Below are 86,180 nucleotides of genomic sequence, written 5' to 3' on the forward strand. Positions count from 1 at the left end.
TCGGATGATATAAGAGGCGGAGATGGCAAAAAATATCCATAGAAATGGCAATAGTCATGAAAAAATGCCATAAAAATATAAGGATTTTATGGCGTTTTATCGTTTAAAAAACAGGATCAATAATATTGGTTTTTAAAGTATTAGAGTATTATGGTTATTTTGAAGTATTCCTTCTATATAAAATAAAATCATTCTCTTTAGAAATTCCAATCCTCATCCTCAGTATTCACTGCTTTACCGATAACATATGATGAACCTGAACCAGAAAAGAAATCATGGTTTTCATTGGCATTCGGTGATAATGCAGAGAGGATTGTAGGGCTGACATTTGTTATTTCTGGCGGAAATAAGGTTTCATAGCCAAGATTCATTAATGCTTTATTGGCATTATAATGCAAGAATTTTTTAATATCTTCAGTCCAGCCAACAATATCATAAAGTTCTTCTGTATATTTGATTTCATTTTCGTATAATTCTAATAATAATGAAAAAGTGAATTCTTTAATCTCTTTTTGCTCTAGTGTTGAATGTTTTTTTAATGATTGTTGAAATTTATATCCAATATAATAACCGTGGATGGCTTCATCTCGGATAATAAGTCGGATTAAATCGGCTGTATTTGTTAATATTCCTCGACTTGACCAATACATAGGTAAATAGAAACCTGAATAGAATAAAAATGATTCTAGAAAAACACTGGCGATTTTTTTCTTTAATGGATGATGATAACTATAATAATTCAGTATAATTTGAGCTTTATTCTGTAATGAAAAACTTTTTTCACTCCAGCGATAGGCGTCATCCACGTCAGTTGTTAGGCATAATGTTGAAAAAATGGAGCTATAAGAACGTGCATGAACAGCTTCCATGAAACTAATGTTGGACATAACTGCTTCTTCGTGGGGTGTCAGGGCATCTTCCATTAACGCTGGAGCACCAACAGTGTTCTGAATTGTGTCCAGTAGTGTCAGCCCGGTGAATACCCGGATAGTCAGCTTTTTTTCTTCTGTCGTCAGTGTATTCCATGAAGTAATATCATTGGATAATGGAATTTTTTCCGGTAACCAAAAATTAGTTGTCAGTCGGTTCCAAACTTCTAGATCTTTGTCATCTTCAATTCGGTTCCAGTTAATTGCACATATAGGATTACTGATCATAATACATTTCCAGAATTCATTTTACAGTGAGCATGAAACACAATCTTGTACTTCCGTGCCTTCTAGAGCAGTTTGTTTCAGACGGATGTAATAAAGTGTTTTAATTCCTTTACGCCAGGCATAAATTTGGGCTTTGTTAATATCACGGGTAGTAGCATCGTCTTTGAAGAAAAGTGTCAGGGATAATCCTTGGTCAACGTGTTGAGTGGCTGTAGCATAAGTATCAATAATCTTTTCCGGCCCTATTTCGTAAGCATCTTGGTAATATTCAAGATTATTATTCGTCATAAATGGTGCTGGATAATATACCCGTCCTGTTTTACCATCTTTACGGATCTCAATACGGGATACAATCGGGTGAATGCTTGAGGTTGAATTGTTGATATATGAAATAGAACCTGTAGGAGCAATAGCTTGGAGATTTTGATTGTAAATACCATGAGTCATAATTGAGGCTTTTAATTCAAGCCAGTCTTGTTGATTAGGAATGGTTATTCCTGCTTGCTCAAACAATTGAGAGACTTTTTTTGTCTGAGGTTGCCATGCTCTTTCTGTATATTTATTGAAAAATTCACCACTGGCATAACGAGAATCTTTAAAGCCTTTAAAGTAGCTATTGCGTTCAATGGCGATCTGATTGGAAGTACGCAGAGCGTGATAAGTGACGATATAGAAATAGATATTGGTGAAATCTATTCCCTCTTCAGAACCATAATGAATTTTTTCCCTTGCCAGATAGCCGTGAAGATTCATTTGCCCCAAACCAATGGCATGGGAATCCTGATTTCCTTTTTCGATAGAAGGAACTGAACGGATATGGCTCATATCTGATACCGCAGTTAAAGCACGGATAGCCGTTTCAATAGAGAGGGTAAAGTCAGGTGAATCCATTGTATGAGCAATATTCATTGATCCCAGATTACAACTAATATCTTTCCCAATATGGTGGTAACTTAAATCCTCTTTATATTCGCTGGCATTGTTAACCTGTAAAATTTCGGAACATAAATTACTCATATTAATCCGACCTTTAATCGGGTTAGCATTATTCACCGTGTCTTCATACATAATATAGGGATAACCAGATTCGAACTGGAGCTCAGCTAACGTCATGAAAAATTCACGAGCATTGATTTTTGATTTCCTAATTTGTTGGTTATTTACCATTTCAGTATATTTTTCTGTCATGCTAATTTCGGACATTGGCACACCATAAATCCGCTGAATATCATAAGGGGAGAATAGATACATATCTTCATTATGTTTAGCCAGCTTAAAAGTGATATCAGGAATAACAACGCCAATAGAGAGTGTTTTTATACGGATTTTTTCGTCGGTATTTTCCCGTTTTGTATCCAGAAAACGAAGAATATCGGGATGATGTGCATGGAGATAAACGGCCCCTGCACCTTGGTGTGCACCGAGTTGATTGGCGTATGAAAACGCATCTTCCAGCATTTTCATCACAGGGATAACACCTGATGATTGATTTTGAATTATTTTTATCGGTGCACCCGTTTCCCGTAGATTACTGAGTAAGAATGCGACCCCTCCGCCACGTTTTGAAAGCTGTAAGGCTGAATTAACTGAACGTCCGATGGATTCCATATTATCTTCAATGCGTAGCAGGAAACAGGAAACCAATTCTCCTCGCTGTTTCTTACCGCAATTAAGAAAAGTTGGCGTTGCTGGTTGAAAACGGCCATTGATCATCTCATCCACTAGACGACAAGCCAGCACTTGATCGCCTTGGGCTAGGGTCAGTGCTACCATGCATACCCGATCTTCATAGCGTTCTAGATAACGTTTATTATCGAAGGTTTTCAGAGTATAACTGGTGTAATATTTGAATGCGCCCAGAAAGGTTTGAAAGCGGAATTTTTTGCTATAGGCTTGCTGAAAGAGCTTTTTAATAAAAGTAAAATCGTATTGCTCCAGCACGTTTGTTTCGTAATATCCCTCTTGTTGGAGGAAATCCAGTTTCTCTTTTAGGCTATGGAAAAATAGTGTGTTTGGATTTACATGCTGGCGAAAATAATAATGAATAGCCAGTTTGTCTTTGTCAAATTGAATCTTTTCTTCACTATCGTACAGATTGAGCAAGGCATTTAAAGCATGATAATCCTGTTGTGCATTAATTTGAAAAGTCATAATTACATATTCTCTAATGAATCATGTTGCCAGAACCTTTGAATACCTTGGCGTACCCGTTGTACATCTTCTTCAGTACCCAACAGTTCAAAACGGTATAGGAGGGGTATCCGGCATTTCTCTGAAATTATCCGCCCAGCGATGCCGTAAGCTTCGCCAAAGTTGGTATTCCCGGCCGCGATGACTCCCCGGATGAATGCCCGGTTTTCGGCGATATTGAGAAATCGGATCACTTGTGGTGGAACAGCGCCTTTAGTTCTGCCACCACCGTAACTGGGGGTCAGTAAAATGTAAGGAGAAGTTACGTTTAATGGGCTGTCTGATTGATTTATTGGAATACGAAAGGCTGGTATCTCCAGTTTCTGAACAAATCTATGGCTATTACTGGATGAACTGGAGAAATAGATCAGCGGATTTATATTCATAATAAACCTATAAATCCTCGGTTAATGCGTTGATTTTATCTGGACGAAATCCTGACCAATGCTGTGTACCTGCTACAACCACAGGAATTTGCTGGTAGCCCATAGCACGGATAGTCGCTAAAGCCTGCGGGTTTTCGGTTAAATCGACAATCTGATAAGGAATATTTCTTCGGCTTAGCGCCTGATAGGTTGCGCTGCATTGTACGCAGTCCGGTTTGCTATAAATGGTAATGCTCATTAACGACTCCTTTGTCAGTTTGTGGGCATGTGATGGCAAAATTTGGTTCATGAGTAATAATTTACCTAAAGGCCAGAACTTGAATCATACTATATATAGTGAAATTTTATTTCAACCATACTATATGTGGTGTTAATTTTACATCGAGTGACTATCATTAAAATTACGATGTGGGTTATTCTCTGTTTGTTGGCAGGCTTTTCGCCTTCAGACAAGTTTAAGTTTTCTAGTCGGTGGTAAGGGAGCAACTGAATTCATCATTGCAATTTGTCGAAAAGACGATTTACTCTAATCTCTATAATGATTGATATTTTTTTCAATGGAGGTGGTTATGTATCATCACTATTTTGATACACCCAAAGGATTTCCTAAACCGTATATTCATATCACTGCGGATGATAAGGGAGTGACCAGTCTATATTTTGTTGATGAAAAAACAGCGCCTGAAGTGAAAAATGATATTACTAAGCAGTGCGTGAAAGAGTTACGAGGATATTTTGCGGGTAAGCGAACTGAGTTTTCCGTTCCACTCAACCCGGCAGGAACTGAATTCCAGCAGCGTGTATGGTTACAGTTATGTAAGATCCCGTTTGGAGAAGTGTGGAGTTATAAGCAACTTTCATTAGCATTAGGTTCAGTTAATTATTGTCGTGCGGTAGGAATGGCTAATTCTCGTAATCCGATCTCATTAATTGTGCCTTGTCATCGTGTTATTGGACATGATGGTAAATTGGTGGGATATACCGGTGGCCTGAATATTAAAAGCTGGCTATTAGAACATGAAAAAACCTAGTCATTTGTTTATTAGATAACTTGTGTGATAAAAGACCAGGGAGGATTATAGATATTTATATATGTGTATTATTTAGTAGTAAAACTAAATAAAGATAACATCTATCGTATTTTATTATGCTTTTCGTGATCTTGGTTGTAGACAGTGAGCCAACTTATTTGTTGTACTGTATGCGACGCAGATTTTGTGTCTTAATTTTCACGTTAAAGGTAAGTTTGATGTCAAAAATTAAAGGTAACGTTAAGTGGTTTAATGAATCTAAAGGATTCGGGTTTATCACTCCAGAAGATGGTAGCAAAGACGTATTCGTGCATTTCTCTGCTATTCAGAGTAACGGATTTAAAACTTTGGCAGAAGGTCAAAAAGTAGAGTTTGAAATCACTGACGGCGCTAAAGGTCCATCTGCTGTAAACGTTGTCGCTATCTGATTTTAACTCCATATTTCGAAAACCCGTTATTACAACGGGTTTTTTTTGGCTTGTATGAGGCCGATATGTAGGTGATTTTAATTTAAAGTTCATGCATCAATACGAAAGCTAACATGGTCATCAGTAATGATCCAAAAAGGTTAAGCAAAACTGTTCCCAGTGCCCATCCTAGTTTCCCGTCCAGTAACAAATAAGCAACTTCAACAGAGAATGTAGAAAAGGTTGTTAAACCTCCGCAAAAACCGGTGGTCAACATCAATTTCCAAGCCGGATCAAGATGTGTAGATTTATTAAAATAGGCTAACCCTAGTCCGATAATTAATGCACCAATACAGTTAACGGTAAGGGTGCCAATCGCGATATTAGAAGAAATATTATTAAGACGGAGGCTGATAAACCAGCGTAATACGCTGCCTAAGCCACCTCCGATAAATACAGCCAGAATAATATTAGTCATAATATACCCGTCATCTTTCAAGCTGCCTCTTTGTTGGCTGCACTCGCTCACCCCGGTCACATAGTTTGCTATGCTCCCGGGGATTCACTCCCTTGCCGTCGCGATGCAGCTTGAAATCCATAGGGTATAAGAAACTGGGTTATTTGACCTCTTCACCTTTGGCTTGCAAGTCAGCATGATAAGAAGAACGGACAAATGGACCACAGGCGGCATGGGTGAACCCCATAGCTAACGCTTCTTCTTTCATTTCATCAAATTCCTGTGGGCTGACGTAGCGCTGTACCGGTAAATGATGGCGACTAGGTTGTAGATATTGTCCCAAAGTCAGCATAGTCACACCGTGGCGGCGCAGATCACGCATAACATCAAGAATTTCTTCGTTGGTTTCACCAAGACCGACCATCAGACCCGATTTGGTTGGAATATCAGGATGGGTTTCTTTAAACTTTTCAAGTAATTTTAATGACCACTCATAGTTTGCACCAGGGCGCACCTGACGGTAAACCCGGGGTACGTTTTCCAGATTATGGTTAAAGACATCGGGCGGTGTCGCTGTCAGTATTTCAAGTGCACGATCCATACGTCCACGGAAGTCAGGAACTAAGGTTTCAATCTTAATAGATGGATTTTTTTCACGAATAGCAGAGATGCAGTCAGCAAAGTGCTGAGCACCACCGTCACGTAGATCATCACGGTCAACGGAGGTGATGACAACGTAGCGCAGTGCCATATCTTTAATGGTTTGTGCCAGTTTTATGGGTTCGTTGGTGTCAGGTGCCATTGGGCGGCCGTGCGCAACATCACAGAAAGGGCAACGGCGGGTGCAAATTGCGCCAAGGATCATAAAGGTTGCTGTACCGTGATTGAAGCATTCTGCCAGGTTAGGGCAAGACGCTTCTTCACAAACGGAATGCAGACCATTTTTGCGCATGGCAGATTTGATGCCCTGAATGCGGCTGGAATCCGCAGGAAGTTTGATTTTCATCCACTCAGGTTTACGCAAGATTTCTGTACGTTCGGTCATCACTGTTTTGACAGGGATCAGCGCCATTTTGTCTGCGTCGCGGTACTTAACTCCGCGTTCCATCTGAATTGGTTTACTCATAATCGTGCTGGTTCCAGTGTTAAATTCATCAGGTTGAGATTTATCATTCAGTCTACTGTATGATAAAAAATTAAAAATTTTTGAAAAATGTTAAAAAATTATAGCATCTTTAACTGTTCAGGTTAAATCCTAACTGCTGGCAAAATTTCTCTACCAAAACAGGCTGTACTTGTTCAACAGTAATTCCAGGAACTAAGTCACTGAGTTGAATCATTTTCATACCGGCATAGCCACAAGGGTTAATACGCTGGAAGGGTTCTAAATCCATTGCGATATTGAGGGCTAGTCCGTGGAAAGAACAACCTTTACGTATCCGTAATCCAAGAGAGCAAATTTTTGCTTCATTGACGTAGACACCAGGGGCATCCGGGCGGGCATGGGCTTTCACACCAAAGTGAGCAAGGGTTTTAATGACAGTATCCTCTATCGCCGTAACCAGTTGCCGTACACCAATTTTGGCGCGTTTAATGTCAATCATGACATACATAACCTGCTGACCAGGGCCATGATAGGTGACTTGTCCACCACGATCGGATTGAATAACCGGAATATCACCGAGGGACAGCAAATGCTCAGCTTTACCTGCTTGTCCTTGAGTAAAGACTTTTGGATGCTGTACCAGCCAGATTTCATCAGGTGTATTAGTATCTCGCTGCTCAGTAAACAAGTGCATTGCATCAGAAATCGGCTCGTAGGGTTGTATTCCTAATTGACGTAAGAAAATCGTTTTATGTTGCAATTGAAACTTCATTTGATAGCTATAAGATTTGGTCAGTATAACCCTCAGAAGAGCTTCTCACCAGTTTAGTGCACCTGAAACTGTAGTATTCCTGATAGATAAAGAATCCCCTGTGAAATTATAGGGGATTTCTCTAATGTGTATTACAATACTACCCGTACCAATTCAAGGTTACCTAATTCTTCATACAGCGTTTCTACTTGTTCAATATGAGTCGCATTGATAGTAATGGACACTGAGTGGTAGTTACCTTTGCTGCTTGGCTTCACTTGTGGAGAGTAATCGCCCGGCGCATGACGTTGAACCACTTCAACGACCTGATTGACTAGCTCAGACTCCGCCAAACCCATCACTTTGTAAGTGAATGAACAAGGGAACTCAAGCAGTTCATTTAATTTCGTTTTCATGGGCGCTCCTGTTTTGCTTTCCGCGATACGTACGGTCAGTTTCTTCTGTAAAATTTGATACTTTCCTCCGCCTTAAAACGCGGAGGTGCTTATTGCGATCGGGCAGTAGTCCGATTCGCTTTGATGGACTCTGTTTATCGCTTCATTATCTCAAGAATTAGCCAAACCAATGATGAAATAGTAGCTTGATGTAATCGATAAAGCGGCCGAAGATGCTGCCTTCTTTTACTTCATTCATGACGACTAAAGGCTGCTGTTCAATAGTTTTGCCATCAAGTTGAAAGTTGATAGTACCTACGACTTGATTTTTCGCCAGTGGTGCATGTAATTCACTATTATTCATGACATAGCTGGCTTTCAGATCTTTCAGACGACCACGGGGAATAGTTAGATAAACATCTTTATCAACACCTAATTGAACCCTATCGTTATCTCCAAACCAGACTGGTTCAGAGGCGAATTCTTTGCTTGCTTTCAGAGGAGCAACAGTTTCAAAGAAACGGAAACCCCAGGTCAGCAGTTTCTTACTTTCTGTTTCACGGCCTTTATGAGTGTGGCCTCCTAATACCGCAGAAATCAGGCGCATATCGCCTTCCGTTGCAGAAGCAACTAGGTTATAGCCCGCTGCGCTAGTGTGACCGGTTTTAATACCATCGACATTCAGGCTCTTATCCCACAATAAGCCATTACGGTTTGTCTGGCGGATATTGTTGTAGGTAAATTCTTTCTCTTTATAGATGGTGTACTCTTCAGGAACATCACGGATCAGCGCTTGACCAATCAATGCCATGTCACGGGCAGAGCTGTATTGGCCTTCTGCATCCAGGCCATGAGCGGTTTTGAAATTCGTATTCTTTAATCCAAGCGATTTCACATAACCATTCATTAAATTAACGAAAGACTCTTGGCTACCGGCAACATAATCTGCCATTGCAACACAGGCATCGTTACCGGATTGCAAGTTTATACCGCGGGATAACATAGAAACCGAGACCTGATCGCCTGGCTTGAGGAACATCAGGGAAGAGCCTTTAAATACCGGATTACCGGTTGCCCATGCGTCAGTGCCAACAGTGACCATATCATTTGGGTGGATTTTGCCTGATTTGATTGCTTGACCAATAACATAGCTGGTCATCATTTTTGTCAGACTGGCAGGATCACGGCGTGCATCTGCATTCATCTCAGCCAGCACTTTGCCTGAGTTATAGTCGATAAGGATATAAGCTTCCGCATCAATCTGAGGCACTCCTGGGATCATCGTTTTCAGGTTGACATCATTCCCATTGGCAAAGGCAGAAGCACTTATTGCCAGCGCAATACCCAAGGTGGTGCTTTTTATAAAACGAGAAGTGGTTGTATATTTCATGGTTAGTTTGACAACATCCGTGAGAAAAGATTGATATCGAGCCACATCATAGCAAATGAAAAAAATACTGACATTGCCAAATTTTGACAAGACTCAGGTTTACATTTTTTTACTCCTCTTACTGATATTTGAATCAAAGTGAGATATCAGTAAGAGAACGATTAAGGACTGACGATAAAAGAAGATTGCTGTATCTGGTCAGCCAGTTTTTGTTGTAAATCGGCAGCTTGCTGGCGATTGTTGAATGGCCCTAACTGTACACGATAAACGTTATTATATTGAGTTACGCGGCCTTGAACATTAAAGCGTTGCGCCAGTGTTTGTTGCCACTCTTTTGCTCGTTGCTCACTGCTAACAGCACCAACTTGAACTATAAAACCATTTGTTGAGGCGGCTGTTGGCGTTGTGACTATTGAAGTACTGTTTGTAACAGGCTTAGGTGGTTGCAGCTTCATTGCGGGGAGCTGTTCAGTCGCTTCCGGTTGTATCGTCAGTTTCATCGGCTGATTTGTTAAGGGCTGGCTGCTAGTCTGATCAGGGATATTCTCCATTGTTGGTGTTCCTAATGGACTGGTTGTCAGCGTTGGTCTACCCGGTAGAGCATAACTCTGTTTAACTATCTGGCTGCCAATGGTACCGGGACCGGATACAGAACCGTCCTGGGCAACCGCAATAAAATCAACCTTAACTTTGGTACTTTGAGTTAGGTTTAACCGTTCAGCGGAAGCCTTCGATAGATCGATAATTCGCCCTGGTTTATAAGGACCACGGTCATTGACTCTAACAATCATCATGCGGCCATTGCTCAAGTTGGTCACACGGACATAACTTGGAATTGGCAGGGTAGGATGGGCGGCTGTCAGAGCATAAGGATTAAAACGTTCACCAATTGCGGTCATTTTGCCGCTAGATTCTTCACCGTACCAACTAGCGTAACCTGTCTCACTAAACTGAGAGGGGGCTTGCACAATGTGATAAGTATGTCCGTTCATCTGATAATCATCATTGGCGCTAGGATGATAAGGCTCATAACGAGGTTCTGCACCCAGAACATCCTGCGTTGGTACTACGGGTAACGGGGCAGGTTTTTGTTTGTCAGGAGTAGTACAGCCAGATAGCAGGGCTGCAATCATGCCGAATATAAGCCAGTGTTGACGCATTGAAACCTCTTCTCTATAAACTTTTGGACAACAATTTTCTGTGTGTGTGAATCGACATGATAATGCCGAAACCCGCCATTAAGACGATTAACGCAGAGCCGCCATAACTGACAAATGGCAAAGGAACGCCTACTACAGGCAGGATACCACTCACCATGCCAATATTGACGAAGATATAAACAAATAGAATTAACATTAGGCCGCCAACCATAACCCGACCAAAAGTGTTCTGTGCTCTGGTTGCGATAACCAGCCCACGAGTAATTAATAACATATATAATGTTAATAATAGTAGTACGCCAATCAAACCAAGTTCTTCTGACAGTACGGCAAATATGAAATCTGTATGACGTTCTGGCAGAAATTCCAATTGAGATTGTGTTCCTAATAGCCAGCCTTTACCTGATAAACCACCGGAGCCAATCGCGATTTTTGATTGAATAATATGGTAACCCTTACCTAGTGGATCGCTTTCTGGATCAAGTAGCATCATGACGCGATCACGCTGATAGCCATGCATCAGGAAGAACCACAAGATGGGGATAAAACAGGTTAACAGTAGAGCGGCGATACCGATCAACCTCCAGCTCATGCCCGAAAGGAACAAGACAAACAGACCAGAAGCCGCGATCAGTATTGAAGTCCCTAGGTCTGGCTGAGCGGCAACCAGTAAAGTGGGCAGAAAAATGAGCATCAGAGCGATAGTCGTATTTTTCAGTGATGGGGGGCATAAATCGCGGTTCATAAAACGTGCGATCATCAGAGGTACGGCTATTTTGGCAATCTCTGAAGGTTGGAAGCGGATGATCCCTAAATCTAGCCAGCGTTGGGCACCTTTACTTATTTGGCCGAAAGCATCGACAAAAATCAGTAAAATGACACAAACAATATAGAGATGGGGCGCCCAGCTTTCATAAACTCTTGGTGGAATTTGCGCCATGATGAGCATGACAACCAGTCCAGCACCAATTTGGCCAATTTTGCGCTCCATCATACCCATATCTTGACCGCTGGCACTCCACATAACAAAAGCGCTGTATATCAGCAATGCTAAAATGCACAGGAGTAACGGTAGGTCGATATGTAATCTGGTCCAGAGAGGAACCCTTTTTTGGTTTTCTGTCATGGTGTTAATCAGTCACTTTCTGTTCCGGGAGGTGTAGGGACAGCATTCGGCAATGTTGTGTTGTTATCCCCTAATAGTACATGGTCGAGGATTTGGCGAACAAGGGTTCCCACTGCTGGACCTGCACCACCATTCTCTAAAATAATGGAAAGGGCTACTGTCGGATTTTCATAAGGAGCGAAAGCGATCATCAGCTTATGATCCCGTAAATGCTCAGCAATTTTACTGGCATTGTAGGTTTCATAACTGTAGACCTGTGCTGTTCCTGATTTGGCCGCTGCTTTGTAAGGCGTGCCGATAAAACTCTTGTGGCCGGTACCGTTTGGCAGGTTAGCAACACCGTACATACCGTTTTTTGCTAATTCCCAATATCCTGAATGGATATCACCGATCTGAATATTTTCTATTTGTTGATAAGGGATCATCTCACCTTTCAGCTTTTTGCTTAGCAGAAGATGTGGTGTTTTTACATTACCGTCGTTAATTAAGGTTGTCAGCGCTTTTACCAGTTGAATGGGGGTTGCTGTCCAATATCCCTGGCCGATACCCACAGGAATGGTATCTCCTTGATACCAAGGTTTTTTATATTTTCTTTGTTTCCATTCGCGGGTAGGCATGATACCGGTGCGCTCTTCGGCTAGGTCGATGCCAGTATGTTCGCCATAGCCAAACTTGGTCATCCATTCAGATAGACGATCAATTCCCATATCATAGGCTACTTGATAGAAGAAAGTATCCGCCGATTCTACAATGGCTCTGTGTGCATTGAGACTACCGTGCCCCCAACGTTTCCAGTCACGGTAGCGTTTTTCTGAACCCGGTAATTGCCACCAACCCGGATCAAAAATAGTGGTATTTTTATTGATAACGCCTGTACTTAGTGCTGCGACGGTAATAAAAGGTTTCACTGTCGAAGCTGGAGGATAGATTCCTTGAGTAGCACGATTAATAAGCGGCCTATCAGGATTGTTTAATAGCTCTTGGTAGCTCTTATTGGAGATACCGTTTACGAATAGGTTTGGATCATAGCTTGGGTTAGATACCAGTGCCAGAATTTCCCCATTCCGTGGATCACTGACAACGACCGCAGCGCGGCTGGTTGTGAGGAGTTTCTCAATGTAAATCTGCAATTCGAGATCGATAGTTAGGTAAATATCTTGTCCGGCCTGTGGTGGTTGTTCATGTAATTGGCGTATCACCCGGCCTCGGTTATTCACTTCGACTTCTTCATAACCCGTTTTGCCGTGTAAAACAGTTTCATAATAGCGTTCAATACCCAGTTTGCCGATATCATGGGTAGCGGCGTAATTAGGTAAAATACCTTCTTTATCCAATCGTTCTACATCTTTATCATTAATTTTAGCAACATAGCCGATGATATGTGTCAGTGCTGAACCATAAGGATAGAAGCGGCGTTGGTAGCCTTTTATTTCAAAACCAGGGAAACGATATTGGTTAACGGCAAAGCGTGCTACTTGAATATGATCAAGTGAAGTTTTCAATGGAATAGAGGTAAAGCGGCGCGAGCGTTTACGCTCTTTTTCAAAATTGGCAATATCTTCGTCAGTCAGATCGATAACATTACGTAAATCATTCAGCGTTTGCTCAAGGTGTTCTACCTTTTCAGGTATGATTTCCAACTGATAGATAGTTCGATTAAGTGCCAATGGCGTGCCGTTTCGGTCATAAATGATCCCGCGGCTTGGCGCAATTGGAACCAGTTTAATACGGTTTTCGTTTGAGCGGGTTTGATAGTCTTCGTGGCGGGTGATTTGTAAATGGTAAAGATTGGCCATCAGGATACCAGTCAGTACCAGGATGATAATAAACGCCACCAATGCGCGGCGAGCAAATAGGGCTGATTCAGCCGTATAATCACGAAAAGGGGTACGTTTATTCTTCATCCCATTGCCAGAAATTCGCTTTTATCCGTTGATAACCAAATTATTCCCGATGATAGGGATGATTGGTCGTAATACTCCATGCCCGGTACAGGCTTTCCGCAACTAAAACTCGCACCAGAGGATGGGGTAAGGTTAGCGGTGACAGTGACCAGCTTTGTTCTGCGGCAGCTTTACATGCCGGAGCGAGACCTTCGGGCCCACCTATCAACAAACTGACATCTCTACCATCCCGTTTCCAATGTTCAAGCTGTTGCGCCAATTGAGGCGTTTCCCAGCGGGAACCCGGAATGTCCAGGGTGACAATACGGCTGCCTTTGCTGACAGCGGCCAGCATTTGTTCGCCTTCTTTTTCCAGAATGCGTTTAATATCCGCATTTTTCCCCCGTTTGCCAGCCGGAATTTCTATCAGGTCAAATGGCATGTCTTTGGGAAAACGACGCAAATAATCTGTAAAGCCGGCCTGTATCCAGTCCGGCATTTTTGTACCTACAGTGATTAATTGCAGCTTCAAACTCAGCTCCAGAGCTTTTCGAGTTCGTACATGCGGCGGCTCTCTTCTTGCATGACATGTACGATAACTTCACCGAGGTCTACGACAATCCAGTCAGATACGCCTTGTCCTTCAACGCCAAGTGGGATCAGGCCGCTCGCACGACAGTCATCAACCAGATTATCTGCGACAGACATCAGATGGCGGTTGGAAGTTCCGGTGCAGACAATCATGCAATCGGTAATACTTGATTTCCCTTGGACATCAAGGGAAACAATATCCTGTGCTTTGGAGTTTTCAAGCTTATCAATAACAAACTGTTGGAGTTCTTTACCTTGCAAAAGGCTCATCCTTATTTTTTATCACAATTGATTAAATAGTGCGGAATAATAGCATGTCAGGTCACTTAAGGGTAAGTCAACTAAGCGACTAATCGAGGCAGATTCCGCTATTGGCGATATAACCCCTGTGAATCTATATACTTTTGTACTGAAAGGGGGAGTAAATCGTCACAACTTAACCCTTGCTGGTGGCGTTGACGGATGTCTGTTGCTGAGATCGACAGCAGAGGTGTATCTGCCAGATAGATATAACCGTTAGGTTTACTGCCAAGCTGGCTTGGATCGCAGATTTGATGTTTTGTAAGCCATTGTTGCATTTCAGTTGTGGAAAACTGAGTTTGATAACCAGGACGAGCACAAACTAGCAAATGGCAGAAACTCAGTAGTTCTGACCAACGATGCCAAGTATGCAGTGATAACAAAGCATCCTGGCCGATTATAAATGCTAGTGGTTGTTTGTTACCAAGTTCCTGACGGAATGACTCTAGCGTATCAATTGTGTAAGAGGGGATAGTGCGCTCCAGTTCACGCTTATCGACGGTAAACAGTGGGCTATCCTGTATTGCCAGTTGTACCATTTCAAGCCGCTGTTGTGCAGTGGCTTCCGGTTGTGGGCGGTGTGGGGGGACGTGATTTGGTAGTAAAATCACTTGATTCAGGCCAGTTTGATATGCAAGGGTTTCAACTGGTTGTAAGTGCCCGTAATGGATGGGATCGAATGTTCCACCAAATAATGCTTTAATAACGGGTTGTTTCGGGCAAGTAGAATCAATGGTATGAGGCATTAAAAAAGCTCTCAGGTAAGGTTTTTCCACATAACAGCATGGAAAGAGTTTCTAAATCTGACCAAATAGACTGGCCGTAATCCTGTTTGATCTGGCGTTCCATCTGTACAAGTAAATGAATTGCTCGCTGCAAATCATGTTGAGTGAGACGTTGCAGTGCGCTTGTCAGTAATGGACGGCGGTTTTGCCATACCCGATGCTGATCTAACAGTGTTTTCATCGGGGTTGTGGTACTTTGACGTTTCAGAGTGAGCAGCAGCAGTAATTCACGCTGTACGGTACGTAATAGAATAACAGCTTCGCAATCTTCCTGTTTTAACTGTTTCAGAATATGCCAGGCTCGTTTTGCTTTACCTGATAATAGCGAGTCTACCCAGTGATAAGGTGTAAAATGAGCCGCGTCATTCACCGCATTTTCGACACGATGTAAGGTTAGTTTACCGTCTGGGTATAGCAGGGAAAGTCGCTCAAGTGCCTGAGCTAACGCCAGTAAATTTCCTTCATAACAATAACACAGGAGTTGATTGGCTTGTTCTTCCAGTGCCAATTTCATGGCTTTGGCCCGGTGTGCAACCCATTGCGGCAGACGGTTCTGTTCGGGGGGCTGACAACTGACATAAACACCATTTTTTCCTAGTATTTTGAACCAGTTACTGTTCTCCTGAGCCTTGGTCAATTTCAAACCGCGTAGTATTAGCAGTATATCTGGGTGAAGTAGTCCTGCCAGTTTCACCAGTTGTTCGGCTATGGTTGTGTTAGGGCCATTTTCCGGCAGTAGTAAAGTGAGTGTTTGACGGCTAGCAAACAGACTTAGTGACTGACAAACACTGAATATCTCATCCCACTCGGTGTGATTATCCAGTGTATAGGTGAAGTGTTCAGTGAAGGCGTGTTTTTCAGCAGCCTTGCGGATATGATCCTGGCTTTCCTGTAATAGTAGGGGTTCATTACCCCATATTAGATAACAGTTTCGCAGCCCCTCATTGAGCTGCGAAATCAGTTGTTCGGGATAGAGTTTGATCATTGTGCTTGCGCAGCTTGCTGTCCCACCTGTTTTTCTCTGGCTTTCTGCTTTTCTGCGTTGTGAACGGTCAATAACTGGCGAACTAACCGGCGAGCAGCTTGTTCGCGCATTTCCTGATTGATTATCTCGTTTTCAGCATCTTTCGCCAGGGCCTCTAATGGGTTGTCGAAAAAAGAGCGGTCAACCCTGGATCGCAGCGGGTATACGCTACCGTCTGGCATAATAACCTGAGCATCGACATTCAGTGTCAATTGACGTTCAGCCGCCTTACCATCTTGGAAAATAGAGACAGTATCTTTATTTTCAGAAGAGTTAATTAACTTCAAAACAGGAACATCAGCGCTACCATCCTCAAGGATAGTGACATTATTCAGACGAAGCTGTTGGCGAACGGAACGGGCCAGTGGCCCATATGGGTCACTGCTTGTTAATTGCAGCTTTTTGAGTTCAGGTGGCACCTGGGTGGTACCGCGCAGATGAAAACCGCAGCCAGCGGTGACCAGCACCGCTAACCCCAGCAACAACGCTAAAATACGATGTCGCACATTGCCTCCTTTATCAGCCGACGACCAGATTCAGCAGTTTGCCTGGTACATAAATGACTTTGCGAATAGTGACGCCTTCAAGATATTTCGTCACACCATACTCTTTTGCTGCCATATCATGAACATATTCTTTAGTCGCCTCAGCTGGCACAGTAATACGACCACGCACTTTACCGTTAACTTGAATGACGACTAACTTGGTATCGTCAACCATTGCTTGTTCATCAGCTTGTGGCCAATCAGCCGTATCAATATCACCTTCACCTCCCAGAGCTTGCCACATAATAAAGCAAGCATGGGGAGTTATTGGTGACAACATACGGACAACTGCCAGCAGAGCCTCTTGCATCAGAGCGCGATCCTGTTCAGTTTCCTGTGGTGCGCGGGCCAGTTTATTCATCAATTCCATTACGGCAGCGATAGCAGTATTGAATGCCTGGCGGCGACCGACATCATCTGTGACTTTAGCAATGGTTTTGTGCAGATCTCGGAATAGATCTTTTTGTTCCATTGTCAGGTTTGTGATGTCTAGCGGTTGAGTTGCCCCTTTGCTGCTATGTTCATAAACTAGGCGCCATACACGTTTCAGGAAGCGATTTGCCCCTTCAACACTGGATTCTTGCCATTCTAGCGTCAGCTCTGGTGGAGCCGCGAACATCATAAACAGGCGAACGGTATCAGCCCCATATTTTTCTACCATCAATTGTGGGTCAATACCGTTGTTTTTGGATTTAGACATTTTGCTCATGCCGGTATAAACCAGTTCATGGCCTTCTTTATCCGTCGCTTTAATGATTCGGGTTTTATCATCACGCTCAACAATAGTATCAGCTGGGGAAACCCAGATTTTTTCACCATCTTTGCCGATGTAATAAAAAGCATCGGCTAGAACCATGCCTTGACATAACAGGCGCTTAGCAGGTTCATTGGAATTGACCAGGCCAGCATCACGCATCAGTTTATGGAAGAAACGGAAATACATCAGATGCATGATAGCATGTTCGATACCACCGATGTATTGGTCAACTGGCAGCCAATAGTTAGCTGCTGCTGGATTGAGCAGGCCCTTGTCATAATCTGGACAGCTGTAGCGAGCGTAGTACCAGGAAGACTCCATAAAAGTATCGAAGGTATCTGTTTCACGTAGTGCTGGTTGGCCGTTAATAGTGGTTTTCGCCCACTCAGGATCAGCTTTAATTGGGCTGGTGATGCCGTCCATTTTGACATCTTCTGGCAGAATAACTGGCAGTTGAGCTGCTGGAACCGGAACAACTGTGCCATCTTCCAGCGTTGCCATTGGAATAGGAGCGCCCCAATAACGTTGACGAGAAACTCCCCAGTCACGCAGACGATAGTTGACTTTACGCTTACCTACGCCCATTTCCACCAGTTTATCAGCAATAGCATTGAAACCATCTTCGTGATTCAGACCGCTAAATTCACCGGAATTAAACAGGATATTCTTATCTGTTACAGGCGCTTCATGGACGTTTGGTTCATTGCCTTCGCTATCCAGAATAACGGCTTTTATTGGCAGGTTATATTTTGTCGCAAATTCCCAGTCGCGTTGATCGTGACCAGGCACTGCCATGACAGCACCGGTGCCGTATTCCATCAGGACGAAGTTTGCAACCCAGATTGCCACTTTTTCTTTGGTCAATGGATGAATAGCAAACATACCGGTTGCCATGCCTTTCTTCTCCATTGTTGCCATATCTGCTTCTGCAACTTTGGTATTACGGCACTCATCAATGAAAGCAACCAGTTCGGGGTTATTTTCTGCTGCTTGTTTTGCCAGAGGATGACCTGCGGCAACCGCAACATAAGTGGCACCCAGGAACGTATCAGGACGAGTGGTATAAACGGTCAGCTTCTCCTGACTATCAGCCACATCAAAAGTGATTTCTACCCCTTCAGAACGACCAATCCAGTTGCGCTGCATGGTTTTGACTTGTTCAGGCCACTCTTCCAGCGTATCCAGATCATTTAACAACTCTTCGGCATAATCAGTGATCTTGATAAACCATTGCGGAATTTCTTTACGTTCAACTTTGCTATCACAACGCCAGCAGCAGCCATCGACCACTTGTTCATTAGCCAGAACAGTCAGATCGTGGGGACACCAGTTAACTGCGGAGGTTTTTTTATAAACCAAGCCCTTTTCATACAATTTGGTGAAGAACCACTGTTCCCAACGGTAATATTCCGGGGTACAGGTTGTGACTTCACGATCCCAGTCGTAACCGAAGCCCAGTGTTTTCAATTGACCTTTCATATATTCAATGTTGGCGTAGGTCCACGGAGCAGGTGCGGTATTGTTTTTGACCGCAGCACCTTCCGCAGGCAGGCCAAACGCATCCCAACCGATAGGTTGCAGGACGTTTTTACCAAGCATACGTTGATAGCGGGAGATAACATCGCCAATAGTGTAGTTACGTACATGGCCCATGTGTAGTCGACCAGAAGGGTAAGGTAGCATGGACAGGCAGTAATATTTTTCTTTGCTGTTGTCTTCTGTCACTTTGAAAGTTTGCTTCTCTTGCCAGTGAAGCTGAACTTGCGGCTCTATATCTTCTGGACGGTATTGTTCTTGCATGGCACCGATGATCCTATGGTGAGTAAAAAGCTACGTTTGTAGCAATCATTTAGTTGGTAAAATATGAGGTCGGCATAGCATATCTGATTTGATATATAAGAAACAGAGGTTATGAGGGAAAATCCGATGGCGACGGGAGCCACCACCGGGGATGAAATGAGGTTAGTGAAGAATTTTAGCTAGAAATTCTTTGGCGCGATCTGATTTTGGATTCGCAAAGAAATCTTCTTTTTTGCTATCTTCAACAATTCTGCCTTCATCCATAAAGATAACTCGGTTGGCTACTTTACGAGCGAAGCCCATTTCGTGAGTAACAACCATCATGGTCATCCCTTCATTTGCCAGTTTAACCATGACATCGAGCACTTCATTGATCATTTCAGGATCGAGTGCGGAGGTAGGTTCGTCAAATAGCATAGCAATTGGGTCCATACAAAGAGCACGGGCGATTGCTACACGTTGTTGTTGACCACCGGAAAGTTGAGACGGGAATTTATCCGCTTGGCTGGCAAGCCCAACGCGTTCAAGTAATTTCAACCCCTTTTCTTCCGCCGCTTTTTTATTGCGATTAAGCACTTTAATCTGCGCTAGAGTTAAATTCTCAATGATGGATAAATGGGGGAAAAGCTCAAAATGTTGGAACACCATGCCGACTTTAGAGCGTAGTTGTGCCAGATTGGTGTTTTTATCATTAACTTTAATGTCATTAACCAGAATTTCACCCTGTTGGATGGATTCCAGGCCATTGACCGTTTTTATCAGGGTGGATTTGCCTGAGCCAGATGGGCCACAGACCACAACGACTTCACCTTTTTTAACTTCAGTTGAGCAGTCGGAGAGAACCTGAAATTGGTCATACCACTTGGATACATTTTTCAGGGAGATCATCAAACAGTCCTTTTCTTCAAATAGTTAACCAGCATAGATGCGGCAATACTAATAATAAAATAAACCAAACCAGCAAATAGGATCATTTCGACCTGAGTGCCATCACGCTCACCGATATTTGCCGCAGTACGGAAAAAGTCCGCTAGACTGAGCACATACACCAATGAGGTGTCTTGAAACAGTACGATACCCTGAGTCAGTAACAGCGGGGTCATCGCACGGAATGCCTGAGGCAGGATAACCAGCCTCATACTTTGCATTGGTGTCATACCCAATGCCAGTGCTGCCGAAGATTGCCCGCGGGAGATACTCTGAATTCCCGCCCGGATAATTTCTGAATAATAAGCAGCTTCGAAAAAGGCAAACGCTACCACAGCTGAAATTAAACGAATATCAGTCTTTGGAGAAATCCCCAGAACGTTTTGCACCAGGCTAGGCACAATCAAATAGAACCATAACAGTACCATAACCAATGGTACAGAACGGAACAGATTGACATATAAAGTGGCAAACCAGCTCAATATTTTTACCGAAGAGAGGCGCATAACAGCCAGTACAGTTCCCCAGAGAATACCGACAACAACAGCAATAATCGTGATTTTTGCGGTAATGACTAAGCCTTGTAGCAGAAATGGGATACTGGGGATAATCGAACTCCAGTCAAACTCGTACATTTATTGACCTCCAATATTACCCGGTAAACGCACTTTTTTCTCAAGCAAGTGCATGGCAAGCATAATCACCAGATTGATTCCGATATAAGCTAGTGTAATCGCCGTAAATGTTTCATAAGCATGTGCTGAGTAATCAAGTAACTTACCTGCTTGTGCTGCCATATCTACCAGACCAATAGTGGAGGCAATGGCGGAGTTTTTCACCAGATTCATTATTTCTGATGTCATGGGTGGAATAATCACTCGATAGGCATTGGGTAATAGGACATAGCGATAGGTTTGTGGCAGAGTTAGCCCCATTGCCAGCCCTGCCGCTTTTTGACCGCGTGGTAGTGATTGTATGGCGGCACGAACCTGCTCACACATCCGAGCAGCAGTGAAAAGACCTAAACAGACAGTGGATGAGATAAAAAATTGGATATTAGGGTCCAGTTCAGTTTTAAACCACAGACTGATTTTTTCTGGTAGTAGTTCAGGTACAACCAGATACCAGATAAAAAATTGAACTATCAATGGTACGTTACGAAAGAGCTCAACATAACAGGTACCTATTCCAGATAATATTTTATTGGGAACAGTGCGTAAGATGCCGAACAGTGAGCCGACAATGAAAGCGATAATCCAGGCGCAGATAGACAAGGCAATCGTCACCTGAAATCCAGCTATCAACCAGCCTAGATAAGTCGTATTGCCGAAAGGGGCAGCTTGCAAAAAGATGCCCCAATTCCAATCGATTGACATAATAATACTCCCTGTTAGGGTGTAGCTTGATCCCCTGAAAACGATTGATTGGCTGAGAAAAAAAAGCGAGGTAGGGAACGGCTACCTCGCACCCTGTGATGCCAATCAAATAGTCATTTTTCTAATTATATTTCTAGTCAAGTGCCTTATCATTTGGCGATTTAAATAGTGCTTTCATTTCATCAGACAAAGAGAAATTCAAGTTCAAGTTCTTGGGTGGAATGGGGTGTTTGAACCAGCGCTCAAATGATTTCTCTGCCTCTCCGGAGGTTTGCGCTTGAACAATGGTCTCATCGATCAGCTTCTTGAATTGAAGATCGTCTTTGCGTGATATGCAACCATAGGCTTCTCTAGATTGAGGTGTACCAACAATTTCCCATTGATCAGGTTTTTTCGCTTTAGCGCGTTCACCTGCTAGTAGTGCATCATCTACCATAAAGGCGATTGCACGGCCAGATTCCAGAGTACGGAATGAGTCACCATGATCTTTTGCACTGATGATGCGCATTTTCATGTTTTTCTCATCGTTGAGTTTATTCAGCAATATTTCAGAAGTCGTACCTGCTGAGACAACGACATTTTTACCTGCCAAATCTGGGAAATCTTTTATACCGGAACCTTTTTTAGTCAGCAAACGCGTCGTAATAATAAAGATGCTGTTAGAGAAAGTGACTTGTTTCTGACGTTCAAGGTTATTGGAAGTGGAACCGCATTCGAAATCATAAGTTCCATTTTGTAGCAATGGGATGCGATTTTGCGAAGTCACGGGTATCAATTTTACTTGCAGATTTGGCATGTCCAGTTTTTTCTTCACTGCTTCAACAATCAGATTAGAATAATCCTGAGAGTAGCCGACGACTTTTTGATGGTTATCGTAGTAAGCAAAAGGTACGGAGGATTCACGATGTCCCACAATGATCACACCATCATCTTTAACCTTTTTCAGTGTTCCCGTTAATTCTTCGGCTTGAGCAGCCCCCGCGATGCCAAGTAACATCATGGTTAATACTAGGTTACGCATACGCATATATAACTCCTTTAATGTGGCTATCGTTTGCGATGTTGTGTTTGCAAAAGACTCTCTGGGATTTGTTTTTTATCGAGGATCATTTGCTGTTATATGTACATATAGTGTTAAAAAATAGTACAAAAGGGTTAGATAATGAAAATGAATTGTTTCTATTTCGGGAGCTGTCTCGCACTATAAATGAACAATGTTGTTTATCTTGCACAATAAAGATACGTGATTATCATTTTTTTGGTGCATGTTCCCATTTTTTATTAGTGAAACAGCTATTTTCCTTTTCATTCATAGATATAGCAGCAATTAGCGTGCCAAAATAATAAAGAAGGGTAAAATTAATACCAATAAGTTGTTTAAGTAGGTTATTTGTATAACATAGAGTGATATCAGTTATTGAGAGTTGGCATAGTTGATTATTAACCATGCCAAATTATTTTAGGATGGGTCAACGATTGAATTGGGCAAGGTATATTTCATACTAATCGCCAGACGATTCCATAGGTTGATAAGGCCGATTAATAATGTTAAATCGACAATCTCAAGGGAGCATTTTTGCTCCCTTTTGGCTATATGGATATTTGGATTAAGATTTACGGCGGTTATACGTTAAGGCAAACAGGGCAAACAATACGGTAATTATCCATACCGGCCAGTTACCCCAGCGTGCATAGGGTGTTATCCCGGTTGCAGGTGTCACTTTAGCTACCAAAACATTACGGGTAAATTGTGGAAGTGCTGCTTGCACTTTTCCGTCCGGGCGGATAACGGCTGTAATGCCGTTATTGGTACCACGTAGTAACGGGCGTCCTAATTCAAGGGAACGCATGCGCGCCATTTGGAAATGCTGCCAAGGGCCGATTGAACCACCAAACCAAGCATCATTGGAAACAGTGAGTAAGAATTCGGTATCCGGCTTGAAATTCGCACGAACTTGTTCACCCAGTGTGATTTCATAACAAATAGCAGCCGTCAGGTTATATCCTGCAACAGAAAGCTGCGGTTGAATGTAGTTGCCACGGCTGAATGAAGACATGGGTAAGTTGAAGAATGGCGCCAGAGGCCGGAGTAGGGATTCCAGCGGGACAAATTCACCGAATGGTACCAGATGATATTTATCGTAGCGAATAGCTGCTGGATATTGATAAGGTCTTTTATCGCCGAGGACAATCACGCTATTATAGATTTTATCACTGTCGCCAACGGCTCTTTCATCGACAATACCGGTAATAAGGCTGGTATGTTGATTACGTAATAGCTCATCCAATTTTGTTAGAAAGTGGCGTTGATAACTTTCCAATGAAGGAATAGCGGATTCCGGCCAGATGATTATCGGTATTTTACCGATGTATGGCAGGCTGTTGCCCATGTAAATGTCTATAGTTTCGCTGAGCATTTTAGGGTCCCATTTCAGGGACTGTGGAATATTTCCTTGAACTAGCGCTACATCAACGGTTTTTTCAGGTTGTAGGCTGTACCATTGATAATGACGCATAGGCAATGGTAACAGTAGAATGACGATAGCGATAATACCCGCGACAATTTTCCGGTGTACCACAGCCAGAACGAATAACCCACTGATAGCCATTAGCAGGAAAGTGATTGCTTCAACACCGAAAATTGGCGCGATAGCCTTCATCGGACCATCTAATTGACTGTAACCGAATTGTAGCCAGGGGAAACCGGTTAGAATCCAGCCTCGCAGGAATTCTGTGAGTTGCCATAATACAGGTGCTGCTACAGCCAGCCTCAACCCGTTCGTTTTTGCGAAGAAACGATTGAGTAAGCCAGCGAATAAAGCAGGATAGAGCGAGAGATAGGCGGCAAGTAATATGACCAGCAGAATATTGACTGCTGTTGGCATGCCACCGAAATTAGCAATACTGACATACACCCAGTTTGTACCACTGCCGAACAGACCGAACCCCCAACAAAAAGCAATAAATGCCGCTTGTCGGGGTGTTCTGTTTAAAGTCAGAAGTTGTAGTCCAAACAGGGAGATAATCGCGGCGGGCCAGAAGTCAAAAGGCGAAAAAGCCAGTGTTCCACTGGCTCCAAAAAACAGTGCCAGTAAGGCGCGCAGCCGCTGGCAATTTAATAATGAAGCTTTGTTCATTCAGATTTTATTCTTCTTCAAGATTAGGTATTGGCGCATCGTCCGGTATCGTAACATAAACCTGAATAATCCTTCGGCTGTCGGCCATAGCAACTTTAAAGAGATAGCCGTTGATATCAACGGACTCTCCTCTGGCGGGTAAATGACCGAATGCCTGCATAACCAGACCGCCAATAGTATCCACTTCTTCATCACTGAATTGGGTGCTAAAGGCTTCATTAAAGTCTTCAATCTGAGTCAGCGCTCGTACCGTATAGGTATGACGGCTCAAAGCACGAATATCGACATCTTCTTCTTCATCGTATTCGTCTTCAATTTCACCGACGATCAGTTCAAGAATATCTTCGATAGTGACTAGGCCCGATACACCACCAAACTCATCAATGACGATTGCCATATGATAACGTTGAGAACGGAATTCTTTCAGCATGCGGTCAACCCGTTTACTTTCAGGTACAACGACAGCCTGACGCAGAACCTTATCTATGCTGAATGGTGGGGCATCGGTGCGCATAAATGGCAATAGATCTTTTGCCATTAAAATCCCTTCAATATGATCTTTATCTTCACTGATCACAGGGAAACGAGAGTGAGCCGAATCGATAATTACATCCAGACATTCGTCCAGGGTTTGATTACGTTTTAAGGTAACGATTTGAGAACGGGGGATCATGATATCCCGGACACGCTGATCGGAAATATCCATTACCCCTTCGAGCATATCGCGGGTATCAGGATCAATCAGATCGTTTTGTTCAGAGTCACGGATCAATTCCACCAGTTCATCACGGCTTTTTGGCTCACCATGGAAAAGCTGGTTAAGAAGAAGAGTGAAAAACCCTTTCTTAGGGCCAGGGTTGTCGTTATTTGAAGGATGGTCGTCGCTCATGGAGTTTTAATGAAAATTTCCCATTAAATAAGTTATTGTTGGTATTTTTTAGCATAAAAATGGTACGAATGGTTACTCTTTTTCTGCAAGATAGGGGTCAGTATAACCTAACTTTTGCATAATTTCTGTTTCCAAAGATTCCATTTCTTCAGCTTCATCATCTTCGATATGGTCATAACCCAGCAGATGTAGACAGCCGTGGACAACCATATGCGCCCAATGTTCTTCTATTGTTTTTTGTTGCTCCTCCGCTTCTTTTTCAACGACTTGACGACAAATAATTAAATCGCCAAGCAGGGGTAAATCAACCTCTGGTGGTGCCTCAAATGGGAAAGATAACACATTTGTTGGCTTATCTTTACCACGGTAGGTCAGATTTAAATCGTGGCTTTCTGCCTTATCAACAATGCGGATAGTGACTTCGCTTTCAGATTGAAATTGAGGTAAAACCCCGTCCAGCCACCGCTGGAACAGGGTTTCTTCAGGAAGACCTTGTGAATGCTCACAGGCAATTTGTAAATCAAGTATTACTGAACTCATTGTGCTTCCTGCTTGCGTTGTTCACTGAGTGCCTGTTTGCGTTTTTGCTCGGTTGCTTCCCACTCTTCATAGGCAATGACAACTTTGGCAACCACCGGATGGCGGACAACATCATCACTGTGGAAAAAGTTGAAACTCAGCTCGCCGACGCCTGATAGAACTTCAATGGCATGGCGTAGGCCGGATTTTTGCCCACGAGGCAGGTCAATCTGCGTAACGTCACCGGTAACAACCGCTTTGGAGTTGAAGCCGATACGGGTCAGGAACATCTTCATCTGTTCGATGGTTGTATTCTGGCTCTCATCCAGAATAATAAAAGCGTCGTTCAGGGTTCGTCCTCGCATATAAGCTAATGGAGCAACTTCAATAACGTTACGTTCGATCAGCTTCTCAACTTTTTCAAAGCCGAGCATTTCAAACAAAGCGTCGTAGAGTGGGCGCAAGTACGGATCCACTTTTTGGCTCAGGTCACCCGGTAGGAAACCCAATTTTTCGCCTGCTTCGACGGCCGGACGGGTTAGCAGGATACGGCGAATCTCTTGTCGTTCCAGTGCATCAACCGCAGCTGCAACGGCCAGGTAAGTTTTTCCTGTGCCTGCGGGGCCAATCCCGAACGTAATATCGTGGCTAAGAATATTGGCAATATACTGTGCCTGATTGGGCGTACGTGGTTTCACCATGCCGCGTTTGGTGCGAATATTAACGGATTTACCGTATTCGGGTATGCTCTCGGCAGTTTGCTCCAGAACCCGGCTCTCGGTAATTGCCAGATGAATCTGTTCTGGCTTGATATCTGGGATCACACCACGGACAGGGGAAGTTTCCGCATATAAATGCCGTAGGATATTGGTGGCTGCGCTAACGTACAGCGGTTTGCCCATCAGTTTAAAACGGTTATCACGACGGTTAATTTCAATACCTAGCCGACGTTCAAGCTGTTTCAAATTGTCGTCAAACGGACCACACAGGCTCATTAGGCGCTGATTGTCGGCGGGTTCGAGGAAAATTTCCTGAGTTGCTATTTGTGAATGAATTTGTTGAATCACTGATTATCTCTATATTTATGGCTGATAAGTGCCGACCCCGATTTCATCTTCTTTACGGGTACGGGCTATAACGGACTCAGGTGATTCGTGTGTACGAAGATCCATTTGATCTTCGGTACGGATAACTTTACCGCGTAGTGAGTTGGCGTAGACATCAACAATTTCAACATCAACGAATTTGCCAATCATATCAGGCTGGCCTTCAAAGTTGACAACCCGATTGTTTTCGGTACGGCCAGAAAGTTCCATCACATTCTTACGGGAAGTTCCTTCAACCAGAATACGTTGTACACTGCCCAACATAGCACGGCTGTAGCTCATAGCTTGTTGGTTGATACGTTGTTGTAACAGGTAAAGTCGCTGTTTCTTCTCTTCTTCGCTGACGTCATCAGGCAGATCGGCTGCCGGCGTTCCCGGACGAGCAGAATAGATGAAGCTGTAGCTCATATCGAAATTGACATCAGCGATCAGTTTCATGGTTTTCTCGAAGTCATCTTGGGTTTCACCTGGGAATCCGATAATGAAGTCAGAGCTTATCAAGATATCAGGACGTGCTTTACGCAGTTTGCGGATAATGCTTTTATACTCAAGGGCTGTGTGGGCACGTTTCATCAACGTTAGAATACGGTCCGAGCCACTTTGCACCGGTAGATGTAGGAAGCTAACCAATTCCGGTGTATCTTCGTAAACAGCGATAATATCGTCTGTAAACTCAATTGGGTGGCTAGTCGTAAAGCGAATACGGTCAATACCATCTATAGCCGCTACCAAACGAATTAACTCAGCGAAAGAGCAGATATCACCATCATAAGTGGCACCACGATAAGCATTCACGTTTTGACCGAGAAGGTTGACTTCACGTACGCCTTGAGCGGCAAGTTGAGCGATTTCAAACAGAATATCATCACATGGGCGGCTAACTTCTTCTCCGCGAGTATAAGGTACGACACAGAAAGTACAGTATTTGTTGCAGCCTTCCATAATAGAAACGAATGCAGACGGACCTTCAGCACGCGGCTCAGGTAGACGGTCAAATTTCTCGATTTCCGGGAAGCTGATATCAACAACCGGGCTGCGGGTGCCTTTCACCTGGTTGATCATTTCAGGTAAACGGTGCAATGTTTGCGGCCCGAAAATGATATCCACACATTGAGCGCGCTGACGGATGAAATCTCCTTCCTGAGAGGCTACACAGCCACCGACTCCAATGATGATATCAGGATTAGTATCTTTTAGGTTTTTCCAGCGGCCTAATTGATGGAAAACCTTTTCCTGTGCTTTTTCGCGGATTGAACAGGTATTCAATAGCAAAATGTCTGCTTCTTCGGCGACATCGGTTAACTGATAACCGTGAGTACTTTCCAGCAGGTCGGCCATTTTAGATGAATCATATTCATTCATCTGACAGCCCCAAGTTTTAATATACAGTTTTTTTATCGTCGACATTTTCTTGTGCATCCGAGCTTTCTACCGCGCTGAAAAGTGTTATTACACGGCAAAAGCAATTGTGTATTAGGCATAAAGTTGTCGGATATTGTAGTCATTTGCAGGAGCAGTGACCAGACTGTTAAACAGGATATTCTCTACCGGAGAATTAAAAATTCGGTACACTGTACTAATCAATGGGTTAATAGCATGGCTGATATGAATAATTCACAACAGATTTTTGATGTAGTGGTGGTCGGTGCTGGCATGATCGGCGCTGCAACAGCATTGGGGTTGGCACAGGAAGGTTGGAAAGTCGCTTTATTGGATCATCAACCACCACAATCTTATGATACACAGAGTCAGCCAGATGTACGCGTATCAGCAATCAGTTGTGCTTCTGTCGATTTGTTCAAACAACTTGGCGCATGGGATGCGGTATTACAGATGCGCAGTGCGCCGTATCGTAGATTAGAGACCTGGGAACAGAATGATTCTAATTTGGTGTTTGATGCACAAAGTTTAGGGCTGCCTGAGTTGGGCTATATGGTTGAAAACCGTATCTTGCAACTGGCTCTGTGGCAGCAGTTTGAAAAATATCCCAATTTGACTTTGCTATGCCCGGCAGTATTGCAATCAATGCAGTGGCAGAAAGTAGGGTGGTTAGTGACTCTGGTTGATGGAATGAAAATGGCTGCACGTTTGATTGTTGGGGCTGATGGTGCTCGTTCTCAGGTTCGGCAAATGGCAGGAATTGGCAGTCGTGGTTGGCAGTACAGACAGTCTTGTATGTTGATCACGGTAAAAACAGAACAGCCACAGCAGGATATGACTTGGCAGCAGTTTTTTCCTTCTGGCCCGAGAGCGTTTCTTCCACTGTTTGATCAATGGGCTTCGCTGGTGTGGTATGACAAACCGGCACGTATACGACAATTACAGACAATGTCAATGGCTCAACTTGAACAGGAGATTTTCCAGGCATTTCCTGTACGGTTAGGTAAAGTGACTCCCGTTGCCGCTGGTTCATTTCCTTTGACTCGTCATCATGCTAACCGTTATGTGCGTGAAGGATTAGTATTGTTGGGGGATGCAGCTCATACCATTAATCCACTGGCCGGGCAAGGAGTAAATCTTGGTTATCGGGATGTGAATACTCTGCTTGATGTTTTGGTGAAAGCGAGAGAATTAACAGAACAGTGGGATTCATTGGAAGTATTGAAGCGTTATCAGCGCCGTAGAATGCCGGATAACCTAATGATGCAAGCTGGAATGGATCTATTTTACACCGTGTTCAGTAATGAATTACCAGGGCTGAAAGTTGCTCGTAATCTGGCGCTGATGGCAGCTCAACGGGCTAGCGTAATAAAAAAAGCGGTGCTTAAGTATGCGTTGGGATTGTAGCGTATATACCCGTCATCTTTCAAGTTGCCTCTTTGTTGGCTGCACTCGCTCACCCCGGTCACATAGTTACCTATGCTCCCGGGGATTCACTCCCTTGCCGTCGCGATGCATCTTGAAATCCATAGGGTATAGAACTGGGAGTGAAGATTACAAGCACGTCGTAAGTTTATATTATGGCGTGGACGGTTTGCTTTTTTATATGCAGCAATTAACAAGCAAGCAAGAAAAGATAGGGGGCTGGAAAGCAAAAAAACCACCTCTTGGCGGCCTTCTACATCAAAATATATTCTACCTGTATATTCTTTTTCTATTCTTTCTGTATATTTTTTCAACACGTCGCTTCATGTAACACATTGATAAATATGGCTGGGGTACCAGGATTCGAACCTGGGAATGCCGGAATCAGAATCCGGTGCCTTACCGCTTGGCGATACCCCAATAAATGGTGGCTACGACGGGAATCGAACCTGTGACCCCAGCATTATGAGTGCTGTGCTCTAACCAGCTGAGCTACGTAGCCTTTTTTGATGTGAGAAAATTTATTAAAAAACACCAGTGAACGACATCCAGTCAATGGCTGGGGTACCAGGATTCGAACCTGGGTATGCCAGGATCAAAACCTGGTGCCTTACCGCTTGGCGATACCCCAACTGAAAGTGGTCACTGTGCAACATGTTGTCAGAATTGTGCTATCAGAATTATGGCTGGGGTACCAGGATTCGAACCTGGGTATGCCAGGATCAAAACCTGGTGCCTTACCGCTTGGCGATACCCCATCTGAGTAACGACAACTCGATGAATGAATGGTGCGGGAGGCGAGACTTGAACTCGCACACCTTGCGGCGCCAGAACCTAAATCTGGTGCGTCTACCAATTTCGCCACTCCCGCAAAAGATGGTGGCTACGACGGGAATCGAACCTGTGACCCCAGCATTATGAGTGCTGTGCTCTAACCAGCTGAGCTACGTAGCCATCTTTTTTGCATTACCTTCATCGGCGTTGCGGGGCGCATTATGCGTATATCAGCTAAATGCGTCAACTGCTTTTTTCTCGAAATCTGTTTAAAGTCGCTTGTTTGTTTGGCATATAAGCATTTTGATGGCAAAATCAACAAAAAATAACATTACCCTTCGAGTAAGTGTTGTAACAGAACGCCATTAAGCATAGCACGTTTAGTCAGAGCGAAGGCGCCAATAGCAGAACAGTGGACTAATTCAGAAATAACGATCGGCAGATCTTGACGAAATTCTTTCAGGACCTGAGAGTTGATACAACTTTGAATAGCGGGTAAGAGTACTTTCTGAGCTTCAGTAATTTCTCCCGCCAGAACAACTTTCTGTGGATTAAATAAATTAATCGCGATAGAGATAGTTTTGCCGAGGTAATGGCCGACACTTTTTATTACTTCAGATGCTAATGGATCATTTTGATTAGCGGCTTGGCAGATAGCTCTGATATTGCAGTTATTCAATGTTAGCTGGCTTGGAAAACCTTGCTTTAATTGATGTTGAACTCGCGCTTCTATCGCTGAGTTAGCGGCGATAGTTTCCAGGCAGCCAAAATTGCCACAGTGACAGCGTTCACCGAGTGGATCAATTTGAATATGACCAATTTCACCTAAGTTTCCTCTATTATTGAGAAGTATCTGGCTATTGATAATCACCCCGGCACCGGTACCCCGATGGATACGTACCAGTATTGAGTCTTCACAATCACGGGTGGCGCCGAAATAGTGTTCAGCCAATGCCAAGCTGCGGATATCATGACCAACAAAACAGCTAATGTTGAAATGTTTTTTCAGGTTATCGACCAGAGTCCAGTTGGTTACTTTGATATGAGGCATATAACGGACGATGCCGGTATCTGGGTCAACTAATCCGGGCAGGATAACTGAAATGGCGATCAGTTCGCAGATTCTGTGTTGATTTTGCTGGATAAAATTTTCTATTGCGTTGATGAGCTGGTTTTCAACTTTTTGCTGAGTCGCTTCAGGCAGTGGATAATGTTCTTCAACCAATGCCTTGCCACTCATATCATAAAGAGCAAGAGTAGCATCATGGCGGCCAAGGCGGACACCAACAGTATGGAAGTGGCGATTTTCTGTAACGATGGAAATGGCGCGGCGGCCTCCGGTAGAGGCTTGTTGATCGACTTCTTTAATCAAGCCGCGTTCAAGTAACTGACGAGTAATTTTAGTCACACTAGCTGGCGCAAGTTGACTTTGTTCAGCAATTTGAATGCGAGAGATTGGCCCTTGTTGATCAATCAGCCGATATACCACGGCTCCGTTAAGTTGCTTTACAAGGTCAATATTACCAATTTGTTTTTGTGTGTTGTTATAACTCATCAGCTATTTAGTCCGTCAAAGTTCAGTTTCTTTTCCGTTAACGATGGTCTTGCGAATTTCAAAGTCGTGACTGAAAACAATGAGGTTAGCGATTTTCCCGGTTTCAACAGTGCCAAGATATTTATCAACACCAATTGCGCGGGCAGGGTAAAGAGTTGCCATCCTCAGTGCTTCATCCAGTGCAATACCAACATGTTCAACGCTATTTTTAACGGCATCTATCATAGTGAGAGAGGAGCCACTTAGAACGCCGTTTTGGTCAACACATAATCCGTTGCGATAGTATATGACCTTACCTGCAAAGGTGAAATGTTCCATTTTACTGATGGCAGGATCAAGTCCTGCTGGGACCGTCGCATCCGTTACCAAAATTAATTTATCATTTTTCAAACGTTTAGTATTACGAATATTTGGCCATGAAACGTGCAAACCATCAGCGATGATTCCAGCATAGATTTCAGGTGTATCAAAGATAGCGCCAATCAAGCCGGGTTGGCGTCCCGAAATAGCAGGCATGGCATTATAAAGGTGGGTTGAGATAGTAATTCCGTTTTGGAATCCCTGTCGGGCCTCTTCATAACTGGCATTTGAATGACCGGCAGAAACAACAATACCGGCTTCTACCAACTGCTGAATATATTTTTGCTCAACCATTTCCGGTGCGAGGGTCAACTTAGTGATGACATCAGCGTTATCGCACAGGAAATTTATCATTTCAGATGTAGGCTTACGGATAAGCTCTGGATTATGAGTGCCTTTCTTTGCTGGATTGAGATAAGGTCCTTCCAGATGCAAACCTAAGGCCTGATGCTGATTATGTTTAAGATAGGTGCGCATTACCTCAACAGAGGCTATCATCAATTCGTCTGTGCTGGTAATCAGAGTTGGCAAATAGCTGGTGCAGCCAGAGCGTTCATTGGTTCTTTGCATGATATCCAGTGTTTTTTCTGAAATGTTTTCCAACTGATCGTTGAACTGAACACCACCACAACCATTAACTTGCAAATCAATAAAGCCGGGGCAAAGTATTGCACCATTCATATCGCGTGTGACAATATCTTTTGGTAAATTTTGTATTGAGCAAACACTGTTGATTAAGTCGTCTGCAATTATAACGGCATGCTCATCTAGTCTGTTGTGACCGGTATATATAATGCAGTTGGTTAAAGCATACATCTTAGCCTCCTATGGGATCGGGAGATGATGATTGAAGATAATGACGGTAATCAGCCTGAGAGAGGCATCAGGCTGCGTAGATTCTTATTTTTTGCTGGCGAATTCGTTGATAATATCTGCTTCCAGTTGATGGAAGTATTTGACTGTTTTTACCTTCAATTCCATTGTTGCCGGTTCGTCACAGACAATGATGGATTTAGGATGCATTTGCAGACAGCTTATTGTCCACATATGGTTAACATTGCCTTCAATTGCCGCCTGAATGGCTTGGGCCTTATTTAGACCCGTTGCAAGGATCATAATTTCTTCTGCATCCATTAACGTGCCTACACCTACGGTCAGGGCATATTTAGGCACCTGATTAATATCATTATCGAAGAAGCGGGAGTTAGCCGTGCGGGTTTCTACGGTAAGTGTTTTAATGCGTGTACGGGAAGTCAGGGATGATGCGGGTTCATTGAAAGCAATATGACCGTCATTACCGACTCCCCCCATAAATAGATGAATCTGACCGTAAGATTTAATTTTGTCTTCATAACGTTGACATTCTGTTTCGACATCAGAAGCATTACCATTGAGCAGGTTGATATTTTCCTTTGGAATATCAATATGATCAAGGAAATTTTGGTGCATAAAATGGTGATAGCTTTGTGGATGATTTTCGGCGATACCGACATATTCATCCATATTGAATGTCACGACATGTCTAAAGCTGACTTTCCCTGCTTTATGCAGAGCAATTAATTCGTTATAAGTTGCCAGTGGTGTACTGCCGGTTGGCAACCCCAAAATAAAAGGGTGCTCGGCGGTGGGGTTAAATGCATTGATTTTGCTAACGATATAGTGTGCGGACCATTTACCAACGTCACTTGCATTCGTTAGGGGGATCAGCCTCATAATTGCCTCTTAAAACAAGAAATTATAGCAGTTGGATAAATTAGTTGATTAACTAATCTTTTTATCGCGTGAATATTAAATCATTTTTATAAGCAGAGATATGCTGTACTTCAAAGATATTTTTCATCTTAAAATAAGATGCGAAAAATAGCCAGAAAATTAATAGGATAAATGATGGATTTTACTGTTTTTGTCACTTATTAAGTCATCTTATTTTTGCAAGAAAAATAAAAGGGAACGAGAGATGAGTTCCCTTTTAAGTTCGAGGTGTTTTTAACTACGATCTTTTATTTGGTGACCTTTTGTCTGGTCTATCTGAGGGTAGCTGAGTACGTATCTGCCCGGCAATATTTTCTGCCTGGGGTCCCAATACCACTTGAACACTCTGTTTACCTATTTTCAGGACGCCTTTTGCACCTAATTGTTTTAACCGGTGTTCATCCAATTGTGTGTTGTCTTCAACGGTCAAGCGAAGACGGGTAATACAGGCATCTACGGTATGAATATTTTGTGCACCACCAAGAGCGGTAATGTAATGTTGAATTGTTTCGTTGTCTTGGGAGGCGGAAGTCGCTTGGGTTGTTTCTCCAATTTCGCGGCCTGGTGTACGTAAGTTGAAAATACGAATCATGAGGGTGAAGCAAACAAAATACAGCACAAAGAACAAGGCGATTAATGGGATTAACAACCACGGCTTGGTTGCCAGACCCCAGCTCAATACAAGGTCAATTAATCCGGCAGAGAATCCAAAGCCATGCAGAATACCCAATGAATTGACGATAATCATGCTAACACCAGCCAATATTGCATGTAGAACATATAAAGCTGGAGCCAAGAATAGGAATGAGAATTCTATTGGTTCAGTTATACCGGTTAAGAATGTTGTCAAAGCGACGGATAATAGCATCCCGCCGATCTGAGGACGACGTTCCTTTGGTGCTGCAAGATACATTGCCAGCGCAGCACCGGGCAAACCGCCCATAAAGATGGGATAAGCCCAGGCCATATAGATTCCGGCATGTGGATCACCGGCGAAGAAACGGTTCAAGTCGCCGCGGCTCATATCGGTGGCTATTTGGGTAATGGTAGAGCCATCAATACCTGGAACTGCTGCGCCGACGGTCAGAGAACGGACAACATCCGGAGCCAGGCAGATATTATGTACAGAACTGGCTAAGTCATAAGTAATTTTCAGACAGTCACCCAGACTAAACCAGAAAACAGAATGCAGGATATAGTGCAAACCAAATGGAATGAGAGAGCGGTTAAGCACACCATAAGTAAACCATCCGGCCATGCCGCTCTTTGATACTAAAAGGCTGAAAGTATCAATACCGTGCTGGACATATGGCCATACATAGCCACATATCCATGCAATGAACAGACAAATAATGCCGGTCATGATAGGGACTAATCGCTTACCGGCGAAGAAAGCAAGAAACTCTGGCAGACGTGTATTTGAAAAACGGTTATAACAATGACCGGCAACAATACCTGCGATAATACCTGCGAAAAAAGACATATTGATAGTCGAGTCTATGACTGACGTGGCTTTAGTGAGTACTAAAAAACCGACGACACCTGCCAGCGCGGCAGCGCCAGCATTATCTTTTGCTAAGCCTATTGCGATACCTAATGCAAATAACAGAGGGAGGTTTTCAAAGATACCACCGCCAGCGCTGGCGATGAAAGGAATATTAAATACGTCGGGTTGACCGAAACGTAGCAAAAGCGCCGCTATGGGAAGCGTGGCAATGGGAAGCATTAATGCTTTTCCCAATCGCTGCAAGTAATTGAATATACCCATAATGCTTACCTTAGTTGTAGGAAGTTTTATTGAAAAAATAGCTCGCTATTAACAACAGCAATACAACTTATTTTTAGTCGAAAAATAATAAAAAGCTACACATAAGTGAGTAATTGTGATCACTGTAGCGATATTGTTTAAAATTGCATAAATTGAGTCATCTGTAGTAAACGGGTTCAAATTTTTAACTGAATTAACTTAATGATTTAATTACGGGAAGATGTTGCCAGGAATTTTGTAAATGGGCGTTTGTATGTGCCCATTGATTTGGTGAATAGTTGAAGTGTTATGATAGACACTCAGAAACGGGGTTTTTGTTTGCCATATAACTTATTGAAACTTCTTCCCAAGCTTTGCCCATACTATCTTCAAAACATGCTTTTGAAATTAAAGAGCTTATATATTGTAACTGCTGATTAATAGTGAATAGGTTTTTTTCGTATATTGAAATCCATAGGATATAGTGCCAATTATTTATTCTTTAAAATTGGATGATTGTTATTCAGTAATATCTGTTATGATTGAATGAAATATAGGTTAAAAACTGTTTCACTGGTTATTTCATTATCATAACTTATTCAATCCTCCTTTGTTTTCACGGATAATTATACCCTATGGATTTCAAGATGCATCGCGGCGGCAAGGGAGCGAATCCCCGGGAGCATAGATAACTATGTGACCGGGGTGAGTGAGTGCAGCCAACAAAGAGGCAACTTGAAAGATGACGGGTATATAATAAAGCGAGCTGTATTGTTGACATGTGCTACTGTTGAGTGTCTTTTCGCTCCAATTTTGTACTGAATCGCCATTTTACACGAACAAACGGTTGTTTCTCGGCACTGCTTGTTGGATTATATGCGGTTACGTGACGCGTTTTTGGCATTATTGAGGTATAAAACAATGAGTGAGGCAGACGCCCGCCCGACAAACTTTATTCGTCAGATAATTGACGAAGATTTGGCAACTGGTAAACATACATCGGTACATACTCGTTTCCCGCCTGAACCCAATGGTTATCTGCATATTGGTCATGCAAAATCTATCTGTTTGAACTTCGGTGTTGCAAAGGACTATCAGGGGCAGTGTAATCTGCGTTTTGATGATACCAACCCAGTTAAGGAAGATGTTGAATACGTCGATTCTATTAAAAATGATGTTCAGTGGTTAGGTTTTGAGTGGAGTGGCGATATTCGCTACTCTTCTAATTATTTCGATACGCTGTATCAGTATGCTATTGAATTGATCAACAAAGGTCTGGCTTATGTTGATGAATTGAGCCCGGAAGAGATCCGTGAATATCGTGGCACGTTAAAAGAACCGGGTAAAAATAGCCCATATCGTGACCGCAATATTGAAGAAAACTTGGTGTTGTTCGAAAAAATGCGTGCCGGTGAATTTGACGAAGGTAAAGCTTGTCTGCGTGCTAAAATTGATATGGCATCCCCTTTTATTGTGATGCGTGATCCGGTTTTGTACCGGATTAAATTTGCAGAACATCATCAGTGTGGTAACAAATGGTGCATCTACCCAATGTACGATTTTACTCACTGTATTTCTGATGCGCTTGAAGGTATTACACATTCGCTGTGTACGCTGGAGTTTCAGGATAACCGCCGCCTGTACGACTGGGTGCTGGAAAACATCACCATTGATTGTCGTCCACGCCAATATGAATTCTCGCGCTTGAACCTTGAATATACGGTTATGTCTAAGCGTAAGCTGAATCTGCTGGTGGCAGATAAGATTGTTGAAGGTTGGGATGACCCCCGCATGCCAACGATCTCAGGCTTGCGTCGTCGTGGTTATACTGCCGCGTCTATTCGTGAATTCTGTCGTCGTATTGGTGTCACCAAGCAGGATAATAATGTGGAAATGGCAGCATTGGAATCTTGTATCCGTGATGATCTGAACGAAAATGCTCCTCGCGCAATGGCTGTTCTTGATCCGGTTAGATTAGTGATCGAAAACATGCCAGAAGGGGAGCAGATTTTGAGTATGCCTAATCATCCGAACAAACCGGAGATGGGTAGCCGTGAAGTGCCATTTAGTCGTGAGATCTATATTGACCGAGCAGATTTTCGTGAAGAAGCGAACCGTCAATATAAGCGTCTGGTATTGGGTAAAGAAGTTCGTCTGCGTAACGCTTATATCATTAAAGCGGAGCGCGTTGAGAAAGATGCTGATGATAATATCACGACAATCTATTGCAGCTACGATGATCAAACGTTGAATAAAGATCCAGCGGATGGTAGGAAAGTGAAAGGTGTCATTCATTGGGTCAGTGCGGTTCATGCGGTTGCTGCTGAATTCCGTCTGTATGATCGTCTGTTCTGCGTACCGAATCCCGGTGCGGAGGATGATTTTCTGGCGACAATTAATCCAGAGTCACTGGTGATCCGTCAGGGCTTTGTTGAGCCAAGTTTAGCTGATGCTAAATCAGAACAAACTTATCAGTTTGAGCGTGAAGGTTATTTCTGTGCTGATAGTTGTCATTCCAGTGCAGAAAATTTGGTATTTAACCGTACCGTTGGCCTGCGTGATACCTGGGCAAAAATTTCTCAGGATTAATTGAGATAATGAACTGTACCTCACAAGTTGGACACTTAATCCAGCATTGAGGTGCAGTTTTTTATGGCTAAATTTGTCATTACTAGAGAAGATTGAGTCATGGATAAATGAGGTGTCAGAATTACAGAATAAAGTTAAGAGATTAATTATGTCATTTATATTTAATTACCTAATATAATCAATTTGTTGATAAATATTTTATTTCTCTTTTGGGAATAAATTATCTGCCATGAAATCGACAAAAGCTCTGACTTTAGGTAATACCCAACGGTTAGATGGCCAGAGAACACGGAAGGTGCTTGAAGTACCCGCCCACTTATCCAAGATTGTTAACAATGTACCGTTAGCTAATGCTTGTTTAACGGTAAAATCAGGCAAACAGGCTATGCCGTGGCCTTGAATCGCCATGTGTAGCAGTGTTTCGACATGATTGCTGGTTATCTTTGCTTGAAGATGTATGTCTATTTCGGATCTTCCTAAGCACAGCGGCCATTTCTCTAAAAGGCCGGTAGTGGGAAAACGATGTATCAAGCAGGCGTGGTGTAGTAACTCTCCGGGGTGTGATGGCTTACCATGTTGAGCAAAGTAGCTTGGAGCACCAACATAGACGAAATGGCTGGACCCTATACGTTTATTCATCAGTCGTGAATCGTTGAGTTCTCCAGTGCGAACCACGGCGTCGAAGCCTTCATCGATAACATCAACTAATCGATCACTAAAATCCAGCTCCAGTTCTATCTGTGGGTAACAAGTCGCAAAAGCAGATAATACGGGTAACATCAGGTTACTGAGCAATGGCAAACTCACTCGCAGGCGGCCTTGAGGGGCAGAGATAGAGCTTAATAGCTCATTTTCCGCAGTGGAAATCTCGTCCAAGATGCGTTTGCAGCGCTCAAGGAACAGTGTGCCTTCAGCCGTCAAACTGACACTACGAGTGCTGCGCTGGAGCAGACGTACACCTAATTTTTCTTCTAATCGGGATATGCTTTTGCTAACGGACGAAGGAGAGAGTCCGAGTTGCCTGGCTGCGGTTGCGAAGCTACGAGCTTCGGCGACATGAATGAAGATTATGAATCCACTCAAATTATTCACTTGGGCCTCCTGGGTTTTTTTAGGTTGCGATTGGTGACAAGAAAGTCACTTCAGAAGTGATTGTAGGTCTATTTATCCACTATTAGCGAATCTGTAGTATGAAATAGAATTTATCTTGCTTTAGCTGCTATATAGCGGAAAGCCACACAGATTCAAGGCTGAAAATTCAAATGGCCATGAAAACCAAAATAGACATAGGATCGAGTGTAAATAAAATTTCACTTGTCCTGACTGCTTGTCTTATTGCTGCGTTTATCCCTTTGAATACAGTACATAATGGAAGCACAGTAGAATTGAGTTGGGTCATTAACTTACCTACGGCTTTACAGATCAATCTCTGTTAATAGATTGATAGGGTTGCATAAACATAGAACTAATATTTTTGGCTTGAGAAGCTTGTATATACCCAATGGATTTCAAGATGCATCGCGACGGCAAGGGAGCGAATCCCCGGGAGCATAGATAACCATGTGACTGGGGTGAGTGAGTGCAGCCAACAAAGAGGCAATTTGAAAGATGACGGGTATATCATCTATTCCATCGGTTGAATGTTACTAAAAGGGTTTATTATGGAACTCACTATCAATACTCAAAACGAGCTTAAAGAAGAAACCGGTTACTTTTTATCTCCACTATGGGAAGACGTTTTCTCTAAGGTGTTATTGGAGGAACTCAATTCGAATGTATTTTTGGTCGCTTGCCGCTCTGGTCAGGCGGACCAGAATTTATTAAGAAAGTTTATGATCCAGCACCATTACTATTCACAATATTTCACCCGTTATTTGTGTTCATTGATGGGAGGTTTAGCAGATCAAAAAGATTTTATTCTGCTTTCTCATAATCTGTTGGAAGAGCTAACAGGAACCGATGCAGCAAAGATATCTCATGCAGAGTTATATAAAAAAGCGATGGCGGCTATTAACGCTGTTCCTAAAAGTGACCCGATTCTTAACAGTACTCAACAACTGATTGATGCCATGTTTCGCCACTGCCGCAGTGATGATTCTCTAAGAGGGCTTGCGGCACTGTGTTTAGGTGCTGAAGCGATCGTACCTTTGGTTTATGGCCCAATTTTAGATGCCTTGCAATTAATAAAGGCACCTAATGATGCATTACATTTCTTTAGAATCCATGTTGAAGAGGATGAAGATCATGCGATTGCGATGAGAAAAATTATTGATCGAATGATTGAAGAGAAACCTTACCGAAGGGGGGATGTTATTGCGGTTGGTGAAGAAATGGTGCGTTTTCGCATTGGGATGCTTAATGAACTATATCAAAACAATATCAGGATAAACATAGACGTAACGATGCTTTTATCCGAGTGTGATTGAGATACTTTGTGTGCATAATGACATGTACAGTAAAGGTACTTGATATAGTTTCTGGTGATGAAATATCTGCATAAAGTGTTGGTGGGTATATTTTTGGCAAAATAAGCAATACCAATGATCGTAATCATATATAATGGAATAATTATTGGATTGAACTCGTATGATGTCAAAAATAAAAAAACGAAATTAGTAATTATTGATTCTATTGAATGGAAAGTTAAATTTAGATGTAAATATTGTTGGACAATAAATTATTCAGCTAATATTGGAAAAGGTCGAGAATAAATACTATATTAGAGAATATGTCGTTGTTGTGAATAGTTTCGGTCAAATTTCCTCGATGGCAATAGGTAAAGTTTTGAAACTTAAGTAAGTGATATTTCTCCTAAAATTCTCGATAAATATGAAAGAAATAAAGAATTTCCTGATAGGATTTTAAAAATTGCTAATTATATACCCTATGGATTTCAAGATGCATCGCGGCGGCAAGGGAGTGAATCCCCGGGAGCATAGATAACGATGTGACCGGGGTGAGCGAGTGCAGCCAACAAAGAGGCAACTTGAAAGATGACGGGTATACATCCAGTAATTAGAGTTGATTATGGAGAAGGTAAAATATTGTGAATGGAGGTTTTTATGAAAATACTGTTATCGCAGCTATAAAAAGATTAATTCTTGCTGAATCTCCCGATGTCTCTGAGTTTGAACGCATGGAGTGGTTCTTTAACATTCACAAAGATGTGTTCCCACCAACTTACTTTCAGTCCACCGGTATTTTTACTAAGAATTTAGGATACCTCTTTTTTGGAATTAAGCTACGGCGTAAGAGTTATTGTTTTTATGACAGCATGAGAGAGGAATTATCAGATTATTGTTTATTATATTAAGGAAACGATAAAGAATACCTTGTTTAGTATAGTGTGATATAAGGTAAATGAACTCGTTTCTGTTAAATATGGCGATTTATTTTAAATATTAAAAAATAGTGAAAAATTTGATGTTGTTTTTTTTGAACTTTAATTTTTTATTTATTCTTGAAAGTGACTCTTTTAAAAGGGAAACTTATCATGTGTTTGACGAAACACAATATATAATATATAAGCGTTTCCTTAAAGAAATGAGAAAGTATCACAATTACTCAGGAAAAAGAGTTGTGGAGCTTAACCGCCAGGGAAATGAAACGGTGTTTAGTGAATGATGCATAGAGCATGGCTATAACTATTTTGTTTTATATGAGGAGAGAGGAAAAGGAAATAATTCGCAGATATATAAATTTTTTAATTAACATATTTGGTATGAAATATTTATTGTTATTAATCATTATTAAGGAGAGTATATTTTGACTTCGGAAAATATTTCTGTATTACCAGTTGCTATCGTTGGTGGTGGACCCGTTGGTCTAATGTTGGCTTTATTCCTGGATTTATATGGTGTTCGTTCCGTTATCTTTAATTTGGAGGAAGAGACCCGATGGCAACCTAAAGGCAGTACCCATAGTGCCCGTATTATGGAGCATTTTCGTCGTGTAGGTATATCTCAGCCTATTCGGTCATTAGGTGTGCCAAAAGAGTTCCCTTTGGACGTATCATATTTTACTAAGTTTAATGGATGGGAGCTTGCACGGATTACGTTACCGTCGGAAATGGAGAAAATGTCTATGTGCGAAAATGCGGCTTCGACAAATTCCGTTCCAGAACCAATAATACGTGCAAATCAAATGTATGTTGAAAGGTTTCTACTACAACATGCAAAGAGTCGTCCAAATATCATAATAAGATATGGCTGGCGCGTTAAAGATTTTATCCAATATAAAGATGAAGTAAAACTTTATGCGGAGCATATTGATGGAAAGTATGCTGATGAAGTCTGGCAAGCAGCATATATGGTTGGGTGTGATGGCGGACAGAGCTTTGTTCGATCTAAACTTGGTATAGTTTACGAAGGAACCGTTGAAGCTAAGGCAGGTTTTCTAACGGGTGGAATGGTTTCCAGTTATATCCGTGTTCCCGGAATTCACCAGGGATTATTACGAGACAAAAAATCCTGGATGTATAATATTGTCTCACCTAGGGAAAATATGTTATTTATCTGCCTGGACGGTGAAGATGATTTTTTATTTGTGACCCAGAGTAAGGATGGGAAAGTTATCGATGATTTGGAAGTCGTTCGCATAGCTCAGGCAGGAATAGGTTCAGATATTGAGGTATTAGTCCTTGGCAATACGATATGGAAAGGCGGTGTTGCTCTCGTTGCTGATAAATATTCTGAGGGTAGGGTATATTTAGCAGGAGATTCTATTCACTTATTTGCTCCCACCGGTGGTTTTGGCATGCATACGGGGATCGACGATGCTAGCAATTTAGCTTGGAAAATTGTTGCGTCTATAAATGGTTGGGCAGGTAATGCGTTAATGGATTCTTATGAAAGCGAGCGTCGTCCAATTGCATGGAGAAATACTGCCGTTGCTCGTTCTTATACCCAGCAGACAGCATCACTATATGTGCCTGCAAATTTGGAAGATGCGGATTATGCGGGTGAGCTGGCGCGTGAAAAGATTAATACTGAGCTAAGTCATTTTCGCTGTCAATTTACTTCTATCGGAGTGGAACTTGGTGCCCGATATGATAGTTCTCCTCATATTATTAATAGCGATCCCGTACCGGATGATGATTGGCTTAATTATAAACCAAGTAGTGTACCCGGAGGGAGATTGCCGCACTTATGGCTCACACCTATTCCTGGCACCAGGGTATCTCTGTTCGATATTTTAGGCACTGGATTTAGCTTGCTTCGGGTAGGATCGCATTTTCCCGATATATCTGAATTATTAGCTCAGGCACATCAACGTAAAATTCCGGTCAAGATTATTGATCTTCCCGGCCATGATGCTTGGCAATTATATCAAACTAGGCTCCTTTTAGTGCGTCCTGACCAATATATTGCCTGGAGAGGTGATAGGGTTCCTAGCAACATAGGTTCAATATTGGATAAAATTGTCGGTAGGTAAGTAAAGGGATGATTTTCTGGGATGAAGATATTAACGCTAATGAAATAGGGATCACAATATGATGGTTAAGGCGGATGTTTTTATGGCAGGTAACAGCCCTTTTGGTAATATCTATACCCTATGGATTTCAAGATGCATCGCGACGGCAAGGGAACGAATCCCCGGGAGCATAGATAACTATGTGACCGGGGTGAGTGAGTGCAGCCAACAAAGAGGCAACTTGAAGGATAACGGGTATAGAACGATAATATAGTTCAACCACCACTGTTATTACGCAGAATGATGCAGTTAATATTATAAAAAAACTTATCGGTAATTTTGATGGCACTTCTTGTGCGTTTGTTAGAAATTACGGACATATGACATGGTATTGTTAAGATAATTAGAGAAGATAGGCAGAAATGATAACTAAGATAAAATATGTTGAGTATTATTTCAAGATGGTTAAAAAATACAAATTTTACAATAAACTACAATATTAGAGGTAATTATAGTGAAAAAAACGTTTTTCTCATCTGGAGACTTTGGTAAAGTTCCCGGAGAGTTAATTGAAGATAAGCCTACTCAATTGATTCATGAAAATGTATTGAACTCTGAAGTGAGTCAAGATTTGAATTTCTCAAATGAAAGGCGCCATAAAGTGGCTATGGTTAATTTACCCAGTAAAGTTCTCAGTATGACTCTGGGAGGGTTACAACCTGGACAATCGACCCGTAAACACAGACATAGTTATGAAACCATAATATATATCGTTAATGGGGAGGGGTATTCACTCATTGGTGAACAACATATTTCATGGAAAGCCGGTGATGCGATCTATATTCCTGTATGGGCATGGCATCAACATGTTAATAGTGGTGCTATTGATGAAGTATTCTATATTGCATGTGAGAATGCGCCAATGTTGCAAAACTTAGGTCTTGCTGTTCGTGAAGAGCTTTGAATTTAAGTAAGTGTAGGTTTTATAGATTTGTATTTAAAAACAGATAATGATTTCACCGGGATAGAGGTTATTAGCAGTATCCCGGTGGTTTATATATATTAATTGCATCTCAATGATTGAATTTTTTATTCAGTTAAACTCTGATCATTTAATGATTCTCTATAATAGAAAAACAAATCACAATTGGTAGTTTATTTTTTTAAATATTATCATTGGTAAATAATTTTATATCTATTTTAGTTGGAAAGCATTTGTATTAGTCAATCTATTTTCCAGTATGTTTTTTATATTGTTAATCTTTCGTTTTTGTATTATTTTACATTTTTATATCAATGAGGTATATAACTTTTATCTCGTTCCTTTTTAATGTGTTCTCTGTCATGTTTTACAAAAAAATCCTTTTTTCACTATTGATAATTTGTGGTGCGAAAAATAATCTTTATAGATGTCGATTAGATGATTTTAATTTTATTTCTTAATGTAATGTTTTTTATTTTATAAATCGATTTACATTTTTGGCAGTAATTTTATGGTTATATATGGCGTAAAGATTGGTATTTTTTTCCAAAACGAGAAAGCGATTAAATTCAACGTCATCATGCCGTTTATTGTCTTCTCATGGCTCATTGTTGCTGTTCTTAGTGCTTCTGGGCAGCGGCTTACCTTACATAACGTTTGTGTTTGAAAGAGGTAATAATGAAGAAATTTAAATTGCATACATTAGCAGCACTGACTGCAACAGTTGGACTTATGGGTTCTGTGTATGCTTCCCAAACAGCGCAGCAAGTGGTTGATGCACTGAGTCAATTAAAAGTTAATTATAAGGTCATTGATAATCAGGCGGGAGATCACGGTGTTAACTGCGCAGTGTTGGGGGCTGACTGGGCTAAATGTAATCGAGTGGATATTACTTTAACCAATGGTAATCAGGCGATTGACTCTGTTGACTGGGCGATTTATTTCCATAGTATTCGCCAAGTCCTGAGCGTAGATAATGAACAGTTCAAAGTCACGCGTATCACGGGCGATTTACATAGACTGGAGCCGACCGAAAAATTCACCGGTATTAAAGCTAATGAGCAGGTAAAACTGCCGTTTATTGGAGAATACTGGCAGATTTACAGCACTGATTTTCTACCTCGCTGGTATGCAACGTCGGGTGATGCGAAACCTAAAGTGCTTGTTAGTACAGATACAGAAGATCTAAGTCAATTCTTATCTGCTTTCACCGGTGATCAATGGAAACGCACACAGACAGATAACAATATTTTGATGACACCTGAAAATCGTTATATGAAGAATTTGCAGGTCAAAAAGGTTGGATCAAAAAAGTTGCGTGGGCAAATTATCCCGACACCAAAAGAGGTTCAGATTTTTACCGGGGATGCTGATTTATCTGGCGGGGTAAGACTGGAATTAGGTGGTTTAAATGACGAGGCAGTTATTCTTGTCAGAAAACGTTTTACTGATCAAGGAATTAAATTAGAGAATAGTGGCTATCTCGTTGCGACCCAGATTGTCTCTTCAGATTTTACTGGTGATTTGCAGGTTAAAGGAGCTTACCGTCTAAATATTACCCAACATGGGGCACAAATTGTTGCTTTTGACCAATCAGGAGTGTTTTACGGTCTTCAATCTCTGTTGTCATTAATTCCTGTTGATGGCGATAGGAAGATTGCTACTTTGACGGCAAAAGATGCGCCCCGCTTTGAGTATCGTGGGGTTCTCCTTGATGTAGGGCGTAATTTCCACAGTAAACAGGCTGTTCTGCGTTTGCTCGACCAAATGGCAAGTTACAAGCTGAATAAATTCCATATTCATCTGTCTGATGATGAAGGTTGGCGTTTGGAAATTCCTGGATTACCTGAGTTGACGGAAGTTGGCAGCCAGCGGTGTCATGATTTAAGTGAAACTAAATGTTTGTTACCACAACTGGGTTCAGGCCCCGATAACAACATGGGTAGCGGATATTTCAGCCGTCAAGATTACATTGATATTTTGAAATATGCCAAAGCCCGTTATATCGACGTTATTCCTGAAATTGATATGCCAGCCCATGCTCGTGCCGCTGTTGTTTCTATGGAAGCCCGCTATAAGAAATTAATCGCTCAGGGAAATGTGAAAGGGGCGAATGAATATCGTTTGCTGGACCCAACAGATACCACCAGAGCAACATCTGTTCAGCTCTATGATCGTCGCAGTTATTTGAACCCGTGTATGGATTCTTCAAAACGGTTTGTTGAGAAAGTCATTGGTGAAATTGCCGCTATGCATAAAGCAGCAGGCTCACCATTGGAGACTTGGCATTTCGGGGGAGATGAAGCGAAGAATATCCGTTTGGGAGACGGATTCCAGGATAAAAATGGTCCTATCGTACCGGGTAAGGGCATTATTGATAAAAATGCGGAAGATAAACCATGGGCTAAGTCTCAGATTTGTCAGAAGTTGATAGAACAGGGGGTTGTGAAAGACATTGATCATCTTGCCAGCGACTTCGCAATTGAAGTGAGCAAAATTGTGAATGCTAATGGCATCGAAAGGATGCAGGCGTGGCAGGATGGTTTTAAACATGTTGGCAGCGCTAAAGATTTTGCCACCAAACGCGTTGGGGTGAATTTCTGGGACGCTCTCTACGATGGCGGCTTTGATTCAGTCAATGATTGGGCGAATAAGGGCTATGAAGTGGTGATATCTAGCCCAGATTATATTTATCTGGATATGCCATATGAAGTTCATCCACAGGAGCGCGGCTATTATTGGGCGGCTCGTTTTAACGATGAAGCTAAGATCTTTAGCTTTGCACCCAATAACATACCTCAAAATGCTGAAACTTCCGTTGACCGTGATGGTAATGCATTCCGTGCGAAAAGTGATAAACCGTGGCCGGGCGCTTATGGGCTTTCAGGTCAAGGATGGAGTGAAACGGTTCGGACTGATGAACAGATGGAATATATGATTTATCCGCGCTTGTTACCGCTGGCGGAACGGGCATGGCACCGGGCCGGTTGGGAGCTGGATTATGTTCCGGGCCAGGTATATCAGCGCGGAGAAACGTATAAAGTCGATATAGATGCGCTTAATCGTGACTGGACCCGGTTCGCTAACCTGATAGGGCAACGTGAGCTTAGTAAACTGGATAAAGCCGGCATTGCTTACCGTTTACCGGTTCCGGGGGCTAAGGTAAAACGGGGTATCTTGCGGGCTAATGTTGCTCTGCCTGGGTTGGTAATCCAGTATTCGACGGATGGCGGTCGTCACTGGGAAGTTTATAATAACCATAAACGTCCAAGAGTGAGGGGTGATGTGTTGATCCGTTCTGTCAGCCCGGATGGTAAACGTTATAGTCGAATTGATAACGTAAAGGCATGATAATGTTGTAGCAAGAGGGGAACCCTGATGGGTTCCTCTCTCCTCTCTAGGTAGATAAAAAATTAGTGGTTCAGGCGTGAATTATTTCTCGTCATGTGCGCTACTATCTTCGCGGCAATTACCGGCAGAGCAGTGACCATATAAATAAAGACTGTGGTTTGAAAGCTTAATCCCATAACGGTCAGCAATGTTCTTCTGGCGTTTTTCGATATATTTGTCACTGAATTCAATGACTTTACCACAGTCCAGGCAGATTAAATGGTCGTGGTGGTGTTGTTGAGTGAGTTCAAAAACCGATTTGCCACCCTCAAAGTTATGGCGGGTGACAATACCGGCATCATCAAACTGATTCAACACGCGGTAGACAGTAGCAAGTCCAATCTCTTCACCGTTATCAATCAGTTTCTTGTAGAGATCTTCCGCACTGACATGGTGGTATTCAGGCTCCTGTAACACTTCCAATATTTTCAGACGAGGAAGTGTAACTTTAAGTCCAGCATCTTTTAATGCCTTATTGTTGTCGGTCATGCGGATTCAGTCCTGTTACTCAGTAAAGTGAACTTAGTGATACTTCAAAAAGTACCAGTTAGTTATCAGATTATGATTATAGGCATGGCTAATGAAAATGAAAACCACGTTAACCTTAACTTTCATTACACATTTTGCCAGAATAATCGTTTATAAAACGCAGGAATAACCTTACTATTTATCATGCTTAGGCTGTTTTTTGCCATTCTTCGTAATAAAAAGCGGATTTAAGCAGTGTTCTGACAAAAGTAATAGCCTTTGAATGCGATCCCACAGGGCGAGTGAAGCGAGTCACTTCTCAACCTACCGTGGGTTCACTATTGATAAGAAATGGCCTGCACCAATTACGCTTACTGGGATAGGCCGCTATCCTGCAAGAATTTCTGACAAACTCAGCTCTTCGTAGATCTGTTTAGTCCAGGCATTAACACGCTCTTCTGTTAATTCTGGTTGGCGGTCTTCATCAATAGCAAGCCCAATAAAATGGCTATCATCAGCCAGACCTTTTGATTCTTCGAAGTGATAGCCCTCGGTTGACCAATGACCAACAATAATGGCGCCGCGGGGTTCAATAATGTCACGGATAGTTCCCATAGCATCGCAGAAATATTCCGCGTAATCTTCCTGATCACCACAACCAAAAAGGGCGACCAACTTCCCTTCAAAATCGATCTCTTCCAGAGTAGGAAAGAAATCATCCCAGTCACACTGTGCTTCACCGTAGTACCAGGTCGGGATGCCGAGCAGCAGAATATCGAACTGTTCGATATCTTCTTTGCTGCTCTTGGCAATATCATGAACTTCTGCAATGTCGGAACCCAGAATTTTTTGGATCTTTTTGGCAATATTTTCTGTGTTGCCGGTATCGCTGCCAAAAAATATACCTATAATTGCCATAGGATAATATAACCTCTTGTTTTATTTGTGTATTTCTGTATGAGATATACGTATAAAATGTTAAAAATCAGTAGAAAAGGTTCTGATTGTATTAATAAAAAAACAAAATCCTATTCTGACTAAACAGTCAGGACAATTCTGTCAAATTTGTGTGATTTCGTGCCTTCAATGCTATCAAGTCGTGATGTTACTTTCTGCTAACTGGGCCAGCAAAATTTGCTCGATGAGTTCACTGCGGCTGATGTTGCGTTGCTGTGCAAGAAAGTTAAGCGCATCTACTGCATCAGCATTTATTTTCAGCTCCACACGACGCAGACCGCGCACCTTATCACGGCGAAGTTGGTTACGCTTGTTGACTCTGAGTTGTTCATCCCTGGAAAGTGGGTTGGTTTTTGGGCGCCCCGGTCTGCGTTCATTTGCGAACAAATCCAGAGTGGTGCGATCCATTTGTTCTTTTGCCATAAATTCAATTAGTAAAGGGCGTATACCATAAAATATAGCACGCCATGATACCCCAGCTTCTAGTGTATCGCTACTGCCTGACAAAGATAAAAACGGCGTCATTGCTTATCTGTAAAGGATTGTGGTTGAGTTTCCGTTTTAGCGGTGTTGGTATTTTCTACGGTACTCTATTGGTGTTAACCCATTAAGTTTCTTGAATAACTCTCTGAAATAGCGAGTATCTTCATAGCCAACTTCATGGCTGATTTCTTCTATGGTCTTATTCGATTTTTCTAACCGGCATTTCGCCAGAGATAGTCGAATCTGTTGGATATATTGAATAGGTGTCTGGCCGGTTGCAGTCTTAAAGCGCCGCTTCATCTGTCTTTCACACAGATGAATTTTATCGGCCAAATTGCCAACTGATAATCTGTCTGATGGGGCAGAATGCATCCAGTCTTGTAGTTTGTGGATTAATGTATCTGAATGTTGGCGATAGGGTACAAAACTTGCGAGAGTATGAGAGGGGAGACCTTCCATATTATGACCAAATATGAACTGACTACAGGTTTCCCTCGTATTTTGACCATATATCTGTTCAATAATATGCATCATGACATCGTTGTATTCATAGGTGCCAGAAGTACAAAAAATATTGTTATCGCTGGTGACTTTTATTTCTGAATGTAACTGTACTTGCGGAAACATGTCCTTGAATAATTTGGTAAATAGCCAGTGTGTGGTGGCTTTGCGGTTATTGAGTAAATTAGCTTTAGCCAGTATAAAAGAACCTGTACAAACGGAGACGATAGGAACATTTTTTTCTCCCATCATCTGGAGCCAATCTAAGGTTTCTTGAGTACAAAGATCGAAATCGCAATAAGGGGCCCCAATTGAACCCACCAGGACAATATCTGTTTGTTTTATTTCTCCTATGAGTTTATTAGGTTTTAGCCGAATACCCCCCATCCCGACAGCATCCTGATTATCCTGTGTGACAATATTGATTTCTGGCTCCGGCGCTCCGGCTAAACGAGCAGCAGTGGTTAAAATTTCTATTGGGCCAGTAATAGAAGTCAGAGATCCTCCTGAAAATACTAACACGCTTAAAGAAACTGGATTCCTGTCCATAAGAATTCTCCAACTTAAAAATTAAGATGTATCAAGATATTTCATTGCCTAACATCTTAATAACTTATTGTAACAATTTAAATAAGTTAATTACATTGAATTATTTTTTTTGAACAAATAAGTAAAATAAAAAATAATTTCAGCCAAAACTTATTCCGTCTTTGTTTAGAGTTGGCTGAATTGTCATTTAATTTTCGCCAACTTGTTGATGCCACAGATGCGCGTATAAGCCGCCTTGCTGGAGCAATTGGTCATGCGAGCCAAATTCGATAATTTGTCCCTGATCTAACACACAGATTTTATCCGCGTGGCGAATTGTATTGAGCCTATGAGCAATGCTGATCACTGTTCTGTTACGGCATATTTCGTCCATATTTGCCATGATTGCCGCTTCGGATTCATAGTCCAATGCTGAGGTGGCTTCATCAAGGATCAGAATAGTTGGGTTGACCAGGAGCGCTCTTGCTAATGCGATTCTCTGTCTTTGACCACCTGAAAGATTGACTCCTTTTTCCCCAACTGGATGCGCAAAACCGTGAGGGAAGGATTGAATAAATTCAATGGCCCCCGCTAACTCAGCGGCACGATAGACTTCTGCATCTGTTGCGTTGGGCTTACACAGCCGAATGTTATCGGTGATACTGCCAGAAAACAGGATACTTTCCTGGAGCACAACACTCATATTGCGGCGTAAAGAGACGGGATCAGCAATAGCCAAATCCATGCCATCAATCAAAACTTGTCCATGTTGAGGTATGTACAACCTTTGTAGCAAACGGGTGAGAGTACTTTTACCTGAACCGGACGGTCCAGTTATACCAATAAATTGACCCGATTTTATCAATAATGACAGGTTCGCCAGAACTTCTGGCGTGTCGTCATGGTAGCGGAAGCGAATATTTTTGAATTCAATTTGGCCTTCCAGCTCAGGTACAGAAGCTAATCCCTGTTTACTGTTTTCCATTGGCTCATCGAGAATATCCCCCACACGTTTCAAGGCGATTAACGTATGCTGAAAATCCTGCCAAACCTGTGCGAGCCGGAGGATAGGTTGCGTGACATGTCCGGCCAGCATATTGAAGGCGATAAGTTGCCCCGGAGTCAGTTCACCGCGTAAGACTTCTGTCACCCCCCACCATAGGAGGATCGCGGCGGTAAATTTCTGGACAAAATCGATTCCCTGTCCTGCGATTAAACCGCTTTTCTGTGCCGCGAAGCTTTTAGTCAACTGTTGGCTGAGAATACGTTGCCACTGATGTAAGAAACGGTTTTCAGTCGCGGTGGTTTTGATGGTTTCAATCCCAGTGACGGCTTCAGTCAGAAAGCTTGTTGCATTTGCATCGGTTTCATATTCTGCTTCTACTTTGCGGCGAATAACCGGCCCGGCGATTACCCAGAATACGAAGTAAACAAAAAGTGAGCCAATAACAATCCAGGTTAGTATCCAGGCGTAATAAAACATGATGCCAATAAACATGATGACGAAAATTAAATCCAGCAACAGCATCAGGGTAGAACCTGTCAGAAACTGGCGGATTTGAGACATCTCTCTGACTCTGGCAATGATCTGCCCTGTTTGCCGTTGCTTAAAATATTGCAGCGGCAATCCTGCCAGATGACGATACAGTCGGCCGGAGAGCTCAGAATTTATCTGGCTTGCCATGTGCCCAAACACGGTGTTGCGCATAAAGCTATACAAGGGTTCGGCAAGGGCGATAGCTAGCATGGCTATACCTAATACATGCAGGCTAGATAAACTTCGTCCTACTAATACCTTATCGATGATGTTTTCAAATAAGATCGGACTGGTCAGGGCAAATAACTGGAGAACTATGGCAAACAACAACAGATCTCTTATCTGATTTTTCTGCCGGAAAATGGAGGGATAAAACCAGCTCAAGCCGAATTTGACATGCTTTTTAGTTAATTCCTGATCTGCGATTAAAAGAATCTTATATACATTCTCTTTATTACCCGTAGATGTAGATAAGGAAAGCGATTGCGTTTGTTCAGTCACAGGATCGAGAATGGTAACATTGTCATTCTCGATTTTAATGAGTACCCACCATTGTTGTTCCAGCTCAATCAATGCCGGTAAGGGTAATGTTGGCCCTGTGTTGACAGTTAATTGCTCAATTTTACTGTGTAGCCCAATAGTGTTGGCGGCTTCACGCAGCTGTAAATCACTCAGATATAAGGAGTCAAAACCCAGGCTGTGCTGAAGTTGATCAACAGTAGCTGACTTATGAAATTGTTTCCCCACATAGACGATGCAATTTAGCGCCTGATTATGAGTGTAGTTACTGGAATCAGTGGCAGAAGAAGGTAATAGGTTCACGATTATTTCTCCCTCAATGCTTCGGATTGATACTCTCTGATAGGGCTCAAGAGATAATCGATAACGCGGCGTTGGTCGGTTTTGATTTCAGCGACGATTGACATACCTGGGGTAATTTCAACCTGGGTATCGTCTATGGCAATGCTATTACTTTTAAGGCTCACTTGAGCGGGAAAGACCAATCCTAACCGTTCATCGGTGGTTGAATCTCTGGATATACTCAGCAGTTCGCCGTCAATCGTGCCGTAACGTGTATAAGGGAAAGCATCTACCTTAACGGTGACTAGTTGGCCTGGATAAACAAACCCGGCGTCTTTGTTTAAAATTTGCACTTCCGCCAACTGCACATTGTCATCAGGGACGATCACCATTAAGTTTTGTGCTGGTTGCAGTACCGCGCCTAATGTATGGACGCTGAGTTGTTGAACTGTTCCTGTAACGGGGGAGCGAATGACTTCAAGTTGCTCCCGTACCTGAGCTTTTGCCAGCTCTTGCTCTAAAACGACCAATTGAACTTCGGCCTGTTTTCTTTTATCAAACCATTCGCGCTCTTTTTGTGTTTTCAGGCTGTTTAAGCGTTCTTCCAGGCTAATATATTGCGATTGCAGAACATGAAGCTCCGCATTTTGTTGGGCAATCAGGCGTTCTGTTTCCAGAAATTCTTTTTCCTGTTCAAGATATTCAACTTTACTGATCACTTGTTTTTGACTTAAGGTTTGACGTGCTTTTAAACGCTGGCTGATATTTTGCCGGAGCTTAGTGAGCGCATTGATATCGCTTTTTCGTGATTGTTGAGAAGAGAGATTGACGTTCATCTCTGCTTTCAGATTTGTTACAACAGCTTCGTATTCTCTTTTCTCCCGGGAATAGTTGTCAGCAACTTGTGTTTGTTGAGATGCCGGCAACGCCTGAAACAGTTCCTGTTCTGTCGGTTCCTGCTCTTTTGTCAAAGCCTGATAACGAATTTTTTCGTGGGCTTGATATTCGATCTGCTTTAATAACCGGATGATATCCTCGTTAACACCGAGTGTATTGAGTGTCAGAAGTGGGGCGTCTTTCTTTACCTGCTGCCCATTCTGAACATGGATAGCGGTTACTCTGCTCTGTTCGTATGCCTGAATTATCTGAGAACGGCCAGAGACAATTAGGCGACCGGTTGCGGTTGCCTGAACATCCAACTTACCCAGATAGGCCCAGAGCAAGGCTATGATAATGCCGATACTGAGCATTATTGCAGTGTAGCGGGCAAAAGGCGACGGTGGTCGTTGTGACAACGCTAAATGTGTCGGTAAAAAGTCATAGTGCCGTGGGCAAGGGCGCAACCAGGTTTTAATTTTATTCTTAAAAGCTTTAATCATGACAAGGCATCTCCTGTTTTAATTCTTGTTGTAACTGCCAGAGCTTCCGGTACTGTCTACCGTGGTTAAGTAGCTGTTCATGGGAGCCTTGTTCGAGAATTTCCCCCTGTTTAAGAACAATGATGCGATCACAATGACGTACAGTTGAAAGGCGGTGTGCGATTGTGATAACCGTTCTGCCTTGGGCAATTTCTGCCATATTGGATTGAATGAGTGATTGTGATTCATCATCAAGCGCACTGGTTGCTTCATCAAGAATGAGAATTTTGGGGTTAGTCAGGAGAGTGCGGGCAATAGCCAGCCGCTGACGTTGACCGCCGGATAAAGATTGTCCGCCTTCTGCGATAGTTGTGTCATATCCCATCGGCAGCTTGAGAATAAATTCATGAGCACCCGCCAGCTTAGCTGCTTTAATCACGGTTTCCAGGTCGGCGTCAGGTTTTGACTGGGCAATATTTTCATATGCCGTTTTGTTAAATAAGAAATTTTCTTGTAAAACCACACCGACTTGCTGTCTGAGTGTTTCAATATTTATATTTTGTAATGGGATTCCATCTAAGGTAATTGCGCCTATTTCTGGGGTATAAAGGCGGAGTAATAAACGAGCCAATGTACTTTTTCCGGAACCAGAGGCACCGATAATACCAATGGTTTCTCCGGCTCTGATATCGAGCGTCAATCCTTTAATCGTTGGTGGAATATCGGGTTGATAGCGAAAAACAACATGGTTAAATGAGACTGCTCCTTGCAGTGTGATTTGCTGCTGGCCGGATTGATGCTCGGTTGGCAGGTTTAACATATCTCCTAACTTATCGACGGCCACCCGTGTTCTGATAAATTGTCCCCATAGTTCCACTAATCTGGCTAATGGTTGGGCCGTGTGATTTACCATCATATTGAAGGCGATCAACTGACCGATGGTCATTTGCAGTGATAAAACCTCTGATGCGCCTAACCAGAGAATTGCCGCACTGGTAACTTTTTGCAGTAGCATAACAATATGGTTTGAGCGATTACCCAGTTGCTGTACTGCATAACTAGTATTGACCATCTTCTCAGTCTGGCTATCCCAACGGCGAACGAATTTGGGCTCTACCGCCAGACTTTTCAGGGTTTCAGCACCAGAAACCGTTTCAGTCAGAAAAGAGGTATTTATTGCTGCATGGGTGAATTGTTGTTCAACCGCTTTTTCCATACGAGGCGTTACCCACCATGCCAAAATGGCATAAAAAGGGAAGGTTGCGAGAAAAACCCAAGTTAGTAGGCCGGATAACAGGCTCATCACGTAGATGAAAATAAACATAAATAGAACATCGACAGATAAGGTGAACATTGAGCCGGTCAGGAACTCTCTAACGGTATCCAGTTCACGCACCCGAGTAACAATAGCGCCCACTTGGCGGGATTTAAAAAAGAGTAAAGGTAGCCCGAACAGATGCCGGACTAGTTTTAATCCCAGTTTGATATCAATGCGGTTTGCGGTGTGAGCGTATTGGTATTCTCGTAATCCACGCAAAATCACCTCGATGATGCCGGCGATGATTAAGCCAAAGACTAATACATCAAGTGTTGATAGCGCTTGATGGATTAAGACCTTATCCATTACCACTTGAATAACCAAGGGAGAAATTAGCGCAAGAATCTGTAACACAAAGGAAAATAACAGTATCTCACATAGATTTTTCTTTTGTGCCAGAAATTCTGGAATAAACCAACGGATGTTAAATTTAGCTTGTTTCTGTTTTATTTTAATCCATTTTCCATTCCACTCTTTTATCAGCCTTTCTTCGGACCATATTTCAGGATTTTCTTTATCAACCCTCTGTATTAGTGAGCTTTCTTTATTCGATTTGGCTAAAACAAAGGGTAGGCCATTATTATCAAACAAGATTGCGGGTAGAAGTATATTATGGTGCTTTTTGCCTACGGAATTTTTACTTGAAATCGATAAATTAAATTTTTCCTCTATATTACTTATAGATGAATAATAACAATTAGATTTTTTTAATTTATCAATGTCAGTGATGTTTTCTTTTCTATTATATATCATCAATATTAATTTTAATGATGCTATGGTCAATTTCTCAATTTTATTCATGAAAAAATATCTTTAAAATCCACAAAATATGAATTAAAACAAATGGTTATATTAATTTTGTGTAGCATTTAAGTGTTGCTTATTATCTTATATTTATTGTCATTATCGATGTGGGTAAATGGGACTATATATGTGGGGTAAAAGGACTTTTTGGGTGTAAATGTTGATTTTGAGTTTTTTCTCTATATTATTTCATTGGTTTTTTTACTCTTAATGTATTTATAGATATAAAAATTCAAGATACCCGTGAATCAAATGTCTTTTTTGTTGTAAACATTGTATAACTTCATTAATAAATTGTTTATTTTTGGTAAATAAAAATATGTCTGAAAAATTCGTACAAACCATCTCTAGTGTTAATTATAATAAAGGGATTTTTTCTCTTTATTTCGTTGGTCAAGAACCTAATCGTATGGCGAATGGGATAATGGCAGAAAATGATAATGAACTTGAATTAAAGCAAGTTATCCATATGCCAGCATCGGGATTTATGTATATGGTTTCGATGGTTAAAAATATGTTGGAAGATCCACGAATGGCGGCTGAATTTGACAAATTGGTTGCAGCCGGGTTTTTACCTGCGCCACAAGTGGCTGAAGAGCAAATTGCATCGGAATCTATAGCGGAAGAACCTGCTAACGCTAAAAAACGCCTATCTAAAAATACAAAATAAGATCTCATGGTTGATTAGCGGATGGCGATTATACATCAACCAGTGAAACTGAATAACGCAGAAATTCAAGCAATGATTGGAGGAGTAATGCTGCTGAGTCAGCATTCTCCTCTGCATCGGAGATACCTGGTGTCCGAGTGGCAACAGCGTATCTTGCCTTCATTTGAGTTGAATCAGTTTTGCTATTACGAAGATGAACACGGGCACCCAATCGCCTTTTGTAATTGGGCTTTTTTATCTGAGCAGAATCGAGATGAGCTTCTTTCGGGAGAAAGAGAGCTTATCCACACAGACTGGCGCTCAGGTCCACATATCTTTTTTCCCGAAATGATTGCTCCTTTTGGTCACGGTCGTGAAGTTGCCAAGGATTTGCGCCGCCGTGTCTTTTTGCCGTGGAAAGGCCAGAAAGCTTGTACTGTCCGCGGGAAGCTGGATGTTCAAAATAACCGCTGTATTCGTCAGGTACAGTGGTTTTTTGTTTAATTTTTGTATGATTTAAAGGGATTTTTGATGGGGAAATCATCAAATAGAAGTACAGAGTACTTCTTTACAGGAAAATACTACGACGATAATGATGGTAATAGTATTACTGCTATTGGTGTTGGTGGTGAAGTTTATGCTTATGGCGGAAATGATGATGTTACTGTTGGTTCACTTAAAGTCGATGTATACCACACAGATGGTGACCTTGCGGTAAAGGGAGCTTCAGGTTACACCGGCATTAGTAAAACGGGAAATGGTGGCTTGTCATTTGCGGGGGCCGCCGGTGCGGCTTTTATTAATCATACGGGTGATACGGGAAATTTAAATTATTCGGGTGCTGCCGGCTACAATAAACTGGTTCGTAAGGGTTTGTCTGGTGATACAAATTTTAAAGGGGCTGGTGGATACAATAAGTTATGGCATGAAACTAACCGGGGAAATTTAGATTTTGCCGGCGCAGGGGCATACAACGACATTGACCGTACCTGGTTTAACCGTTATCAAGATTCACAGGGAAATGTGACTTTTAATGGCGCAGGCTCTGCAAACAGCATCAGCTCACGAGTGGAGAGCGGTAACGTTACATTTAATGGGGCTGGTGCTGATAATCACATTGTACGTAAAGGTAAAGAAGGTAATATTATCTTACGTGGTGCGGGGGCATCGAATCGCATTGAGCGTGTACGCCAAAATAAAGACGAGTATGAACAGACCCGCGGTGATATTACTGTTGAAGGTGCGGGGGGGTATAACAAACTCTATTCTGATGTCGCGCATGGCAATATTAATTTCTCCGGTGCGGGTGCTTACAATGAAATCACCAGAATAGGCATGAATAGCGATTCCGATGGTGAGACACTGGAATTTGCTAAAGCTAAAGAAATCGTATTGACGACGGCAACGATGGGAGGAAGCTGGATTCAGGAGTCTCAGCAAGTTACAGGTATTAAATCAACCGTCGAACCGAATACCTATCTTTTTGCGTTTGCTGACAAAATGTACACTAAAATCAGCAAAGTCCAGCTTCAGAATAATCCCACCACAGGTAGACTCGGTTATCATGCCACTTCTTGGTATAAAGCAGGTAACCACCTTAAAAATCTTGCGGCGAAAGAAATTTCGTCAGGCAATGGATTTATCGCGGTAAACGCTAATGGGGCTTACCGTCTCTCCAGTTTGGTTTTTGAGCATCAGCAACCTATCGAGATTCATGCTATCGAGGAAAGCCTATTGATAGATCGGTGGGTAACCTATGCGGGCGGCATGGTAATTAAAGCAGAGGATATCTCGCTAGGCGATGCCAAAATGGGGGGATATGCGATCTTCTCTGATGGCCGCAAAGTTGAGGTTTCCGCAGTCAAATCGAACCGGCAGCCCAATACTTATGTGTATGCCAAGGTAATGGGGCGATATACCAAAATTGTTGAAGTTCAGTTGAAAAACGATCCTGAAACAAGGCAACTGAAATACAAAGCAATAGCATGGTACAAAGCAGGCGATCATACGGGTAATTTGGCTAATGAAGAGCTTTCCTATGCTAACGGATATACCTCTATTGGCCCCGGTTACACGTTAAGCCAGCTTCAATATGACGTTAATACGGTGCGCCGTACTTCCCATCGATTAGTACATAGCGAAGAATATAGCCAGCAAGACCTTGTAAAGTCACCCACAAGCAGTGGTTACGTTAATTTTAACGGTGCGGGTGGTGGAAACGTTATTAAATCTAATGTCACGCGGGGAAATGTTAATTTTAAGGGCGCAGGAGCAGCGAATGTCATTTTGCACGGCTCAAAATTCGGTGATACCAATTTTGATGGTGCTGGTGCAGCTAACGTCGTTGTAAAAAGTGGTGAAGAGGGCGATCTGACATTCCGTGGCGCGGGTTTAGCCAATGTCTTGGTTCACCAAAGCCAGCGCGGAAAAATGGATGTTTACGCTGGTGGTGCGGTAAATGTTCTTGTGCGGGTCGGGGATGGGCGATATCTGGCACATCTTCTGGCTTATGGCAATATCTCGATCCACAAAGGCAACGGTAACAGCCGGGTGTTGATGTTGGGCGGGTACAACACTCATACCCAAATAGGTAATGGCAATGGGAACTGGTCCGGAGCGGGCGGTTTTAACGTCATCACCCAGGCCGGAGCAGGGGATATCTCTTCTGTACTTTTAGGTGGCGCTAACGTGCTAACAAAGCTCGGTGCGGGAGATATGGTTGCCGGTATGTTCGGCGGTGCCAATATTATCACCCATCTCAGTGAGGAGACTGAAACCGCCAACACCACCGCCATTGTGTTGGGCGGAGCCAACATCTTGACCAAGAAAGGGAAAGGCAATGCGTTGGCGGTAATGGGCGGTGGTGCAAACGTCCTTACGCATATCGGTGACGGCAATACCACGGGCGTGATGCTGGGTGGCGCGAATATCTTGACCAAAGTCGGAAAGGGTGACACGACTGGCATCCTGTTTGGCGTTGGCAATGTGTTGACCCATGTTGGTGACGGTTTGACGCTGGGCGTGATGGCTGCGGCAGGGAACATCTTCACCAAAGTCGGGGAGGAGACATCAATTGCGGTCATGATTGGTGCGGGCAACCTGTTTACCCATGTCGGCAAAGGGGATGCATGGGCGTTAATGGGGGGCGCAGTGAACGTCTTTACCAAAGTGGGTGACGGTAATGCGCTGGCCTTGATGGTAGCGGCGGGCAATGTGTTTACGCATATTGGGGATGGCACCAGTGTTGCGCTGATGCTGGCAAAGGGCAATATCGCCACGAAAGTGGGTAATGGCATGACCCTGGCGGCGATGATGGGCAAAGCCAATATCTTTACCCATGTCGGGGAGGGCAATACCTTTGCCGCCATGATTGGGGGTGCCAATGTGCTGACCAAAGTCGGTAACGACCTGACCGCCGCCTTAATGATAGGGAAAGCCAATATCTATTCGCATGTGGGTGATGGCACCAGTATCGGTTTGTTTGCCGGTGAATTGAACGTGATGACCAAAGTCGGTAATGGCACAACGCTGGCGGCCATGTTTGGTAAAGCCAATATGATGACCCATGTGGGGGATGGTTTAACCGGCGTGTTAGCACTGGGTGAGGCCAATATCGTTACCAAAGTGGGTGATGATTTTATGGGGGTGGTTGCGGCGGCTAAAGCGAACGTGATTACCCACGTGGGCAACTCAACGACGGCGGCTGTTTTGCTTGGCAAAGGCAATATTCTGACCAAAGTGGGCGACGGCACGACAGTCGGCCTGCTTATTTCCGATGTCGGTAACGTGATGACCCATGTCGGCGAGGGCACGACAGTGGGGTTGGCCAAAGGAAAAGCCAATCTTATCACCAAAATTGGCGGTGGCACCGGGGTGAATGCGGTCTGGGGTGAAGCGCATATCCTGACTCAGGTGGGAAATGGCGACCGTTACAACTTCGCGAAAGGTCAAGCGAACATTGTTACCAAAGTGGGTAATGGGCAAGAAGTCACGGTGGTTCAGGGCGATGCCAACATTATCACCCATGTGGGTAATGGTGATGACTATACCGGAGCTTGGGGACAAGCCAACATCATCACTAAGATAGGAGATGGGCGTAATGTGGTGCTTGCCAAAGGTAAAGCCAATATTGTCACCCAGGTGGGTAAAGGAGACGGTTTTAATGCCTTATGGAGCGCAGGCAATGTCGTCACCAAAGTGGGAGACGGTATGCAGATTACGGTGGCAAAAGGGAAAGCTAACGTCACGACGACAGTAGGCAATGGCTTAAGTGTAACGGCTGCTCATGGTGACGCTAACATTAACACCCATGTGGGGGATGGTGTTTCGGTTAACGTGGCGTGGGGGAAATATAACGTCAATACCAAAGTTGGGGATGGCCTCAATGTTGCGGTAATGAAAGGCTTAGGTAATGCCAATATTCAAATTGGTCATGGCTTATATGTTAATGCCTCTTATGCGCGCAACAATGTGGCGATTAAGATTGGTGATGGTGATTTTTACAGCTTGGCTGTGGCATCGAGTAATACAGAAAGCAACAAACTTACCTCTTTCTTCAACAATATCAAACAAACTGTACTCGGTGTGGGTGGCAGCCAGGCGATTAACTATCTGGTGCATGGGGATGAAGCAAACACATCGGGTACCCACAAAGGCAGAGGTGCGATTAACTTAACTGAAGTTTCCTCCATTGATGGTTTTAAGATGGATGAAATTGATCAAGTTGGTTCGGACTTAAATAATCATCTGAGCAGTTCTGTAACAGCGGTAGAAGTACCTAATATTGACTCAATAGAAAATTCTTTAGCCAGTTCGTTGAATCGAAAAACGCGGTCGGTATCAGATCGGAACGAAAATCTGATCGTCAATGGTAATTTTGAACAAGGTAATCAAGGTTGGCAATCAACCAATGGTGTTGAAGCATATTATGAGGCAAGTGCTTACGGCCTTGATAACGCAGGTCATGGCTCACGGGTCAGTGAACTTGATGTGGATGTCAGTACCACTATTTACCAGGATCTGAAAAACCGGTTTGAAGGTGAAGTCATTTCATTAAGCTTTGATTTTGCAAAACGTGCAAATAATGTTATGCCTAATGAAGGCATGGAAGTTATTTGGAATGGTGAAAGTAAATTTACCATTACTAATGGTGATACGGCATGGCAAAGTGAAACACTGGAATTAATCGCTAAAGCAGGTACTAACCGTATCGAATTTAAAGGTATCGGCGATAATAATGGTATTGGTTATATCTTGGATAACGTTGTTGCAAAATCTGTAGGTACATTGCCAGCCAATAGTGTTACTGAATATGCCAGGCAAGATCAGGCGGCTAAAAATGCGTTAAGTGATAAAGATAAAGCCGAAAAAGATCGCCAGCTTCTGGAACAAGAAAAAGAGAAACAACTGGCAGCGATTGAAAAATCGAAATCTCAATTGGAATCAACGGATCAGGAAGCTCTTAACCAAAATGGGCAAGTACAGAGTGATGCGATAAAAGAAGAAGCTCAGGCAGCGACTGAAGAACTGACTTTAATCGCTGACAAATTTAAACAACTTAAAGATGAAACTGATGATAGTCGTGAGTTGGATAACCATTATCTCGACTACGTGGGTGGAATTTCTGAGGACATCCAGAAGCGGTTGGATGATATCCGTCCGACATTAGAAAAACGGCTGGCAGAGATACATCGGGATACTATTGATACACAGCAAAAAGTAAAAGATGCTGTGGTGCTATCAGAAGCAGGTGCTGAAAAAGGTAAACAAAATCGTGATAAGGCGATTCTTGATGGTGTAGACGCACAATTCAAAGCAGATCAGAGAAAAGAAGAAGCTCTTTCACAACAGCAGCAGGCAGAAAAGGCGAAGGACAACGCCAATATTGCGTATCAGAATGCAGAAAGCCGTGGTAAGCGTGATACCGTAGCGGCGGAAAGTAAAGCAGCTCAGACCCAAACTGATGCTAAAGGGGCGAAACTAAGTGACTCTAAACCTGCTCGTATTGGTGCAAGTGGCAGTGGCTTGTCAGGAGAAAAAGCCTATGAGTCAACGGGGGCGGGAGAAACCGGCAGCCATATTGATCCTGAATCGATGCCAGAAGCGAGAAACAGATATTATCAAGGACTGACCGAAGAAGAATTGCAAGCGTTGGAGAGTGCTAAACAAGCTGTTAGCCGGTTGCAGATCAACGCGGGAATTCGTGCAAAAAATACTGGTGTTTCGTTTATTCCTCGGTCTGTTGAAACACAATCTGACAGCATTGTGGTTCCTCTTTCACATGAGACGCGTGAACTCGTTAGAAAAGCGCCGATAATTTCTGGTATTAATCTGGAAGGATTGGGTGGCAGCAAGAAGAGGGCAGTCGATTCTTCCGTACTCAGTCGTGCACAAAAAATCGCCCATATCTACCGTTGGCTTGATAATGGTAACGATAATGTGTCGGACGAATATATTCCTGTTCCCGGATTTAAGCGTGTTAATGCAGATATTTCTGATAAAACCAGGCAACGGATAGTGACTTTTGTTGAACGGCATCTCAAGAATCCCAATGCCAAAAATAAAGTACCTGAAAATGAAATCACATCTTTAGCGAAACTATTTGTTGACGCCACATTAGATTATGACTGGGATAAACGAGTTGAGTTTATTACAAAACTAGACAGTTATGGCTATGGCTTTGAACCTGCCCGCGATGACAAAAGTATTGTTTCATTCTGGTCCGGGAAGAGTTTTAGAAGGCATCGAGATGTTCTTGAGGCCGCTCAACCGGATGGTAAGAAAATTGTTTACGATGTTGATGTGCAGGGAAACGCTTTTGCGATTCAACTCAATCAGCAACTCATGCGTTGGGGAATTATGTACCTCGCCGATCCTGAAAATAGTGAACATAAAGCGCTAAGATCGGCAATTGATGCTGCTACGTATAGCAACACTGGTTTCTGGAGTTCCATCTATGCCGCGGGATCACGTGGTGATGTTTATTTGATCTCTGAGGGGGGATTACGTCTTGGCAACTATTTCTGGAATGTTGAATTACCTGTATTGCGTAAACTACAACGTGAAGGATTAGTCGGTGATATTCGATTGTTGGATAAGCCGGCAAGTGAATATAAAGGGTTGCCTACCGAGTCGATTGGCCGCAAATTAACAGAGGCGGGTATTGCTGTGCAGGCGCGGTTTGATGTTTTGACTATTGAAGAACAGAAAAAACGGCTGTTAGCTAACCCCGGCGGCTATAAAGCCGATACCGTTGTTGATCTCGATATTAAGCTTAGTGCTATCGACACGATGCTGAATCAAGCATTGCCGTTTTATGGATTACGTACAGAACGTAACATATTAGTGCAAAAGAGTGATGAAGGATTTGAGGTGCGTTCGTGGCCAGGTAATGGCAATGAATTTAAGAGAATTATTGTAAAAAATACCACTAGCAATAATCTGCTTAAAGCAGTTGAACGTTTTATTCTTGCTAATTACGACAATTATGCACAGTTACCTGATGAGTTATATTTCATTGAAGATCGGATTATATCTCATCATCAAGGACATACTCGAATTCTTACTGAGAAAGTGAATGGCATCTGGAAGCCCATACCAAAATTGATGTCGGTGAGTGAGTTCCAGCAAGCCGCATCTGTTGCAGGTAAAATTCGTGGTGACAGTTATCAAAAAGTGATTGATGCATTAGAGAGTTATCACAATGCCCGACAAGGAAGAAAAGACTATGAATTGGATGTGATTGGAAAATTATCCGATTTGCGCCAACAGGTTGAAGGATATCTCTTAGGTCATCCTGACTCAGGTCGTGTACCAGCAATGAAGGACTTATTGTCTCAAATTGACACGCGTTTCGAAGAGTCGATGGTGCTTGCTGAATCCACGGTGAGAATCCCAGAGCAAGGCGATTTCAGTAGTCTGTACGATAAGTTTGACAGTGCGAATATCAAGGATTCAAAACATCTTTATATTGATGAAAATGGTGATTTTGTCACTCGGGGTAAGGCAAATATTCATATTAACCAGAAAGCGGAGAGTTCTGATAAAGCGGTTGAGCAAGTCAAGGCGGCGGTTATTAAAGAATATGGTCAAGATGTCTCAGATGCCGTCTTCTCGAATCTGAAAGCCAGCGATTTATCGATGGATGGTAAAGGCATTGATGTCTCTGGTTTAGGAAAAATCCATCAAGCGATTGAGCAGCATTTATCTCCGATAAGTGCCACACTGTTTGTTTGGAAACCAAGCGATCATAGCGAATTGGGTCACGTCGCCATGCAAATTGGTCAGGGACGTGCGCATATTAATACTGACGACGCGGGTGCTATCAATGAGAAAAATTATGTCAGTTGGTGGCCGTCGTTGAACCATAAAACTCTTGAAGCAGATGTAGCCTTTGAAGAGCATGATAAGTTCGGCCTGAAAGATGGTGATCGTAAATTACAACGTTTCATTGAAAAGCTGCAATTGGCACGAGGGATAGATATAACCTTCAAAGATGTTACTGAAGGCTTTGCCATGATGGCATTGGCAAATCCTACGTTGTTGCAATCAGCCGACATTCCTGAGCAGATATACCAGCCATTTGTTGAAATGTGGAATGATCATCAATATGAGATGGCCGATGTTGGCAGACTTTTTGCGGAAGAATTGCGATATCAAGCCGATAAAAATGTACAAGATCCTCAACTGGCAGAAAAACGTGTTGCTAATGTCATTCGTGAATTTAAAGAGCGAGAGTTGGAGAATATTCGGGACTTTAAAATTAGCGAAGCCGATCAAGGGCGCGTATTCCGCATTAACCTTGAAGGTCTGGATGTGGCGGCAATGCAGGCGGAATGGAATAAAATCAGTAGCGACCCTAATAAGCATTATCAATTGCTGACGAATAACTGTTCAAGCATTGTTGCCAGAGTATTAAAAGCAGGGGGTGCGGATAAACTTGTCGGTCATAAGTGGCTACCAAAGTTTGGTACCTGGACGCCAACTGAGTTGTTTAATTATGCTCAGGCACTTCAGGAAGCTCAGCTTGAAACAATAGCGAAAAAACAAAACCACTCTCCTGTGGAAGATTTAACTGCGTTATCTGGCAAAAATAAGGCATTAGAAACAGTCGTCATGGAGAATGATAGCACTCCATTATTGAATGAACTTATTACCAAGGATGGTTTGCGTAAGGAGGCCAAAGTTTTTGCTAAACCGATAGGTCCTTCTTATCAGGTAATTCTGGACGAACTTGACCGCATTCATAACCTGACTGGAAACGAGCAGTTAGCCGCAGGCTTCGAACTATATCAACGTATTACCCGTTACCTTGATGCACATCCTGATTCCAAACGTAATACCGCCTTGAGCAACGTACAGACGCAACTGGGGGATATTATGTTTAGCGGTGCATTACAGGAGGTGCGTGGCCCGTTGCTGGAGATAGCTCAAACTCGACCTGAGATGGCATTACGGATCTACCAGATTGCCAGCAATGAAGTTCGTGGTGATACACCAGGACTGACAGATCTGATGGTGCGTTGGGTGAAGGAAGATCCTTATCTTGCTGCTAAGTTAGGATATCAGGGGGAAATTCCCGCCGATCTCGCTTTTAATCCTAAATTCCATGTGGATTTAGGTGATCAGTTTGATGATTTCAAACAATGCCTGAGTCGAGCTCAAGATAAGGGATTGCTGACTCATGCTCGGATTGATGAGCGGAATAAGCGGGTTCATCTCGGCTACAGTTATAATGAGCTGCTGGATATGACGGGATCTGAAGATGTGAAGATGGCGGTCTATTTCCTTAAGGAAGTCGCTAAACAAGCGGATCCAAATTTTGCTGGTTCACACGAAGCGATTTTACTTAATCGGTTTGCTAATCCTGCCTACTTGGTTCAGTTGGAGCGGGGTAGGTTGGCACAGATAGAAGCGATATATCACAGCTCCCGTCAAACAGATGTCGCGGCTTGGGACAAACAATATTCCTCAGACGCCCTGACACAACTCAACCGTCAGCTTAGTGACGGGGTAGATCTGAATAACCAGTTATCGGTGCTACTTAAGGATCGCCAAGGGTTGCTGATCGGTGAGAGTCATGGTTCAGATCTTAATGGATTGCGTTTTGTCAATGAGCAGATGGATGCGTTGAAAGCTCATGGCGTGACGGTTATTGGATTGGAGCATTTGCGTTCGGATTTGGCTCAGCCGTTGATAGATAAGTTCTTGGCAGGTGGAGATATGCCCGCTGAACTGGCCGCTATGATTGAGACCAAACATTTGCCTGTTGACTTATTTGCGCGGGCTAAAAGTAAAGGGATCAAAATTATTGTATTGGATGACAACAGCACGACTCGTCCGGCAATAGAGGGATCACAACATGGCCTGATGTATCGTGCTGGTGCAGCTAATAATGTGGCGGTTGGGCAGTTGGGACAATTAGCTGAGGGAGAGAAATTTGTTGCCATTTATGGTGATGCTCATCTGCAATCCCATGAAGGTATTGATCATTTTGTACCTGGCATGACTCATCGTCTCGGTTTGCCGGCCCTTAAAGTGGATGCAAATAACCGTTTCATAGCTCAGGCGGATGATATTAGCCTGCGCAAGCGTTATGACGATGTTGCCAATGTGCTGCGTATTCAATTGCTTAATGGTTTGCAAGCCACATCAGCGGTAGAGTTAGTTCATAAGCCCGTTGAGCTCTGGCAAACAGTAGAGGTAATACCACAAACCGATGGTCGAGAGACCCGCTTTGATGGTCAAATCATTATCCAGATGGAGGATGATCCTGTAACAGTCAAAGCAGCGGCTAATCTGGCGAGTAAGCACCCGGATTCCAGCGTAGTTGTTCAGCTTGATTCTGAGGGTAAATACCGCGTTGTCTATGGTGATTCATCTAAATTTACACCATCGGACAAGTTACGCTGGCAGATTGTGGGGCATGGTCGTAGCGAATCAGAGCGGAATAACACGCGTCTGAGTGGTTACAGTGCCGATGAACTGGCAATAAAACTCAAACAATTCACTCAAAGCTTTGGTCCGGCGGGTAAACCAGACCATATTAGCATCGTGGGTTGTTCGCTGATTAATGATGACAAACGAGATGACTTTGCTCGTCACTTCATCACCACCTTAAAAGGGCAAGGTATTCACACAACTGTTTCGGCTCGTCGTAGTGAAGTTGCCGTTGATGTGACTGGGCGTAAATTTACCCAGAATGAAAATAATCAATGGATCAATAATCTGACTGATAACAAAGTCGTCTTGAGTTGGAATGAAAAAGGTGAACTTGAAACTCGTTCAGAGCGAGTGCGTCGCAATATTGCTGAAAGCGATATCAATCTTTCTCGTGTCGGTGTCGCGGATACTGATACGCCACCTAAAGGTGCAATTGTGGATAATGCAGATATTTTCACTGCGCCAGAGAAGCGCAAAAATAAAATTGAAACCGATTCAAGTCATGTATCGAATAACCAACTGATTTACTCAGGTAATATTCAGGTGGATGTGGGGAATGGTGAATTTACTGCGCTCAATTGGGGAACATCGAACGTTGGCATCAAAGTAGGTATTGGTGGCTTTAAATCATTGGCCTTCGGGGATAATAATGTGATGGTGCACATCGGCAATGGTGACAGTCAACACAGCTTCGATATTGCAGGTTATCAGGCGCTTGAAGGGGCACAAATGTTTATTGGCAATCGTAACGTCAGTTTCAATAAAGGCCGTAGTAATGACCTGATTGTGATGATGGATAAATCCCTGCCAACGCCGCCGTTGGTTAATCCATTTGATGGTGCAGCCCGTATTTCCGGTGTGTTGCAAAGCATTGCTCATTCTGGTGAAGAGCAGGACTGGCTAGCGGTGCAAGATCAGCAATGGACAATCGCTGGCGCGAAAAAATTTGTTCAGGATATGTCTGGTTTGGACCAAACCAGCAGCGTTGACTATAAGACGCTGGTTGATTTGGGTTCTCAACATGAGCGTAGTAGCCGTGGTCTGAAAAGTGATACGGAAGCCGCGCTGAATAAGCAATTCAACCAGTGGCTAAGTAATAATGGCAGCAGCGTTGATATAGGTAAAATGAGCCGTGCGGATAAATTCCGTCAGGCCAATGAGAAACTGGCATTTAACTTTGCGATAGGGGGACAGGGGGCGGATATTCAAGTGACCACGGGTAACTGGAACTTTATGTTTGGTGACAATATCCAGTCGATTCTCGATACTAACCTGGGTTCGTTGTTCAGTTTAATGACTCAGCAATACTCGACAACCGGTATAGCGAAGACCACGTTTACCTATAATCCGCAGGATTTGCCTCGCCAGCTTAAGAATAAATTGCTTGGCCGGTTAGCCAGTGTGAATGTAGATACCACTTTAGCGGATATCTTTGATGTGGATTACACTGCGGATGGTCGTATTGTCTCCCGTGGAGACGAGCCAGTGGATGGTGTGGCTATTCTAAAAGAGATGATTGAAGTCATTGGAAAATTCGGTGGTGAACAACTGAAAGTTTTCACTGATCCAGATAAATTGCTAGACGGCCTGAAATCTCACCTCAATATGGGGACGGATGGCATTAAATCCTTTGCTGAGAGTCATGGACTGAAACAGAAAGAGCCTGATGAAAATGAAAAAGCGGAGAGCACCGAACCAGAGCGTGCACTTGGTTTTCATTCGCTGAATTTGCCTAACCTGTTTGCGACGATGTTCAGCAAAGATAAGCAAGAAGAGATGAAGTCATTAGTGACCAATTTAAAAGGAAATCTAACCGCGGATCTGCTCAATATGGAGCAGAAAACGTTTGATTTCTTGCGTAACAGCGGTCATCTGCAAGGGAATAGCGATATCCATGTATCGTTGGGGAACTATAACTTCAACTGGGGCGGTGATGGTAAAGATCTTGGTGCCTATCTGGCAGATAACAACAACTTCTGGGGTGGTCGCGGAGATGATGTTTATTATTCAATCGGTACTTCCAACATCTTTGCGGGCGGTGCAGGTAATGATCTGGGCGTACTGATGGGGCGTGAAAACTGGATGTTTGGCGGTAATGGCGATGATACCGCGGTGGTAGCCGGACGCATTAACCATGTGTTCATGGGGGAAGGTAATGACCAGACGTTTGTCTTTGGCGAAGGCGGCTTAATTAATACCGATAAGGGCCAGGATTACGTTGTCACCTCAGGCAACTACAACCGGGTGGATACTGGAGAAGATCAAGATTATGCCGTGACCATTGGTAATAACAACCGGGTTGAATTGGGTGCAGGCCATGACTTTGCCAGAGTATTTGGTAATGATAACCGGATTGACGGCAACACTGGTAACGATGTGATTAAACTGATGGGCTACCATGCGGTGATTAATGGTGGAGAAGGTGATGACCACCTGATAGCGGCGACTATTTCGAAGTTCGGCCAGTTTGACGGCGGTGAGGGGCAGGATTTGCTGGTGTTGGGCGGTTATCAGAACCACTTTCAGGGGGGCGCAGGGATAGACAGCTTTGTGGTCAGTGGTAAGGTGATTGACAGTCAGGTTGATGATATCAATGCAGAAGATATGATTGTCTTTGACGGAATTGACTGGCAAAACCTGTGGTTCCAGCGTAGCGGATATGATTTGGTATTATCAGTAAACCGCCATACTGAGGATAAAACTGCTCAGGGGGCATTTGAATCAATAGGTTCGGTCACTTTTAGCAATTACTTTAATGGTAATCGCGCCAAACTGGTGGCGCGGACGGGAGATAAGAATACATTGGGAGAGCGTGAGTTTACGGCGCTATCGGATAATGCGGTTGATACTTTGATCCAGTCAATGAGCAGTTTTGCGCCGACAGCGGGTGATAATGGTTTTATTGAAAATCTGGACAGTAAGGCGAAAATTGCCATTACAACGGCGTGGGCAGATACCACGGTGGGTAAGGCGCAGTTTGCGTAATTAATTCTCAAAAATAAAAGTTAAAATGAATAATAAAAAAGGCTCACAGAATCGGTGAGCTTTTTTTTCGCTGAATAACAAATGTTCGTTATATTATAGTTTTTTCACTGACCAATGGTTATTTTTATTTATTAATTTCATTTGTCATTATTATTTCCTGACTAAAAAAGTAGGATATTATTATCTCATTTACTTATATTGTTTTAATAGCTATAATCTGTGTGGTTATTTATGGGAATGGAATAAAGTAATTGATGAAATTTTATATCTTAGTTTAGTCGTTACTTTATTATCTTCTCTGTATTTTCAATATTATCGCGGAAAAAACATCTGTGTTAACGATCTTTTTGAATTTTTTATTTATCTCATTCGATGGATTTGTTTTAAGGTGTTTGTAAATCAATCAAATTGAAACTTTTCTGAACTTAATATTTTCTTTGTTATATCCGTGTTATTAATAAATTACTTTTTGGAAAAAGTATGTTTGATAAATTCATGCAAACAATATCTGATGTTAATTTTAATGGCGGTTTTTTCTTTATTTGATTTTTTGCTATTAAAAATTCAGAAGATTTCACTGTTTCGTGAGAGATTGAATATTCAAAATAACTGCCCTATCTGTTAGGTGCAGTGGTTTTCTGCTTAACTTCAATAATAAATTAAAGGACTATTGATGGGGAAATCATCAAATAGAAGTACAGAGTACTTTTTTACTGGGAAATATTATGACGATAATGACGGTAACAGTATTACTGCTATTGGTATTGGTGGTGAAGTTTATGCTTATGGCGGAGATGATGATGTTACTGTTGGTTCATTAAAGGTCGGTGTATACCATACGAATGGTGAACTTTCGGTAAAGGGAGCCTCAGGTTATACCGGTATTAGTAAAACGGGAAATGGCGGCTTGTCATTTGCCGGTGCAGCCGGTGCGGCTATTATTAATCACACGGGTGAAGTTGGAAATTTAAATTATTCGGGTGCTGCCGGCTATAACAAACTGGTTCGTAAAGGTTTATCTGGAGATACAAGTTTTAAAGGGGCTGGTGGATATAATCAGTTATGGCATGAAACTGATCAGGGAAATGTTTATTTTGCTGGCGCAGGAGCGGCTAACAAAATTGACCGTACCTGGTTTAATCATTATGAGGGTACTCAAGGAGATGTGACATTTAACGGCGCAGGCGCTGCAAATAGTATCGATTCGCGGATAGAAAGCGGCGATGTCATTTTGAATGGGGTTGGTGCTGATAATCATATTGTACGTAAAGGTAGAGAAGGTAACATTATCTTGCGTGGTGCGGGGGCAGCGAATCGCATTGAACGTATACGCCACAGTGAAGATAGGTATGGACAGACACAGGGTAATATTACTTTTAAAGGTGCGGGGGGATATAACAAACTCTATTCTGACGTTGCTCACGGTAATATTCATTTTACTGGTGCAGGGGCTTATAACGAAATTACCCGAGCAGGGATGGAAAATGAAATAGAATTTGCTCAGGCTAAAGATATTGTGATGACATCAGCCACAATGGAAGGACGCTGGATTCAACAATCCCAGCAAGTTAACGCGGTTAAATCCGCGGTAGAGCCTGATACTTATCTCTTTGCCATTGCCAATAATGTTAATACTAAAGTTGTTTCTGTGCGGCTGCAAAATAATCCTGATACCGGTAAGCTCCGTTATTATGCCACTTCTTGGTATAAGGAAGGTAATCATCTTAAGGATATTGCTAAGGAAAATATCAACGTAAATAATGGATTTATCCCCGTTAAAAGGGAAGGTGCTATTACGCTTGCCAATATTAATCTTGTATATCGACAAGAAACCACAATACAGGGCGTTGAGGAGGCATTATTAACCGATAGATGGGTGAATTATTCCGATGGTACTAACATTGAAGCGAAAAATGTCACACTGGGTAGTGCCAAAATGGGGGGATACGCGATCTCTTCTAATGGGCTGAAAATCGATGTCTCCCCGGTGAAATCAAACGAGCAGTCGGATACTTATGTATATGCAGTATTCTTGGATCCTTATACCAAAGTGGTTGAGGTTAAGTTGGCGAATGATGATGAAACAGGAAAGCTGAAATATATTGCAAGATCTTGGTATAAAAAAGGTGACCATACTGGCCGTTTAGCGGATGAAAGTTTTTCCTATCCTCGCGGTTATCGATCAATTGGGGCTGGTTATACGTTAAGTCAACTTCACTATGATTTAAATATATCAGATGATGTTGCTGATTGCTTGACGGATCTTGACGGTTATTCTGAGCAAGATCTTATCAAATCATCAAAGAATGGTGGTGATAGTTCCGGTAATATTTATTTCATCGGTGCTGGTGGTGGAAACGTTATTACATCTAATGTGTCGCACGGTAATATTAATTTCACAGGAGCGGGGGTGGCTAATATTATTCTGCACAGTTCAACATTCGGTAATACGTATTTTGAAGGGGGCGGGAGTGCTAACGTCATTGTGAAAAAGGGTGAAGAGGGCAATCTATCGTTTCGTGGTGCGGGTTTAGCCAATGTCCTGCTTCACCAGAGCCAGAACGGGAAAATGGATGTTGATGCTGGTGGTGCGGTAAATGTTCTCGTACGGGTCGGGAATGGACAATATCTGGCTCATCTTCTGGCCTATGGCAATATCTCGATTCACAAAGGCAACGGTGACAGCCGGGTACTGATGTTGGGGGGATATAATACTCATACCCAAATAGGTGATGGTAGCGCGAACTGGTCCGGAGCGGGTGGTTTTAACGTCATCACCCAGGCCGGAACAGGGGATATCTTCTCCGTATTTGGGGGGGGCGCTAACGTGCTAACAAAGCTTGGTGCGGGAGATATGGCTGCCGGTATGTTTGGCGGTGCCAATATTATCACCCATCTCAGTGAGGAGATTGAAGCGTCAAACACCACAGCAATAGCGTTGGGTAGCGCCAATATCCTGACTAAAAAAGGGAAAGGCCATGCGCGGGCGGTCATGGGCGGCGGTGCGAACGTCCTCACGCATATCGGTGACGGCAATACCACGGGCGTGATGCTGGGTGGCACGAATATCTTGACCAAAGTCGGAAAGGGCGACACGACCGGCATCCTGTTTGGTGTTGGCAACGTGTTGACCCATGTCGGCGACGGTTTGACACTGGGCGTGATGGCCGCGGCAGGCAATATCTTCACTAAAGTCGGGGAGGGTACATCAATTGCGGCCCTGATTGGCGCGGGCAACCTGTTTACTCATGTCGGCAAAGGGGATGCCTGGGGATTAATGGGCGGTGCAGTGAATGTCTTTACCAAAGTGGGTGACGGTAATGTGCTGGCATTGATGGTAGCCGCAGGCAATGTGTTTACGCACATCGGGGATGGCACCAGTGTTGCGCTGATGCTGGCAAAAGGCAATATCGCCACGAAAGTGGGTAATGGCATGACCCTGGCGGCGATGATCGGCAAAGCCAATCTCTTTACCCATGTTGGGGATGGCAATACCTTTGCGGCTCTGATTGGCGGGATTAATGTGCTGACCAAAGTCGGTCATGACCAGACCGCCGCCTTAATGATAGGGAAAGCGAATATTTTTACCCATGTGGGTAATGGCGTCAGTATTGGTTTGTTTGCCGGTGAACTGAACGTGATGACCAAAGTCGGCGAGGGGACAACACTGGCGGCCATGTTTGGTAAAGCCAACGTTATGACTCATGTGGGGGATGGCTTAACAGGGGTGTTAGCACTGGGTGAGGCGAATATCGTCACCAAGGTGGGTGATGATTTTATGGGGGTGGTTGCGGCGGCGAAAGCGAACGTCATCACGCATGTGGGAGATTCAACAACTGCGGGCGTGCTTCTTGGCAAGGGTAATATCCTGACCAAAGTGGGCGACGGTACCACAGTCGGCCTGCTTATTTCCGATGTCGGTAACGTGATGACCCATGTCGGCGAGGGCACGACAGTGGGGTTTGCCAAAGGTAAAGCCAATCTTATCACCAAAATTGGCGATGGCACCGGGGTGAATGCGGCTTGGGGTGAAGCGAATATCCTGACTCAGGTGGGAAATGGCGACCGTTACACCTTTGCGAAAGGTAAAGCTAACATCATTACCAAAGTAGGGAAGGGACAAGAAGTCACGGTGGTGCAGGGCGATGCCAATATCATTACCCATGTGGGTAACGGTGACGATTACACCGGTGCCTGGGGTAAAGCCAACGTGATCACTAAAGTCGGTGACGGGCGTAATGTGGTGCTGGCGAAAGGTAAGGCTAACATTGTCACTCAGGTGGGTAAAGGAGACGGTTTTAATGCCTTATGGAGCGAAGGCAATGCCGTCACCAAAGTGGGTGACGGTATGCAGGTGACGGTGGCAAAAGGGAAAGCTAACGTAACGACAACAGTGGGCAATGGCTTAAATATCACCGCTGCTCATAGTGACGTTAACATTAACACTCATGTAGGTAATGGCGTTTCGGTTAACCTGGCGTGGGGTAAGCACAATATTAATGCCAAAGTGGGCAATGGCCTCAATGTTGCGGTCATGAAAGGTCAAGCTAATGCCAATATCCATGTGGGTGATGGTCTGGGTATCAACGCTTGTTATGCACGTAATAACGTGGTGGTTAAGATTGGTAATGGTGATTTCTACAGCTTCTCTGTTACAGAAGGCAACAAACTTTCTTCCCTCTTTGAGCATATCAAACAGACAACATTAGGTGTGGGCGGCAGTCAGGCAATCAACTATTTGGTTCATGGACAGGAAGCTAACACGTCGGGCACCCATGAAGGCAGAGGGGCGATTCATTTAGCGGAAGTATCTGCTATTGATGGCTTTCAGATGGATGAAATTGCGTCGGTAAGTTCAGATTTAAACCATAGTTTCAATGGTGCTATAACAGCCGTGGAGACGCCTGACGTCAGTTCAATAGAAAGTGTTTTGAGTCAAAAAACGCTATCGGAGTCAGATCAGGATGAAAATCTGATTGTCAATGGTGACTTTGAGCAAGGTAATCAAGGTTGGCAGTCAACTCATGGCATAGAGGCATATAACCCAGCGAGTGCTTATGGTCTTGATAATACCGGTGATGGTGAACGAGCCGGTAAATTTGATGTTGATAAAAACACTGTAATTTGGCAGGAATTACAAAATTTGTCTGAAGGAGAAGTGGTTTCACTGACTTTTGATTTTATGAGTCATTTAGAGATGGTGGACCGTGATCTGAGTGACTGCGGAATAGTGGTGTTGTGGAATGGTAAGTCTGTATTCTCAGCTTCTGGACCGGGAGCTATATGGCGAACTCAAAAACTCGATTTAATGGCAAAAGCAGGTACTAACCGGATTGAATTTAAAGGTACAGGCCAGGATGATGGATTTAGCTATATCTTAGACAATATCGCTGTGAAATCTGAGACGTCACTGATTGTCAATAGTGACCTTGAGCAAGGTAAATTGGGTTGGCAATCAACCAATGATATTGCGGCCTATAGCCCAGTGAGTACTGATGAACCTAATAATACCCGTTATGGCGAACGAGTCAGTGAACTTGATGTTGATAAAAACACCACAATTTACCAGGACCTGCAAAACCGTTCTGAGGGAGAAGTGATTTCGCTGAGCTTTGATTTTGCCAATCGTCCCAATGCTTATTCAGCTGACAATGGTATGGATGTTTTCTGGAACGGCAAACTTGTATTCTCGACTTTTGGCGATGCCGAGAAATGGCAAAATAAAACACTAGAGCTGACAGCAAAAGCGGGCAGTAATCGAATTGAGTTTAAAGGAACTGGTTTGAATGATGGTATAGGCTATATTCTGGACAACGTTATTGCAAAATCTAAGCGCTCACGACAAGCCAATATTATTACCGAACAGGTGAAACAGGATAAAGCGGCGCAAAATGCGTTAAGCGATAAAGAAAAAGCAGAAAAAGATCGCCAACTGTTGGAACAGGAAAAAGAGAAACAACTGGCAGAAATTGCGAAATCGCAATCCCAGTTGGAATTAACGGATCAGGCAGCAGTTAGCCGAAATGGGCTGACACAGCGTAAGGCGATAGAAACAGAAGCGCAGGCGGAGACTGACAAACTGGTTTCCATGACGCAAGGTTTGGATGTGCTTGGTGACTATGCCAACTACAGCGGCCAATCAGGTGACCAGTGGCGTAATCAGTTTGCTTCCCAATTTTTGAACCGTACCCAGGACGAGCTGAATTACACCAAATTTATTACCCAAAAAAAATTAGCTAATGCTCAACGATCTATTACGGATAACCAACAACAAGTAAAAGAAGCGGTTAAGAAATCCGAGATTGGCGTAGCGCAAAGTGAGCAGCATCATGCCAGTGCAAAACAAGATATTGCAGAGGCTCAGAAGAAAGCAGAGTTAAGAAAAGAAGAAGCATTATTGCAGCAACAGCGGGCTAAAGAAGCGGAAAATGACGCAAATATCGCCTATCAGGGGGCGGAATATCGGGGTAAACGTGATATTGCTGCGGCTGAAAATAAAATTGCCCAGGTACAAGAAGATGTTAGAGGGGCAAAACAGGGCGATTCCAAACCTGATCGTACCGGTGCCGGTGGTAGTGGTTTGTCTGGTAATGCCTACGAATCGACAGGCGCGGGAGAAACCGGTAGCTATATTGATCCCGAATTAATACCGGAAGCTGAAAAAAGATTCTACAAGGGATTGACCGAAGAAGAGCTACAGGCGTTGGATGATGCTAAACAAGCGGTTGAGCGTCTACAGATAAATGCCAGTATCCGCGCGAAAAATACTGGCGTTTTAACTACTTCAAAGTTTGCCAAAGGACAATCTGACGATAGGGTGATACCAACGTCGAACAGTTCAGGTGAGCGAGTCAGAAGAGTGCCGCGGATTTCAGGCATTAATCTGAAATCGTTGGGGAATGATGTCAAGGTAGAACAGAAAGATTCTGCAATATTTGACAATGCAAAATTTAATGTATTGAAAGAGGGAAATAAGCTATTTATCAACCCTAATGTACGAACATTGGGGCGGAAAAGGCGACTTAGTAAAGCGCTGGTTGCTGTACGTGATATGTTCTATAAAACGATGAGCCATTTCGATGAAGAGCATATATTGCTGCTTGAGCAGGCGATAGCTGATTGGCAACAGCATAGCCCAAAGGAATTTGCTCTACGCACCAATCAGGTGAACTTAGTACGTTTTAAAATGGGCCGAATGATAGAGCACTTGCAGGCTCAGCGAGCTGAATCCGCTGGCGTCCTTGGGATCGCCGTGGCGCCTCGACATGCTGAACATCTTAAGCAGCGGGTCATATTTGATGGAACTGGACGTGTTGTCGGTTTAAAAAACGGTGTAACACAAAACGAAATTAATCATCTTATTGAGTGGAAAATTACACCGTTGACTCGAACGAACTCAACCGCTAAACGGGAAGCGCCTAAGACCGAGAGTGAAAGTTTGGTTGCTTTTATGAGCCGATTGGAAACCGCGAATATCCCGGAAGCGAGGCTTTTGATTGGACGGGCTAGAAGACTCTGGCTCACTGGACAAGTCACATCGAAGGAAACTATCAAGTTATTTGATGATGCTGCTAGCCAGTTACAGGCATATCCTGAGTTACATGCTTTGGTACTGTCATTACAGGCTGATGCTCACAGAGAAAAGTCAACTACCCAATATATTGACAACTTATTTGGCCGTCGTTTTGATTCTGAGTTGGCGCATACGTTGGTGAAAAACGCGTCACCGGATGCGAGAGCGACCTCCAGACGGATAGGTCAGTTTCTGGTGCAGGAGTTTGAGTCGTATATGCAAAGTACTCCGGGCTCACCTGTACTCGACGGACAGATTGCTATCAGAATGCAAGCTTTTGCCGAAAAAATTAAAAAGGATATTCGTCCTTGGTTCAGTCGGGTGCCTGAACTGACCGCATTCCTGCAAAAACCGACCTTTGATAACTTTAAGATCATGATGACCAAGGTGGATAGCGGCTTTGAAATGATCAAAATTCCGTTTCTGGCAGTAAAAATGTCGAACACTGATGGTATGGGGTTACATTTATCTCAATGGAAGGCGGAAGCGGATATTTTTTATCGGGATGAGATCTATAAGGCTCGTTCCACCAGTAGTAAATTAACGAATAGGGCGGATGTTACCTATAAAGTGAAATTAACTGAACAGCAAACCAATGATTATGGTATTGCACTGCCTTACCAGCCATCCGGTGATCAATATGAAGATTTCCTGTATGGCAGAAAGGTGGCGGCGGGCAGAGTACTGACGCCTGGACAGGAAACAACGCTTGAGCGTAACGCCTTGGCACAAGGGCATTCCGTGGTGACGGGGGCATCTGGATCAACTAATATCATGGTTCATCTCAATAACCATATTGCTAGTCAAGATCCCACTTTCTCGCCGGAGCAGGCATATCTTAATACTTTGGCGTTCCTGGTGTTTGATGGCGGTCATTCAGTTAATGAAAGTTTGGTGGTCTACAAAGCATTGCAGACGGCTGGTGATGAACGTCGGCAGGTACTGCAAAACTACACCGCCAGTTATACAGATCTGATGGATATCGCGGGAGATAAAGGGAAACTGTGGATAAATCAGGCATTAAATAGCGCATTTGAGAAAACCCAACATCTTTATCGAGAAAATACCCCTGAGAGAGAACAGAACGACTCTTCAGTGGAAGCATTACAGGCGTTATCGGGCAAAAATAGAGCGTCAGAGTCGGTATTAATTGAGAATGATGGTACTTCGCCACGGGAGAAAGACTCTTTAAACCCAGTGACCCGATTCTTTAACAACGAATTGTATGGTTTTAAAGAAGAGCGCCGCCATATCAGTGATGAGACGCAGACTATGCTTAATGATGCGGTTGCTAATGGCAGCTCAAGCAAAATCACCCTAAAAGGCGAAGGGGGACGTTTAACGGGATATTATCATCAAGGTGACATAAAACCAGATGATATCTCGACGGCAGCAGAGAAAAAAGTCGTGTTTTTCCTTCATGGTTCAGGTTTGTCCGCGGAAGAGCAAGCTCATGACATCCAAAGCCACTATCAAAATCAGGGCATTGATATACTGGCTGTCAACATGCGCGGCTATGGTGGTAGTGATGGTAGTCCCGGTGAGCAAGAGTTCTATCAGGATGCCCGGACGATGTTTCGCTATTTGGTGCAAGATCGCGGTATTAAGCCGGGTAATATTATCCTTCATGGTTATTCCGTTGGTGGGCCGGTGGCGGCAGATCTTGCTCGATATGCAGCGCAAAATAATCAAGCCGTGTCAGGTCTGTTACTCGACAGGCCAATATCGAGTATAACCAAAACCATAACCGCGCATGACGTACCAAACCCTGGTGGCATGATTGGGGCATTGGCAAAAGCGATGAACGGACAATTTTCAGTAGAAAAAAACCTCAAAGGTCTGCCGATCAATACGCCGATCATGCTGTTAACTGACAATCAAGGTTTAGGGCATGAAGGGGAAAAGCTGCGTGCAAGATTGACCGCTTCTGGTTATCGCGTATCGGGTGAACAAACCTTTTATGGTCATGTTGAGAGCGGTGCTTTAATGAGCCAATATACTGATAGGATTGTCTCTACGCTCTCCGATTTTCAAAATAAAAATCGGGATATGGTGAAGAACTCGTTGCAAAAGAGTGGCAATCATGGGACACGTTTTGATAGTCAGATCATTATTCAAATGGAAGATGACCCGATTGTAGCAAAAGCCGCGATCAATCTGGCGGGTAAACACCGGGAATCCAGCGTGGTGGTGAAATTTGATGCTGATGGCAAATATCATGTCATTTATGGTGATCCTGCCAGATTATCAGGCAAATTACGTTGGCAGATTGTTGGTCATGGCCGTGATGAATCGGCACAAAATAATACTCGTTTGAGTGGTTACAGTGCCGATGAATTGGCAATAAAACTAAAACAGTTCAGTCAGAACTTTAACCAAGCGGGTAAACCTGATCGTATCAGCATCGTGGGTTGTTCACTGATTAGTGATGATAAGCAGCACGGTTTTGCCTACCATTTTATTACCGCTTTAGATAAACAGGGTATCCGTAGTGAGGTTTCAGCGCGTCGTAGTACAGTGGCCGTTGATGCAACAGGTCGTAAATTTACCCGCGATAAAAATCATCAGTGGGTTAACAAGTTGGGCGATAACAAACTGGTGTTACGTTGGAATGAACAGGATGAACTAACGGCTACAACAGAAAAACTGCGTCGTGGTGTGGCTGAAAGCGATATCAACCTTGCCCGGGTGGGGTACACGGAAGCGGATTCAACAACCAAAGGGGCAATTGCGGATAACCATGATGTTTTCACCGTGCCAGGGAAGCGCAAAAACAGGGTTGAGCTCGGTTCAAATCCTCAATCGAAGCCGCTGAGTTACGCCGGGAATATACAGGTAAACGTGGGTGACGGTGAATTTACCGCGATCAACTGGGGAACCTCGAACGTCGGTATCAAAGTGGGTACGGGTGGTTTTAAATCACTGGCCTTTGGCGACAACAATGTGATGATTCACATCGGGGAGGGTGACAGTAAGCACAGCGTTAATCTGGGTGGTTATCAAGCATTTGAAGGGGCGCAGATGTTTATTGGCAACCGTAACGTCAGCTTCAACCAGGGTCGCAGCAATGACCTGATTGTCATGATGGATAAATCCCTCCCTACACCACCGTTGGTTAATCCATTTGATGGCGCTGCGCGTATTACCGGTGTACTGAAATCTATTGCTCATTCCGGCGAAGAGTGGGATTGGTTGGCGGTGCAAAATCAGCAGTGGACACTATCTGGTGCGAAAAAATTTGTGCGGGACATGTCTGGTTTAGACCAAACCAGTAGTGTGGATTACAAGACATTGGTTGATCTGGATTCGCAGCGCGAGCGCAGTAGCCGTGGTTTGAAAAGTGACACAGAAGCGGCATTGAATAAAAAATACCACCATTGGTTAAGTGGTCACGGCAAAAAGATTGATACCAGTAAAATGAGCCGTGCGGATAAATTTCGTCAGGCCAATGAGAAACTGGCTTTCAATTTTGCGGTAGGTGGTCAAGGGGCGGACATTCAGGTCACAACCGGTAGTTGGAACTTTATGTTCGGTGACCATATTCAATCGATTTTGGATACCAACCTGGGTTCGCTGTTTGGTCTGATGACGCAGCAATATTCAACAACGGGCCTGGCGAAAACAACATTTACTTACAATCTACAGGACTTACCGCGTCAGCTTAAAAACAAGCTACAGGGTCGGTTAGCCGGTGTGGATGCAGAGACCACGTTAGCGGATATTTTTTGTGTGGATTACACGCCGGAGGGACAGATTGTTGCCCGTACTGGTAAGCCGGTTGATGGCAAGGCGATTTTGCGAGAGATGTTGGAAGTGATTAAGCAGTTTGGTGGTGATCAACTAAGTGCCTTCACTGATCCGGATAAATTGATTAATGGTTTGAAACAGAACGCTGATATGAGTGCTGATGGTATTGAGTCATTTTTTGTCAGTCATGGGCTGAAAGAGAAAGCGCCTGATAAAAATCGGGAAAAGAGTATACCGGGTGCCATCAACAGTGGGGATAGTCAGGCTAATGACAAATCAGAGCGTGCTTTGGGCTTTAATTCGCTGAATTTGCCTAACCTGTTTGCGACGATATTCAGCAAAGATAAACAAAAAGAGATGAAGTCATTAGTGACCAATCTGAAAGAGAATCTCACGGCAGATCTGCTCAATATGGAGCAGAAAACGTTTGATTTCCTGCGTAACAGCGGTCATCTGCAAGGGGATAGCGATATCCATATCTCGTTAGGGAACTATAACTTCAACTGGGGCGGTGACGGTAAAGATCTCGGTGCTTATCTGGGCGATAACAACAACTTCTGGGGTGGTCGCGGAGATGATGTTTATTACTCCATCGGTACTTCCAACATCTTTACCGGTGGTGAAGGTGATGACTTGGGCGTTCTGATGGGACGTGAAAACTGGATGTTTGGTGGTAGTGGCGATGATACCGCAGTGGTAGCCGGACGCATTAACCATGTGTTCATGGGTGAGGGTAATGATCAGACATTTGTTTTTGGTGAAGGCGGCATTATTGATGCCGGTAATGGACAGGACTACGTTGTCACTTCTGGTAACTACAACCAGGTGGATACTGGAGAAGATCAAGATTATGCCGTGACCATCGGTAATAACAACCGGGTTGAGTTAGGTGAAGGCAATGACTTTAGCAGGGTGTTTGGTAATGACAACCGAATTGATGGCAACATGGGTAGCGATGTCATTAAACTGATGGGCTATCATGCGGTAATTAATGGCGGAGAAGGTGATGACCACCTGATAGCGGCCACAATTTCGAAGTTCAGCCAGTTTGATGGCGGCGAGGGTCAGGATCTACTGGTGTTGGGGGGATACCAGAACCACTTCCAAGGAGGGGCAGGAGTAGATAGCTTTGTGGTCAGTGGTAAGGTGATTGACAGTCAGGTTGATGATATTAATGCAGAAGATATGATTGCCTTTAACGATATTGACTGGCAAGACTTGTGGTTCCAGCGCAGTGGATATGATCTGGTTTTATCAGTGAATCGCCCTACTCAGGATAAAACTGCTCAGAGCCTGTTTGAATCGGTGGGTTCAGTCACCTTTAGTGATTACTTTAATGGTAACCGTGCCAAATTAGTGACACAGATGGAGCATAAGGATACATCAGGAGAGCGTGAATTTACGGCACTTTCCGACAATGCGGTTGATACCTTAATTCAGGCAATGAGCAGTTTTTCCCCAACAGCCGGTGATAACGGTTTTATCGAAGGGCTGGACAGCAAGGCGAAAGAGGCTATTACGACGGCGTGGGCAGACACCATAATTGGCAAGGGAAAATTTGCCTGATTTAACTTGCCATAAGGCTAAGCAATAACGGTAAAAATGGCTCACTGGATAGGTGGGCCATCGTAATCTCGCAAGGGTATTATCGCTAGCTTACCCTTTTCCGCCGCATGCTTACGAATCAAGTAGAAATTAAATAGTCTGAGCTCAGCAAAATACAGTACTCAGACCTTGATGAACGAGTGATTTAAATTGCCTGACTTTTGTAAATAATTCATAAAGCCGGGCTAGTTTTAATTGCCATATTTTTTGAATAAATATGAGTTGCAAAATAGTTTAATTTTAATCGTTACTTTATAAATGTTCTTTTAACTCGGATAGATATAATAAAGTAAGGTACCCATATACATGTATAAAACACAGCTCTAAAAAGTAAGAAGAGATAATTATAATCCAGTTTTATTTCATATACATAATGAGCCAATGATAAATCAGTTATTATAAATAATGAAGTAAAAACTAAAAGGATAATATAAAATAAAGGTGTTTTTTTCTTTTTTCTAAAGAAAAGAATAGATGTATAAAGTGCAACTCCAAAAATAATAGTAAAACAAATAAATTCAAATCCTATAAGGATACGTAATTCACCTAGAAAATCATAACCAAAGATCAAGGTTGTCATTGTTTTATATGAACTAAATAAAGAACTTAATATTACAAAGATAATATTTATTGCCGGAAAATAGAGAAACCCGCCAATTCTACTCAGTTCTTTCTCTTCACATGCTGCACAAAAATCTGATTCATGCAATACTGGGTTTTCACATTTAATACACTTCATAAAATTTCTCCAAATAGTCATCTCAATCCAAAGATTGATTATTAATTTACGTAAATCATACAGGTGATAATATATAAAACAATAACTTATTAGTCCGATAAACACCCCTATTAAATTACCTCTTAAATTGTATACTCGTCATCTTTCAAGTTGCCTCTTTGTTGGCTGCACTCACTCACCCCGGTCACATAGTTATCTATGCTCCCGGGGATTCGTTCCCTTGCCGTCGCGATCCATCTTGAAATCCATAGGGTATATAAATATAGCAAAACGGTTTGGATCACCAAATTCCGAGATGCGTCAATATTCAACATCGCACCCCGTAAATCAGCCCATTCCCGTACTTCTGCCGGCGTAAGGGAATCCAGCCCCTGCATTCTGGCTTTTTCCTGAATTTCTCCTATTCGTGCCTGAACCTTATCGTATTCCTGACAACAGAATGGCAACTGGCATCACCCCAGGGCGCGAGCATACTTTTTTACCCCCCCTTGAATGAACCGTAATTATATGATCTCATTCTCCTTATTTTTCTTTTTAATACTCGCCCATGAATCCGAACCAGACCCTGATTGAACATTTAACCGTTGTGAAAGAAACTCGTTCTGACATCAATCGTCAATACGAGC

At 43.1% G+C, this 86,180-nt stretch carries 57 protein-coding genes and 6 tRNA genes; 15 read left to right on the plus strand and 48 right to left on the minus strand.

Annotation, left to right across the window (positions count from 1 at the left end):
• Positions 1–197: 197 nt before the first annotated feature.
• The 4 genes from nrdF to nrdH are packed head-to-tail and all read right to left on the minus strand — an operon-like array spanning position 198 to position 3,971.
• On the minus strand, positions 198–1,157 hold the full coding sequence (gene nrdF, locus ACGF49_RS00900; RefSeq protein WP_271859356.1) for a class 1b ribonucleoside-diphosphate reductase subunit beta: 960 nt from the start codon (positions 1,155–1,157) through the stop codon (positions 198–200).
• A 21-nt stretch (positions 1,158–1,178) separates the two neighbouring features.
• Complete coding sequence (gene nrdE, locus ACGF49_RS00905; RefSeq protein ID WP_387488923.1) at positions 1,179–3,308, minus strand: class 1b ribonucleoside-diphosphate reductase subunit alpha; 2,130 nt, start codon at positions 3,306–3,308, stop codon at positions 1,179–1,181.
• A gap of 2 nt (positions 3,309–3,310) precedes the next feature.
• The gene (gene nrdI / locus ACGF49_RS00910) at positions 3,311–3,727 is read right to left on the minus strand and encodes a class Ib ribonucleoside-diphosphate reductase assembly flavoprotein NrdI (RefSeq protein ID WP_228900400.1); all 417 of its coding nucleotides are present in this window, start codon (positions 3,725–3,727) and stop codon (positions 3,311–3,313) included.
• A 13-nt stretch (positions 3,728–3,740) separates the two neighbouring features.
• On the minus strand, positions 3,741–3,971 hold the full coding sequence (gene nrdH, locus ACGF49_RS00915) for a glutaredoxin-like protein NrdH (protein ID WP_113040913.1): 231 nt from the start codon (positions 3,969–3,971) through the stop codon (positions 3,741–3,743).
• 331 nt (positions 3,972–4,302) lie between these two features.
• Here nrdH and ACGF49_RS00920 point away from each other — a divergent pair, with 331 nt between their 5' ends.
• Positions 4,303–4,764, plus strand: coding sequence for a methylated-DNA--[protein]-cysteine S-methyltransferase (locus tag ACGF49_RS00920; protein WP_011145612.1), 462 nt, complete (start codon positions 4,303–4,305; stop codon positions 4,762–4,764).
• Between the two features lie 218 nt (positions 4,765–4,982).
• Positions 4,983–5,192, plus strand: a complete 210-nt coding sequence (gene cspE, locus ACGF49_RS00925; RefSeq protein ID WP_021323071.1) for a transcription antiterminator/RNA stability regulator CspE — start codon at positions 4,983–4,985, stop codon at positions 5,190–5,192.
• Positions 5,193–5,274: 82 nt separating this feature from the next.
• Here the strand turns inward: cspE and crcB are convergent, their stop codons facing one another.
• The 23 genes from crcB to miaB form a co-directional block, all read right to left on the minus strand.
• Positions 5,275–5,649, minus strand: a complete 375-nt coding sequence (gene crcB / locus ACGF49_RS00930) for a fluoride efflux transporter CrcB (protein ID WP_228900402.1) — start codon at positions 5,647–5,649, stop codon at positions 5,275–5,277.
• A gap of 139 nt (positions 5,650–5,788) precedes the next feature.
• The gene (gene lipA, locus ACGF49_RS00935; protein ID WP_113040914.1) at positions 5,789–6,754 is read right to left on the minus strand and encodes a lipoyl synthase; all 966 of its coding nucleotides are present in this window, start codon (positions 6,752–6,754) and stop codon (positions 5,789–5,791) included.
• A 109-nt stretch (positions 6,755–6,863) separates the two neighbouring features.
• On the minus strand, positions 6,864–7,505 hold the full coding sequence (gene lipB, locus ACGF49_RS00940; RefSeq protein ID WP_191214697.1) for a lipoyl(octanoyl) transferase LipB: 642 nt from the start codon (positions 7,503–7,505) through the stop codon (positions 6,864–6,866).
• Positions 7,506–7,636: 131 nt separating this feature from the next.
• A complete protein-coding gene (gene ybeD / locus ACGF49_RS00945; protein WP_112878070.1) occupies positions 7,637–7,900 on the minus strand; it encodes a DUF493 family protein YbeD in 264 nt (87 codons plus the stop codon).
• A 157-nt stretch (positions 7,901–8,057) separates the two neighbouring features.
• A complete protein-coding gene (gene dacA / locus ACGF49_RS00950) occupies positions 8,058–9,269 on the minus strand; it encodes a D-alanyl-D-alanine carboxypeptidase DacA (protein ID WP_113040961.1) in 1,212 nt (403 codons plus the stop codon).
• A 161-nt stretch (positions 9,270–9,430) separates the two neighbouring features.
• Positions 9,431–10,429, minus strand: a complete 999-nt coding sequence (gene rlpA, locus ACGF49_RS00955; RefSeq protein WP_113040915.1) for an endolytic peptidoglycan transglycosylase RlpA — start codon at positions 10,427–10,429, stop codon at positions 9,431–9,433.
• A 13-nt stretch (positions 10,430–10,442) separates the two neighbouring features.
• On the minus strand, positions 10,443–11,555 hold the full coding sequence (gene mrdB, locus ACGF49_RS00960; protein ID WP_112895025.1) for a peptidoglycan glycosyltransferase MrdB: 1,113 nt from the start codon (positions 11,553–11,555) through the stop codon (positions 10,443–10,445).
• An 8-nt stretch (positions 11,556–11,563) separates the two neighbouring features.
• The gene (mrdA, locus tag ACGF49_RS00965) at positions 11,564–13,459 is read right to left on the minus strand and encodes a peptidoglycan DD-transpeptidase MrdA (protein WP_113040916.1); all 1,896 of its coding nucleotides are present in this window, start codon (positions 13,457–13,459) and stop codon (positions 11,564–11,566) included.
• A gap of 40 nt (positions 13,460–13,499) precedes the next feature.
• Positions 13,500–13,970 carry a 23S rRNA (pseudouridine(1915)-N(3))-methyltransferase RlmH gene (rlmH, locus tag ACGF49_RS00970; RefSeq protein ID WP_113040917.1) on the minus strand — a complete coding sequence of 157 codons (471 nt, stop codon included), beginning with the start codon at positions 13,968–13,970 and terminating at the stop codon, positions 13,500–13,502.
• A 2-nt stretch (positions 13,971–13,972) separates the two neighbouring features.
• Positions 13,973–14,299 (minus strand): ribosome silencing factor, encoded by a 327-nt coding sequence (gene rsfS, locus ACGF49_RS00975; RefSeq protein WP_191214694.1) that lies wholly within the window; start codon positions 14,297–14,299, stop codon positions 13,973–13,975.
• Positions 14,300–14,397: 98 nt separating this feature from the next.
• Positions 14,398–15,075: a nicotinate-nucleotide adenylyltransferase gene (gene nadD / locus ACGF49_RS00980; RefSeq protein WP_113040918.1), complete on the minus strand. Its 678-nt coding sequence runs from the start codon at positions 15,073–15,075 to the stop codon at positions 14,398–14,400.
• Positions 15,059–16,099, minus strand: a complete 1,041-nt coding sequence (holA, locus tag ACGF49_RS00985) for a DNA polymerase III subunit delta (RefSeq protein WP_113040919.1) — start codon at positions 16,097–16,099, stop codon at positions 15,059–15,061. Before holA ends, nadD begins: the two co-directional genes overlap by 17 nt.
• Positions 16,096–16,644, minus strand: a complete 549-nt coding sequence (lptE, locus tag ACGF49_RS00990) for an LPS assembly lipoprotein LptE (RefSeq protein WP_113040920.1) — start codon at positions 16,642–16,644, stop codon at positions 16,096–16,098. Before lptE ends, holA begins: the two co-directional genes overlap by 4 nt.
• A 13-nt stretch (positions 16,645–16,657) precedes the next feature.
• Positions 16,658–19,240 (minus strand): leucine--tRNA ligase, encoded by a 2,583-nt coding sequence (gene leuS / locus ACGF49_RS00995; RefSeq protein ID WP_113040921.1) that lies wholly within the window; start codon positions 19,238–19,240, stop codon positions 16,658–16,660.
• Between the two features lie 162 nt (positions 19,241–19,402).
• Positions 19,403–20,128: an amino acid ABC transporter ATP-binding protein gene (locus ACGF49_RS01000; RefSeq protein WP_113040922.1), complete on the minus strand. Its 726-nt coding sequence runs from the start codon at positions 20,126–20,128 to the stop codon at positions 19,403–19,405.
• Positions 20,128–20,802 (minus strand): glutamate/aspartate ABC transporter permease GltK, encoded by a 675-nt coding sequence (gltK, locus tag ACGF49_RS01005; protein WP_387488932.1) that lies wholly within the window; start codon positions 20,800–20,802, stop codon positions 20,128–20,130. Before gltK ends, ACGF49_RS01000 begins: the two co-directional genes overlap by 1 nt.
• A complete protein-coding gene (locus tag ACGF49_RS01010) occupies positions 20,803–21,543 on the minus strand; it encodes an amino acid ABC transporter permease (protein ID WP_113040923.1) in 741 nt (246 codons plus the stop codon).
• A 133-nt stretch (positions 21,544–21,676) separates the two neighbouring features.
• Entirely contained in the window at positions 21,677–22,570 is an 894-nt protein-coding gene (locus tag ACGF49_RS01015; protein ID WP_113040924.1) for an amino acid ABC transporter substrate-binding protein, read from the minus strand.
• Between the two features lie 580 nt (positions 22,571–23,150).
• Positions 23,151–24,680 (minus strand): apolipoprotein N-acyltransferase, encoded by a 1,530-nt coding sequence (gene lnt / locus ACGF49_RS01020; protein WP_113040925.1) that lies wholly within the window; start codon positions 24,678–24,680, stop codon positions 23,151–23,153.
• A gap of 7 nt (positions 24,681–24,687) precedes the next feature.
• On the minus strand, positions 24,688–25,569 hold the full coding sequence (gene corC / locus ACGF49_RS01025; protein ID WP_113040926.1) for a CNNM family magnesium/cobalt transport protein CorC: 882 nt from the start codon (positions 25,567–25,569) through the stop codon (positions 24,688–24,690).
• Between the two features lie 72 nt (positions 25,570–25,641).
• Positions 25,642–26,109: an rRNA maturation RNase YbeY gene (gene ybeY / locus ACGF49_RS01030; protein ID WP_113040927.1), complete on the minus strand. Its 468-nt coding sequence runs from the start codon at positions 26,107–26,109 to the stop codon at positions 25,642–25,644.
• Positions 26,106–27,083 (minus strand): PhoH family protein, encoded by a 978-nt coding sequence (locus ACGF49_RS01035; protein ID WP_191214707.1) that lies wholly within the window; start codon positions 27,081–27,083, stop codon positions 26,106–26,108. Before ACGF49_RS01035 ends, ybeY begins: the two co-directional genes overlap by 4 nt.
• Positions 27,084–27,170: 87 nt before the next feature.
• Positions 27,171–28,601 carry a tRNA (N6-isopentenyl adenosine(37)-C2)-methylthiotransferase MiaB gene (gene miaB, locus ACGF49_RS01040; RefSeq protein WP_113040928.1) on the minus strand — a complete coding sequence of 477 codons (1,431 nt, stop codon included), beginning with the start codon at positions 28,599–28,601 and terminating at the stop codon, positions 27,171–27,173.
• A gap of 198 nt (positions 28,602–28,799) precedes the next feature.
• Here miaB and ubiF point away from each other — a divergent pair, with 198 nt between their 5' ends.
• Complete coding sequence (gene ubiF / locus ACGF49_RS01045; protein WP_113040963.1) at positions 28,800–29,981, plus strand: 3-demethoxyubiquinol 3-hydroxylase; 1,182 nt, start codon at positions 28,800–28,802, stop codon at positions 29,979–29,981.
• 86 nt (positions 29,982–30,067) lie between these two features.
• On the opposite strand, the gene ACGF49_RS01050 is transcribed toward ubiF, so the two are convergent.
• From ACGF49_RS01050 to nagE, 11 genes are all read right to left on the minus strand, one after another.
• Positions 30,068–30,316 carry a hypothetical protein gene (locus ACGF49_RS01050; RefSeq protein ID WP_387488938.1) on the minus strand — a complete coding sequence of 83 codons (249 nt, stop codon included), beginning with the start codon at positions 30,314–30,316 and terminating at the stop codon, positions 30,068–30,070.
• A 28-nt stretch (positions 30,317–30,344) separates the two neighbouring features.
• A tRNA-Gln gene (locus tag ACGF49_RS01055) sits at positions 30,345–30,419 on the minus strand.
• 5 nt (positions 30,420–30,424) lie between these two features.
• Positions 30,425–30,501, minus strand: a tRNA-Met gene (locus ACGF49_RS01060).
• Positions 30,502–30,555: 54 nt separating this feature from the next.
• A tRNA-Gln gene (locus ACGF49_RS01065) sits at positions 30,556–30,630 on the minus strand.
• Between the two features lie 52 nt (positions 30,631–30,682).
• A tRNA-Gln gene (locus tag ACGF49_RS01070) sits at positions 30,683–30,757 on the minus strand.
• Between the two features lie 28 nt (positions 30,758–30,785).
• Positions 30,786–30,870 (minus strand) — tRNA-Leu (locus ACGF49_RS01075).
• A gap of 6 nt (positions 30,871–30,876) precedes the next feature.
• Positions 30,877–30,953 (minus strand) — tRNA-Met (locus ACGF49_RS01080).
• 151 nt (positions 30,954–31,104) lie between these two features.
• Positions 31,105–32,328: an ROK family protein gene (locus ACGF49_RS01085; RefSeq protein WP_113040929.1), complete on the minus strand. Its 1,224-nt coding sequence runs from the start codon at positions 32,326–32,328 to the stop codon at positions 31,105–31,107.
• Between the two features lie 15 nt (positions 32,329–32,343).
• Positions 32,344–33,504, minus strand: coding sequence for an N-acetylglucosamine-6-phosphate deacetylase (gene nagA / locus ACGF49_RS01090; RefSeq protein WP_113040930.1), 1,161 nt, complete (start codon positions 33,502–33,504; stop codon positions 32,344–32,346).
• A gap of 84 nt (positions 33,505–33,588) precedes the next feature.
• Positions 33,589–34,401, minus strand: coding sequence for a glucosamine-6-phosphate deaminase (nagB, locus tag ACGF49_RS01095; protein ID WP_113040931.1), 813 nt, complete (start codon positions 34,399–34,401; stop codon positions 33,589–33,591).
• Positions 34,402–34,678: 277 nt separating this feature from the next.
• Complete coding sequence (gene nagE, locus ACGF49_RS01100) at positions 34,679–36,208, minus strand: N-acetylglucosamine-specific PTS transporter subunit IIBC (protein WP_387488942.1); 1,530 nt, start codon at positions 36,206–36,208, stop codon at positions 34,679–34,681.
• A gap of 675 nt (positions 36,209–36,883) precedes the next feature.
• Here nagE and ACGF49_RS01105 point away from each other — a divergent pair.
• Positions 36,884–37,009 carry a hypothetical protein gene (locus tag ACGF49_RS01105; RefSeq protein ID WP_262405098.1) on the plus strand — a complete coding sequence of 42 codons (126 nt, stop codon included), beginning with the start codon at positions 36,884–36,886 and terminating at the stop codon, positions 37,007–37,009.
• 99 nt (positions 37,010–37,108) lie between these two features.
• Positions 37,109–38,776, plus strand: a complete 1,668-nt coding sequence (gene glnS, locus ACGF49_RS01110; protein ID WP_228900396.1) for a glutamine--tRNA ligase — start codon at positions 37,109–37,111, stop codon at positions 38,774–38,776.
• Between the two features lie 198 nt (positions 38,777–38,974).
• On the opposite strand, the gene ACGF49_RS01115 is transcribed toward glnS, so the two are convergent.
• The gene (locus tag ACGF49_RS01115) at positions 38,975–39,868 is read right to left on the minus strand and encodes a LysR family transcriptional regulator (protein ID WP_113040934.1); all 894 of its coding nucleotides are present in this window, start codon (positions 39,866–39,868) and stop codon (positions 38,975–38,977) included.
• Positions 39,869–40,437: 569 nt separating this feature from the next.
• Here ACGF49_RS01115 and ACGF49_RS01120 point away from each other — a divergent pair.
• The 6 genes from ACGF49_RS01120 to ACGF49_RS01145 all read left to right on the plus strand — a co-directional run bounded on the left by ACGF49_RS01120 (position 40,438) and on the right by ACGF49_RS01145 (position 48,521).
• Entirely contained in the window at positions 40,438–41,202 is a 765-nt protein-coding gene (locus ACGF49_RS01120) for a TenA family transcriptional regulator (protein ID WP_158536471.1), read from the plus strand.
• Between the two features lie 620 nt (positions 41,203–41,822).
• Positions 41,823–42,089, plus strand: a complete 267-nt coding sequence (locus tag ACGF49_RS01125) for a hypothetical protein (protein WP_113026470.1) — start codon at positions 41,823–41,825, stop codon at positions 42,087–42,089.
• 452 nt (positions 42,090–42,541) lie between these two features.
• The gene (locus ACGF49_RS01130; RefSeq protein WP_158536472.1) at positions 42,542–44,209 is read left to right on the plus strand and encodes an FAD-dependent oxidoreductase; all 1,668 of its coding nucleotides are present in this window, start codon (positions 42,542–42,544) and stop codon (positions 44,207–44,209) included.
• A gap of 58 nt (positions 44,210–44,267) precedes the next feature.
• The gene (locus ACGF49_RS01135; protein WP_158536473.1) at positions 44,268–44,462 is read left to right on the plus strand and encodes a hypothetical protein; all 195 of its coding nucleotides are present in this window, start codon (positions 44,268–44,270) and stop codon (positions 44,460–44,462) included.
• A gap of 240 nt (positions 44,463–44,702) precedes the next feature.
• A complete protein-coding gene (locus ACGF49_RS01140) occupies positions 44,703–45,152 on the plus strand; it encodes a cupin domain-containing protein (protein ID WP_113040938.1) in 450 nt (149 codons plus the stop codon).
• 696 nt (positions 45,153–45,848) lie between these two features.
• Positions 45,849–48,521: a beta-N-acetylhexosaminidase gene (locus ACGF49_RS01145; protein ID WP_387488949.1), complete on the plus strand. Its 2,673-nt coding sequence runs from the start codon at positions 45,849–45,851 to the stop codon at positions 48,519–48,521.
• Between the two features lie 81 nt (positions 48,522–48,602).
• On the opposite strand, the gene fur is transcribed toward ACGF49_RS01145, so the two are convergent.
• From fur to ACGF49_RS01180, 7 genes are all read right to left on the minus strand, one after another.
• Positions 48,603–49,049 carry a ferric iron uptake transcriptional regulator gene (fur, locus tag ACGF49_RS01150; protein WP_113040940.1) on the minus strand — a complete coding sequence of 149 codons (447 nt, stop codon included), beginning with the start codon at positions 49,047–49,049 and terminating at the stop codon, positions 48,603–48,605.
• A gap of 366 nt (positions 49,050–49,415) precedes the next feature.
• On the minus strand, positions 49,416–49,946 hold the full coding sequence (fldA, locus tag ACGF49_RS01155) for a flavodoxin FldA (protein WP_112878100.1): 531 nt from the start codon (positions 49,944–49,946) through the stop codon (positions 49,416–49,418).
• Between the two features lie 174 nt (positions 49,947–50,120).
• The gene (ybfE, locus tag ACGF49_RS01160) at positions 50,121–50,408 is read right to left on the minus strand and encodes a LexA regulated protein (RefSeq protein ID WP_049583800.1); all 288 of its coding nucleotides are present in this window, start codon (positions 50,406–50,408) and stop codon (positions 50,121–50,123) included.
• Between the two features lie 138 nt (positions 50,409–50,546).
• Entirely contained in the window at positions 50,547–51,518 is a 972-nt protein-coding gene (locus ACGF49_RS01165; RefSeq protein WP_113040941.1) for a GlxA family transcriptional regulator, read from the minus strand.
• A 187-nt stretch (positions 51,519–51,705) separates the two neighbouring features.
• Positions 51,706–53,856, minus strand: a complete 2,151-nt coding sequence (locus tag ACGF49_RS01170) for a type I secretion system permease/ATPase (protein WP_387488954.1) — start codon at positions 53,854–53,856, stop codon at positions 51,706–51,708.
• 2 nt (positions 53,857–53,858) lie between these two features.
• Positions 53,859–55,214 carry an HlyD family type I secretion periplasmic adaptor subunit gene (locus ACGF49_RS01175; RefSeq protein WP_262978237.1) on the minus strand — a complete coding sequence of 452 codons (1,356 nt, stop codon included), beginning with the start codon at positions 55,212–55,214 and terminating at the stop codon, positions 53,859–53,861.
• Positions 55,207–57,312 carry a peptidase domain-containing ABC transporter gene (locus ACGF49_RS01180; RefSeq protein ID WP_113040944.1) on the minus strand — a complete coding sequence of 702 codons (2,106 nt, stop codon included), beginning with the start codon at positions 57,310–57,312 and terminating at the stop codon, positions 55,207–55,209. Before ACGF49_RS01180 ends, ACGF49_RS01175 begins: the two co-directional genes overlap by 8 nt.
• Before the next feature lie 322 nt (positions 57,313–57,634).
• On the opposite strand from ACGF49_RS01180, the gene ACGF49_RS01185 reads away from it, so the two are divergent.
• The 4 genes from ACGF49_RS01185 (at position 57,635) to rtxA (ACGF49_RS01200) (ending at position 84,776) form a co-directional block, all read left to right on the plus strand.
• The gene (locus tag ACGF49_RS01185) at positions 57,635–57,985 is read left to right on the plus strand and encodes a peptide chain release factor 1 (RefSeq protein ID WP_113040945.1); all 351 of its coding nucleotides are present in this window, start codon (positions 57,635–57,637) and stop codon (positions 57,983–57,985) included.
• A 21-nt stretch (positions 57,986–58,006) separates the two neighbouring features.
• The gene (gene rtxC, locus ACGF49_RS01190; RefSeq protein WP_113040946.1) at positions 58,007–58,468 is read left to right on the plus strand and encodes an RTX toxin-activating lysine-acyltransferase RtxC; all 462 of its coding nucleotides are present in this window, start codon (positions 58,007–58,009) and stop codon (positions 58,466–58,468) included.
• A gap of 27 nt (positions 58,469–58,495) precedes the next feature.
• A complete protein-coding gene (rtxA, locus tag ACGF49_RS01195; protein WP_387488960.1) occupies positions 58,496–71,890 on the plus strand; it encodes an MARTX multifunctional-autoprocessing repeats-in-toxin holotoxin RtxA in 13,395 nt (4,464 codons plus the stop codon).
• Positions 71,891–72,563: 673 nt separating this feature from the next.
• Positions 72,564–84,776, plus strand: a complete 12,213-nt coding sequence (rtxA, locus tag ACGF49_RS01200; RefSeq protein WP_387488962.1) for an MARTX multifunctional-autoprocessing repeats-in-toxin holotoxin RtxA — start codon at positions 72,564–72,566, stop codon at positions 84,774–84,776.
• 286 nt (positions 84,777–85,062) lie between these two features.
• Here the strand turns inward: rtxA (ACGF49_RS01200) and ACGF49_RS01205 are convergent, their stop codons facing one another.
• Both ACGF49_RS01205 and ACGF49_RS01210 read right to left on the minus strand, forming a co-directional pair.
• On the minus strand, positions 85,063–85,554 hold the full coding sequence (locus tag ACGF49_RS01205) for a DUF2569 domain-containing protein (RefSeq protein ID WP_262978233.1): 492 nt from the start codon (positions 85,552–85,554) through the stop codon (positions 85,063–85,065).
• A 122-nt stretch (positions 85,555–85,676) separates the two neighbouring features.
• Positions 85,677–86,000, minus strand: a complete 324-nt coding sequence (locus ACGF49_RS01210; protein ID WP_228903001.1) for a hypothetical protein — start codon at positions 85,998–86,000, stop codon at positions 85,677–85,679.
• Between the last annotated feature and the right edge of the window lie 180 nt (positions 86,001–86,180).

Source organism: Photorhabdus sp. RM96S (genome assembly GCF_042879335.1).
Lineage (GTDB): Bacteria > Pseudomonadota > Gammaproteobacteria > Enterobacterales > Enterobacteriaceae > Photorhabdus > Photorhabdus kayaii.

Coding starts and splice junctions, on each gene's coding strand:
- nrdF (WP_271859356.1), bottom strand. CDS start 1,157: ATGATCAGTAATCCTATATGTGCAATTAACTGGAACCGAATTGAAGAT.
- nrdE (WP_387488923.1), bottom strand. CDS start 3,308: ATGACTTTTCAAATTAATGCACAACAGGATTATCATGCTTTAAATGCC.
- nrdH (WP_113040913.1), bottom strand. CDS start 3,971: ATGAGCATTACCATTTATAGCAAACCGGACTGCGTACAATGCAGCGCA.
- ACGF49_RS00920 (WP_011145612.1), top strand. CDS start 4,303: ATGTATCATCACTATTTTGATACACCCAAAGGATTTCCTAAACCGTAT.
- cspE (WP_021323071.1), top strand. CDS start 4,983: ATGTCAAAAATTAAAGGTAACGTTAAGTGGTTTAATGAATCTAAAGGA.
- crcB (WP_228900402.1), bottom strand. CDS start 5,649: ATGACTAATATTATTCTGGCTGTATTTATCGGAGGTGGCTTAGGCAGC.
- lipA (WP_113040914.1), bottom strand. CDS start 6,754: ATGAGTAAACCAATTCAGATGGAACGCGGAGTTAAGTACCGCGACGCA.
- lipB (WP_191214697.1), bottom strand. CDS start 7,505: ATGAAGTTTCAATTGCAACATAAAACGATTTTCTTACGTCAATTAGGA.
- ybeD (WP_112878070.1), bottom strand. CDS start 7,900: ATGAAAACGAAATTAAATGAACTGCTTGAGTTCCCTTGTTCATTCACT.
- dacA (WP_113040961.1), bottom strand. CDS start 9,269: ATGAAATATACAACCACTTCTCGTTTTATAAAAAGCACCACCTTGGGT.
- rlpA (WP_113040915.1), bottom strand. CDS start 10,429: ATGCGTCAACACTGGCTTATATTCGGCATGATTGCAGCCCTGCTATCT.
- mrdB (WP_112895025.1), bottom strand. CDS start 11,555: ATGACAGAAAACCAAAAAAGGGTTCCTCTCTGGACCAGATTACATATC.
- mrdA (WP_113040916.1), bottom strand. CDS start 13,459: ATGAAGAATAAACGTACCCCTTTTCGTGATTATACGGCTGAATCAGCC.
- rsfS (WP_191214694.1), bottom strand. CDS start 14,299: ATGAGCCTTTTGCAAGGTAAAGAACTCCAACAGTTTGTTATTGATAAG.
- nadD (WP_113040918.1), bottom strand. CDS start 15,075: ATGCCTCATACCATTGATTCTACTTGCCCGAAACAACCCGTTATTAAA.
- holA (WP_113040919.1), bottom strand. CDS start 16,099: ATGATCAAACTCTATCCCGAACAACTGATTTCGCAGCTCAATGAGGGG.
- leuS (WP_113040921.1), bottom strand. CDS start 19,240: ATGCAAGAACAATACCGTCCAGAAGATATAGAGCCGCAAGTTCAGCTT.
- ACGF49_RS01000 (WP_113040922.1), bottom strand. CDS start 20,128: ATGATCTCCCTGAAAAATGTATCCAAGTGGTATGACCAATTTCAGGTT.
- gltK (WP_387488932.1), bottom strand. CDS start 20,802: ATGTACGAGTTTGACTGGAGTTCGATTATCCCCAGTATCCCATTTCTG.
- ACGF49_RS01010 (WP_113040923.1), bottom strand. CDS start 21,543: ATGTCAATCGATTGGAATTGGGGCATCTTTTTGCAAGCTGCCCCTTTC.
- ACGF49_RS01015 (WP_113040924.1), bottom strand. CDS start 22,570: ATGCGTATGCGTAACCTAGTATTAACCATGATGTTACTTGGCATCGCG.
- lnt (WP_113040925.1), bottom strand. CDS start 24,680: ATGAACAAAGCTTCATTATTAAATTGCCAGCGGCTGCGCGCCTTACTG.
- corC (WP_113040926.1), bottom strand. CDS start 25,569: ATGAGCGACGACCATCCTTCAAATAACGACAACCCTGGCCCTAAGAAA.
- ybeY (WP_113040927.1), bottom strand. CDS start 26,109: ATGAGTTCAGTAATACTTGATTTACAAATTGCCTGTGAGCATTCACAA.
- ACGF49_RS01035 (WP_191214707.1), bottom strand. CDS start 27,083: ATGAGCCTGTGTGGTCCGTTTGACGACAATTTGAAACAGCTTGAACGT.
- miaB (WP_113040928.1), bottom strand. CDS start 28,601: ATGTCGACGATAAAAAAACTGTATATTAAAACTTGGGGCTGTCAGATG.
- ubiF (WP_113040963.1), top strand. CDS start 28,800: ATGAATAATTCACAACAGATTTTTGATGTAGTGGTGGTCGGTGCTGGC.
- ACGF49_RS01085 (WP_113040929.1), bottom strand. CDS start 32,328: ATGAGTTATAACAACACACAAAAACAAATTGGTAATATTGACCTTGTA.
- nagA (WP_113040930.1), bottom strand. CDS start 33,504: ATGTATGCTTTAACCAACTGCATTATATATACCGGTCACAACAGACTA.
- nagB (WP_113040931.1), bottom strand. CDS start 34,401: ATGAGGCTGATCCCCCTAACGAATGCAAGTGACGTTGGTAAATGGTCC.
- nagE (WP_387488942.1), bottom strand. CDS start 36,208: ATGGGTATATTCAATTACTTGCAGCGATTGGGAAAAGCATTAATGCTT.
- glnS (WP_228900396.1), top strand. CDS start 37,109: ATGAGTGAGGCAGACGCCCGCCCGACAAACTTTATTCGTCAGATAATT.
- ACGF49_RS01120 (WP_158536471.1), top strand. CDS start 40,438: ATGGAACTCACTATCAATACTCAAAACGAGCTTAAAGAAGAAACCGGT.
- ACGF49_RS01135 (WP_158536473.1), top strand. CDS start 44,268: ATGATGGTTAAGGCGGATGTTTTTATGGCAGGTAACAGCCCTTTTGGT.
- ACGF49_RS01145 (WP_387488949.1), top strand. CDS start 45,849: ATGAAGAAATTTAAATTGCATACATTAGCAGCACTGACTGCAACAGTT.
- fur (WP_113040940.1), bottom strand. CDS start 49,049: ATGACCGACAACAATAAGGCATTAAAAGATGCTGGACTTAAAGTTACA.
- fldA (WP_112878100.1), bottom strand. CDS start 49,946: ATGGCAATTATAGGTATATTTTTTGGCAGCGATACCGGCAACACAGAA.
- ybfE (WP_049583800.1), bottom strand. CDS start 50,408: ATGGCAAAAGAACAAATGGATCGCACCACTCTGGATTTGTTCGCAAAT.
- ACGF49_RS01165 (WP_113040941.1), bottom strand. CDS start 51,518: ATGGACAGGAATCCAGTTTCTTTAAGCGTGTTAGTATTTTCAGGAGGA.
- ACGF49_RS01175 (WP_262978237.1), bottom strand. CDS start 55,214: ATGATTAAAGCTTTTAAGAATAAAATTAAAACCTGGTTGCGCCCTTGC.
- ACGF49_RS01180 (WP_113040944.1), bottom strand. CDS start 57,312: ATGAATAAAATTGAGAAATTGACCATAGCATCATTAAAATTAATATTG.
- ACGF49_RS01185 (WP_113040945.1), top strand. CDS start 57,635: ATGTCTGAAAAATTCGTACAAACCATCTCTAGTGTTAATTATAATAAA.
- rtxC (WP_113040946.1), top strand. CDS start 58,007: ATGGCGATTATACATCAACCAGTGAAACTGAATAACGCAGAAATTCAA.
- rtxA (WP_387488960.1), top strand. CDS start 58,496: ATGGGGAAATCATCAAATAGAAGTACAGAGTACTTCTTTACAGGAAAA.
- rtxA (WP_387488962.1), top strand. CDS start 72,564: ATGGGGAAATCATCAAATAGAAGTACAGAGTACTTTTTTACTGGGAAA.
- ACGF49_RS01205 (WP_262978233.1), bottom strand. CDS start 85,554: ATGAAGTGTATTAAATGTGAAAACCCAGTATTGCATGAATCAGATTTT.